101 protein-coding genes, 2 tRNA genes and 1 riboswitch (2 of these 104 only partly in view) are annotated in these 115,343 nt (G+C 45.3%); of the genes, 53 read left to right on the top strand and 50 right to left on the bottom strand.

Going from position 1 to position 115,343, the window contains the following annotated elements; translation table 11 throughout:
• From GO620_RS13115 to atpD, 11 genes are all read right to left on the bottom strand, one after another.
• Positions 1 to 540, bottom strand: partial view of a 2-isopropylmalate synthase gene (locus tag GO620_RS13115; RefSeq protein WP_157526932.1) — the 5' end (the start) only. It extends 624 nt beyond the left edge of the window; the window shows 540 of its 1,164 coding nt (coding positions 1–540); its start codon is at positions 538 to 540; its stop codon lies beyond the left edge, outside the window.
• A 122-nt stretch (positions 541 to 662) separates the two neighbouring features.
• On the bottom strand, positions 663 to 1,421 hold the full coding sequence (locus GO620_RS13110) for a methyltransferase domain-containing protein (protein WP_157526933.1): 759 nt from the start codon (positions 1,419 to 1,421) through the stop codon (positions 663 to 665).
• Between the two features lie 85 nt (positions 1,422 to 1,506).
• The gene (gene leuB, locus GO620_RS13105) at positions 1,507 to 2,580 is read right to left on the bottom strand and encodes a 3-isopropylmalate dehydrogenase (RefSeq protein WP_157526934.1); all 1,074 of its coding nucleotides are present in this window, start codon (positions 2,578 to 2,580) and stop codon (positions 1,507 to 1,509) included.
• 100 nt (positions 2,581 to 2,680) lie between these two features.
• Positions 2,681 to 3,268, bottom strand: a complete 588-nt coding sequence (gene leuD, locus GO620_RS13100) for a 3-isopropylmalate dehydratase small subunit (RefSeq protein ID WP_157526935.1) — start codon at positions 3,266 to 3,268, stop codon at positions 2,681 to 2,683.
• 113 nt (positions 3,269 to 3,381) lie between these two features.
• The gene (gene leuC, locus GO620_RS13095) at positions 3,382 to 4,797 is read right to left on the bottom strand and encodes a 3-isopropylmalate dehydratase large subunit (RefSeq protein ID WP_157526936.1); all 1,416 of its coding nucleotides are present in this window, start codon (positions 4,795 to 4,797) and stop codon (positions 3,382 to 3,384) included.
• A 94-nt stretch (positions 4,798 to 4,891) separates the two neighbouring features.
• The gene (gene ilvC, locus GO620_RS13090) at positions 4,892 to 5,956 is read right to left on the bottom strand and encodes a ketol-acid reductoisomerase (protein WP_157526937.1); all 1,065 of its coding nucleotides are present in this window, start codon (positions 5,954 to 5,956) and stop codon (positions 4,892 to 4,894) included.
• Positions 5,957 to 6,055: 99 nt separating this feature from the next.
• Entirely contained in the window at positions 6,056 to 6,655 is a 600-nt protein-coding gene (gene ilvN / locus GO620_RS13085) for an acetolactate synthase small subunit (protein WP_157526938.1), read from the bottom strand.
• Between the two features lie 6 nt (positions 6,656 to 6,661).
• The gene (gene ilvB, locus GO620_RS13080) at positions 6,662 to 8,410 is read right to left on the bottom strand and encodes a biosynthetic-type acetolactate synthase large subunit (protein ID WP_244139412.1); all 1,749 of its coding nucleotides are present in this window, start codon (positions 8,408 to 8,410) and stop codon (positions 6,662 to 6,664) included.
• 97 nt (positions 8,411 to 8,507) lie between these two features.
• Positions 8,508 to 10,214, bottom strand: a complete 1,707-nt coding sequence (gene ilvD, locus GO620_RS13075) for a dihydroxy-acid dehydratase (protein WP_157526940.1) — start codon at positions 10,212 to 10,214, stop codon at positions 8,508 to 8,510.
• A gap of 364 nt (positions 10,215 to 10,578) precedes the next feature.
• Positions 10,579 to 10,836 carry an ATP synthase F1 subunit epsilon gene (gene atpC / locus GO620_RS13070; RefSeq protein WP_157526941.1) on the bottom strand — a complete coding sequence of 86 codons (258 nt, stop codon included), beginning with the start codon at positions 10,834 to 10,836 and terminating at the stop codon, positions 10,579 to 10,581.
• Positions 10,837 to 10,914: 78 nt separating this feature from the next.
• Positions 10,915 to 12,420, bottom strand: coding sequence for a F0F1 ATP synthase subunit beta (atpD, locus tag GO620_RS13065; RefSeq protein WP_157526942.1), 1,506 nt, complete (start codon positions 12,418 to 12,420; stop codon positions 10,915 to 10,917).
• Positions 12,421 to 12,633: 213 nt separating this feature from the next.
• Between atpD and GO620_RS13060 the strand changes: the two genes are divergently transcribed.
• Both GO620_RS13060 and GO620_RS13055 read left to right on the top strand, forming a co-directional pair.
• Positions 12,634 to 13,884, top strand: a complete 1,251-nt coding sequence (locus tag GO620_RS13060; RefSeq protein ID WP_157526943.1) for an OmpP1/FadL family transporter — start codon at positions 12,634 to 12,636, stop codon at positions 13,882 to 13,884.
• A gap of 12 nt (positions 13,885 to 13,896) precedes the next feature.
• On the top strand, positions 13,897 to 15,228 hold the full coding sequence (locus tag GO620_RS13055) for an SGNH/GDSL hydrolase family protein (protein ID WP_157526944.1): 1,332 nt from the start codon (positions 13,897 to 13,899) through the stop codon (positions 15,226 to 15,228).
• Between the two features lie 54 nt (positions 15,229 to 15,282).
• Here GO620_RS13055 and GO620_RS13050 read toward each other — a convergent pair whose 3' ends face one another.
• Entirely contained in the window at positions 15,283 to 17,001 is a 1,719-nt protein-coding gene (locus GO620_RS13050; protein WP_157526945.1) for a DUF6600 domain-containing protein, read from the bottom strand.
• A 153-nt stretch (positions 17,002 to 17,154) separates the two neighbouring features.
• On the opposite strand from GO620_RS13050, the gene GO620_RS13045 reads away from it, so the two are divergent.
• Positions 17,155 to 18,117, top strand: a complete 963-nt coding sequence (locus GO620_RS13045; RefSeq protein ID WP_157526946.1) for an isopenicillin N synthase family dioxygenase — start codon at positions 17,155 to 17,157, stop codon at positions 18,115 to 18,117.
• 194 nt (positions 18,118 to 18,311) lie between these two features.
• Here GO620_RS13045 and GO620_RS13040 read toward each other — a convergent pair whose 3' ends face one another.
• Both GO620_RS13040 and tilS read right to left on the bottom strand, forming a co-directional pair.
• Positions 18,312 to 18,794 carry a hypothetical protein gene (locus GO620_RS13040; protein WP_157526947.1) on the bottom strand — a complete coding sequence of 161 codons (483 nt, stop codon included), beginning with the start codon at positions 18,792 to 18,794 and terminating at the stop codon, positions 18,312 to 18,314.
• On the bottom strand, positions 18,795 to 20,126 hold the full coding sequence (gene tilS, locus GO620_RS13035; RefSeq protein WP_157526948.1) for a tRNA lysidine(34) synthetase TilS: 1,332 nt from the start codon (positions 20,124 to 20,126) through the stop codon (positions 18,795 to 18,797).
• Between the two features lie 52 nt (positions 20,127 to 20,178).
• Between tilS and GO620_RS13030 the strand changes: the two genes are divergently transcribed.
• The 3 genes from GO620_RS13030 (at position 20,179) to GO620_RS13020 (ending at position 25,544) form a co-directional block, all read left to right on the top strand.
• Positions 20,179 to 22,449 carry an OstA-like protein gene (locus GO620_RS13030; protein ID WP_157526949.1) on the top strand — a complete coding sequence of 757 codons (2,271 nt, stop codon included), beginning with the start codon at positions 20,179 to 20,181 and terminating at the stop codon, positions 22,447 to 22,449.
• Positions 22,450 to 22,530: 81 nt separating this feature from the next.
• Positions 22,531 to 23,475, top strand: a complete 945-nt coding sequence (gene trhO, locus GO620_RS13025) for an oxygen-dependent tRNA uridine(34) hydroxylase TrhO (RefSeq protein WP_157526950.1) — start codon at positions 22,531 to 22,533, stop codon at positions 23,473 to 23,475.
• A gap of 128 nt (positions 23,476 to 23,603) precedes the next feature.
• Positions 23,604 to 25,544, top strand: a complete 1,941-nt coding sequence (locus tag GO620_RS13020; RefSeq protein ID WP_198173625.1) for a tetratricopeptide repeat-containing sensor histidine kinase — start codon at positions 23,604 to 23,606, stop codon at positions 25,542 to 25,544.
• Here GO620_RS13020 and GO620_RS13015 read toward each other — a convergent pair.
• The 3 genes from GO620_RS13015 to GO620_RS13005 form a co-directional block, all read right to left on the bottom strand.
• The gene (locus GO620_RS13015) at positions 25,541 to 26,224 is read right to left on the bottom strand and encodes a hypothetical protein (protein WP_157526952.1); all 684 of its coding nucleotides are present in this window, start codon (positions 26,222 to 26,224) and stop codon (positions 25,541 to 25,543) included. The two genes, GO620_RS13020 and GO620_RS13015, sit on opposite strands and share 4 nt — an antisense overlap.
• An 86-nt stretch (positions 26,225 to 26,310) precedes the next feature.
• A complete protein-coding gene (locus tag GO620_RS13010; RefSeq protein WP_157526953.1) occupies positions 26,311 to 27,657 on the bottom strand; it encodes a RagB/SusD family nutrient uptake outer membrane protein in 1,347 nt (448 codons plus the stop codon).
• A 10-nt stretch (positions 27,658 to 27,667) separates the two neighbouring features.
• Positions 27,668 to 30,784 (bottom strand): SusC/RagA family TonB-linked outer membrane protein, encoded by a 3,117-nt coding sequence (locus tag GO620_RS13005; protein ID WP_157526954.1) that lies wholly within the window; start codon positions 30,782 to 30,784, stop codon positions 27,668 to 27,670.
• A gap of 429 nt (positions 30,785 to 31,213) precedes the next feature.
• Here GO620_RS13005 and GO620_RS13000 point away from each other — a divergent pair, with 429 nt between their 5' ends.
• From GO620_RS13000 to GO620_RS12990, 3 genes are read left to right on the top strand one after another with little or no spacing between them, the layout of a single operon-like run.
• Positions 31,214 to 33,859, top strand: a complete 2,646-nt coding sequence (locus GO620_RS13000; protein ID WP_157526955.1) for a non-ribosomal peptide synthetase — start codon at positions 31,214 to 31,216, stop codon at positions 33,857 to 33,859.
• A complete protein-coding gene (locus GO620_RS12995; protein ID WP_157526956.1) occupies positions 33,860 to 34,705 on the top strand; it encodes a beta-1,6-N-acetylglucosaminyltransferase in 846 nt (281 codons plus the stop codon).
• A gap of 23 nt (positions 34,706 to 34,728) precedes the next feature.
• The gene (locus tag GO620_RS12990) at positions 34,729 to 35,556 is read left to right on the top strand and encodes an alpha/beta fold hydrolase (RefSeq protein ID WP_157526957.1); all 828 of its coding nucleotides are present in this window, start codon (positions 34,729 to 34,731) and stop codon (positions 35,554 to 35,556) included.
• A 120-nt stretch (positions 35,557 to 35,676) separates the two neighbouring features.
• Here GO620_RS12990 and GO620_RS12985 read toward each other — a convergent pair whose 3' ends face one another.
• The 7 genes from GO620_RS12985 to GO620_RS12955 form a co-directional block, all read right to left on the bottom strand.
• Positions 35,677 to 36,333: a gluconate 2-dehydrogenase subunit 3 family protein gene (locus GO620_RS12985; protein WP_157526958.1), complete on the bottom strand. Its 657-nt coding sequence runs from the start codon at positions 36,331 to 36,333 to the stop codon at positions 35,677 to 35,679.
• Positions 36,330 to 38,075, bottom strand: a complete 1,746-nt coding sequence (locus tag GO620_RS12980; RefSeq protein ID WP_157526959.1) for a GMC family oxidoreductase — start codon at positions 38,073 to 38,075, stop codon at positions 36,330 to 36,332. The genes GO620_RS12985 and GO620_RS12980 overlap by 4 nt, the downstream gene beginning before the upstream one ends.
• A gap of 114 nt (positions 38,076 to 38,189) precedes the next feature.
• Positions 38,190 to 40,766, bottom strand: a complete 2,577-nt coding sequence (locus tag GO620_RS12975) for a BamA/TamA family outer membrane protein (RefSeq protein ID WP_157526960.1) — start codon at positions 40,764 to 40,766, stop codon at positions 38,190 to 38,192.
• 75 nt (positions 40,767 to 40,841) lie between these two features.
• The gene (locus tag GO620_RS12970; RefSeq protein ID WP_157526961.1) at positions 40,842 to 43,184 is read right to left on the bottom strand and encodes a hypothetical protein; all 2,343 of its coding nucleotides are present in this window, start codon (positions 43,182 to 43,184) and stop codon (positions 40,842 to 40,844) included.
• 30 nt (positions 43,185 to 43,214) lie between these two features.
• Complete coding sequence (locus GO620_RS12965) at positions 43,215 to 46,817, bottom strand: metallophosphoesterase (protein WP_157526962.1); 3,603 nt, start codon at positions 46,815 to 46,817, stop codon at positions 43,215 to 43,217.
• A 16-nt stretch (positions 46,818 to 46,833) separates the two neighbouring features.
• Positions 46,834 to 47,700, bottom strand: coding sequence for an SdiA-regulated domain-containing protein (locus GO620_RS12960; protein ID WP_157526963.1), 867 nt, complete (start codon positions 47,698 to 47,700; stop codon positions 46,834 to 46,836).
• Between the two features lie 11 nt (positions 47,701 to 47,711).
• Positions 47,712 to 48,944: a Pycsar system effector family protein gene (locus GO620_RS12955; RefSeq protein WP_200230042.1), complete on the bottom strand. Its 1,233-nt coding sequence runs from the start codon at positions 48,942 to 48,944 to the stop codon at positions 47,712 to 47,714.
• 723 nt (positions 48,945 to 49,667) lie between these two features.
• Here GO620_RS12955 and GO620_RS12950 point away from each other — a divergent pair.
• The 3 genes from GO620_RS12950 to GO620_RS12940 all read left to right on the top strand — a co-directional run bounded on the left by GO620_RS12950 (position 49,668) and on the right by GO620_RS12940 (position 51,380).
• Positions 49,668 to 49,967, top strand: coding sequence for a hypothetical protein (locus GO620_RS12950; RefSeq protein WP_200230030.1), 300 nt, complete (start codon positions 49,668 to 49,670; stop codon positions 49,965 to 49,967).
• 229 nt (positions 49,968 to 50,196) lie between these two features.
• Complete coding sequence (locus tag GO620_RS12945) at positions 50,197 to 50,505, top strand: helix-turn-helix domain-containing protein (RefSeq protein ID WP_200229806.1); 309 nt, start codon at positions 50,197 to 50,199, stop codon at positions 50,503 to 50,505.
• Between the two features lie 2 nt (positions 50,506 to 50,507).
• Entirely contained in the window at positions 50,508 to 51,380 is an 873-nt protein-coding gene (locus GO620_RS12940) for an IS3 family transposase (protein WP_157527017.1), read from the top strand.
• A gap of 369 nt (positions 51,381 to 51,749) precedes the next feature.
• Here GO620_RS12940 and GO620_RS12935 read toward each other — a convergent pair.
• Positions 51,750 to 51,864: transfer RNA gene (locus GO620_RS12935), tRNA-Asp, on the bottom strand.
• Between the two features lie 153 nt (positions 51,865 to 52,017).
• Between GO620_RS12935 and GO620_RS12930 the strand changes: the two genes are divergently transcribed.
• Positions 52,018 to 52,494, top strand: a complete 477-nt coding sequence (locus GO620_RS12930; RefSeq protein WP_157526994.1) for an Lrp/AsnC ligand binding domain-containing protein — start codon at positions 52,018 to 52,020, stop codon at positions 52,492 to 52,494.
• A 586-nt stretch (positions 52,495 to 53,080) separates the two neighbouring features.
• On the opposite strand, the gene GO620_RS12925 is transcribed toward GO620_RS12930, so the two are convergent.
• Positions 53,081 to 54,199, bottom strand: coding sequence for a DUF4407 domain-containing protein (locus tag GO620_RS12925; RefSeq protein ID WP_157526995.1), 1,119 nt, complete (start codon positions 54,197 to 54,199; stop codon positions 53,081 to 53,083).
• Between the two features lie 214 nt (positions 54,200 to 54,413).
• Between GO620_RS12925 and GO620_RS12920 the strand changes: the two genes are divergently transcribed.
• From GO620_RS12920 to GO620_RS12905, 4 genes are all read left to right on the top strand, one after another.
• On the top strand, positions 54,414 to 54,734 hold the full coding sequence (locus tag GO620_RS12920; protein WP_157526996.1) for a hypothetical protein: 321 nt from the start codon (positions 54,414 to 54,416) through the stop codon (positions 54,732 to 54,734).
• A 188-nt stretch (positions 54,735 to 54,922) separates the two neighbouring features.
• Positions 54,923 to 55,237 carry a rhodanese-like domain-containing protein gene (locus tag GO620_RS12915; RefSeq protein ID WP_157526997.1) on the top strand — a complete coding sequence of 105 codons (315 nt, stop codon included), beginning with the start codon at positions 54,923 to 54,925 and terminating at the stop codon, positions 55,235 to 55,237.
• 1 nt (position 55,238) lies between these two features.
• Positions 55,239 to 55,439, top strand: coding sequence for a DUF6358 family protein (locus tag GO620_RS12910; protein ID WP_157526998.1), 201 nt, complete (start codon positions 55,239 to 55,241; stop codon positions 55,437 to 55,439).
• Positions 55,440 to 55,444: 5 nt separating this feature from the next.
• Positions 55,445 to 56,350 (top strand): prohibitin family protein, encoded by a 906-nt coding sequence (locus GO620_RS12905; protein ID WP_157526999.1) that lies wholly within the window; start codon positions 55,445 to 55,447, stop codon positions 56,348 to 56,350.
• On the opposite strand, the gene GO620_RS12900 is transcribed toward GO620_RS12905, so the two are convergent.
• Complete coding sequence (locus tag GO620_RS12900; protein ID WP_200231156.1) at positions 56,347 to 57,603, bottom strand: sensor histidine kinase; 1,257 nt, start codon at positions 57,601 to 57,603, stop codon at positions 56,347 to 56,349. The two genes, GO620_RS12905 and GO620_RS12900, sit on opposite strands and share 4 nt — an antisense overlap.
• Positions 57,604 to 57,729: 126 nt before the next feature.
• Between GO620_RS12900 and gltX the strand changes: the two genes are divergently transcribed.
• From gltX to GO620_RS12880, 4 genes are all read left to right on the top strand, one after another.
• Entirely contained in the window at positions 57,730 to 59,250 is a 1,521-nt protein-coding gene (gene gltX / locus GO620_RS12895; protein ID WP_157527001.1) for a glutamate--tRNA ligase, read from the top strand.
• A 546-nt stretch (positions 59,251 to 59,796) separates the two neighbouring features.
• On the top strand, positions 59,797 to 60,174 hold the full coding sequence (locus GO620_RS12890) for a VOC family protein (protein ID WP_157527002.1): 378 nt from the start codon (positions 59,797 to 59,799) through the stop codon (positions 60,172 to 60,174).
• Positions 60,175 to 60,240: 66 nt separating this feature from the next.
• A complete protein-coding gene (locus GO620_RS12885) occupies positions 60,241 to 60,711 on the top strand; it encodes a DUF4920 domain-containing protein (protein ID WP_157527003.1) in 471 nt (156 codons plus the stop codon).
• 502 nt (positions 60,712 to 61,213) lie between these two features.
• A complete protein-coding gene (locus tag GO620_RS12880) occupies positions 61,214 to 62,752 on the top strand; it encodes a YifB family Mg chelatase-like AAA ATPase (RefSeq protein ID WP_157527004.1) in 1,539 nt (512 codons plus the stop codon).
• A 41-nt stretch (positions 62,753 to 62,793) separates the two neighbouring features.
• Here GO620_RS12880 and GO620_RS12875 read toward each other — a convergent pair whose 3' ends face one another.
• Positions 62,794 to 63,564, bottom strand: a complete 771-nt coding sequence (locus tag GO620_RS12875) for a hypothetical protein (RefSeq protein ID WP_157527005.1) — start codon at positions 63,562 to 63,564, stop codon at positions 62,794 to 62,796.
• Between the two features lie 114 nt (positions 63,565 to 63,678).
• Positions 63,679 to 63,948 carry a hypothetical protein gene (locus GO620_RS12870; protein ID WP_157527006.1) on the bottom strand — a complete coding sequence of 90 codons (270 nt, stop codon included), beginning with the start codon at positions 63,946 to 63,948 and terminating at the stop codon, positions 63,679 to 63,681.
• Between the two features lie 204 nt (positions 63,949 to 64,152).
• Between GO620_RS12870 and GO620_RS12865 the strand changes: the two genes are divergently transcribed.
• The 6 genes from GO620_RS12865 (at position 64,153) to GO620_RS12840 (ending at position 72,217) form a co-directional block, all read left to right on the top strand.
• A complete protein-coding gene (locus GO620_RS12865) occupies positions 64,153 to 64,755 on the top strand; it encodes a TetR/AcrR family transcriptional regulator (protein ID WP_157527007.1) in 603 nt (200 codons plus the stop codon).
• A gap of 78 nt (positions 64,756 to 64,833) precedes the next feature.
• A complete protein-coding gene (locus tag GO620_RS12860) occupies positions 64,834 to 66,129 on the top strand; it encodes an efflux RND transporter periplasmic adaptor subunit (RefSeq protein WP_317198305.1) in 1,296 nt (431 codons plus the stop codon).
• A 20-nt stretch (positions 66,130 to 66,149) separates the two neighbouring features.
• Positions 66,150 to 69,362 carry an efflux RND transporter permease subunit gene (locus GO620_RS12855; protein ID WP_157527008.1) on the top strand — a complete coding sequence of 1,071 codons (3,213 nt, stop codon included), beginning with the start codon at positions 66,150 to 66,152 and terminating at the stop codon, positions 69,360 to 69,362.
• A 27-nt stretch (positions 69,363 to 69,389) separates the two neighbouring features.
• Complete coding sequence (locus GO620_RS12850) at positions 69,390 to 70,802, top strand: TolC family protein (RefSeq protein ID WP_157527009.1); 1,413 nt, start codon at positions 69,390 to 69,392, stop codon at positions 70,800 to 70,802.
• A 161-nt stretch (positions 70,803 to 70,963) separates the two neighbouring features.
• On the top strand, positions 70,964 to 71,248 hold the full coding sequence (locus tag GO620_RS12845; protein WP_157527010.1) for a YtxH domain-containing protein: 285 nt from the start codon (positions 70,964 to 70,966) through the stop codon (positions 71,246 to 71,248).
• Between the two features lie 129 nt (positions 71,249 to 71,377).
• Positions 71,378 to 72,217, top strand: coding sequence for a DUF2911 domain-containing protein (locus GO620_RS12840; RefSeq protein WP_157527011.1), 840 nt, complete (start codon positions 71,378 to 71,380; stop codon positions 72,215 to 72,217).
• A 16-nt stretch (positions 72,218 to 72,233) separates the two neighbouring features.
• Here the strand turns inward: GO620_RS12840 and GO620_RS12835 are convergent, their stop codons facing one another.
• Positions 72,234 to 72,896: a TMEM175 family protein gene (locus GO620_RS12835; RefSeq protein ID WP_198173626.1), complete on the bottom strand. Its 663-nt coding sequence runs from the start codon at positions 72,894 to 72,896 to the stop codon at positions 72,234 to 72,236.
• Positions 72,897 to 72,962: 66 nt separating this feature from the next.
• On the opposite strand from GO620_RS12835, the gene GO620_RS12830 reads away from it, so the two are divergent.
• Complete coding sequence (locus tag GO620_RS12830; protein ID WP_157527013.1) at positions 72,963 to 73,445, top strand: DUF4385 domain-containing protein; 483 nt, start codon at positions 72,963 to 72,965, stop codon at positions 73,443 to 73,445.
• Between the two features lie 26 nt (positions 73,446 to 73,471).
• Here GO620_RS12830 and GO620_RS12825 read toward each other — a convergent pair whose 3' ends face one another.
• Positions 73,472 to 73,735: a DUF3072 domain-containing protein gene (locus tag GO620_RS12825; protein WP_157527014.1), complete on the bottom strand. Its 264-nt coding sequence runs from the start codon at positions 73,733 to 73,735 to the stop codon at positions 73,472 to 73,474.
• A 120-nt stretch (positions 73,736 to 73,855) separates the two neighbouring features.
• Here GO620_RS12825 and GO620_RS12820 point away from each other — a divergent pair, with 120 nt between their 5' ends.
• The 3 genes from GO620_RS12820 to GO620_RS12810 all read left to right on the top strand — a co-directional run bounded on the left by GO620_RS12820 (position 73,856) and on the right by GO620_RS12810 (position 75,370).
• Positions 73,856 to 74,164 (top strand): helix-turn-helix domain-containing protein, encoded by a 309-nt coding sequence (locus GO620_RS12820; RefSeq protein WP_200229806.1) that lies wholly within the window; start codon positions 73,856 to 73,858, stop codon positions 74,162 to 74,164.
• A 2-nt stretch (positions 74,165 to 74,166) separates the two neighbouring features.
• The gene (locus GO620_RS12815) at positions 74,167 to 75,039 is read left to right on the top strand and encodes an IS3 family transposase (RefSeq protein ID WP_157527017.1); all 873 of its coding nucleotides are present in this window, start codon (positions 74,167 to 74,169) and stop codon (positions 75,037 to 75,039) included.
• A 133-nt stretch (positions 75,040 to 75,172) separates the two neighbouring features.
• Positions 75,173 to 75,370, top strand: a complete 198-nt coding sequence (locus tag GO620_RS12810) for a hypothetical protein (RefSeq protein ID WP_157525780.1) — start codon at positions 75,173 to 75,175, stop codon at positions 75,368 to 75,370.
• Here the strand turns inward: GO620_RS12810 and GO620_RS12805 are convergent, their stop codons facing one another.
• The 5 genes from GO620_RS12805 to GO620_RS12785 form a co-directional block, all read right to left on the bottom strand.
• Complete coding sequence (locus tag GO620_RS12805; protein WP_157525778.1) at positions 75,371 to 75,592, bottom strand: hypothetical protein; 222 nt, start codon at positions 75,590 to 75,592, stop codon at positions 75,371 to 75,373. It lies immediately after the preceding gene.
• 203 nt (positions 75,593 to 75,795) lie between these two features.
• Positions 75,796 to 76,065 (bottom strand): GIY-YIG nuclease family protein, encoded by a 270-nt coding sequence (locus GO620_RS12800; RefSeq protein ID WP_157525776.1) that lies wholly within the window; start codon positions 76,063 to 76,065, stop codon positions 75,796 to 75,798.
• Positions 76,066 to 76,107: 42 nt separating this feature from the next.
• Positions 76,108 to 76,181 (bottom strand) — tRNA-Asp (locus tag GO620_RS12795).
• Between the two features lie 59 nt (positions 76,182 to 76,240).
• Entirely contained in the window at positions 76,241 to 77,314 is a 1,074-nt protein-coding gene (prfA, locus tag GO620_RS12790) for a peptide chain release factor 1 (RefSeq protein WP_157525773.1), read from the bottom strand.
• 452 nt (positions 77,315 to 77,766) lie between these two features.
• Positions 77,767 to 78,561, bottom strand: a complete 795-nt coding sequence (locus tag GO620_RS12785; RefSeq protein WP_157525769.1) for a UDP-2,3-diacylglucosamine diphosphatase — start codon at positions 78,559 to 78,561, stop codon at positions 77,767 to 77,769.
• Positions 78,562 to 78,661: 100 nt separating this feature from the next.
• Between GO620_RS12785 and GO620_RS12780 the strand changes: the two genes are divergently transcribed.
• Positions 78,662 to 79,693 carry an MBL fold metallo-hydrolase gene (locus GO620_RS12780; RefSeq protein WP_157525767.1) on the top strand — a complete coding sequence of 344 codons (1,032 nt, stop codon included), beginning with the start codon at positions 78,662 to 78,664 and terminating at the stop codon, positions 79,691 to 79,693.
• Between the two features lie 641 nt (positions 79,694 to 80,334).
• On the opposite strand, the gene GO620_RS12775 is transcribed toward GO620_RS12780, so the two are convergent.
• The 3 genes from GO620_RS12775 to GO620_RS12765 form a co-directional block, all read right to left on the bottom strand.
• Positions 80,335 to 81,801, bottom strand: coding sequence for a M28 family metallopeptidase (locus tag GO620_RS12775; protein WP_157525765.1), 1,467 nt, complete (start codon positions 81,799 to 81,801; stop codon positions 80,335 to 80,337).
• A 267-nt stretch (positions 81,802 to 82,068) separates the two neighbouring features.
• Positions 82,069 to 82,566: an anti-sigma factor gene (locus tag GO620_RS12770; protein ID WP_157525763.1), complete on the bottom strand. Its 498-nt coding sequence runs from the start codon at positions 82,564 to 82,566 to the stop codon at positions 82,069 to 82,071.
• Complete coding sequence (locus tag GO620_RS12765) at positions 82,563 to 83,144, bottom strand: RNA polymerase sigma factor (RefSeq protein WP_157525761.1); 582 nt, start codon at positions 83,142 to 83,144, stop codon at positions 82,563 to 82,565. Before GO620_RS12765 ends, GO620_RS12770 begins: the two co-directional genes overlap by 4 nt.
• A gap of 267 nt (positions 83,145 to 83,411) precedes the next feature.
• Between GO620_RS12765 and GO620_RS12760 the strand changes: the two genes are divergently transcribed.
• From GO620_RS12760 to GO620_RS12705, 12 genes are all read left to right on the top strand, one after another.
• Positions 83,412 to 83,786 carry a DUF6249 domain-containing protein gene (locus GO620_RS12760; RefSeq protein WP_157525759.1) on the top strand — a complete coding sequence of 125 codons (375 nt, stop codon included), beginning with the start codon at positions 83,412 to 83,414 and terminating at the stop codon, positions 83,784 to 83,786.
• 657 nt (positions 83,787 to 84,443) lie between these two features.
• Positions 84,444 to 85,010 (top strand): 30S ribosomal protein S16, encoded by a 567-nt coding sequence (locus GO620_RS12755; protein WP_157525757.1) that lies wholly within the window; start codon positions 84,444 to 84,446, stop codon positions 85,008 to 85,010.
• Positions 85,011 to 85,086: 76 nt separating this feature from the next.
• Complete coding sequence (rimM, locus tag GO620_RS12750; protein ID WP_157525755.1) at positions 85,087 to 85,605, top strand: ribosome maturation factor RimM; 519 nt, start codon at positions 85,087 to 85,089, stop codon at positions 85,603 to 85,605.
• Positions 85,606 to 85,727: 122 nt separating this feature from the next.
• On the top strand, positions 85,728 to 87,212 hold the full coding sequence (locus tag GO620_RS12745; protein ID WP_157525753.1) for a sensor histidine kinase: 1,485 nt from the start codon (positions 85,728 to 85,730) through the stop codon (positions 87,210 to 87,212).
• Positions 87,213 to 87,264: 52 nt separating this feature from the next.
• On the top strand, positions 87,265 to 87,939 hold the full coding sequence (locus GO620_RS12740) for a LytR/AlgR family response regulator transcription factor (RefSeq protein WP_157525751.1): 675 nt from the start codon (positions 87,265 to 87,267) through the stop codon (positions 87,937 to 87,939).
• A gap of 38 nt (positions 87,940 to 87,977) precedes the next feature.
• The gene (trmD, locus tag GO620_RS12735; RefSeq protein WP_157525749.1) at positions 87,978 to 88,655 is read left to right on the top strand and encodes a tRNA (guanosine(37)-N1)-methyltransferase TrmD; all 678 of its coding nucleotides are present in this window, start codon (positions 87,978 to 87,980) and stop codon (positions 88,653 to 88,655) included.
• Between the two features lie 376 nt (positions 88,656 to 89,031).
• The gene (gene rplS, locus GO620_RS12730; protein WP_157525747.1) at positions 89,032 to 89,379 is read left to right on the top strand and encodes a 50S ribosomal protein L19; all 348 of its coding nucleotides are present in this window, start codon (positions 89,032 to 89,034) and stop codon (positions 89,377 to 89,379) included.
• A 70-nt stretch (positions 89,380 to 89,449) separates the two neighbouring features.
• The gene (locus GO620_RS12725; protein WP_157525745.1) at positions 89,450 to 90,061 is read left to right on the top strand and encodes an HAD family hydrolase; all 612 of its coding nucleotides are present in this window, start codon (positions 89,450 to 89,452) and stop codon (positions 90,059 to 90,061) included.
• Positions 90,062 to 90,109: 48 nt separating this feature from the next.
• A complete protein-coding gene (aat, locus tag GO620_RS12720) occupies positions 90,110 to 90,754 on the top strand; it encodes a leucyl/phenylalanyl-tRNA--protein transferase (RefSeq protein ID WP_157525743.1) in 645 nt (214 codons plus the stop codon).
• Positions 90,755 to 91,271: 517 nt separating this feature from the next.
• On the top strand, positions 91,272 to 92,048 hold the full coding sequence (locus tag GO620_RS12715; RefSeq protein WP_157525741.1) for an ABC transporter ATP-binding protein: 777 nt from the start codon (positions 91,272 to 91,274) through the stop codon (positions 92,046 to 92,048).
• A gap of 10 nt (positions 92,049 to 92,058) precedes the next feature.
• The gene (locus GO620_RS12710; protein ID WP_157525739.1) at positions 92,059 to 92,829 is read left to right on the top strand and encodes an ABC transporter permease; all 771 of its coding nucleotides are present in this window, start codon (positions 92,059 to 92,061) and stop codon (positions 92,827 to 92,829) included.
• Between the two features lie 99 nt (positions 92,830 to 92,928).
• Entirely contained in the window at positions 92,929 to 93,429 is a 501-nt protein-coding gene (locus GO620_RS12705; RefSeq protein ID WP_198173582.1) for a hypothetical protein, read from the top strand.
• 304 nt (positions 93,430 to 93,733) lie between these two features.
• Here the strand turns inward: GO620_RS12705 and GO620_RS12700 are convergent, their stop codons facing one another.
• Complete coding sequence (locus GO620_RS12700; protein WP_157525737.1) at positions 93,734 to 95,317, bottom strand: S41 family peptidase; 1,584 nt, start codon at positions 95,315 to 95,317, stop codon at positions 93,734 to 93,736.
• A gap of 109 nt (positions 95,318 to 95,426) precedes the next feature.
• Here GO620_RS12700 and murQ point away from each other — a divergent pair, with 109 nt between their 5' ends.
• The 7 genes from murQ (at position 95,427) to GO620_RS12665 (ending at position 104,193) form a co-directional block, all read left to right on the top strand.
• On the top strand, positions 95,427 to 96,233 hold the full coding sequence (gene murQ, locus GO620_RS12695) for an N-acetylmuramic acid 6-phosphate etherase (RefSeq protein WP_157525735.1): 807 nt from the start codon (positions 95,427 to 95,429) through the stop codon (positions 96,231 to 96,233).
• Positions 96,234 to 96,338: 105 nt separating this feature from the next.
• Positions 96,339 to 96,905: a hypothetical protein gene (locus GO620_RS12690; RefSeq protein WP_157525733.1), complete on the top strand. Its 567-nt coding sequence runs from the start codon at positions 96,339 to 96,341 to the stop codon at positions 96,903 to 96,905.
• 48 nt (positions 96,906 to 96,953) lie between these two features.
• Positions 96,954 to 97,688, top strand: a complete 735-nt coding sequence (locus GO620_RS12685; protein ID WP_157525731.1) for a Bax inhibitor-1/YccA family protein — start codon at positions 96,954 to 96,956, stop codon at positions 97,686 to 97,688.
• Positions 97,689 to 97,857: 169 nt separating this feature from the next.
• Positions 97,858 to 97,958, top strand: a riboswitch (SAM riboswitch).
• Positions 97,959 to 98,131: 173 nt separating this feature from the next.
• Positions 98,132 to 101,806, top strand: coding sequence for a methionine synthase (gene metH / locus GO620_RS12680; protein ID WP_157525729.1), 3,675 nt, complete (start codon positions 98,132 to 98,134; stop codon positions 101,804 to 101,806).
• Between the two features lie 42 nt (positions 101,807 to 101,848).
• Positions 101,849 to 102,202 (top strand): four helix bundle protein, encoded by a 354-nt coding sequence (locus tag GO620_RS12675; RefSeq protein ID WP_157525727.1) that lies wholly within the window; start codon positions 101,849 to 101,851, stop codon positions 102,200 to 102,202.
• Between the two features lie 39 nt (positions 102,203 to 102,241).
• Positions 102,242 to 103,198: a methylenetetrahydrofolate reductase [NAD(P)H] gene (gene metF / locus GO620_RS12670; protein WP_157525725.1), complete on the top strand. Its 957-nt coding sequence runs from the start codon at positions 102,242 to 102,244 to the stop codon at positions 103,196 to 103,198.
• 113 nt (positions 103,199 to 103,311) lie between these two features.
• A complete protein-coding gene (locus GO620_RS12665) occupies positions 103,312 to 104,193 on the top strand; it encodes a hypothetical protein (RefSeq protein WP_157525723.1) in 882 nt (293 codons plus the stop codon).
• Here GO620_RS12665 and GO620_RS12660 read toward each other — a convergent pair whose 3' ends face one another.
• The 10 genes from GO620_RS12660 to GO620_RS12615 form a co-directional block, all read right to left on the bottom strand.
• Positions 104,194 to 104,859, bottom strand: a complete 666-nt coding sequence (locus GO620_RS12660; RefSeq protein ID WP_157525721.1) for a TonB family protein — start codon at positions 104,857 to 104,859, stop codon at positions 104,194 to 104,196. It abuts the gene before it with no gap.
• A gap of 15 nt (positions 104,860 to 104,874) precedes the next feature.
• Positions 104,875 to 105,573 carry a peptidoglycan DD-metalloendopeptidase family protein gene (locus GO620_RS12655; RefSeq protein ID WP_244139411.1) on the bottom strand — a complete coding sequence of 233 codons (699 nt, stop codon included), beginning with the start codon at positions 105,571 to 105,573 and terminating at the stop codon, positions 104,875 to 104,877.
• A gap of 20 nt (positions 105,574 to 105,593) precedes the next feature.
• Complete coding sequence (rbfA, locus tag GO620_RS12650; RefSeq protein WP_157525718.1) at positions 105,594 to 105,965, bottom strand: 30S ribosome-binding factor RbfA; 372 nt, start codon at positions 105,963 to 105,965, stop codon at positions 105,594 to 105,596.
• Positions 105,966 to 106,090: 125 nt separating this feature from the next.
• Positions 106,091 to 107,326 (bottom strand): FtsX-like permease family protein, encoded by a 1,236-nt coding sequence (locus GO620_RS12645; RefSeq protein ID WP_157525717.1) that lies wholly within the window; start codon positions 107,324 to 107,326, stop codon positions 106,091 to 106,093.
• A gap of 69 nt (positions 107,327 to 107,395) precedes the next feature.
• A complete protein-coding gene (locus GO620_RS12640; RefSeq protein WP_157525716.1) occupies positions 107,396 to 108,025 on the bottom strand; it encodes an MBL fold metallo-hydrolase in 630 nt (209 codons plus the stop codon).
• A 69-nt stretch (positions 108,026 to 108,094) separates the two neighbouring features.
• The gene (locus GO620_RS12635) at positions 108,095 to 108,394 is read right to left on the bottom strand and encodes a GIY-YIG nuclease family protein (protein WP_200230019.1); all 300 of its coding nucleotides are present in this window, start codon (positions 108,392 to 108,394) and stop codon (positions 108,095 to 108,097) included.
• An 84-nt stretch (positions 108,395 to 108,478) separates the two neighbouring features.
• Complete coding sequence (gldD, locus tag GO620_RS12630) at positions 108,479 to 109,024, bottom strand: gliding motility lipoprotein GldD (RefSeq protein WP_449560068.1); 546 nt, start codon at positions 109,022 to 109,024, stop codon at positions 108,479 to 108,481.
• A gap of 26 nt (positions 109,025 to 109,050) precedes the next feature.
• Entirely contained in the window at positions 109,051 to 109,848 is a 798-nt protein-coding gene (locus tag GO620_RS12625) for a shikimate dehydrogenase family protein (RefSeq protein WP_157525714.1), read from the bottom strand.
• Positions 109,849 to 110,025: 177 nt separating this feature from the next.
• On the bottom strand, positions 110,026 to 110,781 hold the full coding sequence (locus GO620_RS12620; protein ID WP_157525713.1) for a phosphosulfolactate synthase: 756 nt from the start codon (positions 110,779 to 110,781) through the stop codon (positions 110,026 to 110,028).
• A 110-nt stretch (positions 110,782 to 110,891) separates the two neighbouring features.
• The gene (locus tag GO620_RS12615) at positions 110,892 to 112,295 is read right to left on the bottom strand and encodes a tetratricopeptide repeat protein (RefSeq protein WP_157525712.1); all 1,404 of its coding nucleotides are present in this window, start codon (positions 112,293 to 112,295) and stop codon (positions 110,892 to 110,894) included.
• Positions 112,296 to 112,642: 347 nt separating this feature from the next.
• Here GO620_RS12615 and amaB point away from each other — a divergent pair, with 347 nt between their 5' ends.
• Both amaB and GO620_RS12605 read left to right on the top strand, forming a co-directional pair.
• Positions 112,643 to 114,184 (top strand): L-piperidine-6-carboxylate dehydrogenase, encoded by a 1,542-nt coding sequence (gene amaB, locus GO620_RS12610; protein ID WP_157525711.1) that lies wholly within the window; start codon positions 112,643 to 112,645, stop codon positions 114,182 to 114,184.
• A gap of 193 nt (positions 114,185 to 114,377) precedes the next feature.
• A protein-coding gene (locus GO620_RS12605; RefSeq protein ID WP_157525710.1) for a S8 family serine peptidase crosses the window boundary here: on the top strand, positions 114,378 to 115,343 show its 5' portion. The gene runs 666 nt beyond the window's last position; 966 of the gene's 1,632 nt are visible here — the first part of the coding sequence; it begins with the start codon at positions 114,378 to 114,380; its stop codon lies beyond the right edge, outside the window.

Below are 115,343 nucleotides of genomic sequence, written 5' to 3'. Positions count from 1 at the left end.
GTCAGGCAGGCAATAGCCATTGGTATCCGGGATGTTTACTACAGTGGCACCGGCTGCAATTACCGCTTCTATCATCTTAGCCAGGTATTTAATATCGGCGCGGCCGGCATCTTCCGCATAGAACTCAATGTCTTCTACCGACTTCTTTGCATACTTAACAGCGGCAACGGCACGCTCCAATATCTCTTCCCTGGTGCTGTTAAATTTGGTCTTAATGTGCATATCGCTGGCGCCTATGCCGGTGTGGATACGCGGATTTCGTGCATATTGCAAAGCTTCTACAGCGGCATCAATATCCTTTTGATGCGCACGCGTGAGGGCACAAACCGTTGGCGACTTTACCGCCTTGGCAATTTCTACCACACTTTGAAAATCGCCCGGGCTTGACGCCGGAAAACCTGCCTCAATAATGTCTATACCCAGCGACTCGAGCTCGCGGGCTATTTCAATTTTCTCTGTCGTAGTTAACTGACAGCCGGGTACCTGTTCGCCATCCCTAAGAGTGGTGTCAAATACATAAACGCGATTCGGGTCGTGCATCTTCTTTGAGATTTGAGACGTGAGATATGAGAACCATATCTTTCGTCAGTTTTTGTTTAATTTTTTATTGCGCGATGTATTAATATTGATGCGAGCCTTTCTCAAATCTCACATCTAATGTCTCACATCTCTTTTATAGCTGTAAATCTTAGCCTTTTGTAGTCGGCATACCATTGCCCGTTTTCTTCATAGTCGGGTTTTAGCAACGCTGTTATTTCATTTAATATCTTCTCTTTATCTGTTGGGGTTACGCCTTCAAAATAAGGTGAGCCAAACATTTCTATCCATTTTATCAATCCTGCCTCGCCATCTTGCAACGGAGTTTTTCGGTCGAAGTGTACAGCGAACGTTACCCTAAAGCCGTGGCTTTCCAGCCTGGAAGCATATTCGCCCACAGACGGAAAATACCATTGCGAATATTTGGCCTGCTGATGGTAGCCATACTTGTTAAGGGTGTCGCGGGTAACAGTTATTAGTTTCTGAACATTGCCTTTACCGCCCATTTCTGCAACAAAACGCCCCCCCGGCTTAAGGCTTTTGTAAACAGAAGTCATCATAGCGTCCTGGTCTTTTACCCAGTGCAGTGCGGCATTGCTAAACACCGCGTCGAAGTCGTTGCCTAATTCAAAATCTGCAGCATCAGCCACTTCAAATTTTACATCCGGAAACTTCTCTTTGGCCTTGGCTATCATCTGCGGAGAAAGGTCTGTACCGATCACATCCGCGCCCAGCTCCTGTATTTGTTTGGTCAGGTCACCAGTACCACAGCCTAAGTCATGGATACGCTCGCCGGGTTTAACATCCAGCAAACCAAGGACGCTTTCGCCAAACTGGTAAACAAAAGCGTGTTTGTCGTCATATAATTCAGCGTTCCATTTCATATAGCCCCCTCTTAATCTCCCCCTGAATGGGGAGATGTGTAATTTTCATCAGAACCTTTCACCGTTCTGCCTTTTACCTTTAACCTCAACTTAGATATTCCAGCACCTTTTGCCCCATTGCCTTGGTACCTAAAATTTTGTTTTTATCGGTATTTACATCGGCAATATCGCCGGTACGGTAGCCGTTCTTTAACGTTTTATCTATCGCGTCGGTTATCTTTTTTGCTTCATCTTTCAGGCCGAAACTGATCTCCAGCATCAAAGCCACAGACAATATCGAAGCCAACGGATTTGCCTTGTCCTGCCCGGCAATGTCATGTGCCGAACCGTGGATGGGTTCAAAGAAACCTGTACCATCACCAATGGAGGCCGATGCCAACATACCCATAGAACCTGCTATCTGCGATGCTTCATCTGTTAAAATATCCCCAAAAAGGTTAGCGGTAAGCACCACGTCGAACTTTTTGGGATTCTTAACCAACTGCATAGCAGCGTTGTCTATAAACATGTGCTCGGTTTCTACATCCAAATAATCCTTCGCCATTTCTTGCACCACCTCGCGCCACAGGCGTGATGCTTCAAGCACATTGGCCTTATCTACCGAGCATAGTTTTTTTGTACGTACCCTTGCCGCCTCGAAGGCTTTTCTAGCGATGCGTTCCACCTCATAACGGCTGTAGATCATCAGGTCAGATGCTGTATTCCTATCCTCACTGCGTTTCTTCTCACCGAAATAAACATCGCCGGTCAGTTCGCGGAAGAAAAGGATATCTGTTCCTTTTAATATCTCAGGTTTCAAACTCGAAGCATCCAGCAACTCATCAAAAAGCATGATGGGGCGAAGATTGGCGTACAAGCCTAATTCTTTGCGGATCTTTAGCAACCCCTGCTCGGGGCGCACCTTAGCAGATGGATCGTTATCATATTTGGCGTGGCCCACCGCGCCGAACAGAATGGCATCGCTGGCTTTAGCTTTGGCGAGGGTTTCATCAGGCAATGGGTTGCCTGTAGCCTCGATGGCCACGTGCCCCATCAGCGCTTCGTCGAACGTAAACTGATGTCCATACTGCTTACCGATAGCTTCTAAAACTGCTTTACCCCAAGTAGTAACCTCGGGGCCGATGCCATCTCCGGGGATGACTAAAATCGACTTATTCATATACAACCCCCTATCCCCCTGAAGGGGGAATTAAAGTTAATTTCAACTGAATATTTTCTTACCATATATTTTGCGAGCCCCCTTCAGGGGGGTTGGGGGTTTATTGTTTTTCAAATTCCTCAATCAGTTCTTTATTGCTTAACACATAGTCGATGTCGTCATAACCATTGATAAGGCATGCCTTTTTATACGCGTTGATCTCGAAACTTTCCTCTTCGCCGGAGGAGACGATGCTAATGATTTGCGCCTCCAGGTCTATTTCTATCTGGGCATCTTTATCCGCATAGATCGCGTCGAATATCTTAGCCAGGAAAGCATCGCTAACTTGTACCGGCAGTAAGCCGTTATTAAGCGCATTGCCTTTAAATATGTCGGCGAAGAAACTGCTCACTACGGCATCAAAACCATAATCTGCAATGGCCCAGGCAGCATGCTCACGGCTGCTGCCGCAACCAAAGTTTTTACCTGCCACCAGTACCTTACCTTCGTAAGTGGGGTTGTTCAGCACAAAGTCGCGCTTAGGCTCGTCGTCCTCGTCAAAGCGCCAATCGCGGAACAGGTTATTGCCAAAACCATCGCGTGTAGTGGCTTTTAAGAACCTCGCCGGGATGATCTGGTCTGTATCTATGTTTTCTATCGGCAGTGGTACTGCGGTAGATTTTAGATGTTTGAATGTTTTAGTGCTCATATTATTTTCTTCTTGTCATTGCGAGTCGCTCTAGCGGCGCGGCAATCCTTGCATATCCACTTTTCTCATCCAATGAGATTGCTTCGTTCCTCGCAATGACATAAGGGTTTTATTTATGCAAATTCTGATTCAGACAACATCTCCCTCACATCCGTAATTCTGCCGGTTACCGCAGCAGCGGCAGCCGTTAGCGGACTTGCCAGTATGGTGCGCGAGTTTGGCCCCTGCCTGCCTTCAAAATTTCTGTTAGAGGTAGAAACGCAATATCTACCTGCCGGAATTTTATCCTCATTCATGCCCAGGCATGCGCTGCACCCCGGTTCGCGAAGCGGAAAGCCCGCCGACTCGAATACCTTATCCAAACCTTCAGCAATGGCCTGCTCCTGTACTTGTTTTGAACCGGGCACTACCCAAACCGTAACATGATCTGCTTTTTGCTTGCCTTTGAAAAAGGCGGCTACTTCGCGCAGGTCTTCTATTCGTGAGTTGGTGCAACTGCCGATGAACACATAATCTATCGGTTTACCTAACAGGCTTTCATCATCGTGCAAACCCATGTAGCTTAACGAGTTAGCATATGAGCGCTGCTCTGTAGGGTCAACATCAACGGTATTTGGCACATGCTTGGTTATCCCGATGCCCATACCCGGGTTGGTACCATAGGTGATCATCGGTTCGATATCCGCGGCGTTAAAAGTCAATACAGAATCAAACTGCGCATCAGCATCAGAATACAAAGTTTTCCAGTACGCTTCGGCTTTATTCCATTCCTCTCCTTTCGGAGCAAACTCGCGGCCTTTAACATAGTTGATGGTAGTTTCGTCCGGAGCGATCAACCCGCAGCGCGCACCCATCTCTATACTCATGTTGCAAATAGTCATACGGCCTTCCATGCTTAAAGAGCGAATGGTGTCGCCTGCGTATTCTACTGCGTAACCTGTCCCGCCTGCAGCAGAAATTTTAGAGATGATATAAAGGATAATGTCCTTGGCACCAACACCGCGCTGCAGTTTGCCGTTCACCTCTATCTTCATGCGCTTTGGGCGCGACTGCAGCAAACATTGTGTTGCCAACACCTGCTCAACCTGCGAAGTGCCGATACCAAACGCGATAGCGCCAAAAGCACCGTGCGTAGATGTATGACTGTCCCCGCAAACGTAAGTACCTCCCGGGCGGGTAATGCCCAGCTCGGGGCCTATTACGTGCACAATGCCCTGGTAAGGGTGGCCTAAACCATAAAGTTCTACACCAAACTCGGCGCAGTTCTTAGTCAGCATATCTACCTGGTAACGCGACAGTTCTTCCTTAATAGGTAGGTGCTGGTCCCAGGTGGGTACGTTATGGTCTGCAGTGGCTACGGTTTGCTTTGGCCTAAATACTGGCAAGCCGCGTTTACGCAAACCATCAAAGGCCTGCGGACTGGTTACCTCATGAATGAAATGCGTATCGATATATAAAATATCGGGGAAGCCGTCTTTGCTGCTTACAACATGCGCATCCCAAATTTTATCGAATAATGTTTGTCCCATTTAATACTATTTGTCATTGCGAGCGTAGCGCGGCAATCTCGTCGCTAATCATTCTACGAGATTGCTTCGTGCCTCGCAATGACATATTGGTTTGTTAGCTAATACTCTCAATCGCCTGGTTCTCAGGGCGTAGGCTGCGTACAGTTTTACCTGCCTGCCATAACTCGCTGTCACGGAGTTCCTTTAATTCTGCATTAAGTTTCTCACGGTAATCGGGTTGGCTGTTTGAGTCGATAGAACGCTGAGATTCTTTACCTGTAGCTACGCTTTCATACAGTTCCTCAAATACCGGCTTGGTAGCATCGCGGAATTTTTTCCACCAGTCTAACGCGCCGCGCTGAGCGGTGGTAGAGCAGTTGGCATACATCCAGTCCATACCATTTTCTGCCACCAATGGCATTAATGATTGGGTTAGCTCTTCAACGGTTTCGTTAAATGCTTCAGATGGGGTATGGCCTTTACTGCGCAGCACATCATACTGTGCCGCAAAAATGCCCTGGATACAGCCCATTAATGTACCGCGCTCGCCGGTAAGGTCGCTGTAAACTTCTTTTTTGAAATCTGTCTCGAACAGGTAGCCGCTGCCAACAGCGATACCTAAAGCAACCACACGCTCCCAAGCTTTGCCTGTAGCATCCTGGAAAATAGCGAAGCTTGAGTTTAAGCCGCGGCCTTGCAAAAACATGCGGCGCAATGAAGTGCCCGAACCTTTTGGTGCAACCAAAAACACATCAACACCCGCTGGCGGCAAAATGCCGGTCTGCTCTTTAAAGGTGATACCAAAGCCGTGTGAGAAATACAGGGCCTTGCCTGGCGTTAAATGTTTTTGAACAGTTGGCCACAATTCTATCTGTGCCGCGTCACTTAGTAAATAGCAAATGATAGTCCCTTTTTCAAGGGCTTCTTCAATTTCAAAAAGGGTCTCGCCCGGAACAAATCCGTCGCTTACAGCCTTATCCCAGCTTTTTGAATTTTTACGCTGGCCAACAATTACGTTAATGCCATTGTCTTTTTGATTTAGCGCCTGGCCGGGGCCTTGCACGCCATAGCCAATTACAGCTACTGTTTCGTTACGTAATACTTCCTGTGCTTTTGAAAGCGGAAATTCATCGCGGGTTACTACGTTCTCTTCAGTTCCGCCGAAATTTAATTGTGCCATTCTTTTTTTGTTTTATGATTTCACCGACGGATTTATGATTCCGCCGATTATTATTTACCTATTTGTTACCCTTAACCGTTTGCAGTTCAGCCGTTCACCTTACATGGTAAACACCTTCTCACCTTGGTTTAGGTATTTGTTCTCTATTACTTCTTCGCCCGGTTCCAGCTGCTCAAACTCACGTATCTTGGCATTGAAACCTTCGCTGTCTTTAATGATAGCAACACGTGCGCTGCGTACAAATTCTATCAGTCCGAAGGGCTGCAAAACGTTGATGAGATTGTCTGTTTCCTCGCGGTGACCTGTAGTCTCGAACACGATATAATCTTTACGGATAACTACCGCGCGAGCGCCGTTTTCTCGCAGCAAACGCTCCACGCTTGCTTTCTCGGCGATCACATCAGCCGGAACTTTATACAAGGCCATTTCCTGCCAGATCACATCGGCATTAGTGTGGTAATACACTTTTAGTACCTCAACCTGTTTTTCTATCTGTCTTGACAGTTTGCGTACTACATCTTCGGTCTCATCAATCACGATGTTGAAACGATGAATGCCTTTTATTTCAGATGGCGACGTGTTCAGGCTATCAATATTGATCTTTCTGCGCGTAAAAATAATGGCAATACGATTCAATAAACCGATCTGGTTTTCGGTATACACCGTGATGTTAAACTCTTGTTTTTCCTGGGTTTCCATGGGTGTTTACTTTAACCTGATCTCGCTTACACTGCAACCTTGCGGTACCATCGGGAAAACGTTGTTCTCTTTGGTCACCATTACCTCTAACAAGAATGATCCATTATTATTGAGCATCTCTTGCAACGAAGATTTTAAGTCGCCACGGTCTGAAATACATTTACCCGGAATACGGTAACCTTCGGCCACCTTTACAAAATCAGGGCTTTCTATGTCTACAAATGAATAGCGGCGCTCGTTAAACAACTCTTGCCATTGGCGCACCATACCCAAAAAACGGTTGTTTAGAATAATGATCTTTACATCGACGCCACTTTGCATGATGGTGCCCAATTCCTGTATGGTCATTTGCATGCCGCCATCGCCAATGATAGCGATAACTGTTTTATCGGGTGTGCCAAACTTGGCCCCAATAGCAGCAGGTAATGCGAAACCCATAGTACCCAAACCGCCGCTGGTAATATTACTGCGGGTATGGTTAAATTGCGCATAACGGCAGGCCACCATCTGGTGCTGGCCAACATCTGTTACGATCACCGCCTCGCCTTTGGTTAGGTTATTCAGTTGATCTATAACTTCGCCCATCGTCATTTCGCCCGATTTTGGATGAAGTTCATTTTCTATCACCTGTTCAACTTCCTGGCGGGTGTATTCTTTAAATCTGGCCAGCCAGTCGGGATACTGTTTGCTTTCAATTGCAGCCGTTAGCAAAGGCAAAGTTTCTTTGCAATCGCCCCACACAGGTACTGTAGATTTTACGTTCTTGTCGATCTCTGCAGGGTCAATATCCAGATGAACCACCTTTGCTTGTTTAGCATACTTATCTAATCGACCTGTTACACGATCGTCGAAACGCATGCCGATAGCGATCAATACGTCGCACTCGTTGGTCAATACATTTGGGCCGTAGTTGCCATGCATGCCCAGCATACCCACATTTTGAGTATGGCTTGTTGGTATTGCACCCGCACCCATGATGGTCCAGGCAGCCGGAATGCCGCTTTTTTCTACAAACGCTGTAAATTCTTGTTCGGCGCTACCTAATAAAACACCTTGTCCCCAAATGATAAATGGCTTTTTAGCCTGGTTGATTAGTTCTGCCGCCTGCTGAATGTATTCCTGACGGATATTAGGTTTTGGGCGATAACTGCGAATATGTTTACAAGGCGTGTAACCCTCGTAGTTGAATTTTTGTATCTGCGCGTTCTTTGTAACGTCAATCAATACGGGTCCGGGGCGGCCGCTTTTGGCGATATAAAATGCTTTAGCTAACACTTCGGGGATCTCGGTCGCATCTGTTACCTGGTAATTCCACTTGGTAACCGGGGTGGTAATGTTGATCACGTCTGTTTCCTGGAAGGCATCCGTACCTAATAGATGCGCGAACACTTGGCCTGTGATACAAACAATAGGCGTACTATCTATCTGCGCATCGGCTAAGCCGGTAATTAAATTGGTGGCACCCGGCCCACTAGTGGCAAATACTACACCCACTTTACCCGACGAACGCGCATAACCCTGGCCGGCGTGTATGCCCCCCTGCTCGTGGCGCACCAAAATGTGGTTCAGCTTATCTTTATAATCGTACAGCGCGTCATAGACAGGCATAATGGCGCCGCCCGGATAACCAAAAATGGTATCCACACCTTCGGCGAGCAAACCTTCTAATAAAGCTGCCGAACCTGTCAATTCAATGGTAGCTTTTTTGGGCTGCTCCGTTGCTGTTTCCTGTGGTGCTATCGCTGTATCGTTCATGTTCGTCTTTTTGTCCATAGACCATAGTCGATAGACCACGGTCGGAAATCAATTTTGTTAGGAGTAGTTCTATAGACTATCGTCCATCGACTATAAACTATTCATCCGTTACGCAACCGTTGGCCGCGGTAGTTACCTGTTTCGCGTACTTGTATAAAAGCCCTTTTGTTACCTTAAGACGTGGTTGTATCCAAGCGGCTTTGCGGGCAGCCAATTCTTCATCGCTGATGACCATATTCATTTGGTTGGTTGTAGCATCGATAATGATCCGGTCATCATCCTGCACTAAGGCTAATCCACCGCCTTCAAAAGCTTCGGGTGTGATATGGCCTACTACAAAACCGTGGGTACCACCAGAGAAGCGGCCGTCTGTGATCAGTGCTACAGAGCTACCTAAACCTGCACCGAAAATCGCAGATGTTGGCTTTAACATCTCGGGCATACCCGGCGCGCCTTTAGGGCCTACATTGCGGATAACTACCACATCGCCTTTGCGAACGCGACCGCTTTGTATGCCTGCTATTAGTTCAAATTCACCATCAAAAACCCGGGCGGGGCCTTCAAAGCGTTCGCCTTCTTTACCGGTGATCTTCGCCACACTGCCGCCTGTGGCCAGGTTTCCATAGAGTATTTGTAAATGCCCTGTTGCTTTTATGGCTTGCTCGACCGGGAATATTATTTTCTGTTGATCGAAATCCAGTTCTTCTATATTGGCCAGGTTTTCGGCAATAGTTTTACCTGTCACAGTAAGGCAATCGCCGTGCAGCCATCCTAGTTTTAATAAATATTTCATTACCGCAGGGATGCCACCAACCTTGTGCAGGTCTTCCATCATGTATTTACCGCTTGGCTTCATATCGGCAAGCAGCGGAATGCGGTTACTTATCTCCTGAAAATCATCTTGTGTCAACGGCACATCCACACTTTTTGCCATGGCTATCAAGTGCAGAACAGCGTTGGTAGATCCGCCCATTACCATGATCGTCACTATGGCATTTTCAAATGCCTTGCGGGTCATAATATCGGTTGGCTTAATGTCTTTCTCTAATAGATTGTAGATAGCCTTCCCTGCTGCAAGGCATTCGGCTGTTTTCTCCGGGCTAAGCGCCGGGGTAGATGAGGAGTACGGCAAACTCATGCCTAGTGCCTCTATCGCTGCAGCCATAGTATTAGCAGTGTAGATACCACCACAAGCGCCCGCGCCCGGGCAGGCGTTTTTAATGATCTCTTTAAAGTCGATGTCATCTATCTGACCGGCTATTTTTTTACCTAATGCTTCAAATGCCGAAACGATGTTCAGATCTTCTCCCTTGTAGTGGCCCGGTTTGATGGTGCCACCGTAGATCATGATAGAGGGGCGATTTAACCTGCCCATAGCGATCATGGACCCAGGCATATTTTTGTCGCAGCCGGGAATAGTTATCAGCCCGTCATAGTATTGCGCGCCGCATACAGCCTCTATCGAGTCGGCAATAACGTCGCGGCTTACCAGCGAATAACGCATGCCCTCCGTACCGTTACTCATGCCGTCGCTTACACCAATCGTATTAAATATCAGCCCGGCAAGATTCTCATCCCACACACCCTGTTTCACCACCTTTGCCAGATCATTAAGGTGCATGTTGCACGTGTTGCCGTCATAACCCATGCTGGCAATACCAACCTGGGCTTTTTTCATATCCTCATCTGTGAAACCGATACCATAGAGCATGGCCTGTGCTGCCGGCTGGGTTGGGTCGGCGGTAAGGGTCTTGCTATAGCGGTTAAGTTCTACAGCGTCCTGGTTATCAGTAGCGGTATTCATTAGATATCTTTACAATTTACGGGACCGATACACGCTATACTTAGGTTTAATGACTTATGCGTGCGCCGATATTGTAAGTTAAAAAGGTTGTTTTTGATAACAAACAGTCGCCAAGAAAATTTCACATTAGAATATAATTCCATAAAAAGACACTTTGCAATGTTATATTCTTTATATTGATAAAAAAGCCAAATTTAAAATTGCCTTTGTTATACCAAAATTCAAATCGGTATTCGGTCTAATTATTATGCTTGCATAGTAATAGGTAAGAAATTCGGCGTAAAATCTATTAATTGGAGCTGGACTTTTAAAAAAAATGCCCCTCTGAAAGTCAGAGAGGCATCGAGTATTCGTTTTCTAAAAATTAATTGTTTTGACGTTGCGTAATGCCTTCGGCTAAAACGGTAACTTTATTGTCCAGCACTTCTACAACACCGCCGGTGATTATAAAGGCTTCTGCCTTACCCGCGCCGCGAACGGTTAACTTACCATCCTGCAATGTAGAAATGATAGGTGCGTGATGGTTCAATATTTCAAAAGATCCCAACGTACCAGGTACAGTTACTGAAGTAGCTTCGCCTTCGTAAACTTTTTTATCGGGAGTAAGAATTTCTAAAGTCATTTTGTCTATGTGCAAATTATTAATGTGCAAATGTGCAGATGGTCATTTTCTCATCCGCACATCTACACATTTGCATATTTACGCGTTAGCTTCCGCTAACAATTTTTTGCCTTTTTCTATAGCGTCGTCTATGTTACCTACAAGGTTAAACGCCGCTTCAGGATACTCGTCAACTTCGCCGTCAAGGATCATGTTAAAGCCTTTGATGGTTTCTTTAATGTCAACCAATACACCTTTTAAGCCGGTGAATTGTTCAGCAACGTGAAACGGCTGCGACAAGAAACGTTGAACACGGCGAGCGCGTGATACAGTTAATTTATCTTCCTCAGATAACTCATCCATACCCAAAATCGCGATGATATCTTGTAACTCTTTGTAACGCTGTAAAGTTTCTTTTACACGCTGAGCAGTATTGTAGTGCTCATCGCCAAGAACCGCGGCGCTAAGGATACGTGAAGTAGAATCCAGAGGGTCAACCGCAGGGTAGATACCTAACTCGGCAATTTTACGTGAAAGTACAGTAGTTGCATCTAAGTGGGCGAAAGTTGTTGCCGGCGCAGGGTCGGTCAAGTCATCCGCAGGTACATAAACAGCTTGTACAGATGTGATAGAGCCACGTTTGGTTGACGTGATACGCTCCTGCATCATACCCATCTCTGTTGCCAAAGTTGGTTGGTAGCCTACCGCAGACGGCATACGGCCTAATAGTGCCGACACTTCTGAACCTGCCTGGGTAAAGCGGAAGATGTTATCAATAAAGAATAAGATATCGCGGCCTTTACCTTCAGCATCACCATCGCGGAAATATTCTGCAATTGTCAAACCCGATAAAGCTACACGTGCACGTGCACCCGGTGGCTCATTCATCTGGCCAAACACGAAGGTTGCTTTAGAGTCTTTCAGTTTTTCGCTGTCAACTTTAGAAAGGTCCCATCCGCCTTTTTCCATAGAGTGCATAAACTCTTCACCATAGTTGATAATGCCCGATTCTAGCATCTCGCGCAAAAGGTCATTACCTTCACGTGTACGCTCGCCAACACCTGCAAACACAGACAAACCTGCATAAGCTTTCGCGATGTTATTAATCAACTCCTGGATCAATACAGTTTTACCTACACCGGCACCACCAAACAAACCAATTTTACCACCTTTTGCATAAGGCTCTAACAAGTCGATAACCTTAATACCGGTAAATAATACTTCGGTTTCTGTAGAAAGATCTTCGAAACGCGGAGGATTGGCGTGAATAGGGCGACCGTTAGTAGTATCTAATTGCCGGATACCATCTATAGCCGAACCTACCACGTTAAACACGCGGCCTTTGATATCATCACCTATCGGCATGCGGATAGGCGACTCAAGGTCGGTAACAGGCATGCCACGCAACAAACCATCTGTCGAGTCCATCGCCACGGCACGTACCTGGTCTTCACCTAAATGCTGCTGTACTTCTAAAACAACTTTTTGGCCGTTTGCGCGGGTAATTTCCAACGCGTTTAAGATTTGGGGAAGATGTGCATCATCGCCAAAGCTTACGTCAACTACCGGACCGATGATCTGTGATATTTTTCCAATGTTTGGCATATAACCTGGTAATTTAATAGAGTTTAATACTGTCTAAAGTATCAGTTAATACTGCATATTTCAGAGGTGCAAAGTTATGCTTTATGCCCGAATTTTTAAACACTTATAATAAAGAATTTTAACCGTTGATTTTTTATGCTTTATTTTATAGCCATACTGTAATTATACAGTTGTTTAGCACGTTACTTATTGCGGACAAGCTATTCCTATCATATGCGAAAAATCTTACTTGTTCTGATCATATTTTTCCCGGCACTTGCTTTTAGCCAGGGCTTCCAGGTCAACCTGGCAGGCCAAAAGCAAATAGGTATGGGGCACACCGGTACCGGCACCGCTCTTGATGGCGCCGCAATATTTTTTAACCCGGGAGCCGTTGCTACACTCTCTCAAAATTATTTGCAACTGGGTGTGAGCCCTGTCATTTTTAAATCAGCCTTTAACCCAGATAATACCAATGATAACTATCATACAGGGAACAATTTAGCGATGCCTTTTTCAGGCTACGCGGCCTGGGGGCCAGAGGAAGCACCCTGGAAGGTAGGTTTAGGCGTGTACACACCTTACGGCGGCCTAACGGATTGGGGCCAAAGCTGGGAAGGTAAATATATATTAGAGAAAATGAATTTGCAGTCTATTTATATTCAACCCACAGTAAGTTACCGTATAGATGACATGATCAGCATTGGTGCAGGTTTTGTTTACAATCGCGGTTCTGTAGACCTTACCCGTGCCATACCATTGGCCAACATGGCCGGCGCAGATGGTCAGGCTGAGCTTAAAGGCAACGGCAGCGGCTATGGATACAACGTTGGTATTTATTTAATACCCGATAAGAAAGTAAGCGTGGGCTTAAACTACCGCTCAAAAGTAGATACCAGGATCAATAGCGGCAATGCTATTTTTACTGTTCCGGCATCCGTTCAATCCAGTTTTCCGCAGCCAAACAGTTTTAGTTCTGCGTTGCCACTGCCTGCAACGGCCTCTGTTGGTGTAGGTTTTTATCCAAAGAGCGCAATGACTTTTGCCTTCGATATCAACTACGTGCAGTGGAGCACCTATAAGTCACTGCCTTTCACTTACACGCAAACCTCAGATGTGGTAGTCAATACTTCATCGCCAAAAAATTATCGGGACGCGATTAGTATCCGCGGCGGTTTTCAGTATCGCGAAAAAGATAAAGAGGGGGGCAAGCTTTATTACGATCCGTGGGCATATCGTTTTGGCGCGGGTTACGCAACGTACGCCGCCCGAACAGGTTATGTATCGCCCGAAGTACCCGATGGTAACCGCGCGTTTGTTACCGGCGGAATTGGATATACCTTTATGGATCAGTGGGATTTAGACTTTTCTTTTGAGTACGAGCACATTTTTGAGCGCAGGCAAACTAATTTAGAAACGGCTTTATCAGGTGCCTACAAGACAGACATTTTTATTCCGGGTATATCAATTACTTATCATTGGTAAAAACGCAGCCTTATGAAATTTAGTAAATACATTTTGATTATCGGCGCCGTAGTAACAAGTTTTGCCGCTTGTAAACCCGATGTGCAAACACCTGCGCCAACGCGCGGTTCGGCAGACTTTACACGCGTTATTTCTTTAGGTAATTCTCTTACCGCCGGTTACCAGGATAACGGTCTATACCTGGAAGGTCAGCAAAATTCTTATCCTGCTATAATGGCTAAGCAAATGCTGCAAACTAATGGCGGACCATTTTACCAGCCTCTGTTTAACGAGGCACAGGCTAATGGAAGCGGCTATGTTCGCATTAAAAGTTTAAATGCCGATGGTACGCCGATTTTAGACACCGTAAAAGATATGCTGGCCATTAGAGGATCTGCAACTATTCCCGGTTTTGGCAGCGTTACTACCTACACCAAATACACCGGCGACATTAACAACTACGGCGTACCCGGTATAAAGGTAGCCAACATCACCTCAACTGCCTATGGTAACGTGAACGGCTATTATGAACGCATTCTGCCCGGGAATGCAGGTACTAATACAACGGCTTATCTTGACTTTGCCACAGCTAAAGCGTTTACGTTTTTTACATGCTGGCTTGGTGATAACGACGTTTTAGGTTATGCAATAAATGGCGCAGCCAGCGACTCGCTAACAAGCCAGGCCTATTTTACCAGTCAATACACCACGCTGCTTAACAAACTTACTGCAACGGGAGCTAAAGGCGCTTGCGCAGCAATACCCGACGTAACGGTTATTCCATATTTTAACACAGTAACGCCTGCGAAATTACTTGCCGCCGCCCAAAAGGTGACACCCGCTGTCGCTGCGATCTACATTAGGGCAAGAACATCTGTAAATGCTACCGATACGACACACATCACCCGCGTTGCAGTTGATAGGGACCGGATCATCTTAACTTTCCCGACAGCTAAACTTGGGACAAGTGTAACCACATCGGGCGGCAGTTTTCCGTATGGATTATCTCCGCAAGCACCGATTGAAGACAAATACGTGCTTGATGTTAACGAAGTAACTCTGGTACAAAATACCATTTTTGGTTTCAACAGCGTTATCGCAACTCAGGCCGCTACCAAAGGATTGGCGTTTGTAGACATTTATGCTTTTTTAAATGACCTGAAAGTTAACGGCTACCACACCGACGGCTTAATGCTGACCGCCGATTATATTAAAGGAGGCGTATTCTCTTTAGATGGAATACACTTAACGCCAAGAGGGTATGCATTAGTGGCTAACCAGTTTATATCTGCCATAAATGCTAAGTACGGATCAAACATCCCTATCTCCGAAGTAGCGACATTCCGCGCGGTAAAGTTTCCGTAACTATCGTTTTAAAAAAAGCGCCTGTCAAAATCTGACAGGCGCTTTTTATTCAATTTATTGCTGTTGCGGGCGGGGCGGCCTTTGTTGCTGTTCATGCGGACGCTGTTGTTGTTGCTGGCGTTGCTGCTGCATCTGCTGTTGCTGAGCACGTTGTTGCTGCATTTGCTGCATCTGTTGTTGACGTTGTTGCTGTTGCTGGGCTTGTTGTTCCTGTTGCGCTTGCTGCTGAGCGCGTTGTTGTTGCATTTGCTGCATCTGTTGTTGACGCTGCTGCTGTTGCTGGGCTTGTTGTGCCTGCTGCGCTTGTTGCTGAGCTTGTTGTGCTTGGGAATTTTGCTGCTGTTGTTGCTGCATTCTTTGCTGGCGCATCTGCTCGCGTTGAACTTGCTGATCTTGTTGCTCCTGCGGATTTTGTTGCTGCTGTTGGCGTTGCTGCATCCTTTGCTGACGCATCTGCTCACGCTGTGCCTGTTGAGCTTTCTGTGCCTCTGGGCTTAATTGTTGCTGCTGTTGCTGGCGTTGTTGATATTGCTGCATGCGTTGTTGCTGTCTTTGTTGCAACTGTTGGCGCTGCTGCTCTTGTTGTTGTTGCAACTGCTGCTGCTCTTGCGCTGTACGGTTACCTTGCTGTAGCTCTTGTTGCTGCCGTTGCACCAATTGCTGCTGTTGCCTTTGCTGGCGTTCCTGCATTTGTTGCATGCGCTGCTGTTGATCTTGTGGATTGTTCAGTTGCCCTTGTTGCCCACGTTGATCCCTGTTTGAATTTTGCGGATTTGTACCATTTGCCGGTTGGCCGGGTTGCTGTTGCCCACGCGGTGGACGGTTACCGCCAGGCTGATTTGCAGGCTGCCCGTTTTGCGGATTATTTACACGTACCACGTTGCTGTTTGGATTACCGGAGCGTGCTTCCTGCGCTAACCTTGCCGCGTTTTGATGGTTATTGAAACCATTATTGTGATTAGCGATATTTTGGTTGGGATGCGCGTTCCTGTAAGCGTTGGCATCCACCACGCGGGCAGGCCTTGCATCGCCGCCGCGATTTACCGCCGGCCTGTAGATGTTTACCGTGTTATTATTTATGCGTGTTGCACCGGGGCGGCCTGCGTTGTTTATGTTGTACACGTTTACCGTATTATGTGTAACGCGCTCGATGTCGCGACGTGGCGGACCTGCAGGATAACGCTGATTGTTGTTCACGTACACGTTATTAATTACAGTAGTACGTTTAATATAGTTAACTACAGTTGTCCGCGGAGCATAGTAATTATAAATACGCGGGCTGTTGATGTAGGCCTGCGGAGCAAATACCCAGTAATTGGACGGTGGATTATAACTTCCAATACCAATACTAATGTCAATACCCGGACTTAGTGGCGCCCATCCGTAATAGCCACCACCACTGCGCCAGTTAACCCATGCCGGCCCCCATTCGTAACCCGGTATCCATTCCCACCCGTAGTAATCGTCATAACGCCAGCGCCCGTAATGAAACGGCGCCCATCCCCATTCGTAGTCAGATACCCAGGTGTTGCCATAGTCTGTCAGCACCCAATGGCCGCCCGTGCCGTAAGGCCTAAAGTCAGACCCTGCATCGGGCACCCAAACATTGCCATAGTTTGGGTCATCAACCCATGTACCATACGGTTGTAATTGGTCGTAAAATGTTTGGAACGATATTTCTGCGCTAACCTGCGCCCTCGCTTTATCAGATTTTGCCCATACCATTGCACAAGCGGCTAACAGCAGGTACAAATATTTTCTAAAAGTCTTCATGTCAAATAATTTTAGCTTTAATTGGTTAAGGTTATGATTATGACTACAGGTTTTTATAAGCGTTTAATTATTAAAAATGTTTGATATAGTGATGGACGGACAAAAATTAAAGCAGATGTTTGTACCTTGTCATCCCACTAAATTTACCTTGATATGAGTACAGTAAATATCCCCAGACTCGACCTGAACAGCTACATTAACGGCACTGAAGGCGAACGCAAAAAATTCTCTGATGAGATAGGCGCTGCCTTTAATGAAACCGGTTTTGTAACTATAACCAACCACGGTTTAAGCAAAGAATTAATAGACAATCTTTACAAGCAGGTGCAAAACCTTTTTGCCCTGCCCGAGGATGTTAAGCTTAAATATGAAATTCCGGGATTGGCCGGCCAGCGCGGTTACACCAGCAAAGGCAAAGAGACTGCTAAAGGTTTTAAAGTGCCGGATTTGAAAGAGTTTTGGCAGATAGGCCAGACCGTTACAGATAATGACCCGATAAAATTTGTATACCCTGAGAATGTGCATGTTGAAGAGTTGCCGCAATTCAACGAGGTAACACAAGAAGTTTATCAACGACTGGAAGCAGCCGGAAAGCACCTGTTGCAGGCCATCGCCATTTATTTGGGTTTGGATGAACATTATTTTGATTCGAAAGTGCATAATGGTAATTCTATTCTGCGCACGCTGCACTATTTCCCGATAGAGAACCCTGATGACCTGCCGCCAGACGCCGTACGTGCAGGGGCGCATGAAGATATTAACCTCATTACACTTTTAATTGGCGCAAGTGCCGATGGCCTGGAATTATATACCCGCGAGAACACCTGGTTCCCTGTAAAGGCACATGGCGAGGATGTAGTAGTTAACGTAGGCGATATGCTGCAGCGTTTAACAAATGGAAAACTGAAATCAACTACTCACCGTGTGGTTAACCCACCACGCGAGATGATGAAGTTCTCTCGTTTCTCAGTACCGTTTTTCCTTCACCCACGGTCAGAAATGGATTTGACCAGCTTACCATCAACAATAGACGAAGAGCATCCAAAACAATTCAGCGATATGACAGCGGGCGAGTATCTTGACGAGCGTTTGAGAGAAATTGGCTTAAAGAAATAGCGACAGCTTCAAAATGAACTCTCCCTAACCCCTCTCCGAAAGAGAGGGGCTTTGTTGTTGCCATAACCGTCTTTGCGAGGAATGCAATGACGAAGCAATCTTTGATTGAAATCAGATCCAATAGAATAACAAGAACGCTTAAAGTTAGAGGATTGTCACTACGCCGCTTGCGGTTCGCAATGACACGCCATTAATTATAAAGCCATAGCGCCGCGTACACAACGCAAGAATTCGCCGGCATGTTGCGACCCAATGATGTAAACCAAGCCGTCGCGGTCGGTAAGGATAACGGCATCTTTACCGGCAGTATAAAAGCGGATGGTGCCGCGCTTGTGCAGGTTGTAAACCGGGTTGTTAAACAGGTACCGGCTGTAGTCGCCTTTTTCTGCTTTCACAATACTGTTTAGATCTATCTTAACCAGTTTGGTGGTCCATAAACCGTCTAGCAAAATGCTTTTGTTGAGTACACGGGTGCGGAAGTGAAGTACAAAGCCTAGTACCATAGAAATAATAACAATAGCGAAACCAACAACCACTAGAAGGTCGCCGTTGCGTTCGCGGTCGTCCGTGAAGAAATAGATCGCAAAGCAAACCATAGCCAGCATCAGCCTAATGGTCACAGGAATCCACTCCCTGCCCAGGTATTGTTTTTCAGTGAAAACGGGTTTGTCTGCCATCTATAGTTCGGTAAGTTCGAAGATAGAAATTTTTTTGGTCGAAGCGGTTATTTTGTAGCGGTCGCTGATGCGATAGCCGCATACCCAAACAATGTCGCCATTACCGTTAACAAGCAGCGGTATGCTTGATTTTTTGTGCAGCGGCACCTTTTGAGATACAAAAAAATCGCTTAATTTTTTGCGGGTTTTCATACCCAGGGGGTAAAAAGTATCACCCTTCTGCCATTGGCGCACAGTGAGCGGATATTGAAATTTATCGGCATCTAAAACCGCTATATTCGAATCGGATGGAATATCCATAACCGTGCCCTGTCTGAGAGATAACTTGTAATTGCCAAAGTTAACGGTGCCGGTTTTTTCTGTTATCTTAATACGATCGACCGAATTGTCTGTCAAAGGAGAAATGATCAGATCGGTCCTATCCAATATTAATCTATGGGTCGGCGATATGAAAATCCTGCCCGAATGTTTTTGCAGAGATGCGATAATGTCGGCTACAGTTGAACCCATAAAACCATATGGCGATAACAACTCGCTTAGCAGTAACTGTTGCGGGACTAATTCAGCAGCGGCAGAAATTGGCATTCGTACTTCATCGCCGTCGAAGCACATAACTTGATCTTTAAGCTTTTTCACCTGCATAGCCAGTAGTTGCTCTAGTTCTCCGAAGTATGCTGCTTCACTCATTACGGTCTGCTCCAGGTTTGGGTTTAGCTCTTTCAGCGCCGGCACAACCTGATGGCGGATTTTATTACGGGCATATTTGTCGCTTGCGTTAGAACTGTCCTCGCGGTAGGCGATATCGTTCGCGGCTATAGTTGCGGCGATCTCGTTGCGCGTCATGAACAGCAAAGGCCTAACCAAGTGGCTGTTTTTCGTCTTAATCCCATGCAAGCCGGCGATGCCCGTACCGCGAGTAAGATTAAGCAATATAGTTTCAACTGTGTCGTTTTGATGATGCGCAAGCGCGATAACATCATAGCCGTTTTGCTGCCTTACATTTTCAAACCATTGGTAGCGCAGCTCACGGGCCGCCATCTGAATTGAAATTTTATTATTTGAGGCGTAGTTTTCAGTATTAAAGCGGATTTCATGAAAAGCTACTTGTAAACTTTCGGCCAGCAATCGGCAAAAAGCTTCATCTTGTACAGCTTCTTCGCCACGCAGCTGGAAGTTGCAATGGGCAATTGCAAAATTGTAGCGGCCTGCCTTTAACATGTTTGCCAACAAGACAGAATCCATGCCCCCGCTTACCGCGGCAAGTATTTTGCTGTTTGTTGTAAACAGGTTATTGCTGTTTACAAAGCCTTTAAACTGTGCGAGCGGAAGCATGTCTCAAAATTATTTAATTTAATAACCGCAACCAAAAAGGTAATTTTGCATCGTGATAAGATACGTGTTCTTCAGTTTGTTTATGCTCATCGGCTTGGGTGCAATGGCGCAGCAAAAGAAGTCTGTAGTGAATCTTATCTCGTCAGAGCGCAGCCAGGGTATCAAGCGTAACGGCGCCGATGTGATCAAAGTATATAAAGGCGTTTTCCAGCAAGAGTTTTCTATCTTACGGTCAGACAGCGCATACTTTTACCCGCAGATCAATTCTTTCGACGCTTTTGGAAATGTGCATATCATCCAGGGCGATACACTGAATATTTATTCGGACAAGTTAAATTACAATGGCAATACCCACATTGCCTTGCTTACCAATAATGTGCGTATGGTGGATAAGGACGCAACTCTTTCTACTAATTTCTTAACCTACAATACGGCCACGCGCATTGGCACCTACACCGGTGGCGGCAAATTGGTAAATAAAGAAAATACCCTTACCAGTAAAAATGGCTATTACTTTGCTTATACCCGCGACTCGTACTTTAGGTATGACGTAGTTTTGAATACCGTTGATGCGGTAATTAAGAACGATACGCTGCGATACAATACAGGCAGCCGCATTGCCTATTTCTACGGGCCAACTCATATTTACGGTAAAAAAAATAAAGACACGCTTTATACTGAAAATGGTACATACAACACTGTTACAGAGCAGGCATTCTTCGGTAAAAAGAATTTATATAGCCAGAGTACTAAGTCATTAAAAGGGGATAGCCTATTTTACGACCGCCTTAAAGGTTATGGACGTGCGGTTAAAAATGTTGTCTTTAATGACAATGAGCAAAAAATGACCCTTAACGGTGATTTGGGCACTTATTACCAGAAGCCCGAGCGCACTGTAGTTACACGCAACCCGTGGGTGACCATGATCACCGAGCAGAAAGACAGCACGGCTACAGACAGCACCGCTAGTGACAGCTCTAGAATTAAGACGAAAACCGCGCCGGTCAACAAAGCTATTAAAGCTGGCGGAACGCAAAAAACCACGGCACAATTAAAACCTGCCACTACGCCAAAAGGCAAAGGCAAACAGGTTGCAGACTCACTGAAAATTTCTCCCGCGACAGACACCGCGCACATTAAACGAGATACGATCTACATGGTTGCCGATACGTTGGAAACGCGGGTGATGACCTACAAAGAATTTAAGGCCTACCAGATACAGGCTCGATTAGCGCAAACTGTAGATACCACAGCGGCCGGGAAAACCAAACGCGCAGCCGCCAAGCCATCCAGGTTCTTGTCAGCAATATCATTAGGCGTGCCGGCAGATACAGCATACCGGCATCCCAATTTTTTTGGACCGCCTAAGCCTAAAGCAGCTACTCAGGCAAAAAATAAAGCCCAGAATACATTGCGAAAAGGTGAGGTTGATGACGCGCCGCTGCCAAAATCTAAAACCAGGAAGTTGCGTACAGACTCGGTGAACCTGGCTTATAAATTTGAGATGTCGGACACTGCCCGAATTAGGATTCTGTTCGGTTATCGCCACGGTAAGATATTCAAAAGCGACTTTCAGGGTAAGGCCGATTCGCTGTTTTACAGTTCGAGTGATTCGACGATCCGATTGTACAATAAGCCTATGATGTGGTCCGAAGGATCACAGATTTCCGGCGATACAGTTTATCTTCAGCTTAAAAATAAAAAGCTGGACAACATGGATATCTTCCCCAAGGCTATTGTAGTAAATACTGAGAAAAACGATACTACCCATTTTAATCAGGTTGCGGGGAAAAAAATGAAAGGCTACTTTAAGGACAGCAAGTTGAGCAAGATCTTTGTAGATGGTAACGCGGAGACCATCTATTTTAAAAGAGATAGTGCTACGTCTGCAGCTACAGATATGTTACGCACCTTATCGAGCCGGATAAGAGTCAATTTTAAAGATAGTAAAGTCCAAAACATACTGCAATTAACAAAGGTAGATCAACGTATGGGCCCGCTAAAGAAATTTAAGGAAGATGATTTCTTTTTGAAATCATTTATCTGGCGGCCACAAGACAGGCCCGTTTCTAAAGAGCAGATAGTGCCGGCTTTAGATAAAGAACATAAATACAAAAGGGCGCCGGCCAAAGCCGCGTCTGTGAAACCGAAATCAACCAATAAGGCTTCTATTGGCAAGGGTACGACTGTTAAAACTATGTCAAAAGACAGCGTTAAAATTGCTCCCCCAAGCCCGCCATCAAAAGTGGATAGTTTAAAAAGGCCCAATGTGATCAATGAACCTGTTCTAAAGGCTGATACATCTGTAAGGGAAAAGCCATAAAACAACCTTGCTTTAAAATCGTATCGCAATTTCTTACCTTTGCCACTCATTTAACGCTGTTTGCAGCAGCATCAATGACTTATGGCACAGTATCAAACACTACTTTACTATTGTTATTCTACAATAGCAAATGCGGAGCAATTTGCCGCAGATCATCTTAAATTTTGTAAATCTTTGGGCCTCACCGGGCGCATCATCGTAGCGGAAGAGGGACTTAACGGCACCGTATCCGGTACTGTTGAAGCTTGCAAAGCTTACATGGATGCGATTTATGCTGATGGGCGTTTTGGTGCTATTGAGTTTAAGATAGATGAGGTGGACGAGCCGTCATTTGTAAAGATGCACTGCCGCTACAAAAGCGAGATCGTTCACTCAGGCTTACGCGATCCAAACATTATCAATCCGCAACTGAAAACAGGCAAGCATCTGGAGCCGAAAGAGTTCCTTGCTATAAAGGACGATGAAGATGTAGTGATCCTTGATGTGCGGTCTAATTATGAGCACTCACTGGGTAAGTTTAAGAACGCTGTTACCCTTGATATTGAGAACTTCCGCGATTTTCCGGCAATGATCAACCAACTGGCGCAGTACAAGGATAAAAAGATATTGACCTATTGCACCGGCGGTATTAAATGCGAAAAAGCCTCTGCGTTGTTATTGCACGAAGGCTTTAAAGACGTTTACCAATTACATGGCGGTATCATTAAGTATGGTAAGGAAGCGGGTGGCGAAGATTTTGAGGGCAGGTGTTATGTTTTTGACAACCGCTTGTCTGTAGATGTTAACCAGGTGAATCCGGTAACCATATCTGTTTGCTACAATTGCGGCAAGCATACCAAAAAAATGATTAACTGCGCTAACCCGGAGTGCAATGAGCACTTTACCCAATGTGATGATTGCGGCACGGCAATGGACGGTTGCTGCAGTGACACTTGCCAGGAACATCCACGTAAGCGTGTTTACGACGGCACAGGGTATTACGTTAAAGTGCCGCAGCCCATTAACAGAAAAGCCGAAGTAGCATAAATGCGTTAAGCGATCATAACAACAAAAGGCGTTTTAAGCAGTTTAGTCAATAAAATAACTATCTTGACTAAATTTTTTACGATTCTTTAAGCTTTATGGCCCCGGCGACGAGAATTAAATACTGCCTTTTGTTTAATTTAAAATTATTTGTCTGCCTCTCTTTAGCGGGCCTGTCTGTAAATGCGCAGCAATCTAAAACGGTTTCAGACCAAAATAAACTTATTACCAGATACGACTCGCTCATCAGCAACTATCGTTACAGTAAACCCGACTCCGCTCTTTACTACATCACCAAAGGTTTAGGCTACGCCAGGCAACAGCAAGATATTGCCGGCCAGGCGCTTATGCTAAACCAAATGGGCATGATGAATGATAACCAGGGCCATTATCCCGAAGCACGCGGGAATTATTCAGAGTCATTTAAACTTTATCAAAAGCTTGGCGCATACAAAGGCATGGCTACTGAAACCTATCGCCTTGGTGTAGTAAGCCAGCGTATGGGTAACAATGATAAAGCGGTTGCCTATCACCTAAGCGCTTTGGAATATAGCGAACATGCAAGCGATAAACACGGTATTGTTGAAGCGAACCTCGGATTATTTGAAGACTATTTTAGTCAGCATAGTTATGAAACATCTGCCGGGTATCTTGCAGTGGCAGATAGCGTAAACAGATTGCTTCCATTCTCTAATCTAAACTTTACCATCGACAACGGTTACGGTAAACTATTGCGCGAAAGAGGTCAATATGAGCAGGCTAAACAATATGTGATGCAAGGTTTGGCAAAGACGAATAGTCCAAAGTATCAGGGTTTTTTTATAACTCTTACCAATACGCTGGCCTCAATTTACACTAAAGAAGGTAACATTGCGCAGGCAATAGTTTTACAAAAACAATCGCTCGAAAAATCGAGGGCTATCAACAATGATCTTCGCGAATTAGAAAGTTTATTCAACCTGGCATTATCTTACAAGAAGCTTGAACCTGTTAAAAGTCTTGAGTACTATGAGCAAGCCAAAACCCTGGCCCTCGATAAAAAATCATACAAACAAGTTATCACTGCATTGCAGGGCATGGCGGCACTTTATGAGCAATCTGGCAACTACAAAGCCGCCTACGGGGTGCAAAAGCAACAATATAAATTAGCCGACTCTCTTTACTACCAGGAAATGTCGAAGCAAATTGCAGGCATTGTTTCCCAATATGAACTCAACAAGTCAAAGCTAAATGTCCAAAGACTTCAATTGATAACCAAACGCGAGCAATTGCAGCGTAGAATATACCTTTTAGTGGCAATTGGAATTGCTATATTGATGGGTATAGGCTTACTGTTCTATCTGCGCCTGCGAAAGATCAATTATAATCTGGCGAATGTAAACCTGGTAAAGGATAAGTTGCTTTCGGTTTTCGCGCATGACCTGCGTTCGCCATTTGTGTCGATCATCAATTTAATGCACATTATTAATGACGAAGATGTTACGCACGACGAGCGTGCCACCTTACTGCATAAGTTAGAGATGACCAGTAAAGCATCACTGGAAACGCTTGACGGGTTGCTCAAATGGGGGCAGATGCAAATGAAAGGCATCCAAGTGTCGCCGGTTCAGTTTGCCATTAAGCAGGTGGTGCAAAGTATTCAATTCCTCTTAGCCGAGACCGCGTCACAGAAGAACGTTAAGGTATTTAACCTCGTGTCTGATGACATTTCTCTTACCGCAGATGTTGATCAGTTCGAATTTATTATCCGTAACATTTTATCTAATGCCATTAAGTTCTCTAAGCCGGGCGGCAGTGTATGGATACTCGCAGATGCCGATACGGCAAAGAATGAAGTGTCTATCAGCATACGTGACAACGGTGTTGGTATAGCTGCTGACAAACTCGATCAGATATTTAACCTTGATAACGTAAGTGCCAGCGGCACCGCAAATGAAAAAGGGACCAGCATTGGCTTGTTGATGAGCAAGCAATTTATCACTGCCAATCATGGCGCTATAAAAGTGATTAGTCAGCCCGATAAAGGCTCTGAGTTTTTGATCACATTGCCTATAGAACTGAAAAATGCTTAAAGGGTATTTAAGTATGAGATTAGCCTGGCCAAATCTGGATCTTGCTTAAAGTTGAGGCTGTTTTCTTTAGAGTAGGTTTCTATCTGTGCGGCAAAGGCCGGTAATGCCGAAGCAATAGATTTTCTGTCCTTCTTTATGGCTATAACTGTCCCACCTTTTATCAAATAGTATTTCTGATTCTCTAAAAACTCTTTAGTAGAAGTTGCAGAGTTATATTCTTTATTGGTTTGAATGTATTTGTTAACCCTCTTTAATAATTCAACTTTGCCCTCTGCTAAAACTTCCAGATAACTTTCCGCAGTCGTGTTTGGAATATTGCTAAAGCCGCTTTTAAAAGTTTTGGCCAATGCGCCGGCATTTCCATCTACATAATTTACAGTGAAACCGGTAATGTGCTCGTTTAAAAGTATAGTTTCATTGTTAGGGCCTTTTACATACACTTTGTCATTTAACTCGTCATATTTCAAGTTCATGTTGCCGTAAACTTTACCATTCGCTACAGTTATAGTACCACTATGCCATTCGGGATATAAGAACATTGACCCTTGCACGTCGACATAGCCATTGGTTGAAACAACATTACCACCCGCAGCGTCTTGTATCATTACGTATTGGGCTTTGGCTTCAAATCTTGCCAAAATTCCTAAGAGAAACAGTGTGGTGTATATAATCTTTTTCATAAACTATAATTGATTTATCTCTAACGTAAATATAACAAAAAAGGCCTCCGAAACCGGAGGCCTTTTAGTATTAAAGTCGGACTAAATTAGTAACCCGGGTTTTGTACAGTAACGCCGTTAGAACTTAAAACCTCTTGTTGAGGGATTGGGAATAAGTTTCTAAAGGTTTGTGCAATACCAGTTTGATTATAACGGCGTAAGTCGAAATGACGCTGACCTTCATGGGCAAGTTCCAGACGGCGTTCTTTCCTGATCGCAGTCAACAAATCGGCTTGTGTAACAGCCGTAGTGTTACCAATACCTGCACGCACACGGATAACGTTTAAATCTGCAGTGGCACCCGGAAGATTACCTAGCATGGCGCGCGCTTCTGCACGTGTAAGGTAAACTTCGGCTAAACGCATCATCATCACATCGTCAATACCAGGAGTAACCTGTGTATATTTAAGCGTTTTTGCTGTAGGCGTTGTTGTTGTATAATTAACCGCTTTACGCACATCATTAGCTTCAAACGCATCACGTAAACTGGTAGCAGAACTAACTTCGTTACGGCCACCTAGATTAGACGGGTAATAATAAAACGCAATGTTATTTGCATCGGTAGCATTGTACTGAAGTTCCCAAAGCGACTCGCTTGTATTTCTGCTGGTGTAAATAGTAGCATAGCTACCACCCGATACCAATGTATAAGGACCGGCTATAACCGAAGTACAAAGTGCTTCTGCATCAGCCCATTGCTGGCGATACAATTGAACGCGTGCTTTAAGCGCCTGAGCAACATATTTATTAACACGGCCGGTACCAACGCTGGTAGGCAATTTGGCAATAGCATCATCAAGATCGGCTAAAACCTGTGTGTATACGTCAGCTTCTGTAGCGCGTGCTACAGGTGTAGCATCAGCAGTTGTTAACGTTGGTTTTAAACGTAATGGTACTCCTAAACCACCTGCTTGATTATAGCCTGTAGGGCCGCCGCCAAACATACGCACCAAATCAAAGTAGGCCATAGCACGGATAGTTTCACATTCGCCTATTGCACGGTCTTTAGCAAAGGCCGGATCGCTGATATTTGGTGCAGCTGCGATTATGTTGTTTGCCTTATTGATAGTGCTATATAAAGCATTCCAGATGGTATTGATATCTGTGTTATCTGCCAAAATTGTTTTGTTAAACACTTGAGACCAGGTTGGGAAAGTTCCGGTCCAGGTAATGTTATCGGCATACAGGTCGGGGAAAATCAAATAATTCAATGACATGTACCCGGTTGATTGAACGCCGTCATACACACCTACAATTCCGGCTTCAACGCCCTGTCTTGTAGTAAACGCAGTACTGGCGTCAAGCGATGCCTGAGGTTGCTGATCAAGCGTTTTTTTGCACGCCGTTACTGATAACAGGGCGGGCAACATTATATATAAAAATTTCTTTTTCATTTCTGTAAAATTATAATCCAAGGTTAACGCCAAAAGTGAATGATTTAGCTTGCGGAACAGTTAAGAAGTCTGTGCCTTGTGATGTTGGTGTGCTGTTGAATGTACTTACCTCTGGATCAAAACCTTTGTATTTAGTAATAGTTGCAAGATTTTGAGCAGCTGCGAAAATTCTCACTTTTCTGACATGTAATTTGTCAGATACGCTCTGAGGAAGGTTAAAACCTAAGTTTACATTCTTTAACCTTAAGTATGAACCATTTTCCAGGAACCTGTCTGAGACACGGGTATTTGTATTAGGGTCTCCGTAAACAGCCCTAGGCATGTCCGTATTAGTATTTGTTGGTGTCCAACGGTTCAACGTAGACGCAAACTGGCCATAAATAGTATTCATACCTTCTGCAAAAGATCTGGTGTTGTTATATATCTTATTACCATAGCTAAACTGCCATAAGAAAGACAAGTCTAACCATTTGTAACGCAGGCTGTTATTTAAACCACCTGTAAATTGTGGTTGTGAAGTTCCAAGTATCTTCTGATCTGCAGAGGTAACAACCCCGTCACCATTTAAGTCGGCAAATTTGATATCGCCCGGCGCCGTAGTTGCCACCTGGTAGGTAGCAGTAGAACTGCCTGTAGCAGTTTTAGCTGCAGCGTTAAGTGCGTCTATTTCTGCCTGGCTTTGGAAAATGCCTGCAACCTGGTAGCCACGGAAAGCGCCCACAGACGAACCAACTTCTACCCAGCTTGCAAAGCCCGAAGCATATGGCGTGTTGTTATTAGCCAAAGACAGGATCTTATTGCGATTAAAAGCTATGTTAAAATTTGTTGTCCAGGTAAAGTCTTTCTTCCTGATGTTGACAGAGGTAAGATCTATTTCTATACCCTTGTTCTGTAATGAACCTACGTTTGTAGTATAACCGGTAAAACCTGTTTGTGCTGCCAATGGAAGTGACGCAAGCAGGTCATTAGTTTTTCTGTAATAAGCGTCAATACTAACAGTGATACGGTCTTGCAGGAAGCCGAAATCTAAAGCTAAATCTGTAGATGTTGTTTTTTCCCAGGTAAGGTTTGCGTCGCCTAATTGAGATGGTGCTAAACCAGCTACCTGGTTATAATTGAAGCCCGAACCTATTAATGTTCTCGAAGCAAAATCACTTACAAAGTTGTTACCTGTTTTACCCCAGCTTCCGCGCAACTTCAAAGTTGACAAAACGGGTTGGATGCCTTTCATAAACGCTTCGTCACTGATTACCCATGCACCAGAAAATGCCGGGAAATACCCGTACCTGTGACCATCAGCAAAACGAGATGAACCGTCGCTGCGTAGAGTAGCAGATAATATATAACGCTGTTTGTAGTTGTAGTTAGCACGGCCAAAGAAGCTGACAAGCGTGCTACTAGAGCCGCCCGATGTGGCAACAGTTTTTACTGCAGCTGCTGACAACCTTTGAATACCATTACCCGGAAAGTTGGTACCTTCTGCATCAACGGTTTCATAGTTATCTTTTTGCCAAGACTGACCTACCAGGACATTGAATGAATGATCCCCAATAGTTTTGCTAAAGTTTAACGTATTTTCATTCAATAAATTAAGATCAGAATAATAAGTTTCTGCACCTGAGCCATTGGTTGAACCACCACCCGCGTTAGTTGTTGATGGTAAGAAACGGCGCTCATGTGTGATCTGGTAATCCGCTGCGAAATTAGTTTTGAACGTTAAATAAGGGAGTACTTTGTACTCGCCATAAACGTTAGAAAGCAAACGGCCGGCAGTGTTTAAATTAAAAGGTTCTTTATAAGCAGCAACCGGGTTCTCTACAGAGCTATACACATCTTTGCCATAAGTGCCATCGGCATTATAGATAGGGATAGTTGGGCTCATCAAAATAGCGGTACTTAATACACCATAAATATTGTTGTCGTTGTTAATACGGTTTGAGGTGCTTCTGCTGTAGCCTGTGCTTGTTCCAACCTTGATTTTGTCACTAATACTGTGGTCCAGGTTTAAACGCAAGTTAAAGCGGCCATAATCTGAACCCCGAACAATACCTTTTTGATCGAAATATCCACTGGTTAAATTAAAGCGGGTTTTTTCATTACCGCCGTTAACAGAGATGTTGTAGTTGCTGATAGGCGCGTTTCTAAAAACCTGGTCTTGCCAGTTGGTAGTTTGGTAAGTACTGGGATCATTAGCAAGGTTACCGCGGCCTAAGCCGTTAGTGATCAATGCCGCAAGTGTTGGGTAAGTTGCTGTGCCGATTAACGTTGAATAACGGTTTGTTACAGCCTCTTGAAACAACTGTACATATTGCGGCCCGGTGAGGGCTGGGATCTTTTTAACCGTTTGCTGAAAGCCGGTGTAGTAGTCAACGTCAACATTGGTACGGCCAACCTTACCTCTTTTAGTAGTAATTATGATCACGCCGTTTGATGCACGTGAACCATAAATTGCAGCTGCAGCAGCATCTTTTAGCACGTCCATTGACTCGATATCATTTGGATTAATGTCGTTCAATGCATTAGTAACGCCGTTACCAAAACCAAGCTGTGAATTGCTGCCGGTTTGAATAGGGGTACCATCTACAACGTAAAGCGGCTGTGAACCGGCATTGATTGTAGATACACCACGCACGCGCACTGTTACTGCACCACCGGGAGTACCAGACGCAGATGTAACTGTTACACCAGCTGTAAGACCTTGCAGGGCTTGGTCTACACCGGTAACCGGCCTGTCCTGAATGTCTTTAGACCTTACAGATGCAATTGCGCCTGTAGTTGTTCTTTTAGACTCACTACCGTAACCTACAACAACTACCTCATTAAGTTGCTTGAGGTCTGACGATAGTTTAACATTATAAGCGTTTGCGGCTCCAACCTTGACAGTTTGAGTCACAAAGCCTATGAAACTAAAAGTAATCGTGGTGCCGCCATTAAGGTTTAATGTATAGTAACCATCGGCATCGGTTTGTACACCAGTGTTAGACCCGGCAACTTTTACCGTTACACCCGGTAAAGATTGTCCGTCATCGGCAGAGGTAACCCTACCGGAAATTCTCCGCGTTTGTCCAAATGCAGTCAACTGCACAAAGAGACTCAGAGAAAACAAAAAGAGTAAAAATTTCTTCATTCTGTTATCAGTATTAAATTAAAAAAGTTAGTTTAACTACAATAATCGTAAAAAATAAGTTTAAATTCATGCAGACTTCATAAAAAATTAACCTTTTTTATGCATTTTATCTTATGACCTATAAAGTGTAGTTATGAGAGTTTTAAGCTTCAGTTTGTAAAAGTCACCCTGTTAAACTATCTCCAAGAGTTTGAATATCTGCTTACATAGTTTAAAGATGAGTGCTTTCCCTAATTGCACGCTTTTGTAACAAATTCGATTTATTGAACGATTTGAATAATAACTGCCAGTTGTTTTTCTAAAAAATTTTAATTTTGGTACACTGCCCCAACGCTATCCCCTGCTCTTAAAGCCTACGGCAGCTTGCAAAAACGTTAACGCTCTGAACTATCACACAACGGTTTGCGCCGTTGCACTTAATACTATCTAATGGATTTTAAAGATCCTGCATTACTGGCGAATGGTATTCTAAGGCTAGATCAGCTATTTGAGCAGCAGGCGGCTCAAAGGCCTGATAAAACGGCATTAAAATATCATGGCGAGACTTACAGCTATAAAAAGCTGAATAATAACACCGGTCAGTGGGCACTATATCTGCAGGAAAAAGAAATTAAACAGGGCGATGTAGTTGCGGTCGCGCTGGAGCGTTCGCCCGAGCTGATATTCGCTATTTTGGCTATTGTAAAAGCAGGTGCAACATACCTCCCGATTGACACCAATCTTCCGGCAGCGCGTATTAACTACATGCTTGCCGATTGTGGCGCCGAACATCTTATCACTTCCAAAAAATCTTTATTTAATAATCAGGAAGGTCTCATATCACTTTTTGTTGAAGACATTTGGCAGGACAGTTCAAAATACAACAGTGCAGACTATGTTTTTAATGCCGGCGCTGATGACATTGCCTATATTTTATATACATCCGGGTCTACCGGTACGCCAAAGGGCGTTCAGGTCAAACATTCCGGTCTTACAAATTTATTGTTAAGCATACAGAAGTCGCCGGGTTGTACCGCTAAAGATATAGTACTGGCCACCACAACTATCTCGTTCGATATTGCGGCATTAGAAATATTTTTACCACTGGTGAGTGGTGCTACTTTAGTACTGGCTGACGCTGACATCATAAAAGATGGCCGCTTACTAATCGACACTGCCCGCAAAGAAGGCATCACTATTATGCAAGGCACGCCCATTATGTGGGTGAATATGCTGGAAAGCGGGTGGGCGAATGCGCTTAAAATTAAAGTATTCTGCGGCGGCGAAGCCATGTCAAGAGAATTGGCGGGCGGTCTTTTACCAAAATGCCTGGAGCTATGGAACATGTACGGGCCAACAGAGACAACCATCTATTCAATCATTAAGCGCGTTACCGCGGAAGATAAAATTATAACCATTGGTGGCCCTATTGACAATACGCAAATATACATTTGCGATGAGCAGCAAAATGAGGTGGCTGAAGGCGAGACCGGCGAGATCTACATCGGCGGCACCGGTGTTGGTGCCGGATATGTAAAAAAGCCTGAGCTCACCAACGAAAAGTTTATAGACGATAAATTCTCCAGGCATGGCAAACTATACCGCACAGGCGATCTGGGCCGGTACATCGAAAACGGTGACATACAATGCCTGGGCCGCGTAGATCATCAGATCAAGATACGTGGCTACCGTATAGAGACCGAAGAGATAGAGTATCAATTAAAACAATTAGGCGATATAAAAGATGCGTTAGTGGTATTGTTTACAGACTTTTTGGGCCATCAGCATTTGGGCGCTTATGTGGTTCTTAATGACGCTGAAGGTGTAATAAATGCTGCCAAACAAAATAATTGGAAATCGGGCCTTAAGAAAACATTGCCGGAGTACATGGTACCCGATGTGTTTAAGGCTATCCCTGCAATACCACGCTTGGTAAATGGTAAGATAGACCGAAAATCGTTGCCGGAATTTGTAATAGGCGAAGGCGTGGTCAATAAATTTGAAGAAGCTGGTTCAGCGACAGAAAAATCATTATCTGCTATTGCGCTAAAACACATTGCCATTCAAAAGATCGGTATTAATGACAACTTCTTCGATCTGGGTATGGATTCGCTTACGGCGGTAAAGATCATGGTTGACATTGAACAGCAATTTTGTAAACGATTGCCGCTGTCAATGATGATACGCTACCCAACAATTAAAGAACTGGCAGCGTTCTTAGACCGTGACACCCCTGATAATTCATACAAGAGCCTTATTCCTTTGAAACCCGAAGGCAGCAAAGTGCCGCTATACATTGTTCATGGCATAGGTTTGAATTTACTGAACGTCCGCTCGATGGTGGCCAGCCTGGATGAAGATCAGCCTGTATTTGGCTTACAACCTGTTGGCTTAGATGGTACCATGACCCCGATGGACAATATGGAAGATATTGCTAAATTCTACATTGATGAGATCATCGCGCACAACCCGGTTGGGCCATATCTTATTGCAGGGTACTCTTTCGGCGGGTATATCGCCTTTGAAATGGCAAGGCAGCTTAAATTGCGCGGTAAAGAAGTAGCCATGCTGGGTATGTTTGACTCAAACATTTTACCTAAGGACTGGCAGCTGCCCATCTTTGAGCGCATGAAGAAAAAACTGACGCGCCAGATCTTAAAAGTTCCTTTCCGCATAGGTACGTTGTTTACCCATCCAGTAGAGGCGCTCAAATACCTGTCTGTTTACTCAGCCGGTAAGGCCAGAAATATCCTGTCTCGATTTGGCGTAAAGTTCAATCCAAACCCCGACAATCTGCCTGTTTATATGCTTGACATTATTGGAAAGTTGGAAACAGCCTATAGAAACTACAAATTGCAGCCGCTGGATATAGAGCTGATCTTGTTCAAAGCACGCATCCGTATGTTTTATGTGGACGAAGGTAAATACCTGGGCTGGAAAAAGTATGCCCTAAAAGGTATAAGGGTTTACAACGTTCCAGGCGATCACAAGGATATGTTTAACCCGCCAAACGACAAGCAACTGGCAACGGTTTTGCAAAAGAGGCTGGATGATGTTCAAAGCCACTCCTACCTGGATACGCCTCACCACGTGTAAATGCGGTTAGCCCACCTCATATTAGCACATAACAATCCGCAGCAGTTGCACAGACTGGTAAGCAGGTTGGTTTGTGCCGATACTGATGTTTTTATCCACTTGGATAAAAAGGCTGATACATCAGTATTCGCGGATATAAACAAATTGCCAGGGGTGCAATTCATTGCAGGGCGGGTTGATGCGGGTTGGGGTAATTTCAGTATAATGCAGGCAACGCTCAACGGCCTGCAAGAAATTTTAGGTATGGGCAACACCTACAGTCACATTAACTTGTTGAGTGGCGCGGACTATCCGCTTAAAGATCCGGAGACGATAAAGCAATTTCTGTTCGCTAACGCGGATAAGACCTTTATTCGCTATAAACATATCTATAACGATTGGCCGGAGACCCGTTCACGGTTTGATCTGTATAGCTTTGGCGATTATAAGTTCCCCTTAAGGTTCAGGTTGCAGAAACTTGTGTCGCGCATTTTAGGAAACCGCAAACTGCCCCGCGGCCTGGAGCCTTATGGTTTTTCTCAATGGTTTACCATGACCCCCGAAGCCGCGCAATATTCTTTGGATTATCTAAGAAATAATAAAGCGCTCCGCCGTTTCTTCCGCATGACGTGGGGTGTTGACGAACTGGTATTCCAAACCATACTGCTTAATTCGCCGCTAAAAGAAAAAATTGTAAATGACCATTTGCGCTTTTTAAAATTCCCGAGCCGGGCATTCAGTCCGGATGTATTGACCATTGCTGATAAAGATCTGATGGTAAACTCGGGCAAGTTTTACGCCCGCAAATTTGACCCTGCTGTAGATTCGGAAATTCTTGATTATCTTGATAGCCTGATTAAGGTGTAAACCTGTTGACGAATTTCCCGCTAATGAAATCCCTTTTTTTGCAGTTTGCCATTGCAATTTTGTGCTGTGCCTTTCTTTCTGCATGTAAGCACGCGCCTTATGGCAACAATAAAGCCGTTGGAAAATATTACGACGTTAACGGCATAAAAATGTATACCGAAACTTACGGAAGTGGTAAGCCTTTGCTGCTCCTTCACGGCAATGGGGGCAGTATCAGCACTTTTGCAGGTGTCATACCTTATCTTTCTTTAAAATATAAGGTGATCGTTGCGGACGGCCGCGCCCAAGGCAAAACAGTTTATACCCGCGATTCGCTCAACTTTGAAATGATGGCCGACGACTATGCAGCGTTGCTTGATAAGATGCACATCGACTCGGCAAATGTTTATGGTTGGAGCGACGGCGGAATCGTAGCACTCGAGATGGCCATGCTGCACCCCAAAAAGGTGCGCCGCTTTATATCATCCGGCTTAAACCTTTGGCCCGGAACCTCTGCCATTAACTCTAACGTTTCTAAAGAAGAGCAGGAAGAATATAAAAAATTAAAAGACCAGCCAAAAATAACCACTGCGCAAAAGGAGCGCTGGCGATTGCTGTTACTGGATATGTTTGAGCCGCATATCACTCTTGACCACCTGCACCGGATAAAACCTGCGGGCCTCATTATGGGCGGCGACCACGACGTGATACGGCAAAAACACCTGCGCCTTATTTATGACAATATCCCCAACGCCAACCTTTGGATAGTACCTAACACCGGCCACGGTGTTTTATTTGAACACAAATACAAATTTATGTGGGGCTTGAACAAATTCTTCTCCGGCGATTTCGAGAATAGGAAGGTGTGGTAAAAAAATCCCCTCTTGAGAGGGGGAGCGTAGATAGTGCGTTGGGAGGGGTGTGTCTCAACCCTATTTAAAATTAGATTTTTAACACACCCCTAACCCCTCTCAAGAGGGGAATCTAAAACATTATCCCTTCAAACTCAAGTTCAAATCCTTTTCACTAAAGCCGTATTGGTGTAATACTTCTTTTGGTGGGCCGGGGAAAACGCCGGGCATAGGGCTATTGCCCATATAGCCGATGTCTTTCATGCCCATTTTGCTGCTAAAAAATCCTGTGGCGGTTAAGTCGCGCATGCGGTTAAAGAAGGTTACGCCAGGCTGCATCTCTAGTGTGGCTTTGGCAGGGTAAGCTATCGCGGTTACCATTTCTATCTGCTGGTTATGGCTGCAATCCACAAAAGATTTGCCGTACAGGTTCAGGCATTTCAGGTCGAGCCATTTTAAGCCGCCGCGCATCGGTGTTTGGTGGTCAGGCATATCCTTTACAATAAAACCAATAAAGGCCGGTACGCCCGCGTCACTTGCACTGCCTGAGCGGTCATCTTTCGGGATTATGATATCTGCCAGAACGGTAATCGTAGCCATTTCGTGGTCGGTGAAGAAGGAATCGGCTAATAGTTTTTTATCACGCTCTATCTCAAAGGGTTGCTTGCCCTGTTCATCGAACTTGGCGCCTGCAGCGCTGTCGTCAGCTTTTTTATCGTCGGTTTTGCAGGCTGCAACCAATAAACCGGTAGAAAGGGTGGTTAGGCCAAGGGCCTTAAGTGAGTCGCGCCTGTTCATACAATGTTTAATTTTTGTTTCTGACTTAATATGTATTCGCTGGTGCGCATAGATAGCGCTAATATGGTCCATGTGGCGTTTTTATCGCCCTGCTGAACAAATGGCGCAGCATCAACCACGAAAAGATTTTTACAATCGTGCGCCTGGCAATATTTGTTTAGTGCAGATTTCTTCGGGTCGTCGCCCATGCGCACTGTACCTACTTCGTGGATAATGCGGCCCGGAGCCTCGAGCCCGTAATTGGTGTCCGCGCCCTGTTTGGGCGAAGTGAGCACTGCGCCCATACCATGCATAATCTCTTCAAAGGTGTCCTGCATGTGTTTGGCTTGTTGTATCTCGGCATCGCTCCATTTGTAATGGAAGCGCAAAACCGGAATACCATATTTATCTACAACGGCTGGGTCTATTTCACAGTAATTGGTCTCGCGGGCAATAGCGGTGCCACGGCCGGCCATACCTACACGTGTGCCATAAAAACGGCGGTAATCGTTCTTTAATGAAGCGCCAAATCCGCCCGCTTCGCCGGCGGTGCCATCAGGTTTAGGCACCAAGCCGTTCAACGCATGAATGGCATCGGCGAAACCATAGCTTGGCATGTGCATGCCGCCGCCATACTCTATGTGGTATCCACGCGGGAAGTTTAGTTTCTTATTATCCAGCCACCACGGCGAGTAAATATGCACGCTGCCTACACCGTCTTCATTGTAGCGTTTGCGGTCCATCAGCTTTGGCAAAAAGCCACCCATGGAGGCACCCGTAGAATCATGAATGTATTTACCTACTATACCTGTGCTGTTGGCCACACCATTGGGGTGTGTTTTTGATTTTGAATTGAGCAGCAACCTGGCAGTTTCGCCCGCGCTGGCGCCAAGGATAACGGTCTTAGCACGTACCTGATATTCCTGCAGGTCGTTTTTGTTTACATAAGATACACCTGTAGCCGATCCATCCGGCCCGGTTAACACTTCGCGCACCATCGCATCTGTTATCACTTTTAAGTTCCCGGTCTTAAGTGCCGGAATCACAAGGCAAGATGAAGCAGAAAAATCGCCGTAAATTTTACAGCTGCGGCCGCACTGCCCGCAATTAAAACACTGGCCGCGGTCTTTGTTATTTGGTAAAGCTTCTGTCAACACAGAGCCCCTGCCCGGGATAACAGTAACACCCGCTTTAGTTGCACCTTGTTTAATAAACAGTTCGTGCAAACGCGGTTTAGGCGGGGGCAGGTAAATACCATCCGGCTCGTTGGGCAAACCTTCGGCAGTACCATAAATGCCTATCAGACGGTCAACCTTATCATAAAAAGGTTTTATATCGTCGTAAGTGATAGGCCAGTCATCTGTTAGCCCGTCTATATGATGGCTTTTAAAATCGTCCGGCCCCATACGAAGCGAAATACGCCCCCAATGGTTTGTACGGCCACCCAGCATGCGCGAGCGGAACCAGTCGAACTCGGTGCCATCTTTGGTGGTATAAGGCTCTCCGTCTAACTCCCATCCGCCAAAGGCGGCGTCAAAATCACCAAAAGGGCGCGTGCTGCCTGCGCCGCGGCGCAGTGATTCGTAAGAAAACTTCAGTTGCTGTGAATCTTTAGCAGGATCGAAGTATGCACCGGCTTCGAGCATCAGCACCTTAAGGCCCGCGTGTGCAAGTACATAACCCGCCATACCGCCACCGGCGCCCGATCCCACTATTACGGCATCATACACTTCGGGCGATTTTTTTATCTGGATGTCACTCATAGAGGTTCAATCGGCTTAAATTAATTAGTAGCTTCTGTGGTGCAATTTAATATTCTACCGCATCATTTAATGGGTATGCAGCCACTAATTACTATATAGAATTGATTTAAACCGTTAAAACCTGAAGCCAAAAGTTAGGTAAGGCAAAACGCTTTCATGCGTAATACCTACTACGACCTCGATGATGAGCAATTTGGCAGGCACCACGTAAATGCCGCCGCCATAGCCGTCATGCCAACTGTCTGACGATTCATTTGGGACCCAAACCCTGCCAATGTCGTTAAACCCGATAACCCCGACAGAACCCGGGAAAAGGTACGAACTAAAATCAAACACTTTCAATCGCAATTCAAGGTTATCATACAACATAGTTTTGCCGGTGAAGCGATAGGAGTGGAACCCGCGCAAATTATCTGGCCCGCCCAATTTGAGCTGTTGGAAAAACTCTGCCGTTCCGAATGTAGTGCCGCCGCCAATGCGGTTAGCTATAACGAAGATCGAATCCCGGTCGGGGTTAAAATAAGTGCGAAAATCCGTTAATATTTGCGTGTAAGAATTTTTGCTATTGGTAAGGCCGGCAACTGTATTAACAGTGGTGTTCCAATAAATGCCGGCTGTAGAGTTGTTAGCTTTATCGCGGTTGTCATATTTGGCACCGACTATTAATCCGACGAATGATTTGGCATTGTAAACCGCTTCTTCAGGGTGTTGTCCGGCGTAGGTTGCCAGGAAATGACTAGCATTCGCATCGGCATTGCTGTAATAATACTGACCGGTGATACCGCCGCTAAGTTGCCAGTTGTTATACGTATGATAGATCCTGGCATCGGCAGAGACCGTATTAAAGTGATTGCGATAGTACTTGATGTCATGCGGGTCTTCGTTCTCAAAAACTGTATTGTTACCCACGCCGAAGAAGTTGCTGACGTTGTTAGGCCCTTTCGATACAGCCGTTATGTACAAATCATTATTACTGCCGAATATCTTTTTAAAATCTCCGTAGTAGTTAAACAGAAAAGACTGCCGCCCGAACGAGTAACCTCCAAGAATTGACTGGCGATATCTGTATGGTTCCTGCCTGAAGCCCTGCTTCTCGAACAGGTATCCCGCGATTAAGGTAAGCCCTTCGTCCACGTTAAAATTAGCAGATACCAAAGGCGAAAAATTATCAAACTTAAAAGCCGTACGGTTAAAATAGTTTACAATGGTATCTGAGGATGTGCGCACCTTGGCATCCGTCCGCGACGGTAAAAAGTTTTGCTGATCCTTGCGGTCGTAAACGTACAAGTTGGCTTTGTTGTGCAACTGTTTATCTACAGAAAAGCTGTCCACACCGTCGCCGCCTATCATGCGCACTTTTATAGGCGAAGCTATGTTGCCGGTTACATTAAAGACATCTTTACCTGCCATGCCGTATAGCCTGATCTCTTTGGTGTCTGCAGGATAGAATGTGCGATTGTATATAGACTGCCCCAGAGTGCCGTCTTTCTTAATTTTTACGATGCTAACTGCTACTTTGCCTCTGTCTTGTTCTGCAATATTAAACTGTTCTTTTTTTGCGGTGGCCGGTATATCTACATGGTCTGCTAAAAAGCGGTAGTACTTCAAACCTTCATGCATCAGGTTGTTTCGGCGCTGCTCCATAGCTTTAATAAGAGGAGCTGCGGACAGCCGGTAAATATTTGCCGGCATTCGGCGCATCGCCGATGCGATAAGGTCATCTGTTAGCGCGTTTTGTACATAGGCGATCTGCTCACGCCAGTCTTTTTCGCTTAGCTGAGTAAGAAAGTACCGGTCAAAAAATCGCGCGTTATAATTCCATGCTTCAATGTTTCTGATGTCGCCTGTGTATGGCTGCAACTGGGATTTTAAATATTGATGCGACAGCACAAATGGAAAAATGCCGGATGTAGTGTAAAATACCTTGTCGCGGTCGCGGGGAATGGGTGTGTAAACTATGCCGGTGTCGTTCTTTTCGCGGTCCCATCGCCATTGATCTTCGTGGCGGTCCCAATCGCCAATCACGATGTCAAGCAGCCGTGCACGTAATACCATTTTTTGATCAACGCGGTTGTCGTTGTCATCTTCCAATTTCTTCTCGGCCTTGTCTGTATTATCTGTTTTGTCTACATCCAGCGGATCGCGTTCTTCAAAAAGGAACACATGGTTAGCATATTCCTGCCGGAATTTGCCAAGCCCCGGGTCATCGGCTACGTAAACGATTTGAGGGTTTGAATGCGGAATGCTAAGTGCCTCTGCCAGGGGCGGTACTACGAGCGCAGAAAATGGATGCGAGGTTGATACTTCGTCCTGCAAAATATCTTTGACAATGGTTTTACGCAGGTTTTTAGGTAAGGCGCGTTCCGGGTATTTCTGCACAGTCCGCAGCGACCAGTCATTACCTGCCTTATCTTTTAATTTAAGCGACCGTGTTTGCTTGCCTCCGCCTTGGTCTACAACCTTTAATCCGCCTTTTTCATGTTCCAGATAGAACACCTTCATTTTAACCGGCGTAGCCCATAGTTTACGGTAATTTTCGCCAAATAGCTGCCTATGGAACTTACTGACATGATCATATTCCGGCGCAACCGCTACAGTGATGCTGTCATTTTTGATTTTTTGCGCAAATACAGAAACGCAGCTAAGCGCCGTAAAAAGTAGAAACAGAAAAAAACGTAAATAGGGCCCCATGTAATTATTTCGCAATACCAGGTATGTTGTCACGCTACAACAATCAAGAGTAGCTTTTGTGCGATGTGACGTAAATTAACCTTTGAGGTTTACCTTTACGCGTAATGCTTTAAGACCAGTGACACCTTGCAGGGATTCCAGATCATGGAACTGTGTTTTGCCCGAGATGAGTTTTTGCTTACGGGCTTCGTCTATGTAGCTGATAAACTCGTCGGCCTCGGCTTCATCAAAATATACAATGGCTATCATGCCCGGCTGCGTAAGGCGCTCTTCTGTGCCTTTAATGAAAACTTTATCTATACGCTTTTTAACCACTTCGTATCTGATGTTGTACGCACCCTCTACATCAAAACGGCGTTCATCTTTTCTAAAGCAGATGTCGATAGGGTTAGCATGTACAAATATCAGTTGTGTTGTATCCAGCTTACACCGCATTTTTGCTTTGAGGCCGGCAGTGAGTTTAACGATCTCTATCATAGATGTTAGCTGCCATTTCCTGAACTTGTGCACATGAGCGGGCGTGAACGGAACGGCTGGTGCTATCTCCTGCCCGGCGTAAACATCATACTCTACGCCATCCGTCCTGAACTTTTCGAAATAAGAAGGATAAATGCGCTGAAGATCATGCTGCGCACTCTCGAAAAAACTATTAAGCGACCTGTTGATAAGGCTCATAGAAGATTCGAGGTCGCGGCGGCGTGCAAAGCCTTCGCCAATATGTTCATCTATCTGCTCAAAATAGTTTTCTATCAATTTGGACGCTTCGGCGCCGCTGTCTTTCAGTTTATCTAACAACGGGTGGATGTCTTCCTGAACAAACGTGCGGATATGCATCTCATCATTATCTGTGATCTGTACACCAATACGGTTTTTCCACCTGTTTAGCTGCTTAATCTGCCGTGCATAGGTTGCCTTTGGTTTAAGTTTTGACAGCGCCGACAATGTTTGCACCGCGTGCGTTAAAATGTAATCGAGGTCTTGCTGCAGCGCTTCGTTACGTTTATGGGTAGAGTTGCGGATATCAACCGCGCCATACAGCGGATAAACATCCCTAAACGAAACCGAGTCTATCTCTTTCTGGCGTTTGCCGCTGTCTTTTGCGCGAATGTAGTCCCAGGCGGCCTCGTTAAATTTCCACTCGACAGATTTTTGCAGCCTGGTAAATTTTTCTTTGATCACGTTTTGGATACGCGCGTTAAATTGTTCAATGCTGTTATGAAGCAACTGAGACAACAAGGGTACTGCAGCCTCTAGTTTAGAAAGGAGCCTTTCGAAATGGATCACATTTTTGCGCGAGTATATTTCCAGTACGCCCGTAAGTTGCCGGCTGTAGTAAACCGGCAGCACCGCGTAGGCCACAATTCCCGCCTTGTGCAGGGACTCAAGACTTAAATTATCCTTTATCTTACCCTCCTTTATTTCATTATAAAACACCGCGCGAGGGTTCTTTATATAGTCTTTTAAAGTGGCATTGTATTTTTCGTCAGACACTTTAGAGACGGAGAAGGCATTCATCAGCACACTGCCGAAACATTCCTCTGTTTGCAGTACCAAATTGCCGTTAACCTTTAAAAAAGGGAGCAACGAAAACTCAATAGAGCTATGATTGGTAAGCGTTTGCAGATGGTGGCCAACTTCTGCAAATAGCTCGGCAGTATTAGCCGAATCATTCACCAGCGCCAATTTTATTTTATCGATAGAGTGCTGTGCGGTAATATCTTCTACGGTGATAAGGCTAAAGCCGGTAACCGTAAACATGTCCATAGGTATCAGGTCGCAAAATATTTCGTGACCTGCGTTCTCATGCAAAAACTGCTCGATCAACTCGGGATTTAGCTCGGGCAATGGCTGTTTAGGTGTGACTTGCACATAGGTGGTATCAATGCGGATCTGAAAATATTTTTCCAGATGGCGCGCTTCGTCCATCTGGGTGTAGATCACATCATTGCGCAAGTCTGAAGATATACGGTAAAGTTTTTCAAGTATCAGCCTGTAAAAAAAATCTTCCTGGCGGTTTTTAAAGTGCGCCTTATCCTGGTTGATAATGCTGTTTTTGTATTCATGGTAAGCCTTGATAAACTTGTAAAAGCCGTTAGTACTGTAAATCACTTCACCCGGGATAGCAGAACCTATACCCCAATAATAATCCTGTTCGTTAACTATCGCCGGCGATATCACCGCGTACACTAATTCCAGAATGTCGGGGTACTTGATCGCCTCTTCAGCGGTAAGGCGTCCTTCCAATTCCGGATGCTTACTGAAGCTGTCCAGGATCATTTTATAAAACTGGCCTTTTATGGTTGTTTCCGTCGAGATGCGGTGGCGCAGGTCATCCGTAAATGCCTTGTAGGAATAGGCGGTATCTACATCTATGGTAGCGTTGGTATGCTTGTTAATATGGAAGATGCCGCTATGCACTATACAAAGTTACTATACTATACGTACGTGCTAAATATTAAGTTTTAATGTGACAAAAGGATACCAGCCGTCTTTGGAATAGCCCGTCTGGATCTGTAGCAAAGCCATATCCGCAGGCGCGAAATAAAAACCGCAGGCTAAGCTGTTATGCCAGGTTTTTGATGATATATTATTACCCCACACCCGGCCAATACCGTAGGTTGCCGTTATGCCATACTGCCCCGGTAAAATATATGGCGCCAGCACATTGAACTTGTACCGTGCCGAGAATGTATCGTACAACATTTGTGTACCGGCGTAGCGATACTGGCGTAAGCCAGCCAGGTTTTCAGGTCCGCCGAGATACAGTAACTGGTAGAATGCGGGGCGGCCCAGTGTAAGCCCGCCGCCAATAGTGTTATTAATTACGAACGACGAATTAGTAGTTACGCTTTTGATCAATTGCACTTGCGGAATAAACTGCGTAAAAGAATTTGAATAACCGTTAAGACCGATCAAACCCTGTAGCTTTAAGCTGATGTAAACACCATAAGCAGGTAAGATTGCGCTGTTGCGCTTGTCATTCACGTACCACACGTTGATACCCGCGTGCAGTTTGTCTTTGTTGATCGAGGTGCTGTCGTAATTGTGAATAAGGTTTGGTTGGTCTATCAGCCGTAAATTATCGCCGGGCTGATAATGATAGTATTCAAATGCCGGACCTATCCTGACAAACGTAGACCGTGCCCGGTTATGGAAACGCGCGTAAGCATCCAGACCAATAAGGTCATAGCGGGCGCGGTAATAATCTTTATAGGCGCCTGTCTTATTAAACGGCGAATCATTGCCTGCCCCAAAAAAATTGCTCACTTGCGGTGTATAGATGCGTGCATTAATTTCCAGGTCTGGTTTGCCGAGAGTGTTTAACCATTCCCCGGTATAGTCAACGCGGTTGGCGTTGTTGCCAAAGCCATGCATGTAAGTGATCTGCTGTATTTGCCCCGGCGATTTGCGGAAACCATTTAATATTACTCTTACGCCGCCCTGGGCCCAAACGCCATCATCCGGGTTATAGCCAAAATTGAGAATCGGGATGGTAGTGTTAAAAAGATTGACGGGCTGATAGCTTACAGTGGTTGAATCATTGGAAAAATGCCTGGTGACCAATTGCGCCGCCGCGCCGCTCAATTTCACATCACTTTGTTTGCCATAAATTTTTGTGTGTTGATTAGTACTGGCAACGTTATAAACTTTTTGGCCCCGGCCACCGATCACCCTTACCTTAATAAGTCCCGATTTGTCATCTATAGACACACTATCATTACCCTTGCCCGCGTAAATGCGCACTTCGCGGGTGACAGTATGGTCGAATATCTTTGTATAGATGGCACTGCCGGTGTAGCCACGTTTCGACCTTTTGTAAACGGCTACCAACAGATTGTTGTCAATTGTATCCTTTACAATAAAAACTTCGTCATCGTCGGTCGCCTTAAAATCAACCACCCGGTTAAAAAAGCTGTAGTATTTGTCTGCTTCTGCCACCAAATGGTCGCGGCGATATTGCATCTGTTTAAGCAACGTTTTATGCCTGATATTGTATGCCGCCAAAGGCAGCCTGCGTAATGCTGCTTCTAAAACCGAGTCGGTAAGGTTGGCGGCAAACAGTTTTGCAGTTGCGTCCCAGGTTGCCAAGTCGATCCCTGATAAAAACCTGGAATCAAGCTCATGGCCGTTAAAGTAAAAGTCTTTGATGTAATCTTTATCGGTGGTGTAGCCTTTCAGGTACGGTGACATCCATTTGGCAGACGCCGCGTTAGGGATGATACCCTGATTTACAAAGAATGTCTGGTCGCGGTCGCGGGGCAGGGCACTGTAATATTTGAAATTGCCTTGCGAACGGTTTACCCAGCGCCACTGATCTTGCTGCTGGTTCCAATCGCCAATAAACCAGTCGAGGAGACGCGCGCGCAAAAACTCTAATGTATCAACACGGTTATTATCATTACGGTCGAGTTGTTTCATCATCACACCTGTATTATCCGACCGGTTGCCCGGATTGGCTTCTTCTATAACGCATATCTTTCCCGCAAAATCAGGCTCATAAAAGCTAAGCCGCCTGTCCGGGGATACATAACCGATAACGGGATTGGTATGCGCCACCTTAACCGCCCTGGCCAGCACTGGAACAACCATAGCGGCGTAAGGATGCTGTGCAGATAGCGCGTCGCTAAACCACGATTTTGCAAAGGTTTCGCGGCGTTGTTGCGGAAGCGTTATTTCTGGATATTTTTCTATGCTGCTTAATATCCACTCCTTACCGCTCGCGTCCTTCAATAACAATGATGAGGTTTGGTGTACGCTGCCCAGCCTTACAGGTGTTAAACCGCCTTTAAAAGTGCTTATCTTGATTACCGGCAGTTTAACCGCTGCTGCCCATTCCTTGCGATAATTTTCACCATAGATCTTTCTATGCAAGGGGTTTACCCTGTCGAAATCGGGGCGGGCTTTAACAATTATACTGTCTGCAGCAATTGGCTGTGCCGTGATTAGTTTGAGAGGTTGTATAGGAACATAAGGCTTTGTATAGGTAAACACTTGTGAGTAAACGGTGTCGACCCCGGCGTAATAAGTAAATTTGATGCTTTTATCCGCAAGGAGATCGGCTATCACAAAGCCGGGTTTGGTTTCGGCATAAAGCGAATGCGGCCCTTTTTTTACGAAAGCTTCTTTGGCGCCAGATCCGCTGACCACCTGTATGCGATCATGGTCTTTATTAAACTGCAAACCATGCTCATGCCCCGACACCACCATCATATTTGGAAAGCCTTCAAACGCTTTGTAGATCTTATCAACCATTGTGCGGTAAAGCGGATGGCTCTGATCTTCGGCGGCGGGGAAGCCGTCGCGAAGCACAGGGTAAAGCGCGCCCAGGCCAGGCAACGGGATATATAAATTTTTGTTAACGGATGTAAGCGGGAAGAAGTAATCGCCAATGCCGTAATAGCCCCCATGGTGGCCGTAAGAAATGAACGGATGGTGGTCTGCCAGCATGATCACCTTATCGCGGTTACGGTTAAGGATCTCTTTGAATCGAGCAATGATCTCATCTTCTGTTTTGCAATCGCAGTCCGCGTCGGGGTTTTCTTTTGAATACAGGTAGAGCCACCATTCAGAGTCGAACGCGATGACGACGAGGCTATCATTGATCTTTATCTCGTAGGGGTCCGCACAGCCGTTACCCGGCACCACTTTTAAGAGCGAGTCTTTTTGCTCTGTAATGAATTCCCACTGCCGCTTTATCTTGGCTAAGCCCTGCGGGCCCATGCGGTCCCAGTCATGGTTACCCGGGATAAAATAAACAGGGGCGCCCTTGGCGCGCATTGGCTCGAATTGCGACTTCAATATATCGCCGGTCTCTTTTTCGTTTAGCGCGCCGGGCAAACCCATGCCGGTTGGATAAATGTTATCGCCCAGGTAAATGACATTAGTTTTTCCTGGTAAGATTCTGGCCTGGGCATGGCTTAACACGCCGCCTTGCTGTGTATCGGCCTCGCCGGCGTCACCTATGTAGATAATACGCTGAACAACCTTGCTATCTTGTGCCCTTAACAGCAAGGGAATGCTTAGCAACAAGATGAGCCATAAACGTTTCATTCAATAAATACAGTGTTTATCTGCCGTGCCATTCAAACTTCAGCACGTTGCCCGGTTCAAGTTTGTCGCCTTCGTTAGAGATATACAGGTTATTCTTATCATCAAAAGCCATCCCTTCGGGCTGCGGGAAAAATTCGGGGTTTAGTTTATACACCTGCTGCACCTTAAACTTTTCATTTAATATCACCAATAATTTATTTACAGATGAGAGCACGAACCAATTTTTGCTGCGCTTATTTTGAGCCAATGCCGATGGGTGGAAATTGATCTTAGGGTCTGATAGCTGGTCGGCAATGTGCTTTACATTGATCTTAAAGGTATCTGTTTGTTTAAGGCTGCCATCTGCGCCTAACTGAAATATAAAGCCGCTGGTTTGCTTGCTGGTTTTGTCGATATCACAGTGTTTGCACATTACGTAAACCTGGTTAGTTGCCGAGTCGGCGTACATACCTTCATATTGCCCCTTAGGCAGCATATCTTCAAAGCGCTGCACATGTTCTACACGTGGATTCTGCGTTTCTGCAAGGGGGAAGGTATATAGTCGGCCTTTACTTTGCAGCATAATTACACGGTCGCTGCAAAGGGCAATGTCTTCAAAGTCGCCGCTATCTTTAAATATAGAATGCTTTTGTTTTTTGTAAGGCGGTTTCAGGTAATATACGCGGCCGCTTTCATCTTCCTCGGCATATAAAACATCGGGGTTGCCTTTGTAAAACGCTATGCCAGAGATCTCTTCAAGATCGTCGGGCATATTAAATTTTTGCGGTTTATTTAAGTTATATCCAGGCGGACTTGGGTAATCGCGCTTTGGCTTGCAGGCCATCAGCATAAATATTCCGCCGGCCAAAGCCAGTGTTGCAAGGTATTTCAATTGTATTTTCATAGGGGTAATGATTAAATAACAGCGGAGATAATGAACATAAGTACAGAAGCGATAAGGCCGTACATAAAAACGCTGTAGGATATGCGCAGCAATTGGTACTTACGGCCAAGCACGGTGCCTTGTGTATACAGATCGCGGATAAGGCTGCCGTACAGAAAGTCGCTGTCGTTCATCATGGCTACCATACCGTGATTGTATTGGTCCAGGCTCATTTTATAAAAGTTACCGAAAAACAATAGGTTAACCTGTTTACGGTCGATGTCTTCCTGCGTAAAAGTTCCGCCGGGAAGGTTTGGACGGGTAGCCAAAATGGAAAAGATGATGGTCACCAAGCTTACCAACAGTAAAGCTATAGCCGGAATAGTTTGGCGCGGGTGTTCATCTAAACGGCGCAGCATTAAACTTAGCAGCAAAGAGATCACAATAGCGTTTACAGATATCATGATATGTGCCTTACGATCGGCCATATCACTTAAACGCTGGTGGTTGCTGCTGGTAACGCGGAACATGGTTTCGCGGCCTTTAACCGGCTTTTCTTTTTTGCGCTTTTTAGCGTCTTTTTTGTTTTCGCCCGGTGCCGGCGGCAGCAGGGTAACCTTTTCTGGCTTGTTATCTTTTGACATTTGATTAGTATCTTCTTCGTCCTTCTCGTTTAATTTGGCCTTTAGCTCTTCCAGGTTTTTCTCTTTCTGGTCGTTAAGCAGCAGGCGGCAGTAGTCAGTATGGTAGCGGTGCTGTTCCATCAAACAGATGGTGCCTTTCCGCCAATCCTGTTTACTGATGTCTTTATTATAAACGCGCTGCAACTCCTTACGCAGTTCTTTGCTTTTTTCTTTAAAATCTGTAGTGCCCAAATGATATAGGTCTGCATCGCAGATAATATTTTCCAGCAGGTTTTGCGGGTTTTGCGGCATTTGGGTTGCCATGATACAGCCGCGCACTTTTTCTGCAACGGGTTCGTCAACATTAAGGCCTTTAAGATAGTCCATTGCCATTAAAGCGCCTTTTGCTTCATGCTCGGCAGGGTCGTCATTCTGGTGGGCAATGTCATGAAACCAGGCAGCGCATAATACGATAAATCGGTCTTCGTCGCTCAGCTGATAATGGTCTGCAATAGACGTGGCCGCCTTTACCACATCAAGCGTATGGCCGCTATTGTGATAGCTAAACCTGTCATCGTGGTGGGTGGCAAAATAGGTAGTTACAAACTGTTGTACGTTTTTAAGTAAAGCTGTGTAATCCACGTTAACGGTATGTGAATACTAATATACAGTAAGCAGGCGGGAATGTTTGGCCTCCTCTCCGGCCCTTTTCCGAAGGAGAAGGGAGCTTAAGAGTTACTAAACTATCTAATCATGTATTATTACACCTTATTCTCCCGGATTACTAGGAAGGCCCTGCTAACCCGATAGCTATCGGGACCTCGCCGGGAGTGAGGATTTGAAAGCCCCTCTCTTCCGGAGAAGGGAATGTCTTCCTGAGCTTGTCAAAGGATTGGGGTGAGGCTTTTATAAGCAGGCGGGAATGTTTAGGATGGACGGACTGTTAGGAGCAAAATTTGATAAATTAATTGACACTCAATATATTTATTAAAAATTAAGCCTTCTCATAATATGTTTGCAGTTCAAATATTTATCGGATTCTTATTGGGGATATTATCAGTTTTTTATTATTCTCAAATAATCTTTCCTTTGTTTTATTCTCTACCTAAAGCAAGTTATTTGGTAATTAAAGGTACTCTTCGAATCAATGCAATCTTATTTTGTTTATGGGCCCCATTACTATGGATTCTCGTCCCGTTTTGTGTAGGATATTTTTACCCCAGTTTTGTAAATACCAAATTCTTCTTATATGTAAATAACCCGTTAAGTGTGACAATAGCGATGTTGATGGTTATTGGATTAGTCTTTAGGTCAATATTCACACAGAAAGGAAGACGAGATTTAAAAGATGATTTTTGGTCAAGCATGAAAAGGTATTTGGCTAAACCGAATTTTTCACAATACGAGAGAGCCATTTTATTATTCAAAGTTGCGCTCCAATACAAGAAATCTGGCGATTATTTTGAAGCTATCAAATCTTTCGATTTGTCCGAAAATGAAATTTTAGGTTTAAACTTTAATGAAGATGTAATATATCTTTTAAAAGATATTTATTCCGAAAGAGCGATTTGTAAAACTAGCATTAATGATATTTCTGGTGCTGATGATGATTTGAAGAAAAGTGAAGATTTATTAAAGGCTTTTCATGCTTCGATAATTACTTAGGTTACCCTTGCTACCTAAGTATCCACTTGTGGCACTATGATATCTACGATCGTATTAATTCCCCACAATCCGCTACGTTTGCGGTGACCATGTTAACCGAAACGAGTACTGACATTTGTTCAAAACTTAGCAAAAATGTCCTGATCGAATTTTAAGAGTGAAACAGCAACTGTTTCACTGGCAATATGACTTGTCCTGAAATAAGTTTACAGAAAAGTAGAGGAACAAGATGGACAAATGGAAAGCGGAGCGTATCATACATGAGCGTGAGATCATGGGTAAGAGTTTGCGTACCTTAGCAAAAAAGTACGGCGTATCACCCACAACTATTTCCCGCATAGTGAACAAGGACAAGTTAAACGAAAAGGCATTGAGAAGTTCGAAGAAGACAGTTCTTCCCGATGATGTGTCTTTATTGAAAGCGATGTTACGGACAGAGCAGCTAAAGAATGAGCTGCTGAATAACATCATAGATATAGCAGATAAGGAGCTGGGTACCAACATCAGAAAAAAGTCTGGCACCAGGCAGTCGGAGTAAGCATGCAAAAACGCAGCCGCGGGCTGCGCGAGTTATGCAGACTGCTTGGTTACAGTTCACAAGCCTATTACCAGCATCACCGGTCCACAGAAATGCGGACTTTTAAACAAGAAGAAATCATTCAGCAAGTAATGGCACACCGTCGCCGCCAGCCGCGGCTGGGTGCAAGGAAACTGCTTGAACTGATACGGCCCGGCATAGGGCGGGATGCATTCTTTGAGCTTTTGAGAGAAAACGGCTTGCTGGTGCGCAGGAAAATATACCGTACGCGTACCACCTTTTCCTGCCACCGCTTTAAGAAATACCCCGACCTGACGGGCGGCCTGGTGCCTGCAGCGCCGGGGCGGCTGTGGGTGAGCGATATCACTTACATCCGCGTGGGGCAGGGCTTTGCTTACCTGAGCCTGGTCACGGATGCTTACAGCCGAAAGATCATTGGCTTCTGTCTGAGCCATGATCTTTCTACCGGCAGCTGCCTTACAGCACTTGAAATGGCCTTATCACAAAAGCAACCCGACACCCCGCTGATCCATCATTCGGATCGCGGCACGCAATATTGCAGCGGTACCTATACAGCACTTTTGATCAAAGAAGGCATTGGTATCAGTATGACCCAAAGCGGGAACCCGCGTGATAATGCCATTGCAGAACGTGTAAACGGTATACTTAAACTTGAACTGTTAAATGAGGCTTACAAAAACCTGAGCGGTGCAACACGTGCGGTACGCAGCGCTATAAATACTTACAACAACTTAAGGCCGCACAGCAGTATAGATATGATGACACCACAGGCAGCACACCGGGAATCCGGACCCCTCAGGCGGCGATGGCGAAACTATTATCCCAATCATCAACAAATAACAGAGCAAGTGTAAACCCCTTTAAGGACTAAAATAAAAAGTGTAAATTCAATTCAGTATTAACAATTAAAAGTGTCAACTTTTTTTAGGACAGGTCAATAGTTTGTCAGTACAACAACTGTTTCAAAGTAAGTTTTTGCCCTGGTAGTGACAAAGTAGTGCTTGCAGGTAAACGCTGCAAACAGCTGATAATAAGGCAAGAGCAAATTCTTGTCACATACTTAAAAGTAGGGGGCAGGTGTTTCAACTGTTTCAGCTGAAACAGTGAAACAGGTTGCGAAATAATTATCCAAAAAAAATTAACGAAACCCCTAAAAACAGCAAAGCCTCCTGATGGGCAGGAGGGCTTTACTAACCAATTATAAACCTAAATTATGAGAAGAGCTGTTGGGGAAGGATTCGAACCTCCACAGAGTAGTTGGTCGGTAAAACCGATTTCCTATTATTCTCCGCCACCGGGACAAGGAGGTGTGTCTGCCAAAAATTTCACCACCCAACATTGTTTTGTTTTAGAAAGAACGAACAACTTTTTCACTGTTGCTTACAACAAATTTAAAGCCGTTAACCTTTTCTTGCAAATTTTTCAATAAAATATTTTTATTTTTATTTTTATTTTAATTAGACTTGTGATTAACTAATGAATTGAAAATTTATGCCTCATAAAAAAGCCCAAAATTTAGAAATTGATAATCTGGATATTCAGATACTATCCATATTGATGAAAAACGCTACCACACCTTATACAGAGATAGCAAAAGAGCTGATCGTTTCGGGCGGAACCATACACGTGAGGATGAAAAAGCTGGAAGAGATGGGTGTGATAAAGGGTGCCAGCCTTGAGGTAGATCCGCAGAAACTGGGTTTCGATATTACGGCGTTCCTGGGTATCTATCTCGAGAAAGGATCGCAATACAATGAAGCTGTGCAGCAGTTAAAAGCCATTAAAGAAATTGTGGAATTGTACTACACCACCGGCAGCTGGAGCATCTTTGCAAAAATAGTTTGCCATGATACCCAGCACCTGCGCGAAGTTCTTAATGAGCATATCCAAAGCGTACCGGGTATACAGCGTACCGAAACTTTTATTTCGTTAGAAGAGAGTGTTAAAAGACAGATCAGTTTAGACTAAAGCGGATTATTTGCAGAGACTTTTACTTAACAGCAATTCAATTTTTAAAGTCATCCCGAACTTGTTTCGGGATCTCAAAGGACATTTCTTTTTTGTCATTTAAATCCGTCGGCCGGCGAAGAAGAATTTTTGTCAAAACTAAATTTTGTTACGTTACTTCTTTTGACCGTCAAAAGAAGTAACCAAGAAAACTCGCCGCTGCACCCTGTGCTACAATGCTTCTGCTATCTTCAAATGTTGTAGTTACCGCACAGACTGAGGCGGCATTTTTCGGTTATGGTAAGTCATTGCCAACAATATCCCTCGCAACTTCCTTGGTAAAGCGAGCGTCTATAAATGGGATGCCGAAACAAGTTCGGCATGACGGGCAGACGTCTAGCTCCTCTCCTTTGGAGAGGGGTTGGGGAGAGGTTCTGCTTGCCTTACCCAAAACTTCGGCAACCTCAATGGGACATTCCAAAAGGAGGATGTTTTTCATTCCCCTCTTGAGAGGAGTTAGGGATGTGTTGTTTACTGAAGTACACAATCCTGCCACAGCACAGTCTTACCCGCCCCTCTCAAGAGGGGGATCTTGCAATTCTCTTATTCAATCATACCTATACCGCTCAGCATCGTAAGCAGATTGCCCGCTGATAATGCGCTTGCGGTTTTCAATGTCGTTACCCACGTGGTAGTCGTACGTTTCGTCGGTTACCATAATATCCCGCTCCTTGTCGCGCTCAGCGTAATGCATATTGGCTTCCGCGGTTTTGGCGAGGGCCACGTCATACGGCCCGCGCGGCGACATCAGTTTCACAAATACCGGCAAACACTCAAACAAGATAAACAGGTAAGCAATGAACGACTCGGCCATATAGGTATCCAAATCACGGGTGCCGTTACTGTTATAGGATAGCTGGCCCAGCGCCCAGTTACGATCGGCAAAGCCTGCAATATTCACCAGGCTATCTAACTGGTGATCAGAAAATAATTTGAGGTTATTGAGTCCCTCATAATTTTTCCTGGTGGCCAGGTACTGATCCATTTTGCCCATGTCATCGGTTACAGTTTTTAGGCGGGCTTCCTTCTCTGCCAGCACTGCTGCCTTTTGCTTGGCATACGTGCCGTAACCTGTTATGCCCGATGTCTGGTTGGTTTTATCGCCAAAAACTTCCTGGTTTAGTTGGTAGCGCGAGCGGTTAATATCCTTCTCGAGCGAATCTTTTTCGGCCTTCAGGTCCTTGTTCTTGCTTAGCTCTTGCGCGTACTTATCTGTATAAGTTTTTTGCAGCGTGTCTATTTTACTATGTTGTCCTTTGTTATAAGCGAACTTTAATTTCTCGCGGATCTCTTTGTCGAATATCTTCAACTCCAGCGGGCGTGATATCACAATACCTATCATGATTGCCAGCAGAATGCGCGGCGAAGCCTGTAAGATCTGCGAATTGGTGCTGCCTTGTTTGTTAATGCTTGCTACGATGTAACGGTCCATATTGAAAATGGCCGTGCCCCAGATCAACCCAAATAAAACGGCGAAAACAACAGCCAGCGGATTACCGCTAAATACGAAGTACATAGCATACCCGCCGGACAGGCTGGCAAACAGCGCCGTAAAAAATATAGTCGCGCCAATGCCCACATATTTATTATGCTCAATTGGGTACTTCTTTAACGTAGCCACGTGCGCGCCAGAACAGAACCAGAAAAAGCGGGTAACTTTATTCATCAATACAATTTATACCTATTGAACGCTCTTAATGCCTGATTGTTACAGGTATAGTGTCAGTATTGTGTGGTTTGGTAGAGATATGCAGGTTTGATGATAGTTGAATTGAGGTTAAGAATTACAAGTCTCATTGTCATGCTGACCCTGTCGAAATATTCTCCACCTCGTCATTGCGAGCGAAGCGTGGCAATATCATCAGATAATTAGTTCTAAAATGCTCAGTCGCCACTGGCTATGTTCTTTTGTCTTAGCAACAAAAGAACCAAAAATGCCAAGTCAGCGCAATGCTTCTTTTGGCGCACGGGCCTTTGCCCTGCAAAATATTTTGCAGGCCCTCATCACACAAGTCCTCAGTAGCGCAAAATATTTATCACCGAAGCTGCGCGCTGACGGGGAAAAGCTTTATACAAAATGCAGTGCCGCGTTAGGGACAGCAGCGGATACCGGCCCGTGGCTAAGGCCTGCGCAGTATGAGCGTATGGCCCGGCTCCAACGTAGTTGGGGCAACGCCCAAATCTTTGTTAATTATTCATAAAAGCGCTATTTACGATGATACAAACTTATTTTATTGCCAACTTGTAACATCCGTCAATGGCTTCATTCTAACATCAAACTACACTGATCAATAAGTAAGCAGTAACCAAAAGGGGCAATTTCACAACACTTAATAACCTTCTCATTTTTCATTCCTAACACCTACATTTGGCACTATATATTATTACTATGAAAGAAGTTACGGTTCAGGAACTGAAAGAAATGAGAGATAACGGTGCAGATTTTCAACTGATAGATGTGCGCGAAGATTTTGAATATGAAATGTCTAACCTGGCAGGCCAAAACATTCCTCTGGGAGGAATTTTAATTGAGACAGATAAAATAAGCAAAGATAAACCGGTGGTAATTATGTGCCGCAGCGGCAAACGCAGCGCCGTTGCGTTACACCAGTTAGAAGCGCAAGGGTATACTAACTTGGCTAACCTGCAAGGTGGTATACTGGCATGGCAGGCAGAAATAGACCCGACAATAACGGTGTATTAATATGGGTAAGAAAATATTGATCAACACCCTGTACACTGTAGGACTTTTCATCTGCATAATTACATTGGTATGGGGTGTGCAGCACAGCAGGTACGAAATGGTTGCCGGCGCTGTGCTGATAGGTGCCTTATTTGTTTATCTAAAAATAAAACTGCTTAAAGAAGTGCGCAGCACTATAAATAAAAATAACGCTAAATCTTAAAAGTCATGTTCCTCGCTATCATTGGCCTTATCGCCCTGTTTGTAGGTTATGTTTTGTCGCGTTCGCCGTCAAACGCAAGCCATTACAGCGGGTTGATAACTAAGGTTGGGATAGCGATAATTGTCGTAGGCATCATACTATCTTCATTTAAGGTGATAGATCCGGGGCGGGTTGGGGTGCAAACGCTTTTTGGCAAGGTACAAGACCATGTGCTTACCAGCGGCTTACATGTGATCAACCCCCTGGTTGATGTAACTACCTTTAGTATCCAAACCGAAAATTATACCATGAGCGCGGTGAATAGCGAGGGCGTTAAAGAAGGTGATGATGCTATCAGGGTATTGTCGTCAGACGGCTTGGAAGTTACTATAGACCTTTCTGTGCTTTACAAAGTAAACCCGGATAAGGCCCCGTTTATTTATCAGAACATCGGCCAGGATTATATAGAAAAGATAGTTCGCCCGGTATCACGCACCGCTATACGTGACAACGCGGTTAACTATCAAGCGGTTGACCTGTTCTCTACCAAACGCCAGGAGTTTCAGGAGCGAATCAACCGTACCATCGCGGCTAACTTTGCTAAAAATGGATTAGAACTGCAACAGATACTAGTCCGCAACGTGAGCTTGCCCGCATCTGTAAAGGCAAGCATTGAATCTAAGATCAACGCCGAACAGGAAGCCCAGAAAATGCAATTCGTTTTACAGAAAGAACGCCAGGAGACAGACCGTAAGCGTGTAGAAGCACAGGGTATTGCTGATTATCAAAAGATCATATCTTCCAATCTAACAGATAAGCAACTACAGTACGAAAGTATAAAGGCACAAAAGGAAATTGCGCTATCATCAAACGCCAAAGTGATCGTAATGGGCGGCAGCAAAACGCCGATTATGCTGAGCGATAAAAACTAGGCTTGTTCTTCGAGCCGTTGCGTTGCAGGTTTAAAATTCGGCTTCGCTTCATCGGTCAGGCTTTTTAAAACGATACGGAACGTAGTGCCCTTTCCCAGTTCGGAGTCCTTTACAAAGATGCTGCCGTTGTGGTAATTAACTACCATGCGCTTGGTAAGCGACAGCCCCAATCCCCAGCCGCGTTTACGGGTAGTGTAACCTGGCCGGAAAACTGTTTCGAACTTTAAACGGGGTATACCTTTGCCTGTATCGGTAACATCAATATAAACCTGTTTCTTTTTGCGGCTGCCCGATATGTCTACACGGATGGACCCCGGCCCGTCTATGGCGTTCACGGCATTTTTCAGCAGGTTTTCTATCACCCAGTCAAACAGCGGAATATTCAATCCGGCTTTTAAGTTGCGGCTGCCATGCACTTCAAAGCTGATGAGCTTACTTGTACGGATCTTAAAATAATCTACAAAATCCTTCACCACGTCATAAACCCGGTGCGGTTCTAATACAGGCTTCGATCCGATTTTAGAAAACCGGTCGGCAACGATTTCCAATCGGCGCACATCGTTCTGCATCTCGGCAATTAGCGGGTCATTCTCCGCATCAAATTTCTCGCGCATTAACTCTATCCACGCCATCAGGGAGGAAATAGGTGTGCCCAGCTGATGGGCAGTTTCTTTGGCCAAACCCACCCAAACCTGGTTCTGCTCGGACTTGCGCGACGAGCTAAAACCGTAATACGCTATCAGCAGGAAAATGGCAATTACGGTCAATTGCACATAGGGGAATATGCGTAGCTGGGTTAGTAACTGCGAATCTTTATAGTACACCAGCCAGTAATTTTTATTGAACGTTGCAATGCGGATGGGCCTGTGCTGCGACTTCATGAACTCCAGCTCGCTTTGGAAATAAGCGGGGTCATATTTTGGAAAGGATTGATCTTTACCGCCAATGACGCTTGGGATAAAAGTCTTGGCGGTGTCTAAGCCACGGGAGAATTTGATGTCGCCTTTTTCATCCACAACAATTGCCGGCACAGATAAACTGTCGCGGACCTTTAAGATAAACTGCAGGTTCTCATCATCGTCAGACCGTACCAGTTGCTGCATACTTATGGCCCAAACTTGCGCGCGCGTCCGTTCTGAGTGGGCTATGTTGCGTACAAGATAATTGGTGTACAATAACGACCCGCCTGCAATGAGCACCGCGAACGCTAATAAAATGTATTTGAAGGTGCGTCTTTGCTCGTACGGATTTATCAGCAGCATATTCAAAGTAACTTATTTTATTTCTATTTGGTATATGCGGCAATCACTAAGTGGTTAAAACTATGCATTGACGCAACTATCCGCCAATCGGCCTCAAAATCTTATCTTTGCCCAACTATGAGCGATCAGAAAGTGAGGGTGCGTTTTGCGCCCAGTCCAACCGGCGGCCTGCACCTTGGCGGCGTACGCACCGTACTGTTCAACTACCTTTTTGCAAAGAAAAACAACGGTACTTTTGTTTTACGCATTGAGGATACCGACCAGAACCGCTACGTTGAAGGGGCAGAGCAATACATTATAGACTGCCTTAACTGGTGCGGCTTACCGCCTGATGAAAGCCCTGTTGTTGGCGGCCCGTTTGCCCCTTATCGCCAGAGTGAACGCAAGTCGCTTTACCGCGAATATGCAGAGAGCTTAGTAGCACTAGGACATGCCTATTACGCTTTTGACACCACTGCAGAACTGGAACAAAAGCGAAAAGAGATCCCAAACTTTCAATATGGACAGGCACACCGCATGGATATGCGCAACTCGCTTTCGCTAAGCGAGCATGAAGTTGATGCGTTGCTTGATGCGCATACGCCGCATGTGATCAGGATAAAAGTACCTGCCGATGAGCAGGTAAGTTTTCATGATATGATACGCGGCGATGTAGCTTTCGATACCACATTGGTAGATGATAAAGTACTGCTGAAAGCCGATGGTATGCCCACGTACCATTTGGCGGTTGTGGTTGATGACTACCTGATGAAGATCACGCACGCCTTTCGCGGCGAAGAGTGGCTGCCATCTGCCCCGGTGCATTTATTGCTTTGGAAATATCTGGGCTGGAAGGAACACATGCCGCGGTGGGCACACCTGCCGCTAATCTTGAAACCCGATGGGCATGGTAAACTAAGCAAGCGCGATGGCGCACGCCTTGGCTTCCCGGTTTATGCTATGAGCTGGACCGACCCTGCTACAGGTGAGGTAACGCCGGGTTTTCGGGAGCTGGGTTTCCTGCCCGAAGCATTCATCAACTTGCTGGCCACTTTGGGCTGGAACGACGGTACCGACCAGGAGATATTTACGCTTGACGAATTGGTAGAGAAATTCTCGATGGAGCGCATCAGCAAAGCAGGTGCAAAATTCGATTTCGAAAAAGCCAAATGGTTCAATGCTGAATGGATAAAAACGGCGACGGCAACGAAATTAATGCCGAAAGTTAAAGATGTGTTTGCAGACAATAGCCTGACCGTTACTGACGATGAAAAACTGGCAATCGTAATTGATATGGTGAAAGACCGTGTTACCCTGCTACCCGATTTTTATCAGCAGGCCGGTTACTTCTTCGAACTACCAAAGGAATATGATCTGGGCGCTGTTAAACCTAAATGGACAGATGCCAAGACAGATTTCTTTAACATGTTGATCGAAGTTTATAACTCTGTCACTAACTGGGAACATACCGAACTGGAATTGCAATTTAAATCGCTGGCAGAAACAGCCGGCATAAAACTTGGCGAGCTGATGCTGCCCTTCCGTGTGATGCTGGTGGGCGGCAAATTTGGCCCGCATGTGTTTGATATTGCCGCTGTGTTGGGTAAGGAAGAGACAGTGGAGAGGATAGCGGTTGGGTTGGATAGATTTGTCGCGTAACAATAAATCGCCATTGTCATGCTGAGCCTGTCGACGCATTTTATTGAAAATAACTAATTTGTTTCGCTCATTCGCGGCTGTGGCTTGTTACTTTTTTTGGCCGTCAAAAGAAGTAACCAAGAAAACTCGCGGCTGCACCCTGCGCTACAACGTTTCTGCAATTTTCAGGGACAGTAGTTGCCGCACAGACTGATGCCGCATTTTTCTGTACTGTCAATTCACTGCCAAAAATTTCTCCATCTTTCAAACGTCAGCGCACAGCTTCGAAGATAAATTGCTGCAGGCACTGGGCCTGTGGGGTTGAGGGCCGAAGCAGCAATTTTGCAGGGCAAAGGCTTGTGCGGCAAAAGAAGCCTTGCGCTGACTTGGCATTTATTCACCGTTGTTTATTTCAATGGTGTTCATGAGATCGCTGCGCTTCGTTTTGGTTCTTTTGTTGCTAAGACAAAAGAACGAGGACCAATGGTAAAGTTTTCACGCTTTTACTTAACGTTGCAGAACCATTTTCTAAGTAAACTCTCCCGATTTATTCCCTAACTTACTCTCATGAAAAAAGTAACAGGTATTGGCGGCATCTTCTTCAAATGTGATGATCCGCAGCAAATGAACGATTGGTATGCTAAAAACCTGGGGCTGCCCGTGCAGAAATGGGGTACAATGTTCAGATGGCGCGATGCGGAAAATCCCGACAAAGAAGGCACTACCGTATGGAGCACTTTTAAAAGGGATGCGCAAAGTTTTGAACCATCTGCCAAGGAGTTTATGATCAATTACCGTGTAGATGATCTGGAAGCATTGGTTAAGGAATTAAAGGCGGCGGGTGTAACTTTTGTTGACGAGATGCTTAGCGACGAGTACGGTAAATTCGTGCACATAATGGATCCCGAAGGCAATAAAATAGAACTTTGGGAAGATCTGGGTTAAACGCTAACGCATTATAAATCTTTAAGTAAACATAGAATACTTACTTTTACGTCAAACTTTACAATCATGAAAAAATTGATCTTCATAGCTGCACTGGCTTGCACCGGTGTAATGGCTAAGGGGCAAACTATTACTCCTGCCAAAGCGGGCGTAACTTACGGCAAAACCGTAACTGCTTATAACGCGGTGAGTACAGACGCTATCAACGGCAAGTTTGGTGCAGATTCTGTTTACAATGGAAAAATTACCGGGACTGTAGTTGAAGTTTGTAAGAAAAAAGGCTGCTTTATGAAACTGGCGCAGGCCAATGGTTCGCCTATTATGGTCCAGTTTACAGACTACGCTTACTTTATGCCGCAGGATATTGTGGGCAAAACTGTTGTGGTTGAAGGTACAGCCAAAATGAAACAAACATCTGTAGCCAGCTTAAAACATTATGCCGCCGACGCCGGTAAATCGCCCGAGGAAATTGCAAAGATTAGTCAGCCGAAGAAAGATATTTCCATTATGGCTGATGGAGTGCTGGTAGTGAAGTAAAATTTAATACCCAAACTAAACTGTCATTTCGAACGCAGAGAGAAATCTTCTGCGTTTTTTGTTAAAGAGAATATCTTACTGAGCTTAAAGTTAACACAGAAATAAGCGTTAGGGATAACAGTGGAAAGCCTGTGATGCCCATCTTTCGCGAATACCACAGCTCTTTATTGCAGACTTTTAAAACGTCAGCGCACAGCTTCGGATAAAGTGAGGCAAAACGATGAAGGCCTTGAGCGTCGGAAAGGGCATTGGAGATTTTTGCATGCAGGTTAAACACCTTTTAGGTTTATTCGGCGAAAATATCCCGGCCCGTGGTTTTGTCTTACTTGCAAGCGAAGGCCGGGTGCGGCAAAGAAGCCTTGCGCTGACTTGGCACTTTTGGTTCTTTTATTGCTAAGACAAAAGAACGTAATAAAACTGCACTCAATATTGCATAAAAACTCAACCCCTCTTGCTTCTCCACCTCAACACGCCTATATTTAGCTTTCTAAATATTTAAACCTTGTTAGTTAAAACCTTTGGCAGTGCTGTTTACGGGATAGAAGCCACTACCATAACTGTCGAAGTAAACATACTTGCCGGCACCAAATATTTCATAGTTGGTTTGCCTGACGTAGCCATTAAAGAAAGTTATTTCCGTATCGAGTCTGCCTTAAAGAATTGCGACTATCGCATGCCGCGCCAGCAGGTTGTGGTCAACATGGCCCCGGCCGATATCCGCAAAGAAGGTTCCGCGTACGATCTTACTATTGCGACTGCCGTACTTGCTGCTTCGGGGCAGATGGAAGCAGAGAACCTTGTTAAGTATATTATTATGGGTGAGCTTTCGCTCGACGGTACATTACAGCCCATAAAGGGTGCGCTACCTATTGCTATCCAGGCACGTAAAGAAGGTTTTAAAGGATTTATCCTGCCCAAACAAAATGCAAGGGAAGCTGCGATAGTTAGTGGCATTGAAGTTTATGGTGTGGACAGCATAAAACAGGTCGCTTCGTTTTTTAATGGTGATGCTTTGCTGGAGCAGGAAATTGTAAACACCCGCGAAGAATTCTATAACAGCCTTAGCAATTACGACAGCGACTTTAGCGAAGTAAAGGGTCAGGAGAATATTAAGCGTGCTTTAGAGATCGCTGCCGCGGGTGGCCATAATGTGATCCTGATCGGGCCGCCGGGAGCAGGTAAAACCATGCTGGCGCGACGCCTGCCTTCTATTTTACCGCCGTTGAGTTTGCATGAGTCGTTAGAGACCACCAAGATCCATTCTGTGGCCGGTAAACTGGCCGCTGCCGATGCGCTTGTAACGGTAAGGCCGTTCAGGTCGCCGCATCATACCATATCTGATGTTGCTTTAGTCGGTGGGGGCGGCAACCCGCAACCCGGCGAAATATCCCTGGCGCATAACGGTGTATTATTTTTAGACGAGTTGCCCGAGTTTAAGCGCAGTGTGCTGGAAGTGATGCGACAGCCGTTAGAAGAGCGCCGGGTTACCATCAGCCGGGCGAAGTTTACGGTAGATTATCCCAGCAGCTTTATGCTGGTGGCCAGTATGAACCCATGCCCATGCGGTTATTACAACCACCCCGAGAAGGAATGCGTTTGTCCGCCGGGAGTTGTACAAAAGTACCTGAGCAAGATATCAGGACCGCTGCTTGACCGTATCGACTTACATGTCGAGGTTACACCGGTGAATTTTAATGAACTTTCTTCCGAACGGTTGGCCGAGAAGAGCGAAGACATCCGCGAACGCGTAATTAAAGCGCGCGACATCCAGATAGAGCGCTTCGGCAATAAACCCGATCTGCATGCCAATGCGCAAATGAGCCCGCAAATGGTGCGCGAGCTTTGTAAGATAAATGAGGCGGGGCAGAACTTATTGAAGCGCGCAATGGAAAAGCTGGGCCTTTCCGCACGTGCTTACGACCGCATACTTAAAGTTGCACGTACCATAGCAGATCTTGCCGCAAGTGAGGAAATAAAACTCGAACACCTGGCCGAAGCAATCCACTTCCGCAGCCTAGACCGCGAGGGCTGGGCTGGCTAACTGCTTGTGTGCTTACTTGGTTACGTCTTTGACTATTAAATTCAAAAAGTGATGCCACGTCCCATTACAGCACAAAATGCTATAAAAGTTGCTAAGGCAATCAACGGTAGCTCAATGCTAGTCGTTAGCTCACTTTCTGAAATTTTTGTTCTTAAATTTAAATAACGTGGAATCAATAATACCGGCAGAAACATCGGGAAATTTATCGCTTCATAAAACGTCCCAGCATTTACGCTTTTATAAAAACCGGCCGCTACAAGGGACGCCACACCAGCTGCTAACCAAGGAATAAAAAAAGTTTGGCGTAGCAACGGGGTAGAAAAGTTGGCCGCTAGCGGTATTATAGACATACGAAATAAAGTCGCTAACTTTTTAAAACTGATGATGTAAAACGTTATACCAAAAAATATCAGTAACGTTCTCCATATCAGTTGAATATTTTTGGCAAATGCCAGTATAAAATCGCCAACACCACTTAAGCCTCCATAAAGCAACATCCAGGAAAACCAATAAAGGTTAAATGACGCGAAGAAATATAGCAACAGCGATCTCCAAAAATGTTTAGCGCTGGTGTTTTTAAGATACCATGCAGAGCCCGCGCCTATTATCAAATTGCCTAAAGGGCCACCTGTATCCGTAATAAAGCTGTGTGGTACGCTTCTAAAATACACCGAACTTATTAGCGATACTTTATTACCTAATAACAGGCACATTATTCCGTGTCCTAATGCCTCGTGGGACAGATCTGCAACGATATAAGAGAGGGTTCCTACGGACGCCAGCCCCAGCACAAAACTTGTATAAGTTTTCACTCAGGAAAATTAACGCTTTTCTTCATACATAAGCGTTACTTAATGATACTAAAGATACCATTACCTTGCAAAAGCTATCCACTTCCGCAGCCTAGACCGCGAGGGCTGGGCGGGCTAATTTACCAATTGGTAATATCCGCATAGACGCGAGGCGACAGCAGCCACAAAACGGCTGCGGGGTTGTTTGCCATTCATGCCGCGCCAGGAAGCGGCAATGGCATAAATGATCTCCTTTTCGTTATAACCCGGGTAAAATTCTTTAAAAACTTCAATGAGGTGATCTATCTCATAAACCTCTTCGCAGGTAATGGTGCCTTTATCGCCAATTGGTTTTTTCTTGTCAATGCCCGACCAATCGGCATTCAAAATCTTCTCAACAGACATATCGTAACAGCTAAAATGTGTAAGCTAAAATTGCTTTCGGGCAATTTATGAACAGTAATGAATAGCCGCTACCGTGAAAACACCCTATTTTAATTTCAATTATTGGCAACGTTTGTGACGAGATTAAATGACATTCATTTTATACTATTTTAAAATTAACGGCTGTATATTTGCTTAACACTGTTAAATAATTTAAAGCGTGTTATGGCAAGCAAGGACAGGATACTTAGATTGAAAGAAGAAACAAGGATAAACATCCTTGATGCTGCCATGTGCATTGTAAAAAAAGAGGGCTGGGCGGCACTAAGCATGCGCAAAATAGCCGACGTGATAGAATATACTGCCCCCATCATTTACGAATACTTTGCCAACAAAGAAGCGATCATATTGGAGCTTACACGTAAGGGCTACCTGATGCTGGGCCGCGATCTGGAAGAAGCAAAGGCAAAGCATCGGTCGCCGGCACACCAGTTAGAAGCTATGTGGACCGCCTACTGGAATTTCGCGTTTGCCAATAAAGAGCTGTACCAGGCCATGTTCGGAGTGACTACTAACTGCTCTTGCGAGCAGGTTAACGGCTTGCCCGAAGCAGACCTGCCATGGGATATCATTACCGGTTCAATCGGTGAGCTGATGAAGATAGACGATATGGAATCGCCGGTTATCTGTACAAAATATTACACGTTTTGGTCTGTTATACATGGCCTTATATCAATCAATATACTTAGTCGTGGATCATCAGATGAGATCAATCGCCAGGTGCTGCGCGACGCTATCGGTGGTATCATCACTTCTATCACCCCTTAAAAAAATTTTTAATTTAATATACAGTGTTATTTTATTTAACACTGTTAAATAATGCCGACCTTAATTTATCTCTGCCCTATGAAAACACCAGACAGCTCAAATCCATGCCTTTCATTTAACGATGTTAAATATCTTAACGCCGATAAATACGAATACTCACATGAAGACGATACTTCTTATACGCGCAGCATCCGCGCGGCGCTAACATCAAACAACTCTAAGTCAATTTTAATCATCATGAAAACTCTATTAGCAATTATTATAGCGATGGCATTATTCAGCTGTTCGCCCAAACAACAAAATGCGGCTGCGCCACCGCCGCCATCTCTGCCGGTGCAAACCGTACAAAGCAGCACCGACACAACCTACCAGGATTATCCCGCTTCAATTGAGGGCGCGATAAACGTAGAAGTGCGCCCGCAGGTTAGCGGCGCTTTAGACAGGGTCTTTGTAGACGAGGGAACTTTCGTTAACGCGGCCCAGCCATTATTCAAGATCAATGAGCAACCTTTCCGGGCCGCATTAAATAGTGCTTTAGCCAGTCAGCATGCTGCTGAAGGTGCCCTGGCAAACGCTCAGTTAGAAATAGATAAGCTAACGCCGCTGGTGCAAAACAAAGTGGTGTCAGATTTTCAGCTAAAGACAGCCCGGTCTGCTTATAACGTTGCCAAGGCAAATGTAGAACAGGCAAAGGCGAACGTTTCCACCGCGCGTATAAATCTGGGATATACAATAATTAAGGCGCCTGTAAGCGGTTACATTGGCCGTTTAGAAAAGAAACAAGGGAGCCTGGTTACCCCGGCAGACGTAGCGGCACTTACCCAGCTTTCGGACGTGCATAACGTGCATGTGTACTTTTCACTTAGCGAAAAAGACTTCGTCAGCTTTAAAGAGCAATATCCCGGCGAGACTTTAAAAGATAAGTTGCAACACCTGCCAAACGTGTCGCTGTTACTGGCCGATAATACGCCTTACGCTAAACAAGGCAAGGTAGATATGATAGACGGCCAGTTCGATAAAACTACCGGGGCCATTACACTAAGGGCAAGTTTCGTTAATCCGCAAGGATTATTGCGCTCGGGTAATACAGGCAAGGTCCGCCTTAGCCTTATTCACAAAGATGCTTTGGTTGTACCTGAGCAAGCTACCATTGAGATGCAAGACAAGGTATTTGTATTTACAGTTGCCGATAGCAATAAGGTAAAGAAGACACCTATCGGGATCGAGGGAAAAAGCGGAACCAACTACCTGGTAAATAGCGGTCTTAAAGCAGGTGACCAAATCGTATTAAGCGGCATCGACCACTTGCAGGAGGGCACTAAGATCCAGCCGCAAAAAGCACCCGAAGTAAAAGCCGTGGTTGCAAAAAATTAATCTACTTAAACACAAACGTCATGTTTCAGAAATTTATAGAAAGGCCGGTATTGTCTACAGTGATCTCCATATTGCTGGTGATCGTAGGCGTGCTTGGTTTAACCAAATTGCCCTTACAGCAATTCCCCGACATTGCCCCGCCGGCAGTGTTGGTATCTGCAGTGTACCCCGGTGCAAACGCCGAAACCGTTCTGCGTTCGGTAGCGCCATCCTTAGAAGAGTCTATCAACGGGGTGGAGAACATGAGCTACATGAGCTCGACCGCCAGTAACGATGGTACTTTGGCTATCACCGTGTACTTTAAGCAGGGGACTAATCCCGATCAGGCGGCGGTTAACGTGCAGAACAGGGTTGCCCAGGCCACCAGTCAGTTACCTGCCGAAGTTGTACAGCAAGGGATCACTACCACCAAACAGCAAAACAGTCTGATAGGAGCGGTGGGTATGTACACCGAAGACCCTAAAAAGTACGACCAAACCTTTGTTGCCAACTACGCGCAGATCAATATCATCCCCGAGATCAAACGTATACCCGGCATTGGCTCTGCGATGATATTCGGTGGGGTAAAGGATTATTCCATGCGGATATGGCTTAACCCCGGCCAGATGGCTGCCTACAAAATTACCCCTGCCGAAGTGATGGCTGCCATACAGGATAAAAACCTGGAAGCGGCTCCCGGTAAACTGGGCGAGCGCAGCAAAGAAGTGTTTGAATATGTGATAAAATACAAGGGTAAGCTTAACAAGCCCGAAGAATACGAAAACATCGCCATTCGCGCTAATGCCGATGGTTCTGTATTGCATTTAAAGGATGTAGCCAGGGTGGAGCTTGGTGCATACTCTTACACCAGTGTGAGCCATTTGAATGGTAAAGATGGTGTCGCCATCGGTTTAATTCAGCTTGCCGGTTCAAACGCCAATGAAATACAATTAGCGGTTGACAAGGTGATGGAAAAGGCAGCCAAAGAATTCCCTGCCGGTATTAAGTGGAACCAGTTCTATCGTACCAAAACTGCTTTGGATGAATCGATCAGCCAGGTAGAACACACGCTGATAGAAGCCTTCATATTGGTGTTTATCGTGGTATTTATCTTCCTGCAAGACTTCAGGTCGACGTTGATACCTGCTATTGCGGTCCCGGTTGCCATTTTGGGAACCTTCTTCTTTATGCAGTTGTTCGGGTTTTCCATCAACCTGTTAACACTGTTCGCGCTGGTACTAGCTATCGGTATTGTTGTGGATGATGCCATTGTTGTGGTTGAGGCGGTACACGCAAAAATGGAGCACGAGCATCTTGCACCAAAGGCTGCCACTACAAAGGCTATGCACGAGATTACGGGCGCCATTATTTCCATTACCCTGGTAATGGCTGCAGTGTTCCTTCCCGTAGGTTTTATGAGCGGCTCGACAGGGATATTTTATCGCCAGTTCGCATTCACTATGGCTATAGCTATTGTTATATCAGCGGTTAACGCGTTGACCCTGAGCCCGGCTTTAGCTGCACTGTTCTTAAAAAGCAACCATAAAGATAGCGGCGAAATTCCCAAAGGTTTCAAAGAGAAATTTTATGCAGGCTTCAACAAAAGCTTTAGCGCTGTGACCGAAAGATACGTTGGCGGTATTAAGTTCCTGATCAAAAATAAATGGCTAAGCATGGGCGGTTTGGCGTTAGTTGTACTTGCCACGGTTTACCTGGTAAGCACTACTAAATCAGGCTTCATCCCTACAGAAGATCAGGGGTTTGTGGCGATATCCGTATCCACCCCTTCGGGCACTTCGTTAAACGGTACAACCAAAGTGTTAAATGATGCCGAGGCCAAACTGCGGGCTTTACCTGCCGCGCGATTTGTGACAGCCATATCGGGGTTCAACTTGCTGACATCCTCAAACAGTCCCTCGGCAGCGGTGATCTTTGTGCTGCTGAAGCCAAATGAAGACCGCGGCAAGGTTAAAGATATTAACGAGTTACAGAACGTTATCCGCGGAGAGTTGGGCGCCATTACCGGAGGCAGCTTTTTCGTGTTCAGCTTTCCAACAGTACCGGGCTTCAGTAACGTAGAGGCATTGGATGTGGTGCTGCAGGATAAGACCGGCGGCAAACTGGACAAGTTTAGCGGCGTGGCGAATGATTTCATTGGCAAGCTAATGCAGAAACCGGCTATAGCCTACGCCTTTACATCTTTCAAGGCAGACTATCCTCAATTGCAATTAGAGGTGAATGACGAAAAGGCCAACCAGCTTGGCGTGAGCGTGAAAGATGTTTTACAAACTATGCAGGCTTACTTTGGTAGCGCGCAAGCGTCAGACTTTAACCGCTTTGGCAAATATTACCGGGTGGTTGTTCAGGCAGATATTGCCGACCGTACCGACCCGGAATCTATTGACAGAGTATATGTGAAAAACCGCACAGGAGAAATGGTACCAATCAACACATTGGTGAAACTTACCCGTGTATACGGCTCAGAAACGGCTTCACGTTATAACCTTTTCAATTCTATCGAGATCAATGCCATCCCTAAGCCAGGATACAGCTCGGGCGATGCCATTAAAGCCATCCAGGAAACCGCTAAAGAACAATTGCCATCCGGCTTCGCGTATGAATTCTCGGGCCAAACCCGCGAAGAAATATCATCAGGCGGGCAGTCTACCATCGTGTTCCTGTTATGTCTGGTATTCGTTTACTTCTTGCTATCCGCACAGTATGAAAGTTACATCCTTCCATTGGCGGTTATCGCGTCTATCCCTACAGGTATACTCGGTGTGTTTGTAGTATTAGGCTTAACAGGTATAGAAAATAACATCTATGTGCAGGTTGCGCTGATTATGCTCATTGGTTTGCTTGCCAAGAACGCCATCCTGATAGTTGAATTTGCCGTCCAGCGCCGTAAGGCAGGCTTGAGCCTTATCAATGCAGCAATCGAGGCATCGAGATTAAGACTGCGCCCTATCATCATGACCTCTATGGCATTCGTATTCGGTCTGTTCCCAATGAGTATCGCCACCGGGCCTTCTGCGCAGGGTAACCACTCCATCAGTATTGGCGCTGCAGGCGGTATGGTGTCGGGCGTATTGCTGGGCCTATTTATAATCCCGGTACTGTTCGTCATCTTCCAGGGATTGCAGGAACGCCTGACCGGTATCCCGGTTGCTGTGCTGATGGATGGCGAAGAACGTAAGCCCGGCAAACCTATCGGCATCTTATTAGAAGATTTACAGGAAGTGCCAAACGACTAATTGCATCATCAATTTAATAATATCATCATGATAAAATATTTAAGCGGGCTTGCCCTGGCAGTATTGCTGCTGGGCGCTTGCTCGGTCTCTAAAGACATAAAAAACCCGGCTTACCAGTCGCCCACAGCATTCAGAGAAGCGGAGCCTAAAACAACCGCTGACAGCAGCATTGCTGACATCAGGTGGAGGGACTTTTTTACCCAATCCGATTTGCAAAGGCTGATAGATACAGCTATCGCTAAGAATTATGATATGCAGGTTGCTTTGAAAAATATCGAAGCGTCTGAATTATTGTTCAGGCAGGTAAAGTGGAACTACGTGCCGCAGGTAGATGCGAACGTTACCGCGAGCACTACCCGCCCTTCCGACAACAGCTTAAACGGCATCAGTTTATCACAATTTTTAGGAAGTAAGCATATCGAAGATTACTCGGCGAACATTTCCCTTTCATGGGAGGCAGACATCTGGGGAAAGATCAAAAATCAGCAGAAGAGTACTCTAGCCGCTTACTTGCAGTCACAGGAAGCCCGTAAGCTGATACAAACTAATATTGTAGCTGATGTGTCGCAGGGATACTATAATCTACTGATGCTGGACGCGCAACTGGATATCGCGCAAAAGAACGTGAAGTTAAACGACAGTACGCTGCAGATAATCCGCTTGCAATACAACGCCGGCCAAGTAACCTTACTGGCTGTACAACAAGCAGAAGCGCAACGCCAGGTAGCCAAGCAATTGGTTCCGCAATTTGAACAAAATATTGCGATACAGGAAAACGCATTGCGCTTACTCGCCGGAGAATTGCCGGACAAGATCGCCCGTAGTGCATCCATTGACCAGATCACGGTGCCCGAAAGTTTGAGCACAGGCATTCCATCCGCCATCGTAAGCCGCCGGCCGGACGTGCGCAGCGCGGAACTGCAGCTTAATATCGCCAACGCAAACGTAGGGATCACCAAAGCGAATATGTACCCTGCATTGCGCATTTCTGCACAAGGTGGCGTTAACTCCTTTAAAGCCAGTAACTGGTTTAACGTGCCCGCATCGCTGTTTGGCGTGGTGGTCGGGAGCGTGATACAGCCGCTTTTAGACCACAAAGAATTGAGCACTAAGTACAAAGTTGCTCAGGTAGAACGTGAGCGGGTGGTCATACAATTCCGCCAGTCGGTATTGAACGCCGTTGGCGAAGTCTCAGACGCGCTGGTAAGTATTAACAAGCTTAAAGAGCAACAAGCCATTGCCGCTAACCGCGTAAGCACTTTACAAAAAGCTACCGGTAATGCCAATCTGCTGTTTAAAAACGGAATGGCTAATTACCTGGAAGTGATCACGGCCCAAAGCAATGTGCTGCAAGGAGAGCTGGAACTGGCTTCGATTAAACGGAACGAACTGGCTGCCGTATCAAACCTGTACCGCTCGCTTGGTGGCGGGTGGAAATAACCTGCCGATAACCTGATCACCGATAAGCCTGTTCATTTACGATGACAGGCTTTTTTATAACCAGCAAAGTGGCTGGTCTGGACCGTTAAGCGGTTTAAAATTTAAACAAAGCCCTGCAGAACCAAAAGCACTATATCACGTTAATTAATAAAAGTAATTAAATGAAAAATCCATTTGAAAAGGAAGACAATAGCTCACTAATCATTGGTATGCTAATTGGTTCGCTGGCCGCAGGCGCGGCAACATATTTGTTCATGACCAAAAGAGGTGCAACTATACGCGGCGAGGTATCCAAACAATTAAATACCTTACTAAAAAAAATTAAGGGCGGCGAGTCCGCTACCGAAAATGTCGAAGATCACTCAAAGGACTACCTGCATAAAAAGCACAAAGCACCAAAAACAGACCGTGAAGATCTGCTAAAACACCATATTCTGGCTGAATAAGATGCACCGGAAGAACGGCATCTGTAAATAGTTAAGTTATATAAAGAAGTCGCCCGGGTAGCTGGCCGGCTTTTTTTGTTTTTGTCGGATGACTTAAATATTAACTTAGTGGCATAAAACCACTTATCTATGAAACAGCTATCTATCATTTTAGCAGCCATTGCCGCATTTATATCTTTCAATGCACAAGCACAAATAACTCCCCAGCCAAGTACTACCCAAAGTGTAGTACAGGATTTTGGCCTCGGTAAGATTAATCTAACCTATTCCCGCCCTAATGTAAAGGGCCGTAAAATATTCGGCGGGATGGAGCCATACGGAACGGTTTGGCGTACAGGTGCAAACTCGGCTACGGTAATAAAATTCAGCGATGATGTTACTTTGGAAGGTCACGAAGTGCCGGCGGGCGAGTATGGCTTATTCAGCATCCCCGGCGTAAGCGAGTGGACCATCATCCTGAGCAAACAACCTAAACAATGGGGTGCCTATTCCTACAAAGAAGCAGATGATTATGTGCGCTTCAAGGTTAAGACAGAACACCTGCCCGCGCTTACAGAAACCATGACGCTTGCCTTTACCAGCGTGCTGCCTACCACCTGCAACCTGCAAATGATGTGGGATCATAGCGGCTTTACTATCCATATGGCTACCGACATCGACGCCAAAGTAATGGCAAGGATAGACTCGGCCATGAACACCGCCAAAAAGCCTTACTATGAAGCGCTGATCTATTACTATAACAATAACAAAGACATGAACAAGGCCTTGGCGTGGGCAAATGAGTTGGAAAAAGACAAAAACTTTCCACCGTTTGTGCCTAAGCTGTGGAAGGCCCGCGTGCTATTAAGGAAAGGCGATAAAGCTGCTGCCATCGCCACCGCCGAGGAGGGTGCTAAAATTGCTGCCGCTGCCAAGACCGACGAGTATGTTCGCCTTAATAACGAAGTGATCGCGCAAGCGAAAAGATAAGGCTTAGCCTGAAGGATCAACTCACTTTCCCTGCCCTTTTTTGTTGCCTGCGGATACCTGCTATGTAGAATGATGCTGCCACAAAGAGCGGTATTTTGAAGAAGAGCAGTATAAAAGCCGTTACCGGATAAAAGAAGGAGCAGGCTATAGCCACTACGCCGTTCAGCAGGTGCAGGGTAAACATTGTATCGATGTGTTCCAGTTTTTGGTCTGCCTGATAAGCTTTGTCGGCGGTTTCATCATTGCCGTAATCCCAGATAAATTTCTGCATCAGCGAAAGCATAAACACGTTGCTGCAATACAGAAACACTGCAGGGATGCTGCCAAAGTGTGATCCGATTACAGAAGTGGTGAACGGCAGTATCACGATAAAGAACAACCAAACCAGGTTAAGCACTACCATCTTACGGTCTATCTTGCGGATGAATACAAAAATGGTGTGATGCGTTTGCCAGAACCCGGCTATGTTAAGGAACGAGAGTACAAAAGTAAGATAGGTTTCCCAGGGGCGCATCAGGTCGGCAAAGGTGAGCGGCTTGCCTGCGGGTACATCCAGCTTTAAGTTGAATGCCAAAAGGGTAATGGCAATGGCGACGATGGCGTCGCTGAAAAATATCAGTCGCTCTAACTCAAGCGGTTTCTTTTGCTGCATCTCCATAACCAAAAGTAGTATTTCCATTTTGAAGAGCATCGGTATACTCCTGCAAACAGAACACTTGCCGTGCGGGTTTCATCTACTAACCATATGAGCGACAAGCCATCATATCTCGATTTTGACAAGCCGGCTTACTCCTGGAAGCCGGATATAGATTACCGCAAGCACCCGGAATTATATAAAGTTGGCAAAGGTGAGCAGGGGGTGCTTATTTGTGAGCCGTATAAATCTGAAATTGGACAACATTGGCGTTTTAAGGATGTTGCGGTTGCCAAACAAAGCAGTGAACAGATATATATACTATTTGAGGGCTATCTTGAAAAAGATGATTTTGTAGGTGCCGATATGGCCCGTAAATATCTGCAAATGGGCTACACCCGTGCACGTAGGTATGCTAACTACAAAGGCGGCAAAAAGTACAATAAGGATAACCACTACCAACAACTTGAACGGGGCACCGGCGAAACGGAAAAGGCAGCCTCCGCGGCGATATTTTATAAGAAATGGAAAGCCGCGGAAGCAAATATCCATTATGCCACAATGAAAAAAGCCTGGAAAAAAGAGCGGGGATAAGCCGCCTGCCTATAGAGCGTATGATACTACTTTCCGCCGCCGTCATCTACACCGCGGCCGGTTTGGTGCTGCAGTTCGTCGATCTTTTGTGATGCCTGCGCTTTGTTTAGCGTCTCATCCATTTCTTCGCCCGCCTCTGCCGACAGCGTTTCCAGGTACGAGTGCTGTGCACCGGTCATTGGTTCATCCCCGGTCTTCCAGTCCTGCGGGTCTTTAATCATATTAGAACCTTTGATATTGCCGGTATGCTGCTCGTCGAATAGTTTTTCTTCCTGATCGTTGCTTTTCATGATACTAATATTTTTAGTAAACAACTGTGCGGGGCCGGGTTTGTTTTAAATTTTTGCCAAAAAGTTTTGGCGCGATGTGACTTGTCCTGAAATAAGTTTACAGAAAAGTAGAGGAACAAGATGGACAAATGGAAAGCGGAGCGTATCATACATGAGCGTGAGATCATGGGTAAGAGTTTGCGTACCTTAGCAAAAAAGTACGGCGTATCACCCACAACTATTTCCCGCATAGTGAACAAGGACAAGTTAAACGAAAAGGCATTGAGAAGTTCGAAGAAGACAGTTCTTCCCGATGATGTGTCTTTATTGAAAGCGATGTTACGGACAGAGCAGCTAAAGAATGAGCTGCTGAATAACATCATAGATATAGCAGATAAGGAGCTGGGTACCAACATCAGAAAAAAGTCTGGCACCAGGCAGTCGGAGTAAGCATGCAAAAACGCAGCCGCGGGCTGCGCGAGTTATGCAGACTGCTTGGTTACAGTTCACAAGCCTATTACCAGCATCACCGGTCCACAGAAATGCGGACTTTTAAACAAGAAGAAATCATTCAGCAAGTAATGGCACACCGTCGCCGCCAGCCGCGGCTGGGTGCAAGGAAACTGCTTGAACTGATACGGCCCGGCATAGGGCGGGATGCATTCTTTGAGCTTTTGAGAGAAAACGGCTTGCTGGTGCGCAGGAAAATATACCGTACGCGTACCACCTTTTCCTGCCACCGCTTTAAGAAATACCCCGACCTGACGGGCGGCCTGGTGCCTGCAGCGCCGGGGCGGCTGTGGGTGAGCGATATCACTTACATCCGCGTGGGGCAGGGCTTTGCTTACCTGAGCCTGGTCACGGATGCTTACAGCCGAAAGATCATTGGCTTCTGTCTGAGCCATGATCTTTCTACCGGCAGCTGCCTTACAGCACTTGAAATGGCCTTATCACAAAAGCAACCCGACACCCCGCTGATCCATCATTCGGATCGCGGCACGCAATATTGCAGCGGTACCTATACAGCACTTTTGATCAAAGAAGGCATTGGTATCAGTATGACCCAAAGCGGGAACCCGCGTGATAATGCCATTGCAGAACGTGTAAACGGTATACTTAAACTTGAACTGTTAAATGAGGCTTACAAAAACCTGAGCGGTGCAACACGTGCGGTACGCAGCGCTATAAATACTTACAACAACTTAAGGCCGCACAGCAGTATAGATATGATGACACCACAGGCAGCACACCGGGAATCCGGACCCCTCAGGCGGCGATGGCGAAACTATTATCCCAATCATCAACAAATAACAGAGCAAGTGTAAACCCCTTTAAGGACTAAAATAAAAAGTGTAAATTCAATTCAGTATTAACAATTAAAAGTGTCAACTTTTTTTAGGACAGGTCAATGAAACAATACTTACCTTGGCGTATCTAAACATTGCTAATAAAGCAATCATGAAACAAAGATTTACAAAAAAGGCTTTAGCATTTCTTATTACCGGGTTAATGCTGGTAACACTTACCCCGATCATCAATAAACACTATCATTTGCCCGATGGTGCTGCAGGCTTTATTACGGGTATAGGCCTGGCGAGCGAAGTTATTGCCCTTGCCCTGATGCAGAAAGAGCGCAAACGCACCTGCCAGTTGTAATTAGTCGAGGTATACCTGCCACTGGTTGGCATCATTAAGGCCATAGCTAAGGCCGTCGCTCATATCATGTACCTCGCGCTGAAACTGCTCGCTAAAGCGTGTTCTCATTTCGGTAATGGTGTAGCCATTCTCGCGTTTCAGAAAAAACTGCAGCGAAGCCATATTAGGCGCCACATCCTTCAGTTGGTCGCTCTCACCTTCTTTTACAAATGCCCTGCTCATACAATGACAACCAGCAGGAGGGGTTTAGGTTTGGGGGGAATAGGACGATCATTCAGGCAGAATTAAATCTCAACATACCAGTAATGCCACCAGCACAAAAAAAGCCTTCAGATATTATCTAAAGACCTCTAAGCGGAATGGACGTCCCCACAAGGCTGTGGGGAGTACCCGTCCCCACATTACTGTGGGGATGACAAGCCCTATTATTCTAACCTCGCCACGATATTTTTTGGGTGATTTATCAATGCGTTAATTCGTTCGATGGTAGCATTCTTTAAATTTTTCTCGCGAATTAAAGCCTCTTGTTTTGATGGAAACTCTTCTACATAAACAAGTTTCCATGGAATTTTTCTTGACGTGTAAGTAGCACTACCGTCGTTATGCTGCGCAAGTCTTTGCACGGGATTTTCTGAAAAGCCTTTATAAAAGCTTCCTTCAACCTGACTCTGGATAATGTAAACGTAAAAAGCCATTCAACAAAAAAAGCCTTCAGATATCATCTAAAGGCTTCTTAGCGGAATGGACGGGACTCGAACCCGCGACCCCATGCGTGACAGGCATGTATTCTAACCAGCTGAACTACCACTCCTCCCGTTTGGGAATGCAAATATAGAGTTTCGGCTTATATTCTCAAAAATATTTTAAAAATTACGCTACCGTACCCTCTTTCAGCTTTTCTGCGTTCTCTGCAAACTGCAGCGATTCCATAATTTCCTGCAAGTCGCCGTTCATTACATTAGGCAAATTGTATATGGTTAAACCTATGCGGTGCTCTGTTACGCGCCCTTGCGGGTAGTTGTAGGTGCGTACTTTGGCAGAGCGGTCGCCGGTAGATACCATGGTTTTGCGTTTTTTAGAAACCTCCTCCATGTGTTTCTGCAATTCCATTTCGTATACACGGCTGCGCAATACCTGTAAGGCCTTGTCATAGTTTTTCAGCTGCGACTTCTGGTCCTGGCACTGGGCGACGATACCAGTAGGGATGTGCGTAAGCCTAACTGCCGAATAGGTAGTATTTACCGACTGCCCGCCCGGCCCCGAAGCGCAGAACAGGTCCTTACGGATATCACTCACCTGAAGGTCTATGTCAAACTCGTCAACCTCGGGCAGTACCACTACAGACGCCGCCGAAGTATGCACCCTTCCCTGGGTTTCGGTATCAGGCACGCGCTGTACACGGTGCACCCCCGACTCATATTTCAACGTGCCGTAGGCGTCATCTGCCAATACATTAAACACAATCTCTTTATAGCCACCTGCGGTGCCTTCGGTATAATCAACCAATTCGGTACGCAGGCCCTGGCGTTCGCAGTAGCGCATGTACATACGGTAGAGGTCGCCGGCAAAAAGAGCAGCCTCGTCGCCGCCGGTACCACCGCGTATCTCGATAATGGCATGCTTGGCATCCTCGGGGTCTTTGGGGATCAGCATCAGGCGTATCTTTTCTTCCATCTCTTCCTGCTGGGTCAGCAGTTCATCCAGCTCCATCTTAGCCATCTCCCGAAACTCCTCGTCCTTCTCGGTAGCCAAAATCTCCTTGCTCGAGTTTATGTTGCTCATAATATTCTTATAAACATCATACTCGTTCACAATAAGTGTAAGGTCTTTATATTCTTTACTCAGTTGGGCAAAGCGCTTCATGTCGGCCATCGCGTCGGGGCTGCTCAACTCGCCTTCAACCGTTTTCCAGCGTTCTTTAATCAGTTCTAATTTATCTAACATGGTGTTATCCTATGTACTCTAATTTACTCTCCCCAGCCCTCTCCGAAGGAGAGGGAGCTTTTTATTTTTTTAGCCCTCCACCTTGGGGAGGGTTGGGAGGGGTGTATTTGTATTTGGGCGTTGCACTCCTTCGTCGTGCCGCGCTTTACGCTCATAGTCCTCTACGTCAGCTGACGGATGCGGGCTAACCGCTGCAATCGCTAACGCAACCTTTACTAATCTTCCTTTCAAAATCCTCTCTCCTTTGGAGAGAATTTAGGAGAGGTCAAAGGTACTGCTTTTAAGGCGTATAATAAATCAGCGGATTGTTAAACTCTTGGGGTGCTTATACTAAAATATAAGAGTTGTTATCCCGAGTGTAACGAAGGATCTTATGAGTAATGCGGTGGCTGAATAATCCCGATAGCTATCAGGATTCACTTCGTTCAAAATGACAACGCCGTAATTGTTGATTAATGCCCCACCGTCAATGCTGCGGTAAAATCCATCAGCTCCAGGTCGCGCTCAAAGGCAAGCAGTTTTACATCCTTTCCGTCGAAAACGGCGTAGCTGCTGGTGTACACCCATTCGCCCAGGTTGATATAGCGACTGGTGTCGCTTAGCTTTACATCCATAGCCATGTGGCGGTGGCCAAAGATCAGGTAGTCGAAATGCTCTTTAGTAAGCACATCACGGCTGTATTCTGCAAGCCATTCGTGCTGATGCATTACCCTGTCGGTTTTTTTGCCGTTGCTGATGCGGCTGCGTTTGCTCCAAGCGTTGGCAATACCTACACCCAGGTTGGGGTGCAACCTCTCGAATAACCACTGGCATACCGGACTGCGGAAAAACTTCTTAAGGAATTTATACTTACGGTCGCCGGGGCCAAGGCCATCACCGTGGTGAATGTAAAAGCGTTTGCCGCCGCGTTCAATGATCAGTTCATCGCTGATGATATCGGCGCCCAGTTCTTCGGTAAGGTAGCCAAACATCCACATATCGTGGTTGCCTTTAAAAAAAGTGAGCTTTACGCCCAGGTCGGCAAATTCTGCCAGTTTACCTAAGAAGCGGATGTATCCCTTCGGCACTACCGTTTTATACTCAAACCAGAAGTCGAAAATATCGCCCACCAGGTAAAGCTCGGCAGCATCTTCCTTGACCATATCCAGCCAGCGAACTATACGCAGCTCACGTTCGGTATGGGCATGGTAGTTACTGTTACCTAAATGAAAATCTGAAGCGAAGTAAATTTTGTCTCTAATCGGCATGAAAGCGCTAAAATACGAAATACGCCTTAAAGCTAAAAAGGATGTTCGGCAGACATAACTCCCGCGAAGCGATTAGTGCTAAATATTACATTTGTCCGTAATGATCGATATAAAAGCATTTGGTAAACTCCCTGCGGACGTACGGAAAAAACGGATAAAAACTTCTCTCCAATACCGCGACGGTAGCTTTCAGAACATATTGCCTACTGCTATAAAGCGGGAAGATGCGTCTTACCTCGACCTGTTTAAAACATTGCTTAGCCAGCCGAAAACTGTCAGGCCAGGTCAAGGAATACCGTCTGTAAAAACGGACCTCCGGAACTTAAATGCAAAAGTACCAACCGTGGTTTGGTTCGGGCATTCATCATATCTCATCTCTCATCAGGGATTTAATATCTTTGTAGATCCGGTGTTGAGTGGGCATGCGTCGCCGGTAAGTTTTTTCGGTAAGGCTTTTCTTGGGGCAGATATTTATAAGGCTGAGGATATGCCGGATATAGACGTTTTGCTCATAACGCATGATCATTATGACCATTTGGATTACGAGACGATCACTAAGCTTCACCCAAACATAAAACAGATAGTTACCTCTTTAGGCGCAGGCAGTCACCTGGAATATTGGGGTATAGCGCCTGATAAAATCACCGAACTGGATTGGTGGCAAAGCGCAAAGATCAATCAAGAGGTTGAGTTTACTGCAACGCCTGCGAGGCATTTCTCGGGCCGGGGACTTAAGCGCGGGCAATCGCTTTGGTCGTCATTTGTGCTCAAACTAAATGACTATAAAATATTCCTGGGCGGCGACTCGGGTTATGACGGGCAATTTAAAGTCATCGGCGATAAGTTTGGCCCGTTTGATCTCGCACTGCTCGAGTGCGGGCAATACAACATTAATTGGCCCGATATACACATGATGCCCGAGCAAACCGCACAAGCCGCACAAGACCTGCAAGCTAAAGTGTTAATGCCCGTGCACTGGGCAAAGTTTACGCTGTCCGTTCACCCCTGGAACGAGCCTCCAATCCGTGTGATGGCAGAGGCCAAAGCCTTGCACCAACCGATAGTGATCCCGCAGATCGGTGAACCATATGCTATCGGCGAAGAATTTGACCAAAAGATCTGGTGGGAGTAGAGGTGACTTAGACAAACTTGTCGCGCTACCCTTTGACAAGCTCCGGGTAACGTTCCTGTCGGAGCACCTTACCAATTTGTCAATGCGAGCGCAGCAATCCTGTAGAATATTTCTTTCAGCGCTCATTCGCCGCTGGGCTAGTTACTTTTTCCTTTGATGAAAAAGTAACCAAAAAATCAAGGCAGAAAAACGCTTCAGCCCGCTCTACCGTTTTCTAACGCTTTTTCGGTTACGGCCCGAAAAAGCTAAAACGGTATTCACCCCAACGCTGGCCCGCCTTTTCTGCCGAGGCCGCCGCTCTTTAAGTTAAAACTGCGAGCTGACGTTGAAAAACTCTAAAAATGTATAAGGAATTGTTGGCACTGCATTCACAACGCCAAAAAATGCGGCATCAGTCTGTGCGGCAACTGCAGGTTTTGAAAACAGCATAAACATTATAGCGCAGGGTGCAGCCGCGAGTTTTCTTGGTTACTTCTTTTGACGGCCAAAAGAAGTAACAAGCCAAAGCGGCGAATGAGCGCTTTCAAAAAAATGTCATTTGGGATGCCGAAAAATCCCGAAGGGTCGGAATCGGCATGACACTATAGATTACCTGTCCACCCTGTCCACCAACATACTTTCTCGCTAATCCAGACGGACACTTATTTGCCATCCAATGCAGGCCTGGCCGTTGTTTGCGACACCAGCCAGCCGGTAGCATACATCCACTTTGTCATTTTAGTAAGTTTGGGAATGCTGATACCTGCGGGTTCGTCTTTTGGTGTGTGATAGTCGGGGTGGAGCAAACTGGTAAAGAAAATAGACGGGATGCCTGCCTGCGCGTAAGGTACATGGTCACTGCGGAAATACCAACCTTCGGGGTGTTTGGCATCATCCCATGAGGTGTCAATATTGAACTTCGTTAAACTGCTGTTGGCTTTGTAAGCCATGTCAACCAAAGCCGTGGAATTTTTATGCGGAGCAATGCTACCCAATAACGCTGCGGAATCTACGCTGTTGCGGCCTATCATGTCGCCGTTTAACACTGCTACAATGCTTTGCTTGTTGACGGTTGGGTGCGCTGCATACCAGCGCGAACCAAGCAGGCCACGCTCTTCGGCGCCATGCCATACAAACAAAACGCTGCGCTTGCCGGGGTGCGCTACCCAGGCGCGGCCAATGGCCAGCATACCTACAGTTACAGAAGCGTTATCATCCGCGCCATTCCAAATTGAATCTTGCGCAACCGGGTTACCAATACCATCATGGTCGTGGTGCCCGCTGAACAGTATATATTCTTCTTTCAATTTAACGTCTGTGCCCGCAGCCTTAGCGATCACGTTTACAGAAGGGTATAAATACGTTTCAGCGCGCAAGTCGGCTTCTATTGAAGCGCCTGCTTTCAGCTGCTGTGCAAGTGCGCCCCTCATTAACAGTGTTGGCAAAGGTTTCACCCTTGCCGTTACCGGCGAACCCTGCACTACATATTGCCCTTCCTGGAAGTTATGGCTTACAAATGCCAGCGTACCTTCGCTTTCAATAACAGCATCAGCCACAAAAATGATGGCGCTTACGCCATGGCGCCTTAATATCGCACTCTGCTGCCGGATGGCCAGTGCCGCGTAACGGTAACCGTAAAGGCTGATCCATTTTGCGGGCAGTGGTGTCGGCGGCAATATCGGCATGGCTACGATCTTCCCTTGGAGGTCTGCACTGGTATCTGCCATCGTATTCAACCATTTTACATTGCCGCTGAAGCGTGCGTCAACAGGCTGTGACGCCCAGTAGTCTTTTGACAATGTAAGCGGCTGATTATTTACAGATAGCATGCTGTTGGCAGCCATCTGCGTGCGCTTGATATTATAGAACTGAAAGTAAGTGCCATCTTCACCGGCAGGTTTTAGGCCTGCTTCCATTGCTTTTTGCGCAACCCATGCCGCCGCCCGGAACTCATCTATAGTGCCTGCCCTGCGGCCGCGAAAGCCATCGCTTGCAATGTCGAATATGTCGCGCTTCAGGTCAGCTTCTTTTATAGAAGATAAGGCCGGGGGTAAGGTGGTAGATTTTGGCTGCGCAACTATTGCGCTGTAGGCTAATAAAGCAGGTATTAACAAGGCGAGTTTTTTCATAGCAAGCACAAAATAAGCATTGCCATGCAAATTGCGACAGGTACAAAAATAAAAAGCCCTCAGGCCTTGCGCCTGAGGACTTTCAACCTAAACCTTATCACAATTAAACTGGTAAGTTTACCAGTTCAAAGAGTTTATAACAATTACTGTACCAAACTGCCGTTGTCGGGAAATCCCGCCTGTTGGTGTACTCTATGCTGTTTCTTTGCGTCACATGTACATAACAAAAAACACAGTGTAGCACATTCGCTACATTTTGCCCCTTGATTACAATTGTTTTGCCATGCGCTGCCTGCGCAGGTACAGATCTGCAAAAAACAATAGCAACACCGCATCTACAAACACAAACGCCTGCATAATAAAGTGGCCTTCAGGTTTGCTCAAGGCAGGCAGCGATACTTTTGGTAATTCATATGCACCGTTGCCGCCAGCTGACCAGTTGATGTTCAGAAAAGCGTAAATTATTAATGATACAATAAGCGCTATAAAAATGCCTACCAATCCGCGAATTACATTTTTGTTGATGCCTGCCTTAAGCGGAACGGCAACGGTTTCTTGTTTGACCGCTTCCATTACTTTAAAGGTAAAACCCATTGATGGTTCTTCAAGGTCAAGGCCGGCCATATCGACATTGAAAGCTATCAGCTCTTCGTACTTTTCACGATAGGTAGCATCTGTTTCAATAAGACGTGCAATAGCGGCATGCTCATCTGCGCTGCAAGTGCCATCTATATAATCCCAAAGTTTTTCTTCTATGCTGTTCATATCAATTCCTTTACTTCGCCTTTCAGCATTTTTTCCAGCTTTTCTTTTAAACGTTGCCTCGCCCTAAACAGTTTCACTTTAACGGTATTTGGTTCCATGTTTAAAGCGGTGCCAATCTCTTCCAGCGATTGCTCGCCGTTATAAAACAAAGTTATGATCGCGGCATCATCAGGCAATAACTGGCTGATAGCTTTATTTACATAATAGCTGCGCGACCTTTTTTCGGCCGTATCATTATCATACCCGCCGCCGGTATCAGCAACTTCCAGGTACACATTCTCATCATCGATTGAAGTAGTATCAACCCGCTTCTTTCTTAAAAAGGTCATGGCACTGGTATATACTATAGTGTAAAGCCAGGTGCTAAACTTCGACGTACCCTGGAATGATGCCAGCGATCTATACGCTTTTATAAAACAGTCCTGCGATATTTCTTCGGCATCCTCTCGGTTTTTTGCAAAACGCATAGCCAGTGTAAACACAAACCGCTGGTGACGTTTCACCAGGTCGGCGTATGCAAACTGGTTACCATCAAGGGTTTGTTGTATCAGTTCTATATCAGAAAGCTTGCTTTGCATTATTTACATAAGCTCTGACCACATATTTAAGCCGCAGGTTACAGCAATTTAGTTATTTGTTATAAAGTTTTTAAGTTACTTAAGATAGAACAATTGTCTGACCGGCGTTTGTAATTACACCGTCTTGATCTTGTGTCTTGGCTCTTACTTCTATTTTTTTTCCAATAAGGTGTAACCTCATGAAAAAGCTTGTGGTCATAGCTTTCGAAAACATTGCAATAGTGCTTCAACACAAACAATTAATTATAAATTTAAAACATAGAAATCATGGATAACGCAGGCATCTTAATTCCCATCTTAGTTCCACTGGGATTCTTTTTAACCATTTTTGGTATTGTTTATTTACACAAGCGTGAGCGCATGGCGCTTATAGAGCGAGGCATGGACCCGCGCCGTTACAAATCGCAATCGGCACCCTATCAAAACCTTAAATGGGGTTTGTTACTGATCGGATCTGGCTTAGGTTTGTTCTTAGCTTATGCATTAGACAGCTGGCATGTATTCTCTACACCCGGCGAAGACAACCCGTCTATTTACTTTGCTTTGATAGCCATTTTTGGCGGCTTGGGTTTGTTTCAATCATACCGCGTAGAGATGAAAGAGACAGCCAACCAAAGAGTGAATTTTATAGAGCAGGAATAATATTATAGCTACCTATGACAGCGAAGCCTTTCCGTATAAACGGAAAGGCTTTTTTGTTTCCTGCGCCGAAATTTAGGTCTTAAATTTTAAAGTGCTGCACATTCTTATTCCGTTGCGCCCATTCGCCGCTAAAGCTTTCGTTCTTTTGTCTTAGCAACAAAAGAATCAAAAATGCCAAGTCAGCGCAAGGCTTCTTTTGCCGCACAAGGCCATTGCCAGGCAATGCTTCGAGAGCCTCAGCATGACACCCCACGCTCATCATCACATGAGCCCTCAGTAGCGCAAAATATTTATCACCGAAGCTGCGCGCTGACTTTTAAAAGATGGAGAATTGTTGGCACTGGCTTTACAGCACCGAAAAATGCGGCATCAGTCTGTGCGGGGATTACTGGCGCTGAAACGTGCAGGAACATTGTAGCACAGGGTGCAGCCGCGAGTTCTTTTGGTTACTTTTCTTGACGGTCAAGAAAAGTAACGTTTCAAGTTTTTCTCTTGCGCTCGTTTGTAACGAGTGCTCAACATGGTTTGGCGATTTTGCTGCATCAATTAACCGCGAAACTATTTACAGTCAGAATTTTAAACAATAAAAAATATTACTACCTTTGCAGCCCCGCAGAATGAACTCCGGGGGCATGTTGAATACATAAACAAAAGAAAATGGCAACTAAAATCAGATTGCAAAGACACGGTAAAAAGGGCAAACCTCTTTACTACATCGTAGTAGCGGATTCACGCGCACCACGCGATGGCCGTTTTATTGAGCGTGTTGGTACTTATAACCCAAATACCAACCCTGCAACCATCGATATTAATTTCGACAAAACTTTAGAGTGGGTAAACAGTGGCGCACAGCCAACTGATACCTGCCGTGCTATCCTTTCTTATAAAGGCGTATTGTACCGCAAACACCTGCAAGGTGGTGTGGCAAAAGGTGCCTTTACAGAAGAGCAAGCTGCAGAGAAATTCCAGGCTTGGTTAGATCAGAAAGAAGGAAAGATCACCGGTAAAAAAGATAACTTATCTACTGCTAAGGCCGACGCGCGTAAAGCTGCTTTGGCTGCAGAGGCTAAGAAAAAAGAAGACAGGGCCGCTGCAATTGCTGCTAAAAATACCCCTGTTGCAGAAGAAACAGAAGAAGTTGCTGACGAGGCTACTCCGGCTGAAGATGCTGCAACCGAAGAAACTGAAGGTGCTACTGAAGCCCCTGCAGCTACTGAAGAATAATTTCAGCACGACAACATTTATTTTCGATAGCGAAGTTCTTAACCGTTCTTCGCTATTGTTTTTTTAGGATATAGCAATGAAAATAGAAGAGGCATTCAGGATAGGTACATTTCTAAAAACACGCGGGCTTAAAGGCGAGCTGCAGCTTTACGTCGATTTCGACGGGCTAAACGATATTAAGTTCGACGCTGTGTTTGCCGACATGGGTGGTAAGCTGGTGCCATATTTTCTAACCTCAATCAAATATCCGCAAAAAAACACGGCTTATGTTTACCTGGAAGACGTAGATACCCTTGAAAAAGCCGGTCTGTTAGTAAAGAAAGACCTGTACCTGCCGCTGACTTTAAAACCCGAGGAAAGTGACGAATTTACATTGATGGACCTGGAAGGTTTCTTTATGATAGATGAAACGCACGGCGAACTGGGCGAGATTATAGAAATAAACGAGTATCCGCAGCAATTGATCGCCACGGTCGACTACAATGAAACCGAGATATTGGTGCCGTTGAATACCGATATAATCAAGGGTATAGACTTGGAAGGCGAAGAGGTTTACGTTGACCTGCCCGATGGTCTGCTTGAATTGTACACTTAACACTAGCCTTCCGCAAAACTCTTAAAATAGCTTTAAAACCTTTAAGTTATTATCCGTCACATTTTAGGGCGGGTTCGTCACATTTATTTTATGGGGTGTGTAGTTCTTCATACGCTTGTAGCATGAAAACTAAACACGCCGAGATCATTGTCGCATCAGTACTCTTACTCATTAGCCTCTTCGAGTTTGTTGCCACCGCCCACTATCATGTGTATAGCCCGTTTACTCCGCATGATCCCAATGCACGAGCCTATCGCGCCCTTCATTTAAAATACAGCTTTGTAAACAACTATATGTTGCCAGAACTGTTGGTGCGCTTCACTTTCTACTTTTCTTTTTTGTGGATGGCCTGCAGTTATCCAAATAAATTTCTTGCTCGCCGCAAATGGATAGGCTTTATGCTAACCACCATTTTAGGCGGGATATGCACATGGCTGCTGCTGTATTTAAAAATCTGGATGAGGGGCTTTCATTCAGGTAACGCGATGACAGATTACAGCATTTATTCAGTATTAACACTGTATGGCGCATTGCTTATCTACCAGGCAATTAAATATGCCGCTTTGTATTACTTTACAAACGGCAAGCAGAGCAACAGCCCAACTCCCTTAAAGACAGAAGTTACAGCCTTTGTAATCTGCTGGGTAATTATTATGGCCGCCTGTTTTACAATGAATATTTATTGGGGGTGGAAGCTTTTCTTCGGCTTTATGGTGCCATGCTGTTTTATAGTATACATGGTGTTGATGTACTATATCATTCCTGCCTTTTGGCATGGCCAAACAGACAAATCTAAATTCTGGCTTACTATAATTGTTATAACATTACTGATCAATTTACCGCTAACAGGTTATTTTGCTTATAAAAGCGCTTACGAGCTTTGGACGAGAGGGTTTATGTTTATACTGTCATGGGCCGCTCAATTAGTGGTACTTCTACCGCTAAGCATTTATATATATTACCGCAGAAAAGCTACCAGTGAAGAAATTACAGGCTTGCAAACCGGGTTAAGCCGCGCCGATGCCGATCTTAGTTTTCTGCGTTCGCAAATAGACCCTCACTTTCTTTTTAACGCCCTTAATACGCTTTACGGCGTAGCATTAAAAGAGCATGCCGAATATACTGCCGACGGTGTACAAAAGCTGGGCGACATGATGCGCTTTATGTTACATGATAACAACCGCGAGCAGATATCTCTCGCCCACGAGATCCAATACCTGCAAAACTACATAGCTTTCCAAAAACTGCGAACTGCTGGAAGACAAACCATAAATGTACAGGTAGAATTACCAGACGCGGGCGAAAACCTAAACATTGCGCCTATGCTACTGATACCATTTGTGGAGAATGCTTTTAAACACGGCATTAGTTTAAAAGAAGCTTCGTGGATAAATGTTAAGCTTTATTTTTCTGGCAAGAAAATGCATTTCGAAGTTGACAATAGTGCCCACGCAGACAATGCCGATAAGATTGATGACACATCTTCCGGTATCGGCTTAGATAACGTTAAAAAAAGGTTGGAGTTAATTTATCCGGGCAGGTATTCGCTAAATGTAACAAATAGCAAAACATCTCATTCTGTTGAACTTTCTATTGACTTGGATTAAAGCGGTAATTCCTTCTGAAAGTTTTATATTAGGAATAACATAACTCTCCTAAATGATAAAAGCCATTGCTGTAGATGACGAGCCCTTTGCCCTTGAGGTGATACGCGCCCATGCGGCAAAGGTGCCTTTCTTAGAACTTGCGCAATGTTTTACAAACGCCTTTGAAGCCATAGCATATCTGGCTAAAAACAAAACAGACCTGATATTTCTCGATATAAAGATGCCCGATATCTCGGGTATAGAACTGGCAGAAAGTTTGCCGCAAAAACCGCTGACCATATTTACCACGGCTTTTGCAGAACACGCGGTGCAGAGTTATGAGCTTAATGCTGTTGATTATTTGCTGAAACCGTTTTCTTTTGCCCGTTTTTTGAAGGCATGCAATAAAGTAAACGACATGTTGAATGCTTCCGGACAGAATGGCTCAGCCGGCGAAAGTATTTTCATAAAAACGGGTTACGAGTCGGTAAAGGTTAATTTTGATGACATCCTATGCCTGGAAAGCGGCGGAAACTACATAACATTTGTGCTTACCAGCGGCAAAAGCCTTTTAAGCCGTTTAACCATGACAGAGGCCATTGACCTTATCCCTGCAAATAAATTTAACCGCGTACACCGTTCCTACATTGTCAACAAAAATAAAGTGTGTAAAATAGAGCGCCATCAATTGCAGTTAGATGGTGGTTACACGGTGCCGGTCAGTCAGTCTTATTTTAAAGGCTTTTGAGGCACTCCGCAAAAGCTGTTATATTTGCAGCCTATCCTATGCTCCGCTTTGATATTATAACTGTTTTGCCCGGCCTGCTGGAAAGTCCGTTTGCGCACTCCATACTACACCGTGCGCAAAAGAAGGGGTTGACAGAGATATACGTTCACAACCTTCGCGACTACAGCACAAACAAGCATAAAAGTATAGACGATTACCCCTATGGTGGCGGTAGCGGAATGGTGATGATGCTGGAGCCTTTTGCGCTTTGCATTGAAAAATTAAAGGCTGAACGCAATTATGATGAGGTGATATTTATGACACCTGATGGAGTAACTTTAAACCAGCAGACAGCCAATAAAATATCGGGCGCGGCGAACATTATGATCCTTTGCGGGCACTATAAGGGCATTGACCAGCGCATACGCGACTTGTATGTAACCAGCGAAATGTCCATCGGCGACTATGTGCTATCGGGCGGAGAATTGCCTGCGGCGATATTGGTTGACGCTGTTGTAAGGCTGATTCCCGGTGTGTTGTCTGATGAGACTTCGGCGCTTTCCGACTCTTTTCAGGGCGAGTTGCTTGACGCGCCGGTTTATACCCGACCTGCCGATTGGAACGGACATACAGTGCCGGATATATTATTAAGCGGCAATACACCCGAGATAGAGAAATGGCGCTTTGAACAAGCGATGGAGCGCACCAAAACACGAAGGCCGGACTTGTTGGAATAATATGTTTAAGAACCAGGAATCAAGAGCCAGGAATCAAGATGCTTGCGTTAGCGATAGTAGCGGATAGCTTTGAGTGGAGTGCAGCGAACGAAAACTATAAGCGGATAGCGCGACCCGTTGGGTAACGCCCTAAAAAAAATCTATCATGTTGTCGTTTCGACCGGAGGGAGAAATCTTCTGTGATCTTAAAGTCAAAATCAAGAAGATATCTCGTTTCACTCGATATGACAATTTTTTAAGGCATTACAGAATCAATGACTGGCCGGCAACAAAGCATGTTACATATTTTTGAAAATTGTTTTTATATCAGCGAAAAAATCCCTATAATTGCAATCCGATTTTTACGGGTTAAAAATCGCTTTAAGAGCTAAGAATCATGGATTTAGTAAAATTTGTTGAAGAGCAATCGATAGAAAAAAAGCAGGCCCCACAGTTTAAGGCAGGCGATACAGTTAGTGTTCACTACAAGATCAGAGAGGGAAACAAAGAACGTATCCAGGTTTACCAGGGTGTGTGCATTCAGCGCAATAGTGCCGGCAACAGCGAAACTTTTACTGTACGTAAAGTTTCTAACGGTATAGGTGTTGAGCGTATTTTCCCTATCAACTCGCCAAACATCGACAAGATTGATGTTAACAGCCATGGTAAAGTTCGCCGCGCTAAATTATATTATCTGCGCGCCCTTACCGGTAAAGCTGCACGTATCAAATCAAAAAGAGTGTAAGTTTCTTTACGATATTTGTAAGAGCCTTTCTGTATTTTCAGAAAGGCTTTTTTGTTTACATTAATCTGCCATGATCAAGACTATCATATTCGATCTGGGCGCCGTGCTCATCGACTGGAACCCTGTTTACTTATACCGCAAATTGTTTACAGACGAAACTGCCATGCAGCATTTCCTGACAAACATTGTTACATCAGAATGGAATGAGGAGCAGGATGCCGGCCGCAGTTTGCATGAGGCTACCGAACTTTTACTAAGCCAATACCCGGAACACGAAGAAAATATTCGCGCGTTTTATGGCCGCTGGGAAGAAATGCTTGGCGGGCCTATCCCAGAAACCGTCGAACTTTTCAGAAAACTGAAAGCCAGTGGCAATTACAAGATCTACGCGCTGACCAACTGGTCGGCAGAGACATTTGGCATTGCTATGGAACGGTATGATTTCTTGGGCTGGTTTGATGGCATCGTGGTTTCGGGCGAGGAGAAAGTGCGAAAACCCTATCCTGAGTTTTATCAGGTACTACTTAACCGCTACAGCGTAAATCCGGCTGAAGCTTTATTTATTGACGACAACTTGCGTAATGTAAAAGCCGCGAAAGAGCTAGGCATCCCATCCATACATTTTACCTCGCCCGAGGCGTTACACGCCGAGTTTGCAGAAGTTTACGGCATAAAAATTTAACAAGGAGTTAGCCAGCCTCCTTTCAAAGGAGGTTTGGGATGAGGCCATATGATCTTCCGATTAGACAACCGCTTGCTGTTTCCCAACCCCGAACTTGCTGAAGAGGATGGCCTGCTCGCAGTAGGCGGCGATCTGTCGCCGGAGCGGTTAATGCTCGCTTATCGCAGCGGTATCTTCCCCTGGTATAGTGATGATACGCCCATCCTTTGGTACTCGCCGCACGAACGTTTTGTATTAAAACCTGCCGAACTGAAGATATCCAAAAGCATGCGGCAGGTAATTAATTCGGGCAGGTTTAAAGTTACAGTCGACACTGCATTTTCTGATGTCATAGCTGCTTGTGCAACGGCACCCCGTGAAGGTCAGGACGGTACCTGGATAACTGAAGATATGCAGGCAGCATACACCGATCTACACCAATTAGGCTACGCCCATTCTTACGAAGTTTGGCAGGATTGTGATTTAGTTGGCGGATTGTATGGTGTTGCCGTTGGCAAAGTATTTTGTGGTGAGAGCATGTTCGCAAAAGTCAGCAATGCATCCAAATTGGCATTAGTTGCTTTAACCCATTCCGGCTTGTATGATCTGATAGACTGCCAGGTATATACCGGGCACCTGGAATATTTGGGTGCAAAAATGATAAGTAGAGTGGAGTATATGGGGTATTTAAGTTCAGCGAGCAATATCCCATAATATAATTTCCGATGTAAATTTTACTTTTCTTGGCCGTTAAGAAAAGTAACCAAAAGAACTCGCGGCTGCACCGTGAGCTACATAGTTGCTGCAAGCTTCAGTGTCTGTGGTTGCCGCACACGCTGATGCCGCATTTTTCGATTATGGAAAACCAGTGCCAACAGTTTCTCTTTATTCCAACATCAGCGCACAGCTTCGGTGATAAATATTTTGCGCTACTGAGGGCTTGTGTAATGATGAGCGTGAGGTGTCATGCTGAGGCTCTCGAAGCATTGCAGGGCAAAGGCCTTGTGCGGCAAAAGAAGCCTTGCGCTGACTTAGCATTTTGGTTACTTTGTTGCTAAGACAAATTAACGAGCTTTAGCGGCGAATGAGCGCTATAAAATAAATGTTCTTTGAGATGCCGAATCGATCCCGATAGTGATCGGGACGGCATGACTGCACGAAGGACTTTTTGTGAGAAGCCTTGTAACAATCAATCCAAATTTCAATCTTACATTCACAAACCGACCCCTATATGAGTGACGATACTTTTCTTTTAAATGTACAGGGCCTTTATGTAAGCTACGGCAATTTTAAAGCCGTGCAGGACATTAGCTTCAGCGTACAGCAAGGCGAAATATTTGGTCTGCTTGGCCCCAACGGCGCCGGCAAAACCAGTACCTTGAGCGCGATAGAAGGCCTGATAAAATTCGACGCCGGCAGCATAACCGTTGACGGTTATGACGTTTTGAAAGACCCTTTGCACGCTAGGGCAGCCATGGGTGTTCAACTGCAATCTACCAGTTTCCAACCCGAGTTAAATGTTACCCAAATACTGCAGCTGTTTGGCGGTATTTATGGCGTTGATATGAACCGCGACAAACTGCAAAGCATATTGCGCGATATACAACTTGAAGACGCCGCGCATAAAAAATTTAGTCAGCTTTCAGGCGGGCAGCAGCAGCGTGTATCGTTGGTTATTGCAACCATACATAACCCACGTTTGGTAATGCTTGATGAGCCTACAACAGGCCTGGACCCGCAATCGCGCAGGCAACTGTGGGAGCGTATAGAAGCCATCCGCGGGCAGGGGCATTCGGTACTCTTAACTACCCACTCTATGGAAGAGGCGGAAGCGGTGTGCGACCGTATCGCTATTGTCGATCACGGGAATATTTTAACCATAGACACCCCGCAAAACCTGATAGACAGACACCGCGACGACCCTGAAGTTATCGCGGTATCCCGCCGCGGAAAGGTAACCTTAGAAGACGTTTTCATTGCATTAACCGGCCGCGCTGTTCGCGCTTAAAATCATTATCATGGCTACAATTGTACCTAAATCATCTAGTGCGTTTTTTACACTGCTGCGTGCAGATTTTGCTATTTTGAAAGCTAACAGGCGGTCGGCAGTGCTGGCAATCGCGGTGCCTGTTATCATCCTTATTTCCTGGAAGGGGCTGGTGCCTAAGTTTGGCGGGGCCTACGTGCTGTCAGGCGCAATTACTTTCGGGTTGATGGCCATCGGGTTGATGGGCTATTCCATTACTGTCGCCCGCGACCGTGATAAAGGCATCTTCCAGCGCTTGCGAGTGGCACCAGTGCCAACCTGGGCTATCATGGCCAGCAGGTTAACAGTGCAGCTATTCATGATCATGGTGTTGTCGCTGCTTATTTTCATATTAGGCAACGCTAATGATGGCATCACTTTGCAGCCAAAGGCTTATGTGTTCGCTTTCTTTGTGGCCATTTTAGGCGGCGCTGTTTACCTGGCGTTGGGGCAGCTAATTGTTGGGCTGATTAAAAACCCCGAGACCGTTAACGCCACCTCCCGTTTGGTTTACATGGTATTCATCCTGGTAGGCATGCTGGGCGAGTTGAAGCTTTTGGATTTTAAAGGCAAAAACTTCGAGATACGCATTAGCGACTACGTGCACTACTCACCTTATGGTGCGGTGAAAATGATGCTGGCAGCAAGTATGGCGCCCGACACCTGGAGCAGGGATACGACAACCGCATTGCTGCTTTCTATCGGTTACGCTGTAATATTTGCAGCTATCGGCATTAAAATGTTTAAGTGGAATACCAAGTAACCCGGCGGGTGTAGCCGCGTTGTTACAAAAGTTTTTCTAAACTATTGCGGCTGCTGCTTGTCATAATTTGCAAATACTCGAAAAACTAAAATGCAGATTATGAAAAAGCTATTGTTTGTGTTGGCGCTTGCAGCAAGCACCCTCACCTTTAAACAAGCCGATGCCCAATTAAGGGTAAGCCTTAATTTCAATATCGGTAACCAGCCTGCCTGGGGACCAACCGGCTATGACCGTGCAGACTATTACTACCTGCCCGACATTGATACTTACTACTCTGTAAATAACCACGACTACGTTTATAACAATGGCGGACAGTGGATCCATTCAGGGTCATTGCCTGCACGTTATAGCAACTACGACTTGTATAACGGATACAAAGTAGTAGTAAACGAGCCAAACCCATGGTTACATGCGGCTACCTATCGTACTAAATATGCAGGCTACCGTGATCGACGCGGACAAGCGGTAATTCGCGATAGCCGCGATAACAAATACCGCAACCATTGGAATGGTCCGGGTAACAACGGTAGGGGTAATGCTTATGGTCATGACAGGGATCACGGTAGAGGCCATGACGACCACGGTCGCGGGCATCATTAATTAAGAGTAAACTTAGATAGAAAAGGCTTCCGAAAGGAAGCCTTTTTTGTTAGAGAAACCCAAATATTACTGACATGATTGCGTTAGTGTAACATGTTACACTTTCTCTAACAATACTTACTTATTGGTATCTGACCGTATTTTGTCAGCATTGTAACGGGTTGATTATCAACAAAGCAAAATCGTGTCAGTGTTTCACACTTGCCCGTTGTAACCAAAAAGTGTAACACAACTGTTTCAGGTGTTACACTGACAAAATCGTGTCAGAAGTGCGCTAAAAGTAATTTGCAAAGATAAGCCCGGCTTATTTTCCGGTAACAGCAAGCGCTCTCTGTATGGCGGTATCATTATGGTTCAACACCTTAAAGTATGCGGCATCGCCCCATTTAAATCGTGCAGCAAAGGCCTTTAGGTACAATTTGATATACAGCCTGGCAATCCTGATCTCGCGCGAGTCCATTTCCTTTAAAGTCCGGGAGGCATAGAGTATAAAATCATCAACACGTCCGTCGGTTACTATGTATTTGTCGATGTACGCTGGCAGGTCATCGTAGCGGGCAAGTATGGGCTGCTGTTTGTCAATAGTGTAAGCTGTAAACAACTGCGCATGGGCTAACTCGCCAAGTAGTTTGGTATAGATGGCGGTATCCTGCGGTACGAAAATGTCGGGCGTTATACCGCCTCCCCCAAAAACCTTCTTTCCGGATAATGTGTAATACGCATGCTTTTTAAGCGATGTATCGGCAAGGCTACTATCGGCAGATGTCATTTCACCCTTTTCCCTGCGCTGCTTAATTTCGTCGCGGTAATCGTCTGCACCGTCTTTATAAGATTTCTGAATAGACCTGCCCGATGGGGTATAATACCTTGCCACGGTAAGGTTCATGGCAGAACCATCGGCAAACGGGAATTGCTGCTGTACCAAACCCTTGCCAAAAGACCGGCGGCCTATAATAATCGCTCTGTCAAGGTCTTGCAAGGCACCGGCCACTATCTCGCTCGACGATGCGGAGTACTCGTCTATCAGCACGGCAATTTTACCTGTTTTAAAAATGCCAGCATCGGTCGAAAAATAGTTAGCACGTTTTTCATGCTCGCCCTTGGTGTAAACTATCAGTTCGTCCTTTGGCAGAAACTCATCGGCAAGGCTGGTTGCCGCATCAAGGTAGCCGCCCCGGTTTCCCCGCAGATCAAGCACAAGGTTTTTAGCGCCCAACTTTTTAAGCGGTAATACAAACGCCCTGAAATCGCTGTCGGTAGTGTTGGCAAAACGACTGAACTTTACATAAGCAGTTGTTTTGTTCAGCAGGTAAGCTGCTTCTAAACTGCTTAAAGGCACTACGCCGCGGGCAATAAAATGCTGTCCGGGCTTGTTATCAGCCAAGTGCATAACGGTCATCTCTACTTTGTTGCCTGCGTTTTTGCGCAGTAAGGCGTTAATTATGGCTGTAGTAGCTTTCGCGCCCGATGCTTTTTTGTAATTGATGGTCAGCACCCGATCGCCGTTTTTGATACCTGCCACAGCTGCGGGGCTTTTCGCGTAAACCTGTGTAATGAACATGGTATCGCGCATTAGCAAATACTCTATGCCTATACCATTAAAATGCCCTTCAAGCCGTTCATTCACCGCCATGGCCTGCTGCCTGCGCAGGTAAACAGAGTGAGGGTCCAGGCTTTGCAGGATGTTCGTAATGGCATCGGCTTCAATGGTATCGCCGTTCACCTTGTCAACGTAATGCTTTTTGATGATCAGCAGCGCGCTGTCTATCTTATGACTGCCGGCAACCTGCCTGGCTACAATGCCCCGCCCGTTGATCATGAGCCCGATAGCAACCCCGGCAAGCAGAATAATCAGTGAACGGAATATGACCGACGCGGCGTGTTTCATGGGTGATGTGACCGGCAAATGTACATGTTGCTTTGCTTAACATCTAATTAATAATGAAGCATAACCGTGTATTGAATTTTTTGTTGAATTTTGCGTTTTAACTATCGTAATGGAAAACACTACCGAGAAAGATTCGCTGTATACCGACCTTGATAAAATGTCTGTAGCAGAACTGCTGCAGCACATGAACGAGCAGGACCAAACCGTACCATTAGCCGTTGCCAAAGCCTTGCCACAATTGGAAAAATTGGTTGACGTGGTTGCCGACCGAATGAGCAAAGGTGGACGCTTATTCTACATTGGCGCCGGTACCAGCGGCCGTTTGGGCGTGGTTGACGCCTCTGAATGTCCGCCTACATACGGCGTTCCGTTCGACTGGGTAGTAGGTATCATTGCAGGCGGTGATACAGCCATCCGCAAAGCTGTTGAATTTGCAGAGGATGATGCCAACCAGGCGTGGAATGACCTACAGGAATTTAATATTACCGCGAGCGATGTAGTGGTGGGCATAGCGGCATCGGGCCGTACACCCTATGTTATCGGCGGCCTGGCAACGGCCAACCTTAATGGTATTGCAACGGGCTGCATAGTTTGCAACGCGGGCAGCCCCGTAGCGGCAGAAGCGCAGTACCCTGTGGAAATAGTTACCGGCCCCGAGTTTGTGACCGGCAGTACCCGCATGAAGGCAGGCACCGCGCAAAAGCTTGCATTAAATATGCTGAGCACCAGCGTGATGATAAGGCTGGGCCGTGTTAAGGGCAACAAAATGGTAGATATGCAGTTAACAAATCATAAGCTGGTTGACCGTGGCACACGCATGGTAATGAATGAAACCGGGCTTGATGAAGCTACAGCTGCTGCATTGCTGAAAGAGAACGGCAGTGTGCGTAAAGCGGTAGAAGCACACCTAAAATAATGTGCGGATAGGAGGATGTGCAGATGTGCAAACGAGTCTGTGGATCTGGTAAAGGGATAATATAATTTGCACAATCTGCACATTTGCAAATTAGCACATAGAATAATGCACGAGATAGAACCATATTACCGGTGGCGGGATGACTATATAGCGGCAGAGGACGAAAATTCGCCGTTCTATGCTACGCAGTATAATGAGTTTGAGTTTGATAAACAGGTGTATAACTATTTACTGCATCCGCAGTGGGATTCGTTCGGGTCTAATACGCTTTACCTAAAAGTGATCTTTGTCGACTATGACCGGGGTTACGCAGTGATAGAATTTATCGGCGAGTGGAACGACGCCATCAACAATGATGTGATGCTGATGAAGCGCGAACTGATTGACCTGATGATGGACCAGGGTGTAAACAAGTTTTTGTTAATAGGCGAAAACGTACTGAACTTTCACGCCAGTGATGACTGTTACTACGAAGAATGGTTCCAGGAAGCAGAAGATGGCTGGATAGCCGGCATCAATTTCCGCGAGCATGTGATACAGGAATTTAAACGCAGCAACATTGACTATTACATTAATTTTGGCGGCGCTTTAGATGAATTAAACTGGCGATCGCTGCGCCCGCTGCAGTTTTTCAAACTGGTTGAAGAGCAGTTAACCCGCAGGCTCAATTAATCTTTTTTTCATAAAAATAATCTAACTTAGGATAAAATAAAACTATAAATGGATAACAATTCAAATAACTATTACGATCCAAACGTAATTCAGCTCGACGATTCGCAAGCTAATGTACGCCGCCATATGGCGAGTGTATTTTTGTGGATGTTTGTTGCCTTGGGCATCTCGGCTTTTTGTGCTTATGCTTTCGCCACTACACCTGCGCTATTAAAGGTATTAGTGAATACGGAAACCGGCGGTTTAAGTGGTTTAGGCTATGTTGCCTTGTTTGGCCCGCTGGCGTTTGTGATGATCATGTCTTTTGGCATCAACCGCATTTCATATCCGGTACTGGCACTGTTGTTTATTGCCTATTCTGCGTTAATGGGTGTTAGCCTTAGCTTTATACTGCTGGCTTACACATCCGCGTCTGTGCTTAGTATGTTTGTTACCGCATCGGCGCTTTTTGGGGTTATGGCCATTGCGGGTTATACCACTCATCAAGACCTAACCAAATTCGGCTCGCTAATGATAGTCGGTTTGGTTGGTGTGCTTATAGCAACCGTCGTAAATATGTTTATGCACAATCAAGGGTTAGACATGGTTATTAGTTATGTTGGGGTAGCCGTGTTTATTGGCCTGACAGCTTATGACGTTCAAAAGCAAAAGCGCATTGGCCAGGGTATTGAATTTGGTAGTGCCTCCGGTAAAAAATTAGCCTTAATGGGCGCATTAAATCTTTACCTCGATTTCGTAAATATGTTCCTGTTCCTGCTGCGCATCTTCGGGCGCCGCAGATAATAAATAACTAAGGATGTTCTTAAAAGCCTTCGACAAGAGTTGAGGGCTTTTTCCTTTTATGGATCTTATTAAAGTGAGTAATTAATTGTCAAAGGGCAAGTAAACGGCTATGGCAGTGTGGCCGGCTTGAGTTGTTTGTAAATCATCAGTTTAAGGATTATTTTTGTCACGCTTATAAAGAAAGACGGAGGGATTAGACCCTGCGAAGTCTTAGCAACCTGTGCCAACAAGGTGCTGCATTCTACTCACAACGGTTGAGAAAGATAAGCGGATGCCGGTTTAATAACGGCTTTCTAAATAAGCATTTAACAGATATGAGATTTGAGATATGAGATGTGAGATTTCGCGTCGAGTAGAAAAATTTTCATCAACTGTTTTTAGATATAGATCTGGTATGAGGCATGTGTCTCAAACCTCAAATCTAATATCTCACATCTAAGAACATGGATATTAAACAAGAACTGGAGAAACGTATTTTAGTTATAGACGGTGCTATGGGTACCATGATACAGCGATATGATCTTACCGAAGCAGATTTCCGTGCAGAGCGGTTTAAGGATCATCCAAGCGATCTGAAGGGTAATAACGACCTGTTAAATTTGACCCGCCCCGATGTTATCAAAGCCATACATACCGAGTATCTTACGGCCGGTGCAGATATTATTGAGACCAACACGTTCAGTACCCAACGCATCTCCCTGGCCGATTATCACATGGAAGACCTGGCTTATGAATTAAGCTACGAAGGTGCACGCATTGCCCGTCAGGCAGTTGACGAATGGATGGAAAAGCATCCGGGCGTTGCCAAATTTGTTGCCGGTGCGGTTGGCCCTACCAATCGAACCGCTTCTTTGTCGCCCGATGTAAATGACCCGGGCTATCGTGCTGTTACTTTTGATGATTTGGCCGGGGCTTATTACGAACAAATACGCGGCCTGGTTGATGGCGGCAGCGATGTGCTGTTGATCGAAACGATATTTGATACCCTTAACGCCAAAGCTGCATTATTTGCCGCAAACAGATATGCGGAAGAATCCGGCAAGAAGTTGCCGCTAATGATATCGGGTACCATAACAGATGCTTCCGGCCGTACGCTTTCGGGCCAAACGGTAGAGGCGTTCTGGAACTCGGTCCAGCATGCTAATTTGCTTTCGGTTGGGTTGAATTGTGCTTTAGGTGCCAAAGATATGCGCCCGCATATAGAAGAACTTTCTGAAAAAGCCGATGTATTTGTATCGGCTTACCCCAACGCCGGCCTGCCAAATGAGTTTGGCGGATATGATGAGATGCCGCATGAAACCGCGCACCTTGTAGATGACTTCCTGAAATCGGGCTTCGTAAATATAGTTGGCGGATGCTGCGGTACCACACCCGATCATATCCGCTGCATTGCCGAAAAGGCGAGGCAAACCCAGCCACGCAAAAAGCCGGTTGCAGAACCTCATATGCGCCTCAGCGGGTTAGAGTCTGTAACCGTTACACCAGAAAGTATTTATGTAAACGTTGGCGAGCGTACCAACATAACAGGGTCTCCTAAATTTTCGAAACTTATCCTTTCAGAGAATTATGAGGAAGCACTAACCGTAGCCCGCCAGCAGGTAGAAGGCGGCGCGCAGGTAATAGACATCAACATGGACGAGGGTATGATAGACTCTGAAGCCGTGATGGTAAAGTTTCTGAACCTGATAGCATCTGAACCTGATATTGCCAAATTGCCCATCATGGTCGACTCGTCTAAATGGAGCGTGATCGAGGCCGGGCTTAAGTGTTTACAGGGAAAGGGCATTGTTAACTCGATCTCCCTTAAAGAGGGTGAAGAAAAATTTAAAGAGTATGCCCGCAAAATATTATGCTACGGCGCTGCGACAGTTGTAATGGCTTTTGATGAACAAGGCCAGGCAGATTCATACAATCGCCGGATAGAGATATGTAAACGCTCTTACGATATACTGGTTAACGAAATTGGTTTCCCTCCTCAAGACATCATCTTCGACCCGAACATCTTAACTGTTGCTACAGGGTTAGAAGAACATAACAACTACGCGGTAGACTTTATTAACGCTACCCGCTGGATAAAAGAAAACCTGCCCTATGCTAAAGTTAGCGGCGGTGTGAGTAATATTTCTTTCTCATTCCGTGGTAACAACACTGTGCGCGAGGCTATGCACTCGGCATTTTTGTACCATGCCATAAAAGCAGGCATGGACATGGGCATTGTAAACGCCGGGATGCTGGAAGTATATGAAGAAATAGAACCCGAACTGCTGAAAAAGGTAGAAGACGTATTGCTTAACCGCCATCCCGAAGCTACCGAGCGTTTGGTTGAATATGCAGATACAATAAAGTCTAAAGGCAAAGAGATTGTGCGTGATGAGGCCTGGCGAAACGAGCCGGTTGAATCGCGGTTATCACACGCGCTGGTAAAAGGTATCATCGAATACCTCGACGCCGATGTGGAAGAGGCGCGGCAAAAATACGCCCGCCCGCTCGAGGTAATAGAAGGCCCGCTGATGGATGGCATGAACATAGTAGGCGACCTTTTTGGCGCCGGCAAAATGTTTCTGCCGCAGGTAGTAAAGTCGGCACGTGTAATGAAAAAGGCTGTTGCTTACCTGCTGCCGTTTATTGAAGAAGAGAAATTAAAGAATCCGCATGCCGGAGGCAAATCAACTGCCGGAAAGATATTGCTGGCAACCGTAAAAGGTGATGTGCATGACATCGGCAAAAACATAGTAGGCGTTGTACTGGCTTGTAATAACTTCGAGGTAATAGACCTTGGCGTAATGGTGCCCGCTCAACGTATTTTAGATGAAGCCAAAAAACAAGAGGTTGATATAATCGGCCTTAGCGGTTTAATTACACCTTCTTTGGACGAGATGGTGCATTTTGCCAAAGAAATGGAACGCGAGAATATGAATATTCCGCTGATAGTAGGCGGGGCAACCACATCGCGTATACATGCGGCGGTAAAGATCGCGCCTAATTATTCGGGTGCTGCCATACACGTACTTGATGCGTCGCGAAGCGTTACCGTTTGCAGCAGCCTGATGAATGCCGAGCAACGACAGCCATATATCAAGTCTGTTAAGCTTGAATATGACAAGGCACGAGAGGCGCATGCTAATAAACGCAACGACAAACGCTTTGCAAGTATTGAAGAAGCGCGTGAGCAAAAATTTAAGATAAACCTTAATAGTGCAATTGCACCAAAACCGTCTTTCCTGGGGACAAAAACATTTGCTTCTTACCCATTGGAAGAGCTGATAGATTATATCGACTGGACGCCGTTTTTTCACACCTGGGAGCTACGCGGCAGCTATCCAAAGATCTTTAATGATCCTTATGTAGGTGCTGAAGCCAAAAAGCTGTACGACGACGCGCAGGTGCTGTTAAATAGGATCGTAAAGGAAAAACTCCTTCACGCAAATGGTGTAATTGGTTTTTGGCCCGCAAACAGTGCAGGCGATGATATCGAACTTTATACCGATGAGAACCGTACGCAGTTACTTAGCCGCATACATACTTTACGACAGCAAGGCGAGAAGGTTAAAGGCGAACCATATTACGCGCTTGCCGATTTTATTGCACCAAAGCAAAGTGGCGTAGCTGATTATTTTGGCGGCTTTGCGGTAACCACCGGCATTGGTTGTGATGAACTTGTAGCCGAATTTGAAGCCGACCACGACGATTATAACAGTATATTGGCAAAAGCCTTGGCGGATCGTTTGGCCGAAGCATTTGCCGAAAAGATGCATGAATTGGTCCGCCGCGAATATTGGGGTTATGCTAAAGACGAAACCTTAGATAATCTGCAGCTAATTAAAGAAGAATATCAAGGCATACGCCCGGCACCAGGTTACCCGGCCTGCCCGGATCACACAGAAAAAACAACGCTGTTTGATCTGCTAAAAGCCGAGGACGAAGCGCACATGTACCTTACAGAAAGTTTGGCTATGATGCCGGCTGCATCTGTAAGCGGGTTTTACTTTGCGCATCCGCAATCCCGCTACTTTGGTCTGGGCAAAATTGGCAAAGACCAGGTGGATGACTATGCCAAACGTAAAGAGATGAGCATCGATACCGTTGAACGCTGGCTGGGTCCTAATTTGAATTATTAAATTGGTATAAAGATATTAGTATCAAGTATCAAGATAGTGCGAATGCATAACTTTAAAGAATTAAAAGTTTGGAAAGCAGGAATAAGCCCTTCTAAAATAATTTTTGAAATTACGAGAGATCTCCCTCAAGCAGAAAGGTTTGGTCTCATTTCCCAGATGACGCGTGCTGCGGTATCGATACCCTCCAATATTGCAGAAGGTTGTGGTCGCAAATCAAACAAAGAACTGTACCAGTTTTTTAGCATAGCGGTTGGGTCATCATTTGAACTTGAAACCCAAGTGATCCTTGCCCGTGAATTTAAATATATAACAGAAGAACAACTACAAATAACAAGTAATCAGATAATAGAAGTGCAGAAGATGCTTCACGGTTTTCAAAAAAGCCTGGCGTCCTAATTGTTATCTCGATACTTGATACTCGTTACTTGATACTGCATGAAAATAACCGAACATATCGCAAACGCCAAAGGCAGAACACTTTTTTCTTTTGAGTTGCTGCCGCCGTTGAAGGGCTCAAGCTTACAAGGCATCTTTAACGCTATTGACCCGTTAATGGAGTTTAAACCGCCGTTTATTGATGTTACCTCATCACGCGAGGATAACGCTTACAAGGAACGTGGTAATGGGTTGCTTGAAAAGGTAACTTATCGCAAGCGCCCGGGAACAGTGGCAGTATGCGCGGCCATACAGCATAAATATAAGGTAGACACCGTTCCGCATTTGATCTGCGGCGGGTTTACCAAAGAAGAAACAGAATACGCGTTGATAGACCTGCAGTTTTTAGGCATAGATAACGTATTGGTGCTGCGTGGGGACGCCCGTAAAGGCGACGCCGGTTTTATTCCCACTCCGGGAGGGCACTGTTATGCAACCGACCTCTTAAAACAGGTAACCAATATGAACGAGGGTATTTACTTGCATGAAGATCAGCCTTCGGCCTATAAAACAGATTTTTGTATTGGAGTGGCTGCTTATCCCGAGAAACATTTTGAGGCCCCTAATTTAAAGACCGACTTCAAATATCTTAAACAGAAAATAGATGGAGGGGCAAATTTTATTGTTACCCAAATGTTTTTTGACAACAGTAAGTATAAAGAATTTGTAACCCAATGCCACGAAAATGGTATAAATGTACCTATTATCCCGGGACTAAAACCAATTACTAACTTAAAGCAATTGGTTAGTTTGCCGAAGATATTTCACATTGACATACCCGAAGATCTGGGCGATGCTATACAGGCCTGTAAGAATGACAATGCCGTGCGTGAAGTTGGCATTGAATGGATGATCAACCAATGTAAAGAGTTAATGGAGTTTGGTGCACCGGTGCTCCACTTTTATACTATGGGTAATGCAGAACCTACCAAGCGCATCGCTTCGGCATTATTTTAATTTCAAAGTGTTAGCATCACTTTATTAAATAACTCTATCTGTATCTTGCCGCAATGAATATGCTCTTGGAAACATGTCTTCGCACCAGGTACGTGCTATGCTTTTTAATGTTGATGGCTTTAGCCGGATGCAAGCCGCGGCACATTGCAAAACGCGAGATCATTTCTTTTAAGCCTATACAAGGCATTCAATACACAGAGGTTCATCGCCGGTTACAAAACGGGCTTATCTTTAACGAATACGGTTATCAGCTGGAGCCGCAATGGGAACTCGAATTTTTGAAGAATGATTCGGCACGGATCTATAGCCCCATAAAAAAAACTTATATAAACTTTCCGCTTTCGCGCGGTTATGATTCTATTTTCAATACAGCGCGCACCTGGTATAAGATGCGCAAAATGAGCAAAGACAGTTTGCTATTAGAGATTCTAAAGTTTAGCGGCGATAGCATAGAGACTAAAGGCAATAAAGTCTTCATGACCTTCTACTCGAACGATTACATCAGGAATGTTTTGCATAGCGATACCGGCGCGCTGCGCCGCCCAACCCATGCAGACACAGCGTACCTAAAAAAGCTTATCGCCTTATCTCAAAAAGATAGCACAAAGGCTTTTGCCGCGCGCAGCCCTGTGCAGCTATCATCAAATAACCCAAACTTCATCATCGAGAAAAAGACCGAAGAACCGACCTTGCTCAATCATTTCGATACATCAGATGATTACATGAATCCATCTTTCTACATACGGATCAATAACGGCAATGAAGATTTTGGTTATTCGTTTTCTGTCTATGTGGACGCGAGTGGCAGAATGACTTATGGCAAACCCCTTGTTGGTTTTTATGAAGAGGAATATCACCAGGCGTTTTTACGCAAAAGTCACAAACTGTTAGACGGGTACCTGCAATACTACCTGCACGTAAAGCCGGGCAGCACATTGGGTATACCTCACGCCAGCGAAATAGCACTGCATATCACCATGCGTAAAGGCAAATAGTTATCTGCAATTTTTGGCAATAAAGGAATCTGCCTTATCGCTGCCAATGTTGCGTATAAAGTTCCAATCTTTGCAGGCACCTGCCTTGTCGCCTTGTTTAAATTTTTGATTGGCCTGGTCCAGTAAATCATTTATAAAAGAATCATCATACCCCAGCTGTATTTTCAAAGCGGTGATTTGCTTTTCTACGTTGGGATCGCCTTTGCCCTGGTACTTATTTTTGTAATAGTTGGTAATAGCATCCTGCAATTGTTCTTGCGCTTTGTAATTGGCAATGGCTGCCTGGCGGCTTTGATTTGTCACATTATTGCATCTTGAATAATCAGGGGTGAAGGTGATGGGTATTACGATGACGGCACCTATGGCATAAGTGTTTGGCACTGTCCATTTGCCCGATGTCATTCTGACAATGCGAACTGCCTCCTCATCCAGATCAATTCCCGGCCCGTCCTGTACATAAGCGGTGTCAACTTTTCCTGCAGCGTCTAGTCTAAACGCTACCTTTATTGTGGCGGCAATGCAGTTCTGACGCGAATATTCGGGGTAAACAATTTTTGTGGTGATGAAATTATCCAGCGCGGGTTGCCCGCCTTTGAATACAGGCTGCGCAGTAGACCTGAGAGTTAAACAACAAACGAAAACTATAAAACCGATATGCTTAAGCATATAACCATAACGCTTTTAGCGCATTATAGTTGCTTGCGGTATTTGCAAAATGATAGCGGGATCAGGAATATTTTGTTGTTGTATTTCTTTTTCTGAAAATCTACCCACACCGGGAAAGTCACCTGCCATTCCCTGCATATCAAACATCAGCTGAAAATGCAGGTGAGGTGGCCAGCTGCCGTTCTCTGCCCATTCGCCAAGGGTGGCTATTTTTTGACCTGATGAAATTGTCTTGCCCTGATGCAAACCGTCGAGACTTTTGCGGCTAAGGTGACCGTATAAAGAATATACGGTTAAGCCGTCAAGGCAATGTTCCAGGATAATTGTGGGGCCGTAATCCCCAAAGTGGTTGTTATCTGCAAAGCTGTGCACTTTACCATCAAGCGGCGAGTAAACCGCTGTTCCCGCTGGTGCCCAAAAGTCTATCCCAAGATGCAGGCGGCGGGGTTCTTCTTCGGTATTAAATAACGCACTGCGCTTGTAAATGGCGCGATGCTCCATATACCCGCCAATGCCAAAGCGGCAATCGTGCTTTTGCAGGGTATGGTCTATATAATGTGTAAAGGATGCTTGGTCTCCAAAATCGACAGTATCCAAATCTTTATTATCCGCTGTAAAATCGAAACAAAAGAATTTGTCGATACCCTCGTTAAACTCGACAACTTTGCTGACGGCAGACGGATTTGCTCCGACATAATACGCTAGCTGGCTCATCCTATTCATATGGCAGTTAACTATTCCGTATCCGGCTGGCGGTCTTCTTTGCTGATCTTATCAAAAATGCGGTCCATGCGCTCAACATATTCGCTGGTATCATCTATAAAGAATTCCAATTGTGGAATGATACGCACCTGGTCTTTAATGCGTGCACCAAGTTTATAGCGTATTTCTGAAGCATGCTGTTTTACAATTGCTAAAGACTGTGCTGTGTTGGTATTATTAAAAAAGCTTAGGAATACGCGTGCTATGGCCAGGTCTGGCGTTACGCGTACTTTTGTGATCGTAACCAGCGTATTGGGCAAATAGTTCATACCCTCTCGCTGAAATATAGCAGCCAGGTCTTCTTGTATAACACCGGCAAATTTTTGTTGACGTTTAGATTCCATGGTAGTAATAGCGGAAATGATAAAGGTATTTTAATTTAGGTAAAAGCTCAAAGTTAAAAGGCGAAAGGTGATTTTTTGTTTTGTAACAAACCACTACTCACCGCTCACCAATCACCACTCACCGTTTATAAATTCTGCTTAAAATCGTCCAGGCCTTTAACACTCAGCCTTGCGCTTATGGCAGACGCAATGACGGCTATGCCCGTAACTGTAAACAGCACCAAGACAAAATCTGTCCATTTAAACGCTACCGGATAGGCATTGATCACCGTAAGCCCGCCGCCCATTTTTATAAAGCCATAGTGTTGCTGCAGCAAGCCAAATATGAGCCCGGCAATGATTCCGCCGGCGCAGCCTACCAATGAAATGAACATCCCCTCGAAAAAGAATATGCCCTTGATGAGCTGCTTACCCGCGCCAAGGCTGCTTAGTATGGCGATGTCTTTTTTCTTGTCTATCACCAGCATAGTGAGCGAGCCGATAATGTTAAAAATGGCGATAACCAATACAAAACTTAAGATGATAAATACCGCCCATTTTTCTGAATGCAGGATCTTGTACAGTAAGGTGTTCTGCTCGTAACGGTTTTTCACCGTGTATGTGCCATCGCCTAATTGCTGCTGAATTTCTGCCTGCACTTTATTGATGTTAGTGCCTTTTTTGTAGTTCAGTTCTACAGAGGACACTTCAATAGAGTCTGCTAACAGGTCGCGCATAAATGACAACGGAACGATGACCATATCATCAAAATCCTGCTGAACAGAGAATATGCCGATCGGTGTAATGTTGCGCACCACAAACTCGTCAGCCGGGTTAATACTATTGAGCGGTGCTTTACGGCTGGGCGCGTAAACCTGCAAAGCTGAAAAGGGATCGTTAACATTGATACCCAAACTTCCCTGAACGGTAGCGCCAACAACTGCCAGCGGCTCTTTGTTCTTACTCATCAGGTCGAAAGAGCCGTTAAGTACAATGCTATCCAACCGTGGATTTTTTAAAAAGCCATCGCCTACGCCTTTCATAGTGGCGATAACCTGATGATTACGATAACGCAAAAGGGCGCGCTCCTGCAGCACTTCTACGTAAGAAAATATAGCGGGATCGCTTTTTATCTTGTTGAATGGCGCTATGTTATCAGCAAAAGTTTTTCCCTTAACCGGCTCGATCACCAGTTGAGGAGTAAAATTGTTGTATAATGATAAGATGACACCCTCAAGCCCATTAAACACGGATAAAATGATAACCAATGCCGCACTGCCTATAAAAACCCCAAGCATAGATATGCCAGAGATGATGTTGATAGCGTGCATCTTTTTTACCGAAAACAGGTAACGCTTGGCTATGTAAATGGAGGTGTTCAAGCGCAACCCCCTAACCCCCTGAAGGGGGAACAACAGATCCAAACTCTCCCTTTAGGGGACTGGGGGGTGTTAAAAATACGGATTGTTCGCCTTTTCATATCCAATAGTAGTCTCGGGCCCGTGGCCCGGGTAAACGGTACAATCGTCCGGAAGGGTAAAAAGTTTTTCCTCGATGTTTTTGATGAGCAAGGCGTGGTTACCGCCGGGCAGGTCTGTGCGGCCTACGGTGTTTCGGAACAGTACATCGCCGCCGACTAATATGTTATCTGCCTTATCATAAAAGCACAGATGGGCGGGGGAGTGGCCGGGTGCGAATATCAAATCGAGTGTAGTATTACCAAAGGTGATCTGTCCGCTTTCCGGAAGGTAATGATCCGGCTTGGGCGAAAGTTCATATCTAATACCAAACACTTGTGCCCGCGACGGTGCCTCGTCTACCAACGGCTGCTCGCCAATGTGGTATTGCGGCTTTAAACCATACTGATCGAATACAAATTTATTACCGATTATGTGGTCGATGTGGCAATGTGTGTTGAGTAGTAAAACCGGCTTGAGTTTATTTTGAGTGATAAAATTAACCACCGCGTTCTGCTCGGCGGCGGTTTCCATACCGGGATCTATGATGGCGCATTCGCCGCTATCATCGTAAAGGATATAGGTGTTTTCCTCGAAAGGGTTATTAGTGAAGCGTTGGATCATGTTTTTATTTGGGGAATTTGCTTTAATCACGTTAAGCCGCCAATGTCATGGTGAGCCTGTCGAACCATTCTACAATTTTTTTGTATTGGTAATTTTATTTTTGGATGTTCTAGATAAATCAGGTAGCATGTGCCAATCGCCATTAACCAGTGCTTCCTTTTTCTCTTTGCGCCAGCCTTTTATTTGCTTCTCAAAATTTATAGCGTCATTAACATTATCAAATCTATAATGAAAAACTAACTTCAATGGCCTCTTATCAAATGTAAAGGCTTTGTCGTTTATACCATTTATATGTTCATATAAGCGCCTTTCCAGATCGTTTGTTATGCCAACGTAATATGAGCCATTGTTGCATTGCAAAATGTACACAAAGTATTAATGGCTATTATTCATTTAGATTGTTTAGGCCTTCGACAGGCTCAGGCTGACATAGTTGTAATCACTCTAAATTTATTATTTCCACTTAAAGCTTTTGATCATTACATCGATATCTTTTTTGATGAAGTTAAGCACCGGCTGAATGGAGTCTAATCTGGGCTGCGAATTGAAATATAACGAACCACGCAGGTAGTGCCGGGTGCTGTCTGTTAAAAAGAATTGCGATGATGAAGCCGCGTTGCCATCGATGGTGTAATAGATGCCGTAAACTTTCTTGTCAGGATAGCGGATCAGCCCTTCATCAATGGCGGTAGCTTTAACGGTATGCTTAAAAGCGAAAGTACGCGCATCTTCAACCAATTGGTTAAATATCTTTTTTGAAGTAACGGGCTGATAGCTTAAGTGCAGCGTAGCGTTAAACTGCGGAAATTGCATATCAAGCCAGCATGGTCTGGCATCCGGCCGGCGGTCTGGTTCCAGGAAAGTATAAGTCGGGTATTGAAAATCTATTGGGCAGCCGCCTGTATATTCGCGATAGCTTTTTTTGGGATAAATGATTCGGTAAAAGCCGCGGGGCTTGGGCGAATAATCTGCGTTGCCACTGCAAGCCTGCAAAAGCATACAGATTAACAACAAGTGCAGTACTGTTACGGATTTAGCCCTTTTGAATTCCAAATCTCCCATGATCTTTCTGCCTGCAATACTAACATTTCATATCCGTTTTTCACAACAGCGCCTTTCTCTGCACCTTTTTGCATAAACAGCGTAAGTTCGGGATTGTAAACCAAGTCGTAAAGTAAATGTGAGCCGCCAAGGTATTCATAGGGGATAGATGGGCAGGTATCAACATCGGGACTGGTGCCGAGAGGAGTGGTGTTGATGATGAGTTTACGGCTTTCCATAATTTCCTGGTCTAACTCTGAAAATAACAAATTTCCCGGCAGCTTTTTACGGGTTACGCATACATAAGGGATGCCCAATTTAGCCAGAACATATTTAACCGCTTTAGCCGCGCCACCATCGCCCAGGATCAATGCCTTGTCATGAGCAGAAGTGAGGAATGGCTTTAGTGAGCGTTCAAAACCATAGGCATCGGTATTGAAACCCTCTACCAAAAAGTCTTTACCGCCAAAACCAACCTCGCCGCTAAGCGCGGCAGCGACCGGGCTTTCGTTGGATATACGCAGGCAATTAACGGCGCCAATTTCTTTAGCTATACTGCCCAGCCAATCAGTATGTTTTAGCATGCTCACCTTGTGCGGAATGGTTACATTGAGTCCGCATATGTTCGGATTTCTCTCCAGAAACTCGTCGAAATTATCCAGGCTTTCCATTGGAAAAACTTCGTAGCGGGCATCTATCTTTTCGTGCTGAAATTTATCTGTAAAGTATTTTTTGGAAAAAGAATGTCCAAGGGGGTAACCTATTATGCCGTAGATCTTCATTAGATTATGATTTCACAGATTTTAAATGATTTCGCTGGTCATGTACAAAGTAAACCCTTTGATAGCTATTACAAAAAATATAAACAGTTATTGTGCCACTAAGTAATCACCCATCCAAAATGAAACAGGTGAGGATAGCTAATTGGTGAAATCAATTTTAACCGGTGCAATCTGTACCTAAAGAAAAGTATCAAAAGTATCGCTGCGGATGCCTAAGCGTAATGTTTCAAGCGGAATAATGTCGGCACAACTGATGTTGCCTAAATTTACATTTGCGCCCAACTGCTTAATGAACCATGCTTGCTGCTCCTTATGCGGCGCTTCCCAGATGATTTTATCCTGCGGTACATTCGTCACAATGCTATCGATCACCTCGTCGCGTACCCGGCCGCCATCGCCATATATGCCAACGCTGCCGCTTTCGCGGGCTTCGGCAATTACCTTCCATGAACCGGCCTGTAGCTCGGCTTGCATGTATTTTACCCACTCATCGGGGGTGTAGACGTTTTGCGCATCTTTTGAACCGACTTCGGATATGACAGTGACGTGCTTGCTTACCTGATAAATATATTCACACTTTTTGTCATGCGGTATGCTCATCGATCCGTCTGAAATTTCACAATGCGTCATATCAAACTTCTCCAGCGTGCGAAGAAACTCATCAAACTGGTTACGTATCAAAAAAACTTCGAACAGCGTACCACCGAAATAAACGGGGATGTTTGCATGGCGGTACAGCCTTAATTTCTCTCCCAGCTTGTTGGTTACATATGAAGTAGCCCAGCCTAATTTTACAACGTCAATGTATTGGGCGCTCATGTCAAGCAGGTCCTCAATGGCATGCAAGCCTAAGCCTTTGTCCATCATCATGGTGAGGCCATTGCCACGTGGTTTTTCTGCACGTTGAGGTAACATATCCAGGAAAAAATTCATGATGCGAAGATAATCGGTTATAGCCTATAACAAAATAGACTAATGTTAATTTAGCATGAAAAAACCATTCGCTTTTGACGAATGGTCTTTAGTTTAAATCAAGTTGGAATTTATTTAGTATACCTGGCAATGATATCCAGTATCACTTTGTTTTGCTGTAACTGTGGCAGGTATTCAAACAAGATAAAATGCTTGTCGGGGTCGGTGTTTAATGCCAGCTCTAAATTGGTGAGGGCATCGTTATAATCGCCTTTCGCGAATAAATAAGCCACTATACGGTAATATAGCTCCGCCGCTTCAGGATTGTTCTTAATCGCCAAGGCCATCACCTCAATAGCGTCAACCAAGCGCTCCTGCTCATACATGATAGATGAGTAGTCCAGCCAGGCATCAACATCCAGCGGGTTTAGTTCCACTACTTTTTCATAGGCATCTTCGGCCTTTTGCAGGTTACCCAACTTATATTCAGAATCCGCGATAGCGAACCAGTAATCTGCATTCAGCGCGTCGAGGTCTAAAGCCTTCTTGTAAAAGTGTAGTGCCTCAAAATAGCGCTCTTCGAAATCCAAAGTCACGCCGATACCAAACCAGGCATCTGCAAGTTTTGGATCCATCTTAACAGCTTTCTTATAAAAAGAGCGGGCCTCGTCCATCTGCTCCAGCTTTTCATAGCATTCGCCAATGGCACAATAAGTATCGCCGTTAGGCTGTTCGTACTCAAAGGTTTGGCGGTAAACATCTATGGCGTCCTGATATTTCTCGAGGTTAACCAAAGCGTTACCTTTATTAAAGTAAGCTGAGGCGAAGCTGTCCTTTATCAGGATAGCATAATCGTAAGCATCTATAGCCTTCTCAAACAGCCCCATTTTTGTAAACGCGTTACCCAAATTATACCAGGCTGCATAACTGTAAGGCTCGTTATCGATGTACTGCTCATAGAACTGCACGCTCTCTGCCTGGTTATCCATTACGTCGTAGCAAAAAGCCAGTTCATAAAGGGCATCCTGGTTTTCCATGTTGTATTCCAAGCAGCGTTTTAGGTAAGATATGGCAGTTTCATAATCGCCCATATTCTGGTGAACGTAAGCGATGTGCAGCAAGATATCATCCTGCTCTTCGGCCATATTCAGTGCCTTCTCATAATTCTCCAAAGCCTCGTCATACCGTTCCAGGTTTTCATACAAGTTACCACGGATCACGTAGATATCAGCTTCAGAAGCTTCCAGCATTTCTGCCTTGTCTAACGCGGCAAAAGCCTCAGACATTCGGTTAGTCACCACCAGCAGCTGTGCCTGTTTTATTAAAAAGATGGCCGCGAAAGGGTGCTGGTTTTTGGCATATTCTACCACTTGTATGGCCTTTGCCGGGTCGTTCTTTTCTATATAGTAATCAATAATGTTCTCGAAGGCTTGTGCATCAAAAAAGTACTGATCATGGTTTCGGATCATCTCTTCGTATCTCTCAACAGAGAACTTAGGATCCTCGGTAAAACCGTATTCAAATTCTTCGTCCATCAGATAGGTTTTATTCTAAGACTAGCAATATGAGCAAAAGTGACACGACTTATCACTCTTTGGGAATTAAATTACACTAATAAGACCCACGGCAGTGCTTTAAGTTTTCAACAAATCCACCTTGTTAACACCGGGATGCGTAAGTAATTGATTGTAAGCGTTAATTTGTATTTAGGCTTTTGCGTGTGACCTCTCCCTCTAGCTTATTTAAAAAATGGGAAAAACTTTACAGCCCTTCTCCTTCAGCGAAGGGTTGGGATGAGGCCGTAATATGTACATTTGCCAAAACAAGCCCCTCCCAACCCTCCCCGGAAGGGAGGGCTTAAAAAACTTAAATTTCTACTCCTATGAAGTTTGATATCACGCCTGTTCTTGCTCATTTTAAAATAAACGCTTTAAACCCGGCTTTTAGTACGGGAAGCGTGTTTGGCGGCAATTCTAACCCTGTAACCAAAGAAATTATTTCGCCGGTCGATGGTCAAAAGATCGCATCTGTAAACATGGCAACAGGTGCCGATTACGATGCGGTTGCCGATAAAGCGGTTGAAGCATCTAAGAAATGGCGAACCATTCCTGCACCTAAACGTGGAGAAATTGTAAGGCAGATAGGCGCAGCGCTGCGTGAAAATAAAGACCAGCTGGGTAAGCTTGTTTCTTATGAGATGGGTAAAAGCCTGCAAGAGGGTTGGGGGGAAGTACAGGAGATGATAGATATCTGCGATTTTGCCGTTGGAATAAGTCGCCAGTTATACGGCTCGACAATGCATTCCGAGCGGCCCGACCACCGTATGTATGACCAGTATCATCCGCTGGGTGTGGTGGGTATCATATCAGCGTTTAATTTCCCGGTGGCTGTGTGGAGCTGGAACGCCATGCTGGCCTTGGTTTGCGGCAATACCTGCATTTGGAAACCATCAGAAAAAACGCCATTAACGGCTTTGGCTTGCCAGCAGATCATTCAAAAGGTATTTGCTGATAATAAAATTGCCGAAGGGACATCATGCCTAGTTATTGGCGACCGCCAAATAGGTGCACAAATGGCCGCGGATACCCGCGTAGCGTTGATCTCTGCAACCGGCAGCACGCGTATGGGCAAAGAAGTAGCGGTTACGGTAGCCAAACGTTTAGGAAAATACTTATTAGAATTAGGCGGAAACAACGCAGTGATCATTAGTAAGGATGCCAACATGGATATTGCCCTGGTGGGTGCCGTATTTGGCGCGGTGGGAACGGCCGGGCAGCGCTGCACTACAACCCGCCGTCTCATTATTCATGAAAGTATTTACGGTGCCTTCAGGCAAAAACTAATAAACGCCTACGGGCAGATCCGCATTGGCAACCCGCTGGATGAGCATAACCATATGGGGCCGCTGATAGACAAGGACGCGGTTAATGCCTACCTGAAATCTATTGATGAGTGCAAAGCCCAGGGCGGTAAGTTTATTGTTGATGGCGGCATTTTATCAGGAGATGAATACGCGTCGGGATGCTATGTAAAACCATGCATTGCCGAAGTAGAAAACCATTACCCGATTGTACAGCACGAAACCTTTGCGCCGATACTATATCTTATAAAATACGAAACTATAGATCAAGCTATCGAACTCCAGAATGCAGTTCCGCAAGGGTTGTCATCTGCCATCATTACCAATAATTTGCGCGAGGCCGAACAATTCTTATCCTATCGCGGTTCGGATTGTGGTATAGCCAATGTAAACATTGGTACTTCTGGAGCAGAAATAGGCGGGGCATTCGGCGGTGAAAAAGAAACCGGCGGTGGCCGCGAGTCGGGGTCCGATGCGTGGAAAGCTTACATGCGGCGCCAAACCAATACTATAAACTATTCAGCACAATTGCCGCTGGCACAGGGAATAAAATTTGACCTTTAAACGTTCTACAATTACGAAAATGAAATTTAAATAGGTGTAATAGATAGGATTCCCCTTTCGAGGAGGGGTTAGGGGTGTGTATCTGAAACATAGCAAACACACCCCTGCCATCACTCAGCCCACCGCGCCCCCTCTCAAGAGGGGAATTAAACTTCAGAAATCTTTAGCAGTAAATAACTATCGTACATAATCCATGATCTACAAAATACCCCGGGCAATTGCTGCCGCTTTCTGTTTTTGCATTTGTGTTTATACGGCGTCGGCACAGCAAACCACTCCTGTAAATTTACCAACAAACTGGTTCTCGCTTGATGTTACCGCCGACGGCTACTACGGTATAAGCCTCGACAAAGCCTACAACTTTGTGAAAGGCAAAAGGAGTAAAACGGTTTTGGTATCGATAGTTGACAGCGGCATCGATACAGCGCAGGCAGATTTCCAAGGTATATTATGGACCAACCCGCATGAGAAAGCCGGCAACGGTAAAGACGACGACAAGAACGGGTACGCCGATGACCTACATGGCTGGAACTTTATAGGCGGCCCCGGTGCTAAGTGTGACTGTAAAGAAACCCTGGAAGAAGTAAGAGAGTATGAGCGCCTGAAACAAAAGTATCAAACCCTTACAGACAAGACACCTACAGATAAAAAGGAATACGCTTACTGGCTGCATGTGCAGCACCTGCGCGACTCTTCTGTCAACAAGGCGCAAACAGAACTGAAACAGCTTACGCCTATAATGAATGCCATGGTAAAAACCAGCGGCATTATCAAAAAGACGCTTAAACTGCAGCCTTCGCAAAGTTTTGGATTAACCGAGGTGCAAAGGTGGACACCGCAAAGCGATACACTTAAAGATGTAAAATACCTTTGGATAAGCATGTTTACCGCGTTAGGGAGCAACACCACCAGTACCAAGATATTAAAGGACTACTCTGATTACCTGGCCAAATTGACCAGTACGATCAACCCCGATCTTGATATTCGTAAAAGCACAGTGGGAGATGACCCTAATGTGCAGGACGGTAAAGTTTACGGCAACAATATTCTTAAGCTTGACCAGTCTTTCCACGGTAATATGGTGGCGGGGTTCATTGGCGCCAAACGCAATAATGGCTACGGCATTAATGGCGTAGCCGATAATGTGCGCCTAATGCCG

Origin of the sequence: Mucilaginibacter ginkgonis (assembly GCF_009754905.2) — a bacterium.
Classification (GTDB): Bacteria; Bacteroidota; Bacteroidia; order Sphingobacteriales; family Sphingobacteriaceae; genus Mucilaginibacter; species Mucilaginibacter ginkgonis.
Note: the sequence above shows the minus strand (reverse complement) of the source record. Positions and strands in the feature narration are given on the sequence as shown.

Excerpts from the sequence above, each read along its gene's own strand:
- GO620_RS13110 (WP_157526933.1), bottom strand. The coding sequence starts at position 1,421 with ATGAAATGGAACGCTGAATTATATGACGACAAACACGCTTTTGTTTAC.
- leuB (WP_157526934.1), bottom strand. The coding sequence starts at position 2,580 with ATGAATAAGTCGATTTTAGTCATCCCCGGAGATGGCATCGGCCCCGAG.
- leuD (WP_157526935.1), bottom strand. The coding sequence starts at position 3,268 with ATGAGCACTAAAACATTCAAACATCTAAAATCTACCGCAGTACCACTG.
- leuC (WP_157526936.1), bottom strand. The coding sequence starts at position 4,797 with ATGGGACAAACATTATTCGATAAAATTTGGGATGCGCATGTTGTAAGC.
- ilvC (WP_157526937.1), bottom strand. The coding sequence starts at position 5,956 with ATGGCACAATTAAATTTCGGCGGAACTGAAGAGAACGTAGTAACCCGC.
- ilvN (WP_157526938.1), bottom strand. The coding sequence starts at position 6,655 with ATGGAAACCCAGGAAAAACAAGAGTTTAACATCACGGTGTATACCGAA.
- ilvB (WP_244139412.1), bottom strand. The coding sequence starts at position 8,410 with ATGAACGATACAGCGATAGCACCACAGGAAACAGCAACGGAGCAGCCC.
- ilvD (WP_157526940.1), bottom strand. The coding sequence starts at position 10,214 with ATGAATACCGCTACTGATAACCAGGACGCTGTAGAACTTAACCGCTAT.
- atpC (WP_157526941.1), bottom strand. The coding sequence starts at position 10,836 with ATGACTTTAGAAATTCTTACTCCCGATAAAAAAGTTTACGAAGGCGAA.
- atpD (WP_157526942.1), bottom strand. The coding sequence starts at position 12,420 with ATGCCAAACATTGGAAAAATATCACAGATCATCGGTCCGGTAGTTGAC.
- GO620_RS13060 (WP_157526943.1), top strand. The coding sequence starts at position 12,634 with ATGCGAAAAATCTTACTTGTTCTGATCATATTTTTCCCGGCACTTGCT.
- GO620_RS13055 (WP_157526944.1), top strand. The coding sequence starts at position 13,897 with ATGAAATTTAGTAAATACATTTTGATTATCGGCGCCGTAGTAACAAGT.
- GO620_RS13050 (WP_157526945.1), bottom strand. The coding sequence starts at position 17,001 with ATGAAGACTTTTAGAAAATATTTGTACCTGCTGTTAGCCGCTTGTGCA.
- GO620_RS13045 (WP_157526946.1), top strand. The coding sequence starts at position 17,155 with ATGAGTACAGTAAATATCCCCAGACTCGACCTGAACAGCTACATTAAC.
- GO620_RS13040 (WP_157526947.1), bottom strand. The coding sequence starts at position 18,794 with ATGGCAGACAAACCCGTTTTCACTGAAAAACAATACCTGGGCAGGGAG.
- tilS (WP_157526948.1), bottom strand. The coding sequence starts at position 20,126 with ATGCTTCCGCTCGCACAGTTTAAAGGCTTTGTAAACAGCAATAACCTG.
- trhO (WP_157526950.1), top strand. The coding sequence starts at position 22,531 with ATGGCACAGTATCAAACACTACTTTACTATTGTTATTCTACAATAGCA.
- GO620_RS13015 (WP_157526952.1), bottom strand. The coding sequence starts at position 26,224 with ATGAAAAAGATTATATACACCACACTGTTTCTCTTAGGAATTTTGGCA.
- GO620_RS13010 (WP_157526953.1), bottom strand. The coding sequence starts at position 27,657 with ATGAAAAAGAAATTTTTATATATAATGTTGCCCGCCCTGTTATCAGTA.
- GO620_RS13005 (WP_157526954.1), bottom strand. The coding sequence starts at position 30,784 with ATGAAGAAATTTTTACTCTTTTTGTTTTCTCTGAGTCTCTTTGTGCAG.
- GO620_RS13000 (WP_157526955.1), top strand. The coding sequence starts at position 31,214 with ATGGATTTTAAAGATCCTGCATTACTGGCGAATGGTATTCTAAGGCTA.
- GO620_RS12995 (WP_157526956.1), top strand. The coding sequence starts at position 33,860 with ATGCGGTTAGCCCACCTCATATTAGCACATAACAATCCGCAGCAGTTG.
- GO620_RS12990 (WP_157526957.1), top strand. The coding sequence starts at position 34,729 with ATGAAATCCCTTTTTTTGCAGTTTGCCATTGCAATTTTGTGCTGTGCC.
- GO620_RS12985 (WP_157526958.1), bottom strand. The coding sequence starts at position 36,333 with ATGAACAGGCGCGACTCACTTAAGGCCCTTGGCCTAACCACCCTTTCT.
- GO620_RS12980 (WP_157526959.1), bottom strand. The coding sequence starts at position 38,075 with ATGAGTGACATCCAGATAAAAAAATCGCCCGAAGTGTATGATGCCGTA.
- GO620_RS12975 (WP_157526960.1), bottom strand. The coding sequence starts at position 40,766 with ATGGGGCCCTATTTACGTTTTTTTCTGTTTCTACTTTTTACGGCGCTT.
- GO620_RS12965 (WP_157526962.1), bottom strand. The coding sequence starts at position 46,817 with ATGAAACGTTTATGGCTCATCTTGTTGCTAAGCATTCCCTTGCTGTTA.
- GO620_RS12960 (WP_157526963.1), bottom strand. The coding sequence starts at position 47,700 with ATGAAAATACAATTGAAATACCTTGCAACACTGGCTTTGGCCGGCGGA.
- GO620_RS12950 (WP_200230030.1), top strand. The coding sequence starts at position 49,668 with ATGAAAAGGTATTTGGCTAAACCGAATTTTTCACAATACGAGAGAGCC.
- GO620_RS12945 (WP_200229806.1), top strand. The coding sequence starts at position 50,197 with ATGGACAAATGGAAAGCGGAGCGTATCATACATGAGCGTGAGATCATG.
- GO620_RS12940 (WP_157527017.1), top strand. The coding sequence starts at position 50,508 with ATGCAAAAACGCAGCCGCGGGCTGCGCGAGTTATGCAGACTGCTTGGT.
- GO620_RS12930 (WP_157526994.1), top strand. The coding sequence starts at position 52,018 with ATGCCTCATAAAAAAGCCCAAAATTTAGAAATTGATAATCTGGATATT.
- GO620_RS12925 (WP_157526995.1), bottom strand. The coding sequence starts at position 54,199 with ATGAATAAAGTTACCCGCTTTTTCTGGTTCTGTTCTGGCGCGCACGTG.
- GO620_RS12920 (WP_157526996.1), top strand. The coding sequence starts at position 54,414 with ATGCTCAGTCGCCACTGGCTATGTTCTTTTGTCTTAGCAACAAAAGAA.
- GO620_RS12915 (WP_157526997.1), top strand. The coding sequence starts at position 54,923 with ATGAAAGAAGTTACGGTTCAGGAACTGAAAGAAATGAGAGATAACGGT.
- GO620_RS12910 (WP_157526998.1), top strand. The coding sequence starts at position 55,239 with ATGGGTAAGAAAATATTGATCAACACCCTGTACACTGTAGGACTTTTC.
- GO620_RS12905 (WP_157526999.1), top strand. The coding sequence starts at position 55,445 with ATGTTCCTCGCTATCATTGGCCTTATCGCCCTGTTTGTAGGTTATGTT.
- gltX (WP_157527001.1), top strand. The coding sequence starts at position 57,730 with ATGAGCGATCAGAAAGTGAGGGTGCGTTTTGCGCCCAGTCCAACCGGC.
- GO620_RS12890 (WP_157527002.1), top strand. The coding sequence starts at position 59,797 with ATGAAAAAAGTAACAGGTATTGGCGGCATCTTCTTCAAATGTGATGAT.
- GO620_RS12885 (WP_157527003.1), top strand. The coding sequence starts at position 60,241 with ATGAAAAAATTGATCTTCATAGCTGCACTGGCTTGCACCGGTGTAATG.
- GO620_RS12870 (WP_157527006.1), bottom strand. The coding sequence starts at position 63,948 with ATGTCTGTTGAGAAGATTTTGAATGCCGATTGGTCGGGCATTGACAAG.
- GO620_RS12865 (WP_157527007.1), top strand. The coding sequence starts at position 64,153 with ATGGCAAGCAAGGACAGGATACTTAGATTGAAAGAAGAAACAAGGATA.
- GO620_RS12860 (WP_317198305.1), top strand. The coding sequence starts at position 64,834 with ATGAAAACACCAGACAGCTCAAATCCATGCCTTTCATTTAACGATGTT.
- GO620_RS12855 (WP_157527008.1), top strand. The coding sequence starts at position 66,150 with ATGTTTCAGAAATTTATAGAAAGGCCGGTATTGTCTACAGTGATCTCC.
- GO620_RS12850 (WP_157527009.1), top strand. The coding sequence starts at position 69,390 with ATGATAAAATATTTAAGCGGGCTTGCCCTGGCAGTATTGCTGCTGGGC.
- GO620_RS12845 (WP_157527010.1), top strand. The coding sequence starts at position 70,964 with ATGAAAAATCCATTTGAAAAGGAAGACAATAGCTCACTAATCATTGGT.
- GO620_RS12840 (WP_157527011.1), top strand. The coding sequence starts at position 71,378 with ATGAAACAGCTATCTATCATTTTAGCAGCCATTGCCGCATTTATATCT.
- GO620_RS12835 (WP_198173626.1), bottom strand. The coding sequence starts at position 72,896 with ATGGAAATACTACTTTTGGTTATGGAGATGCAGCAAAAGAAACCGCTT.
- GO620_RS12830 (WP_157527013.1), top strand. The coding sequence starts at position 72,963 with ATGAGCGACAAGCCATCATATCTCGATTTTGACAAGCCGGCTTACTCC.
- GO620_RS12825 (WP_157527014.1), bottom strand. The coding sequence starts at position 73,735 with ATGAAAAGCAACGATCAGGAAGAAAAACTATTCGACGAGCAGCATACC.
- GO620_RS12820 (WP_200229806.1), top strand. The coding sequence starts at position 73,856 with ATGGACAAATGGAAAGCGGAGCGTATCATACATGAGCGTGAGATCATG.
- GO620_RS12815 (WP_157527017.1), top strand. The coding sequence starts at position 74,167 with ATGCAAAAACGCAGCCGCGGGCTGCGCGAGTTATGCAGACTGCTTGGT.
- GO620_RS12810 (WP_157525780.1), top strand. The coding sequence starts at position 75,173 with ATGAAACAAAGATTTACAAAAAAGGCTTTAGCATTTCTTATTACCGGG.
- GO620_RS12805 (WP_157525778.1), bottom strand. The coding sequence starts at position 75,592 with ATGAGCAGGGCATTTGTAAAAGAAGGTGAGAGCGACCAACTGAAGGAT.
- GO620_RS12800 (WP_157525776.1), bottom strand. The coding sequence starts at position 76,065 with ATGGCTTTTTACGTTTACATTATCCAGAGTCAGGTTGAAGGAAGCTTT.
- prfA (WP_157525773.1), bottom strand. The coding sequence starts at position 77,314 with ATGTTAGATAAATTAGAACTGATTAAAGAACGCTGGAAAACGGTTGAA.
- GO620_RS12785 (WP_157525769.1), bottom strand. The coding sequence starts at position 78,561 with ATGCCGATTAGAGACAAAATTTACTTCGCTTCAGATTTTCATTTAGGT.
- GO620_RS12780 (WP_157525767.1), top strand. The coding sequence starts at position 78,662 with ATGATCGATATAAAAGCATTTGGTAAACTCCCTGCGGACGTACGGAAA.
- GO620_RS12775 (WP_157525765.1), bottom strand. The coding sequence starts at position 81,801 with ATGAAAAAACTCGCCTTGTTAATACCTGCTTTATTAGCCTACAGCGCA.
- GO620_RS12770 (WP_157525763.1), bottom strand. The coding sequence starts at position 82,566 with ATGAACAGCATAGAAGAAAAACTTTGGGATTATATAGATGGCACTTGC.
- GO620_RS12765 (WP_157525761.1), bottom strand. The coding sequence starts at position 83,144 with ATGCAAAGCAAGCTTTCTGATATAGAACTGATACAACAAACCCTTGAT.
- GO620_RS12760 (WP_157525759.1), top strand. The coding sequence starts at position 83,412 with ATGGATAACGCAGGCATCTTAATTCCCATCTTAGTTCCACTGGGATTC.
- GO620_RS12755 (WP_157525757.1), top strand. The coding sequence starts at position 84,444 with ATGGCAACTAAAATCAGATTGCAAAGACACGGTAAAAAGGGCAAACCT.
- rimM (WP_157525755.1), top strand. The coding sequence starts at position 85,087 with ATGAAAATAGAAGAGGCATTCAGGATAGGTACATTTCTAAAAACACGC.
- GO620_RS12745 (WP_157525753.1), top strand. The coding sequence starts at position 85,728 with ATGAAAACTAAACACGCCGAGATCATTGTCGCATCAGTACTCTTACTC.
- GO620_RS12740 (WP_157525751.1), top strand. The coding sequence starts at position 87,265 with ATGATAAAAGCCATTGCTGTAGATGACGAGCCCTTTGCCCTTGAGGTG.
- trmD (WP_157525749.1), top strand. The coding sequence starts at position 87,978 with ATGCTCCGCTTTGATATTATAACTGTTTTGCCCGGCCTGCTGGAAAGT.
- rplS (WP_157525747.1), top strand. The coding sequence starts at position 89,032 with ATGGATTTAGTAAAATTTGTTGAAGAGCAATCGATAGAAAAAAAGCAG.
- GO620_RS12725 (WP_157525745.1), top strand. The coding sequence starts at position 89,450 with ATGATCAAGACTATCATATTCGATCTGGGCGCCGTGCTCATCGACTGG.
- aat (WP_157525743.1), top strand. The coding sequence starts at position 90,110 with ATGATCTTCCGATTAGACAACCGCTTGCTGTTTCCCAACCCCGAACTT.
- GO620_RS12715 (WP_157525741.1), top strand. The coding sequence starts at position 91,272 with ATGAGTGACGATACTTTTCTTTTAAATGTACAGGGCCTTTATGTAAGC.
- GO620_RS12710 (WP_157525739.1), top strand. The coding sequence starts at position 92,059 with ATGGCTACAATTGTACCTAAATCATCTAGTGCGTTTTTTACACTGCTG.
- GO620_RS12705 (WP_198173582.1), top strand. The coding sequence starts at position 92,929 with ATGAAAAAGCTATTGTTTGTGTTGGCGCTTGCAGCAAGCACCCTCACC.
- GO620_RS12700 (WP_157525737.1), bottom strand. The coding sequence starts at position 95,317 with ATGAAACACGCCGCGTCGGTCATATTCCGTTCACTGATTATTCTGCTT.
- murQ (WP_157525735.1), top strand. The coding sequence starts at position 95,427 with ATGGAAAACACTACCGAGAAAGATTCGCTGTATACCGACCTTGATAAA.
- GO620_RS12690 (WP_157525733.1), top strand. The coding sequence starts at position 96,339 with ATGCACGAGATAGAACCATATTACCGGTGGCGGGATGACTATATAGCG.
- GO620_RS12685 (WP_157525731.1), top strand. The coding sequence starts at position 96,954 with ATGGATAACAATTCAAATAACTATTACGATCCAAACGTAATTCAGCTC.
- metH (WP_157525729.1), top strand. The coding sequence starts at position 98,132 with ATGGATATTAAACAAGAACTGGAGAAACGTATTTTAGTTATAGACGGT.
- GO620_RS12675 (WP_157525727.1), top strand. The coding sequence starts at position 101,849 with ATGCATAACTTTAAAGAATTAAAAGTTTGGAAAGCAGGAATAAGCCCT.
- metF (WP_157525725.1), top strand. The coding sequence starts at position 102,242 with ATGAAAATAACCGAACATATCGCAAACGCCAAAGGCAGAACACTTTTT.
- GO620_RS12665 (WP_157525723.1), top strand. The coding sequence starts at position 103,312 with ATGGCTTTAGCCGGATGCAAGCCGCGGCACATTGCAAAACGCGAGATC.
- GO620_RS12660 (WP_157525721.1), bottom strand. The coding sequence starts at position 104,859 with ATGCTTAAGCATATCGGTTTTATAGTTTTCGTTTGTTGTTTAACTCTC.
- GO620_RS12655 (WP_244139411.1), bottom strand. The coding sequence starts at position 105,573 with ATGAGCCAGCTAGCGTATTATGTCGGAGCAAATCCGTCTGCCGTCAGC.
- rbfA (WP_157525718.1), bottom strand. The coding sequence starts at position 105,965 with ATGGAATCTAAACGTCAACAAAAATTTGCCGGTGTTATACAAGAAGAC.
- GO620_RS12640 (WP_157525716.1), bottom strand. The coding sequence starts at position 108,025 with ATGATCCAACGCTTCACTAATAACCCTTTCGAGGAAAACACCTATATC.
- gldD (WP_449560068.1), bottom strand. The coding sequence starts at position 109,024 with ATGCTTTTGCAGGCTTGCAGTGGCAACGCAGATTATTCGCCCAAGCCC.
- GO620_RS12625 (WP_157525714.1), bottom strand. The coding sequence starts at position 109,848 with ATGAAGATCTACGGCATAATAGGTTACCCCCTTGGACATTCTTTTTCC.
- GO620_RS12620 (WP_157525713.1), bottom strand. The coding sequence starts at position 110,781 with ATGAATTTTTTCCTGGATATGTTACCTCAACGTGCAGAAAAACCACGT.
- GO620_RS12615 (WP_157525712.1), bottom strand. The coding sequence starts at position 112,295 with ATGGACGAAGAATTTGAATACGGTTTTACCGAGGATCCTAAGTTCTCT.
- amaB (WP_157525711.1), top strand. The coding sequence starts at position 112,643 with ATGAAGTTTGATATCACGCCTGTTCTTGCTCATTTTAAAATAAACGCT.